General features: G+C 69.2%; 99 protein-coding genes and 6 pseudogenes (1 of these 105 cut by a window edge). 58 read left to right on the plus strand and 47 right to left on the minus strand.

Going from position 1 to position 115343, the window contains the following annotated elements; all coding sequences use genetic code 11:
- The 4 genes from AQJ91_RS12045 to AQJ91_RS12060 all read right to left on the minus strand — a co-directional run.
- Positions 1 to 270 (minus strand): phosphoadenosine phosphosulfate reductase domain-containing protein (locus tag AQJ91_RS12045; RefSeq protein WP_159054532.1); only part of this gene is annotated, 270 nt, incomplete at its 3' end.
- Positions 267 to 818, minus strand: coding sequence for an adenylyl-sulfate kinase (gene cysC / locus AQJ91_RS12050; RefSeq protein ID WP_067019550.1), 552 nt, complete (start codon positions 816 to 818; stop codon positions 267 to 269). The genes cysC and AQJ91_RS12045, both read right to left, overlap by 4 nt.
- Before the next feature lie 114 nt (positions 819 to 932).
- Positions 933 to 1745, minus strand: a complete 813-nt coding sequence (locus tag AQJ91_RS12055) for a PaaX family transcriptional regulator (RefSeq protein WP_067019552.1) — start codon at positions 1743 to 1745, stop codon at positions 933 to 935.
- A gap of 15 nt (positions 1746 to 1760) precedes the next feature.
- Positions 1761 to 3353, minus strand: a complete 1593-nt coding sequence (locus AQJ91_RS12060; protein WP_067019554.1) for an AMP-binding protein — start codon at positions 3351 to 3353, stop codon at positions 1761 to 1763.
- 219 nt (positions 3354 to 3572) lie between these two features.
- Between AQJ91_RS12060 and AQJ91_RS12065 the strand changes: the two genes are divergently transcribed.
- Positions 3573 to 4898, plus strand: coding sequence for an acyl-CoA dehydrogenase family protein (locus tag AQJ91_RS12065; protein WP_067019556.1), 1326 nt, complete (start codon positions 3573 to 3575; stop codon positions 4896 to 4898).
- The gene (locus AQJ91_RS12070; protein WP_067019559.1) at positions 4895 to 5293 is read left to right on the plus strand and encodes a RidA family protein; all 399 of its coding nucleotides are present in this window, start codon (positions 4895 to 4897) and stop codon (positions 5291 to 5293) included. Before AQJ91_RS12065 ends, AQJ91_RS12070 begins: the two co-directional genes overlap by 4 nt.
- A 59-nt stretch (positions 5294 to 5352) precedes the next feature.
- Here the strand turns inward: AQJ91_RS12070 and AQJ91_RS12075 are convergent, their stop codons facing one another.
- Positions 5353 to 5547, minus strand: coding sequence for a DUF5999 family protein (locus AQJ91_RS12075; protein WP_067019562.1), 195 nt, complete (start codon positions 5545 to 5547; stop codon positions 5353 to 5355).
- 229 nt (positions 5548 to 5776) lie between these two features.
- Between AQJ91_RS12075 and AQJ91_RS12080 the strand changes: the two genes are divergently transcribed.
- Entirely contained in the window at positions 5777 to 6202 is a 426-nt protein-coding gene (locus AQJ91_RS12080) for a DUF6299 family protein (RefSeq protein WP_067019564.1), read from the plus strand.
- 86 nt (positions 6203 to 6288) lie between these two features.
- Here the strand turns inward: AQJ91_RS12080 and AQJ91_RS12085 are convergent, their stop codons facing one another.
- Both AQJ91_RS12085 and AQJ91_RS12090 read right to left on the minus strand, forming a co-directional pair.
- Positions 6289 to 7032: a carbonic anhydrase gene (locus tag AQJ91_RS12085; protein WP_067019568.1), complete on the minus strand. Its 744-nt coding sequence runs from the start codon at positions 7030 to 7032 to the stop codon at positions 6289 to 6291.
- A 262-nt stretch (positions 7033 to 7294) separates the two neighbouring features.
- Positions 7295 to 7828 (minus strand): TerD family protein, encoded by a 534-nt coding sequence (locus AQJ91_RS12090; RefSeq protein ID WP_067019571.1) that lies wholly within the window; start codon positions 7826 to 7828, stop codon positions 7295 to 7297.
- Between the two features lie 233 nt (positions 7829 to 8061).
- On the opposite strand from AQJ91_RS12090, the gene AQJ91_RS12095 reads away from it, so the two are divergent.
- Together AQJ91_RS12095 and AQJ91_RS12100 are read left to right on the plus strand one after the other, a co-directional pair.
- Positions 8062 to 8451 carry a BlaI/MecI/CopY family transcriptional regulator gene (locus AQJ91_RS12095; protein ID WP_067019573.1) on the plus strand — a complete coding sequence of 130 codons (390 nt, stop codon included), beginning with the start codon at positions 8062 to 8064 and terminating at the stop codon, positions 8449 to 8451.
- A gap of 6 nt (positions 8452 to 8457) precedes the next feature.
- Entirely contained in the window at positions 8458 to 9390 is a 933-nt protein-coding gene (locus AQJ91_RS12100; protein ID WP_067019576.1) for a M56 family metallopeptidase, read from the plus strand.
- A 92-nt stretch (positions 9391 to 9482) separates the two neighbouring features.
- On the opposite strand, the gene AQJ91_RS12105 is transcribed toward AQJ91_RS12100, so the two are convergent.
- On the minus strand, positions 9483 to 9938 hold the full coding sequence (locus AQJ91_RS12105) for a tellurite resistance TerB family protein (protein ID WP_067019579.1): 456 nt from the start codon (positions 9936 to 9938) through the stop codon (positions 9483 to 9485).
- Positions 9939 to 10126: 188 nt separating this feature from the next.
- Here AQJ91_RS12105 and AQJ91_RS12110 point away from each other — a divergent pair, with 188 nt between their 5' ends.
- On the plus strand, positions 10127 to 10447 hold the full coding sequence (locus tag AQJ91_RS12110) for a hypothetical protein (RefSeq protein ID WP_234382092.1): 321 nt from the start codon (positions 10127 to 10129) through the stop codon (positions 10445 to 10447).
- A gap of 27 nt (positions 10448 to 10474) precedes the next feature.
- On the opposite strand, the gene AQJ91_RS12115 is transcribed toward AQJ91_RS12110, so the two are convergent.
- A complete protein-coding gene (locus AQJ91_RS12115) occupies positions 10475 to 11458 on the minus strand; it encodes a sporulation protein (RefSeq protein ID WP_067019582.1) in 984 nt (327 codons plus the stop codon).
- A 403-nt stretch (positions 11459 to 11861) separates the two neighbouring features.
- On the opposite strand from AQJ91_RS12115, the gene AQJ91_RS12120 reads away from it, so the two are divergent.
- The 3 genes and pseudogenes from AQJ91_RS12120 to AQJ91_RS55435 form a co-directional block, all read left to right on the plus strand.
- Entirely contained in the window at positions 11862 to 13196 is a 1335-nt protein-coding gene (locus AQJ91_RS12120) for a hemolysin family protein (RefSeq protein WP_067019585.1), read from the plus strand.
- Positions 13193 to 14215 carry a hemolysin family protein gene (locus AQJ91_RS12125; protein WP_067019587.1) on the plus strand — a complete coding sequence of 341 codons (1023 nt, stop codon included), beginning with the start codon at positions 13193 to 13195 and terminating at the stop codon, positions 14213 to 14215. The genes AQJ91_RS12120 and AQJ91_RS12125 overlap by 4 nt, the downstream gene beginning before the upstream one ends.
- A 580-nt stretch (positions 14216 to 14795) precedes the next feature.
- A pseudogene (locus AQJ91_RS55435) lies at positions 14796 to 15089 on the plus strand (acyltransferase family protein); the annotation flags it as partial.
- 88 nt (positions 15090 to 15177) lie between these two features.
- Here the strand turns inward: AQJ91_RS55435 and AQJ91_RS12130 are convergent.
- From AQJ91_RS12130 to AQJ91_RS12145, 4 genes are all read right to left on the minus strand, one after another.
- Positions 15178 to 16323, minus strand: coding sequence for a DUF475 domain-containing protein (locus tag AQJ91_RS12130; RefSeq protein ID WP_067019590.1), 1146 nt, complete (start codon positions 16321 to 16323; stop codon positions 15178 to 15180).
- Positions 16320 to 16826, minus strand: coding sequence for an ATP-binding protein (locus AQJ91_RS12135; RefSeq protein ID WP_067019593.1), 507 nt, complete (start codon positions 16824 to 16826; stop codon positions 16320 to 16322). Before AQJ91_RS12135 ends, AQJ91_RS12130 begins: the two co-directional genes overlap by 4 nt.
- 236 nt (positions 16827 to 17062) lie before the next feature.
- A complete protein-coding gene (locus tag AQJ91_RS12140) occupies positions 17063 to 18064 on the minus strand; it encodes a TAXI family TRAP transporter solute-binding subunit (RefSeq protein WP_079084844.1) in 1002 nt (333 codons plus the stop codon).
- 287 nt (positions 18065 to 18351) lie between these two features.
- On the minus strand, positions 18352 to 20478 hold the full coding sequence (locus tag AQJ91_RS12145) for a TRAP transporter permease (RefSeq protein WP_234382093.1): 2127 nt from the start codon (positions 20476 to 20478) through the stop codon (positions 18352 to 18354).
- 218 nt (positions 20479 to 20696) lie between these two features.
- Here AQJ91_RS12145 and AQJ91_RS12150 point away from each other — a divergent pair, with 218 nt between their 5' ends.
- Together AQJ91_RS12150 and AQJ91_RS12155 are read left to right on the plus strand one after the other, a co-directional pair.
- The gene (locus AQJ91_RS12150) at positions 20697 to 21413 is read left to right on the plus strand and encodes a response regulator transcription factor (protein WP_067019595.1); all 717 of its coding nucleotides are present in this window, start codon (positions 20697 to 20699) and stop codon (positions 21411 to 21413) included.
- A gap of 9 nt (positions 21414 to 21422) precedes the next feature.
- Positions 21423 to 22829 (plus strand): sensor histidine kinase, encoded by a 1407-nt coding sequence (locus AQJ91_RS12155; protein WP_067019598.1) that lies wholly within the window; start codon positions 21423 to 21425, stop codon positions 22827 to 22829.
- 30 nt (positions 22830 to 22859) lie between these two features.
- Here AQJ91_RS12155 and AQJ91_RS12160 read toward each other — a convergent pair whose 3' ends face one another.
- Positions 22860 to 23816, minus strand: coding sequence for a TAXI family TRAP transporter solute-binding subunit (locus AQJ91_RS12160; RefSeq protein WP_067019601.1), 957 nt, complete (start codon positions 23814 to 23816; stop codon positions 22860 to 22862).
- 322 nt (positions 23817 to 24138) lie between these two features.
- Between AQJ91_RS12160 and AQJ91_RS54390 the strand changes: the two genes are divergently transcribed.
- Positions 24139 to 24354 carry a hypothetical protein gene (locus AQJ91_RS54390; RefSeq protein ID WP_199847920.1) on the plus strand — a complete coding sequence of 72 codons (216 nt, stop codon included), beginning with the start codon at positions 24139 to 24141 and terminating at the stop codon, positions 24352 to 24354.
- Here the strand turns inward: AQJ91_RS54390 and AQJ91_RS49180 are convergent.
- Positions 24268 to 24468 (minus strand): annotated as a pseudogene (locus tag AQJ91_RS49180) (helix-turn-helix domain-containing protein); the annotation flags it as partial. The gene AQJ91_RS54390 and the pseudogene AQJ91_RS49180 sit on opposite strands and share 87 nt — an antisense overlap.
- A 115-nt stretch (positions 24469 to 24583) precedes the next feature.
- Between AQJ91_RS49180 and AQJ91_RS12165 the strand changes: the two are divergent.
- Complete coding sequence (locus AQJ91_RS12165; protein ID WP_067019604.1) at positions 24584 to 24799, plus strand: hypothetical protein; 216 nt, start codon at positions 24584 to 24586, stop codon at positions 24797 to 24799.
- Positions 24800 to 24988: 189 nt separating this feature from the next.
- On the opposite strand, the gene AQJ91_RS12170 is transcribed toward AQJ91_RS12165, so the two are convergent.
- The 4 genes from AQJ91_RS12170 to AQJ91_RS12180 all read right to left on the minus strand — a co-directional run bounded on the left by AQJ91_RS12170 (position 24989) and on the right by AQJ91_RS12180 (position 29369).
- Positions 24989 to 26518: a helix-turn-helix domain-containing protein gene (locus AQJ91_RS12170; RefSeq protein WP_067019607.1), complete on the minus strand. Its 1530-nt coding sequence runs from the start codon at positions 26516 to 26518 to the stop codon at positions 24989 to 24991.
- A 75-nt stretch (positions 26519 to 26593) separates the two neighbouring features.
- Positions 26594 to 26791, minus strand: a complete 198-nt coding sequence (locus AQJ91_RS49185) for a DUF4236 domain-containing protein (RefSeq protein WP_079084845.1) — start codon at positions 26789 to 26791, stop codon at positions 26594 to 26596.
- A gap of 98 nt (positions 26792 to 26889) precedes the next feature.
- Positions 26890 to 28935: an NAD(+) synthase gene (locus AQJ91_RS12175; RefSeq protein ID WP_067019610.1), complete on the minus strand. Its 2046-nt coding sequence runs from the start codon at positions 28933 to 28935 to the stop codon at positions 26890 to 26892.
- Positions 28932 to 29369, minus strand: coding sequence for an Lrp/AsnC family transcriptional regulator (locus AQJ91_RS12180; RefSeq protein ID WP_067020147.1), 438 nt, complete (start codon positions 29367 to 29369; stop codon positions 28932 to 28934). The genes AQJ91_RS12175 and AQJ91_RS12180 overlap by 4 nt, the downstream gene beginning before the upstream one ends.
- A gap of 101 nt (positions 29370 to 29470) precedes the next feature.
- Here AQJ91_RS12180 and AQJ91_RS12185 point away from each other — a divergent pair, with 101 nt between their 5' ends.
- The 4 genes from AQJ91_RS12185 (at position 29471) to AQJ91_RS57330 (ending at position 34515) form a co-directional block, all read left to right on the plus strand.
- Positions 29471 to 30376: an SMP-30/gluconolactonase/LRE family protein gene (locus tag AQJ91_RS12185; protein ID WP_067019614.1), complete on the plus strand. Its 906-nt coding sequence runs from the start codon at positions 29471 to 29473 to the stop codon at positions 30374 to 30376.
- A gap of 209 nt (positions 30377 to 30585) precedes the next feature.
- The gene (gene acnA, locus AQJ91_RS12190; protein ID WP_067019617.1) at positions 30586 to 33300 is read left to right on the plus strand and encodes an aconitate hydratase AcnA; all 2715 of its coding nucleotides are present in this window, start codon (positions 30586 to 30588) and stop codon (positions 33298 to 33300) included.
- A gap of 566 nt (positions 33301 to 33866) precedes the next feature.
- Complete coding sequence (locus tag AQJ91_RS12195; RefSeq protein WP_267891187.1) at positions 33867 to 34319, plus strand: UTRA domain-containing protein; 453 nt, start codon at positions 33867 to 33869, stop codon at positions 34317 to 34319.
- On the plus strand, positions 34291 to 34515 hold the full coding sequence (locus AQJ91_RS57330; RefSeq protein WP_267891182.1) for a UTRA domain-containing protein: 225 nt from the start codon (positions 34291 to 34293) through the stop codon (positions 34513 to 34515). Before AQJ91_RS12195 ends, AQJ91_RS57330 begins: the two co-directional genes overlap by 29 nt.
- Here the strand turns inward: AQJ91_RS57330 and AQJ91_RS12200 are convergent.
- From AQJ91_RS12200 to AQJ91_RS12270, 17 genes and pseudogenes are all read right to left on the minus strand, one after another.
- Complete coding sequence (locus AQJ91_RS12200; protein WP_067019621.1) at positions 34491 to 34754, minus strand: hypothetical protein; 264 nt, start codon at positions 34752 to 34754, stop codon at positions 34491 to 34493. The genes AQJ91_RS57330 and AQJ91_RS12200 overlap by 25 nt on opposite strands.
- A 68-nt stretch (positions 34755 to 34822) precedes the next feature.
- Positions 34823 to 35206: a transposase gene (locus AQJ91_RS54395; RefSeq protein WP_199847912.1), complete on the minus strand. Its 384-nt coding sequence runs from the start codon at positions 35204 to 35206 to the stop codon at positions 34823 to 34825.
- Positions 35207 to 35353: 147 nt separating this feature from the next.
- Positions 35354 to 35752 (minus strand): IS110 family transposase, encoded by a 399-nt coding sequence (locus AQJ91_RS55440; RefSeq protein ID WP_407696848.1) that lies wholly within the window; start codon positions 35750 to 35752, stop codon positions 35354 to 35356.
- Between the two features lie 548 nt (positions 35753 to 36300).
- The gene (locus AQJ91_RS12210) at positions 36301 to 37236 is read right to left on the minus strand and encodes an NAD-dependent epimerase/dehydratase family protein (RefSeq protein WP_067019624.1); all 936 of its coding nucleotides are present in this window, start codon (positions 37234 to 37236) and stop codon (positions 36301 to 36303) included.
- Positions 37233 to 38129: a hypothetical protein gene (locus AQJ91_RS53485; RefSeq protein WP_067019627.1), complete on the minus strand. Its 897-nt coding sequence runs from the start codon at positions 38127 to 38129 to the stop codon at positions 37233 to 37235. Before AQJ91_RS53485 ends, AQJ91_RS12210 begins: the two co-directional genes overlap by 4 nt.
- Complete coding sequence (locus AQJ91_RS12220; protein WP_067019630.1) at positions 38126 to 40900, minus strand: PEP/pyruvate-binding domain-containing protein; 2775 nt, start codon at positions 40898 to 40900, stop codon at positions 38126 to 38128. The genes AQJ91_RS53485 and AQJ91_RS12220 overlap by 4 nt, the downstream gene beginning before the upstream one ends.
- Positions 40901 to 40906: 6 nt before the next feature.
- Entirely contained in the window at positions 40907 to 41533 is a 627-nt protein-coding gene (locus AQJ91_RS12225; RefSeq protein WP_067019633.1) for a methyltransferase family protein, read from the minus strand.
- Positions 41530 to 42420, minus strand: coding sequence for an AfsA-related hotdog domain-containing protein (locus AQJ91_RS12230; RefSeq protein ID WP_159054533.1), 891 nt, complete (start codon positions 42418 to 42420; stop codon positions 41530 to 41532). Before AQJ91_RS12230 ends, AQJ91_RS12225 begins: the two co-directional genes overlap by 4 nt.
- Positions 42421 to 42569: 149 nt before the next feature.
- A complete protein-coding gene (locus tag AQJ91_RS12235) occupies positions 42570 to 43634 on the minus strand; it encodes a GDSL-type esterase/lipase family protein (protein WP_234382131.1) in 1065 nt (354 codons plus the stop codon).
- 86 nt (positions 43635 to 43720) lie between these two features.
- A complete protein-coding gene (locus tag AQJ91_RS57730) occupies positions 43721 to 43951 on the minus strand; it encodes a hypothetical protein (protein WP_067019642.1) in 231 nt (76 codons plus the stop codon).
- Complete coding sequence (locus AQJ91_RS57735; RefSeq protein WP_067019645.1) at positions 43951 to 44217, minus strand: hypothetical protein; 267 nt, start codon at positions 44215 to 44217, stop codon at positions 43951 to 43953. Before AQJ91_RS57735 ends, AQJ91_RS57730 begins: the two co-directional genes overlap by 1 nt.
- Before the next feature lie 43 nt (positions 44218 to 44260).
- Positions 44261 to 44413: pseudogene (locus AQJ91_RS57740) on the minus strand (NAD(P)-binding domain-containing protein); the annotation flags it as partial.
- A gap of 134 nt (positions 44414 to 44547) precedes the next feature.
- The gene (locus tag AQJ91_RS12250) at positions 44548 to 44943 is read right to left on the minus strand and encodes a VOC family protein (RefSeq protein WP_067019647.1); all 396 of its coding nucleotides are present in this window, start codon (positions 44941 to 44943) and stop codon (positions 44548 to 44550) included.
- Positions 44944 to 44981: 38 nt separating this feature from the next.
- Complete coding sequence (locus AQJ91_RS12255) at positions 44982 to 45779, minus strand: sulfotransferase (RefSeq protein WP_067019650.1); 798 nt, start codon at positions 45777 to 45779, stop codon at positions 44982 to 44984.
- On the minus strand, positions 45776 to 46627 hold the full coding sequence (locus tag AQJ91_RS53490; protein WP_067019653.1) for a sugar phosphate isomerase/epimerase family protein: 852 nt from the start codon (positions 46625 to 46627) through the stop codon (positions 45776 to 45778). Before AQJ91_RS53490 ends, AQJ91_RS12255 begins: the two co-directional genes overlap by 4 nt.
- The gene (locus tag AQJ91_RS53495) at positions 46609 to 47364 is read right to left on the minus strand and encodes a hypothetical protein (RefSeq protein ID WP_067019656.1); all 756 of its coding nucleotides are present in this window, start codon (positions 47362 to 47364) and stop codon (positions 46609 to 46611) included. The genes AQJ91_RS53490 and AQJ91_RS53495 overlap by 19 nt, the downstream gene beginning before the upstream one ends.
- Positions 47361 to 48341, minus strand: a complete 981-nt coding sequence (locus AQJ91_RS12270; protein ID WP_067019659.1) for a Gfo/Idh/MocA family protein — start codon at positions 48339 to 48341, stop codon at positions 47361 to 47363. The genes AQJ91_RS53495 and AQJ91_RS12270 overlap by 4 nt, the downstream gene beginning before the upstream one ends.
- Before the next feature lie 89 nt (positions 48342 to 48430).
- Between AQJ91_RS12270 and AQJ91_RS53500 the strand changes: the two genes are divergently transcribed.
- The gene (locus AQJ91_RS53500; RefSeq protein ID WP_159054534.1) at positions 48431 to 48601 is read left to right on the plus strand and encodes a hypothetical protein; all 171 of its coding nucleotides are present in this window, start codon (positions 48431 to 48433) and stop codon (positions 48599 to 48601) included.
- Between the two features lie 31 nt (positions 48602 to 48632).
- The gene (locus AQJ91_RS12275; protein WP_067019662.1) at positions 48633 to 50222 is read left to right on the plus strand and encodes an MFS transporter; all 1590 of its coding nucleotides are present in this window, start codon (positions 48633 to 48635) and stop codon (positions 50220 to 50222) included.
- 540 nt (positions 50223 to 50762) lie between these two features.
- Here the strand turns inward: AQJ91_RS12275 and AQJ91_RS54405 are convergent.
- Positions 50763 to 51395, minus strand: a complete 633-nt coding sequence (locus tag AQJ91_RS54405; RefSeq protein WP_234382134.1) for a TetR/AcrR family transcriptional regulator — start codon at positions 51393 to 51395, stop codon at positions 50763 to 50765.
- A 104-nt stretch (positions 51396 to 51499) separates the two neighbouring features.
- Between AQJ91_RS54405 and AQJ91_RS12285 the strand changes: the two genes are divergently transcribed.
- Both AQJ91_RS12285 and AQJ91_RS12290 read left to right on the plus strand, forming a co-directional pair.
- Positions 51500 to 53770, plus strand: a complete 2271-nt coding sequence (locus AQJ91_RS12285; protein WP_067019666.1) for an MMPL family transporter — start codon at positions 51500 to 51502, stop codon at positions 53768 to 53770.
- 908 nt (positions 53771 to 54678) lie between these two features.
- Positions 54679 to 55911 (plus strand): XRE family transcriptional regulator, encoded by a 1233-nt coding sequence (locus AQJ91_RS12290; RefSeq protein WP_159054535.1) that lies wholly within the window; start codon positions 54679 to 54681, stop codon positions 55909 to 55911.
- 282 nt (positions 55912 to 56193) lie between these two features.
- Here AQJ91_RS12290 and AQJ91_RS12295 read toward each other — a convergent pair whose 3' ends face one another.
- Positions 56194 to 58953 (minus strand): FAD/NAD(P)-binding protein, encoded by a 2760-nt coding sequence (locus AQJ91_RS12295; protein ID WP_079084851.1) that lies wholly within the window; start codon positions 58951 to 58953, stop codon positions 56194 to 56196.
- 169 nt (positions 58954 to 59122) lie between these two features.
- Between AQJ91_RS12295 and AQJ91_RS12300 the strand changes: the two genes are divergently transcribed.
- From AQJ91_RS12300 to AQJ91_RS12370, 15 genes and pseudogenes are all read left to right on the plus strand, one after another.
- Positions 59123 to 59590, plus strand: coding sequence for an RrF2 family transcriptional regulator (locus AQJ91_RS12300; RefSeq protein ID WP_067019672.1), 468 nt, complete (start codon positions 59123 to 59125; stop codon positions 59588 to 59590).
- 310 nt (positions 59591 to 59900) lie between these two features.
- Complete coding sequence (locus AQJ91_RS12305) at positions 59901 to 61481, plus strand: AMP-binding protein (RefSeq protein ID WP_079084852.1); 1581 nt, start codon at positions 59901 to 59903, stop codon at positions 61479 to 61481.
- Positions 61462 to 62400, plus strand: coding sequence for an LpxL/LpxP family acyltransferase (locus AQJ91_RS12310; protein WP_159054536.1), 939 nt, complete (start codon positions 61462 to 61464; stop codon positions 62398 to 62400). The genes AQJ91_RS12305 and AQJ91_RS12310 overlap by 20 nt, the downstream gene beginning before the upstream one ends.
- 66 nt (positions 62401 to 62466) lie before the next feature.
- Positions 62467 to 62766 (plus strand): phosphopantetheine-binding protein, encoded by a 300-nt coding sequence (locus AQJ91_RS12315; RefSeq protein ID WP_067019681.1) that lies wholly within the window; start codon positions 62467 to 62469, stop codon positions 62764 to 62766.
- 160 nt (positions 62767 to 62926) lie between these two features.
- Positions 62927 to 63994 carry a cytochrome P450 gene (locus AQJ91_RS12320; RefSeq protein WP_067019683.1) on the plus strand — a complete coding sequence of 356 codons (1068 nt, stop codon included), beginning with the start codon at positions 62927 to 62929 and terminating at the stop codon, positions 63992 to 63994.
- A gap of 17 nt (positions 63995 to 64011) precedes the next feature.
- Complete coding sequence (locus tag AQJ91_RS12325) at positions 64012 to 65190, plus strand: alpha-hydroxy acid oxidase (RefSeq protein WP_159054537.1); 1179 nt, start codon at positions 64012 to 64014, stop codon at positions 65188 to 65190.
- A 157-nt stretch (positions 65191 to 65347) separates the two neighbouring features.
- Positions 65348 to 66163 (plus strand): polysaccharide deacetylase family protein, encoded by an 816-nt coding sequence (locus AQJ91_RS12330; protein ID WP_067019688.1) that lies wholly within the window; start codon positions 65348 to 65350, stop codon positions 66161 to 66163.
- Entirely contained in the window at positions 66139 to 67017 is an 879-nt protein-coding gene (locus AQJ91_RS12335; protein ID WP_067019691.1) for a glycosyltransferase family 2 protein, read from the plus strand. The genes AQJ91_RS12330 and AQJ91_RS12335 overlap by 25 nt, the downstream gene beginning before the upstream one ends.
- The gene (locus AQJ91_RS12340; RefSeq protein WP_067019694.1) at positions 67014 to 68015 is read left to right on the plus strand and encodes a Gfo/Idh/MocA family protein; all 1002 of its coding nucleotides are present in this window, start codon (positions 67014 to 67016) and stop codon (positions 68013 to 68015) included. Before AQJ91_RS12335 ends, AQJ91_RS12340 begins: the two co-directional genes overlap by 4 nt.
- Positions 68012 to 68767, plus strand: coding sequence for a hypothetical protein (locus AQJ91_RS12345; RefSeq protein ID WP_067019697.1), 756 nt, complete (start codon positions 68012 to 68014; stop codon positions 68765 to 68767). The genes AQJ91_RS12340 and AQJ91_RS12345 overlap by 4 nt, the downstream gene beginning before the upstream one ends.
- A 316-nt stretch (positions 68768 to 69083) precedes the next feature.
- Positions 69084 to 70376 carry a nucleotide sugar dehydrogenase gene (locus tag AQJ91_RS12350; protein ID WP_067019700.1) on the plus strand — a complete coding sequence of 431 codons (1293 nt, stop codon included), beginning with the start codon at positions 69084 to 69086 and terminating at the stop codon, positions 70374 to 70376.
- Between the two features lie 52 nt (positions 70377 to 70428).
- Complete coding sequence (cysD, locus tag AQJ91_RS12355; protein ID WP_067019702.1) at positions 70429 to 71361, plus strand: sulfate adenylyltransferase subunit CysD; 933 nt, start codon at positions 70429 to 70431, stop codon at positions 71359 to 71361.
- Positions 71362 to 71443: 82 nt separating this feature from the next.
- Complete coding sequence (locus AQJ91_RS12360; protein ID WP_067019705.1) at positions 71444 to 72604, plus strand: alpha-hydroxy-acid oxidizing protein; 1161 nt, start codon at positions 71444 to 71446, stop codon at positions 72602 to 72604.
- A 716-nt stretch (positions 72605 to 73320) separates the two neighbouring features.
- Positions 73321 to 74046 (plus strand): response regulator transcription factor, encoded by a 726-nt coding sequence (locus AQJ91_RS12365; protein ID WP_067019708.1) that lies wholly within the window; start codon positions 73321 to 73323, stop codon positions 74044 to 74046.
- A gap of 116 nt (positions 74047 to 74162) precedes the next feature.
- Positions 74163 to 74807: pseudogene (locus tag AQJ91_RS12370) on the plus strand (sensor histidine kinase); the annotation flags it as partial.
- Positions 74808 to 74842: 35 nt separating this feature from the next.
- Here AQJ91_RS12370 and AQJ91_RS12375 read toward each other — a convergent pair.
- Positions 74843 to 75931 (minus strand): lytic polysaccharide monooxygenase auxiliary activity family 9 protein, encoded by a 1089-nt coding sequence (locus tag AQJ91_RS12375; RefSeq protein WP_199847914.1) that lies wholly within the window; start codon positions 75929 to 75931, stop codon positions 74843 to 74845.
- Positions 75932 to 76355: 424 nt separating this feature from the next.
- On the opposite strand from AQJ91_RS12375, the gene AQJ91_RS12380 reads away from it, so the two are divergent.
- Entirely contained in the window at positions 76356 to 76589 is a 234-nt protein-coding gene (locus AQJ91_RS12380; RefSeq protein WP_067019711.1) for a hypothetical protein, read from the plus strand.
- Between the two features lie 139 nt (positions 76590 to 76728).
- A pseudogene (locus tag AQJ91_RS49200) lies at positions 76729 to 77120 on the plus strand (glycoside hydrolase domain-containing protein); the annotation flags it as partial.
- On the opposite strand, the gene AQJ91_RS12385 reads toward AQJ91_RS49200, so the two are convergent.
- Positions 77110 to 78105, minus strand: a complete 996-nt coding sequence (locus AQJ91_RS12385; protein ID WP_067019714.1) for an acetylxylan esterase — start codon at positions 78103 to 78105, stop codon at positions 77110 to 77112. The pseudogene AQJ91_RS49200 and the gene AQJ91_RS12385 sit on opposite strands and share 11 nt — an antisense overlap.
- Before the next feature lie 224 nt (positions 78106 to 78329).
- Here AQJ91_RS12385 and AQJ91_RS12390 point away from each other — a divergent pair, with 224 nt between their 5' ends.
- The 6 genes from AQJ91_RS12390 (at position 78330) to AQJ91_RS12415 (ending at position 86117) form a co-directional block, all read left to right on the plus strand.
- Positions 78330 to 79322 carry an ABC transporter permease gene (locus AQJ91_RS12390; RefSeq protein WP_067019716.1) on the plus strand — a complete coding sequence of 331 codons (993 nt, stop codon included), beginning with the start codon at positions 78330 to 78332 and terminating at the stop codon, positions 79320 to 79322.
- Positions 79316 to 80197, plus strand: a complete 882-nt coding sequence (locus tag AQJ91_RS12395; RefSeq protein WP_067019719.1) for a carbohydrate ABC transporter permease — start codon at positions 79316 to 79318, stop codon at positions 80195 to 80197. The genes AQJ91_RS12390 and AQJ91_RS12395 overlap by 7 nt, the downstream gene beginning before the upstream one ends.
- Positions 80198 to 80261: 64 nt before the next feature.
- Positions 80262 to 81917, plus strand: a complete 1656-nt coding sequence (locus AQJ91_RS12400; RefSeq protein WP_067019722.1) for an ABC transporter substrate-binding protein — start codon at positions 80262 to 80264, stop codon at positions 81915 to 81917.
- The gene (locus AQJ91_RS12405; RefSeq protein ID WP_079084854.1) at positions 81914 to 83425 is read left to right on the plus strand and encodes a GH39 family glycosyl hydrolase; all 1512 of its coding nucleotides are present in this window, start codon (positions 81914 to 81916) and stop codon (positions 83423 to 83425) included. Before AQJ91_RS12400 ends, AQJ91_RS12405 begins: the two co-directional genes overlap by 4 nt.
- On the plus strand, positions 83422 to 84108 hold the full coding sequence (locus AQJ91_RS12410) for a YesL family protein (RefSeq protein WP_067019725.1): 687 nt from the start codon (positions 83422 to 83424) through the stop codon (positions 84106 to 84108). The genes AQJ91_RS12405 and AQJ91_RS12410 overlap by 4 nt, the downstream gene beginning before the upstream one ends.
- A complete protein-coding gene (locus AQJ91_RS12415; protein WP_067019728.1) occupies positions 84105 to 86117 on the plus strand; it encodes a beta-galactosidase in 2013 nt (670 codons plus the stop codon). Before AQJ91_RS12410 ends, AQJ91_RS12415 begins: the two co-directional genes overlap by 4 nt.
- On the opposite strand, the gene AQJ91_RS12420 is transcribed toward AQJ91_RS12415, so the two are convergent.
- The 3 genes and pseudogenes from AQJ91_RS12420 to AQJ91_RS49205 form a co-directional block, all read right to left on the minus strand.
- Positions 86111 to 88072 carry an alpha-glucuronidase gene (locus tag AQJ91_RS12420; RefSeq protein WP_067020160.1) on the minus strand — a complete coding sequence of 654 codons (1962 nt, stop codon included), beginning with the start codon at positions 88070 to 88072 and terminating at the stop codon, positions 86111 to 86113. The genes AQJ91_RS12415 and AQJ91_RS12420 overlap by 7 nt on opposite strands.
- 4 nt (positions 88073 to 88076) lie before the next feature.
- Positions 88077 to 88580 carry a hypothetical protein gene (locus AQJ91_RS12425; RefSeq protein WP_079084855.1) on the minus strand — a complete coding sequence of 168 codons (504 nt, stop codon included), beginning with the start codon at positions 88578 to 88580 and terminating at the stop codon, positions 88077 to 88079.
- Between the two features lie 248 nt (positions 88581 to 88828).
- Positions 88829 to 89397, minus strand: a pseudogene (locus AQJ91_RS49205) (hypothetical protein); the annotation flags it as partial.
- A 315-nt stretch (positions 89398 to 89712) separates the two neighbouring features.
- Here AQJ91_RS49205 and ngcE point away from each other — a divergent pair.
- The 8 genes from ngcE to dxs all read left to right on the plus strand — a co-directional run bounded on the left by ngcE (position 89713) and on the right by dxs (position 100272).
- Positions 89713 to 91215, plus strand: coding sequence for an N-acetylglucosamine/diacetylchitobiose ABC transporter substrate-binding protein (ngcE, locus tag AQJ91_RS12440; RefSeq protein WP_067019739.1), 1503 nt, complete (start codon positions 89713 to 89715; stop codon positions 91213 to 91215).
- 39 nt (positions 91216 to 91254) lie between these two features.
- Positions 91255 to 92178: a carbohydrate ABC transporter permease gene (locus AQJ91_RS12445; RefSeq protein ID WP_067019742.1), complete on the plus strand. Its 924-nt coding sequence runs from the start codon at positions 91255 to 91257 to the stop codon at positions 92176 to 92178.
- 17 nt (positions 92179 to 92195) lie between these two features.
- Complete coding sequence (locus AQJ91_RS12450) at positions 92196 to 93128, plus strand: carbohydrate ABC transporter permease (RefSeq protein ID WP_067019745.1); 933 nt, start codon at positions 92196 to 92198, stop codon at positions 93126 to 93128.
- Between the two features lie 183 nt (positions 93129 to 93311).
- A complete protein-coding gene (locus tag AQJ91_RS12455; RefSeq protein ID WP_067019747.1) occupies positions 93312 to 94511 on the plus strand; it encodes an ROK family transcriptional regulator in 1200 nt (399 codons plus the stop codon).
- A 135-nt stretch (positions 94512 to 94646) separates the two neighbouring features.
- On the plus strand, positions 94647 to 95729 hold the full coding sequence (locus AQJ91_RS12460; protein ID WP_067019750.1) for a sugar ABC transporter substrate-binding protein: 1083 nt from the start codon (positions 94647 to 94649) through the stop codon (positions 95727 to 95729).
- A 284-nt stretch (positions 95730 to 96013) separates the two neighbouring features.
- Positions 96014 to 96805 carry an ATP-binding cassette domain-containing protein gene (locus AQJ91_RS12465; protein ID WP_079084856.1) on the plus strand — a complete coding sequence of 264 codons (792 nt, stop codon included), beginning with the start codon at positions 96014 to 96016 and terminating at the stop codon, positions 96803 to 96805.
- On the plus strand, positions 96802 to 98124 hold the full coding sequence (locus AQJ91_RS12470; RefSeq protein ID WP_067019755.1) for a sugar ABC transporter permease: 1323 nt from the start codon (positions 96802 to 96804) through the stop codon (positions 98122 to 98124). Before AQJ91_RS12465 ends, AQJ91_RS12470 begins: the two co-directional genes overlap by 4 nt.
- Positions 98125 to 98343: 219 nt before the next feature.
- A complete protein-coding gene (gene dxs, locus AQJ91_RS12475; protein WP_067019757.1) occupies positions 98344 to 100272 on the plus strand; it encodes a 1-deoxy-D-xylulose-5-phosphate synthase in 1929 nt (642 codons plus the stop codon).
- 214 nt (positions 100273 to 100486) lie between these two features.
- Here the strand turns inward: dxs and AQJ91_RS12480 are convergent, their stop codons facing one another.
- Positions 100487 to 100861 (minus strand): PIN domain-containing protein, encoded by a 375-nt coding sequence (locus tag AQJ91_RS12480; RefSeq protein WP_067019761.1) that lies wholly within the window; start codon positions 100859 to 100861, stop codon positions 100487 to 100489.
- 26 nt (positions 100862 to 100887) lie between these two features.
- Positions 100888 to 101817, minus strand: a complete 930-nt coding sequence (locus tag AQJ91_RS12485; protein WP_407696846.1) for an NAD(P)-dependent oxidoreductase — start codon at positions 101815 to 101817, stop codon at positions 100888 to 100890.
- Positions 101818 to 102030: 213 nt separating this feature from the next.
- Here AQJ91_RS12485 and AQJ91_RS55455 point away from each other — a divergent pair, with 213 nt between their 5' ends.
- The 6 genes from AQJ91_RS55455 to AQJ91_RS53505 all read left to right on the plus strand — a co-directional run bounded on the left by AQJ91_RS55455 (position 102031) and on the right by AQJ91_RS53505 (position 115013).
- Positions 102031 to 102171 (plus strand): hypothetical protein, encoded by a 141-nt coding sequence (locus tag AQJ91_RS55455; protein WP_234382137.1) that lies wholly within the window; start codon positions 102031 to 102033, stop codon positions 102169 to 102171.
- A gap of 24 nt (positions 102172 to 102195) precedes the next feature.
- Entirely contained in the window at positions 102196 to 103209 is a 1014-nt protein-coding gene (locus AQJ91_RS57745) for a hypothetical protein (protein WP_324617992.1), read from the plus strand.
- A 24-nt stretch (positions 103210 to 103233) separates the two neighbouring features.
- Positions 103234 to 106317, plus strand: a complete 3084-nt coding sequence (locus tag AQJ91_RS12490; RefSeq protein WP_324617993.1) for a LamG-like jellyroll fold domain-containing protein — start codon at positions 103234 to 103236, stop codon at positions 106315 to 106317.
- Between the two features lie 143 nt (positions 106318 to 106460).
- On the plus strand, positions 106461 to 113399 hold the full coding sequence (locus tag AQJ91_RS12495) for a polymorphic toxin-type HINT domain-containing protein (protein ID WP_079084857.1): 6939 nt from the start codon (positions 106461 to 106463) through the stop codon (positions 113397 to 113399).
- Positions 113389 to 113901 (plus strand): hypothetical protein, encoded by a 513-nt coding sequence (locus AQJ91_RS12500; protein WP_067019769.1) that lies wholly within the window; start codon positions 113389 to 113391, stop codon positions 113899 to 113901. The genes AQJ91_RS12495 and AQJ91_RS12500 overlap by 11 nt, the downstream gene beginning before the upstream one ends.
- A 419-nt stretch (positions 113902 to 114320) precedes the next feature.
- Positions 114321 to 115013 (plus strand): hypothetical protein, encoded by a 693-nt coding sequence (locus AQJ91_RS53505; protein WP_159054538.1) that lies wholly within the window; start codon positions 114321 to 114323, stop codon positions 115011 to 115013.
- A gap of 41 nt (positions 115014 to 115054) precedes the next feature.
- Here AQJ91_RS53505 and AQJ91_RS49210 read toward each other — a convergent pair whose 3' ends face one another.
- The gene (locus AQJ91_RS49210) at positions 115055 to 115258 is read right to left on the minus strand and encodes a DUF397 domain-containing protein (RefSeq protein ID WP_324617994.1); all 204 of its coding nucleotides are present in this window, start codon (positions 115256 to 115258) and stop codon (positions 115055 to 115057) included.
- Positions 115259 to 115262: 4 nt separating this feature from the next.
- On the minus strand, positions 115263 to 115343 hold the end of the coding sequence (locus AQJ91_RS12505; RefSeq protein ID WP_067019772.1) for a helix-turn-helix domain-containing protein. The gene runs 771 nt beyond the window's last position; the window shows 81 of its 852 coding nt (coding positions 772–852); its start codon lies off the right edge, out of view; the stop codon is at positions 115263 to 115265.

Below are 115343 nucleotides of genomic sequence, written 5' to 3' on the forward strand. Positions count from 1 at the left end.
GGCCACATGGAGCCGCAGCCCATGTGCGTCCACCACACCATCGCGGTAGTCGAGGACCTCGGGGAAGTTGTGTCCGGTGTCCACGTGCAGCAGCGAGAAGGGGATCGCCGCCGGCGCGAACGCCTTCAGCGCCAGACGCAGCATGACGATCGAGTCCTTGCCGCCGGAGAAGAGAATCACCGGCCGCTCGAACTCGCCCGCGACCTCGCGGAAGATGTGCACCGCCTCGGACTCCAGCGCGTCCAGGTGGGACAGGGTGAAGTCGCTCATACCAGCCCCCGTTCCGCCAGTGCCGCGTACACGGCGTCCGCCGACTCCTCCGGTGTCTGCACCTGCGTCCGCAGCACCAGCGCCGGGTCGGCCGGCGGCTCGTACGGGTCGTCGACGCCTGTCAGCCCGGACAGCTCGCCCGCGGCCTGCCTGGCGTACAGCCCTTTCACGTCCCGCTCGCTGCACACCTCGACCGGAGTGGCGACGTGCACCTCGACGTACGGCGTCCGGCTCGCGTCATGGCGTTTGCGGACGGCCTCGCGGCTGTCGGCGTACGGAGCGATCACCGGGACGACGGACAGCACACCGTTGCGCGCCAGCACCTCGGAGACCAGCCCGATGCGCTGCACGTTCGTGTTGCGGTCCGCGCGGGAGAAGCCGAGGCCCGCGGAGAGGAAGCGGCGGATCTCGTCGCCGTCGAGGACCTCCACGCGGTGTCCCTCGGCCTTCAGCCGATCACCGAGCAGGCGGGCGATGGTGGTCTTGCCCGCGCTCGGCAGCCCGGTGAGCCAGACCGTGGCTCCCTGAGCCCTTGCCGTGGTGGTCATGCGTCACTGCCCTCTTCTCTCCCGCGTACGACCCCACGGACACTAGGTAAGAAACTTGAGAAGAGGGACAGAGGAGCCTGAGGGTTCTGTTAGTGACCGTCGATATGCGTGAGGTCACACGCCGACGAACGCGGCCCCCGCGTCCCGCAGCCGCTCGTGCAGTCCCCGGAACACCTCGGCCGAACGCGCGCCCGGCCAGTCCGTGGGGAGCAGCCCGGCGGGCAGGCCGGGGTCGGCGTAGGGCAGGTGGCGCCAGGAGTCCAGGGCGAGGAGGTAGTCGCGGTAGGCCTCGCCGGGCGGCGTGTCCGTCCGCTGCCGCCACTCGTGCAGCACGCGCGCGTGCCGGTCGAGGAACGCCTCGTGCTCCTTGGCGATCGCCGCCAGGTCCCACCAGCGGGCGACGGCCTCGGCGGTCGGCGCGAAGCCCAGGTGCTCGCCGCGGAAGAAGTCGACGTACGCCTCCAGCCGCAGCCGCTGGAGGGTGTGCCGGGACTCCTCGTACAGCCGGGCCGGCGCGATCCACACGCCGGGCGCCGCGGTGCCGAAGCCGAGCCCGGCCAACCGCGAGCGCAGCACATGCCGCTTCTGCCGCTCCGACTCCGGCACGGAGAACACGGCGAGCACCCAGCCCTCGTCCTTCGGCGGCGTCGTTGCGTAGATACGCCGGTCGCCGTCGTCGAGCAACTGGCGGGCATCCTGGGAGAGTTCGTACCCGGCCGCGCCCTGTGCCGTCCGGGCCGGCAGCAGCAGCCCGCGCCGTTTCAGCCGGGACACGGACGAGCGTACGGAGGGGGCGTCCACGCCGACAGCGGCCAGCAGCCGGATCAGCCCGGCGACGGGGACCGGGCCGGGCATATGGCGGCCGTAGGCGCCGTAGAGAGTGACGATGAGAGACCGCGGTGCATGCTGGTCGGACACGTTGATCATCTTAGATCGTGCGGATCACTGCTGGTCACCATCGGTGCGCAGCCGGAACCGCTGGAGTTTGCCGGTCGCCGTGCGCGGCAGCGCGTCCAGGAAGACGATCTCCCGCGGGCACTTGTACGGTGCCAGCTCGGCCTTGACGAAGGCGCGCAGCGCCTCGGGGTCCCGCCGCGCACCCTCCCTGAGCACCGCGTACGCCACCACGACCTGCCCGCGCGCCTCGTCCGGCCGCCCCACCACCGCCGTCTCCAGCACGTCCGGGTGGCGCAGCAGCGCTTCCTCGACCTCGGGGCCCGCGATGTTGTACCCGGCCGAGATGATCATGTCGTCCGCGCGGGCAACATAGCGGAAGTAGCCGTCACTCTCACGGACGTAGGTGTCCCCGGTGATGTTCCAGCCGCCGCGCACGTACTCGCGCTGCCGCGGATCGGTGAGATAGCGGCAGCCGACCGGCCCGCGCACGGCGAGCAGCCCCGGCTCCCCGTCGGGCAGCTCCCGGCCGTCGCCGTCCACCACGCGCGCGTGCCACCCCGGTACCGGCAGACCCGTCGTCCCGGGCCTGATCCGCTCGTCGGCGGCGGAGATGAAGATGTGCAGCAGCTCGGTGGCACCGATGCCGTTGATGATGCGCAGCCCGGTCCGCTCGTGCCAGGACTGCCAGGTGGCGGCGGGCAGGTTCTCACCCGCGGAGACACAGCGGCGCAGGGAGGAGACGTCGTGCGCGTCGATCTCGTCGAGCATCGCGCGGTACGCCGTCGGCGCGGTGAACAGCACCGACACCCGGTGCTCGGCGACGGCCGGCAGCAACTGCCTGGGGCCCGCCTGTTCGAGCAGGAGCGCGCTGGCGCCGACGCGCATCGGGAAGACGATGAGTCCGCCGAGCCCGAAGGTGAAGCCGAGCGGGGGACTCCCGGCGAAGACATCGCCCACATGTGGTTGCAGCACATGCCTCGAGAAGGTGTCGGCTGTCGCCAGCACATCCCGGTGGAAGTGCATACAGCCCTTGGGGCGGCCGGTGGTGCCGGAGGTGAAGGCGATCAGCGCGACGTCGTCGCCCGCGGTGTCCGTCGCGGGGTACGGGGTGTCCGGCGCCGGACGGTTGAGGAGGTCGTCGGAGGCGTCACCGCCGTACGTCGTGATCCGCAGCCCCGGTGTCTCGGCCTTGGCGAGATCGTCGACGGCCCGGATGTCGCACAGGGCGTGCCGCACCTGGGCGATCTCGCAGATGGTCCGGAGCTCGTGCGGCCGCTGCTGGGCCAGCACGGTGACGGCGACCGCGCCCGCCTTGAGCACGGCCAGCCAGCAGGCGGCCAGCCAGGGGGTGGTCGGCCCGCGCAGCAGCACCCGGTTGCCCGGGACGACACCGAGGTCGCCGGTGAGCAGATGCGCGAGCCGGTCGACGCGGGCGCGCAGTGTGCCGTACGTCCATGTGTCGCCGGCCGGGGTGTGGAAGACCGGGCGGTCGTCGGGTGGGCCCTGGAGGAGTTCGGCGGCGCAGTTCAGCCGTTCGGGGTAGCGCAGCTCCGGCAGGTCGAAGCGGAGGTCGGGCCACTGGTCGGGCGGCGGGAGGTGGTCGCGCGCGAAGGTGTCGACGTGCGCCGAGACGTTCATGGCGGTTCGCCCCCTTGCCTTGGTGGGCCGCCCTCGTGAGGCGTCGTGGTGGGCTCACACAAGGAGCGTATCGTGTTGGTGACGACAGTCAATGGTGCGCGATACGGTGGGAGGGTGGCCGCAGCGGCCGTCGGGGAGTGGCCGTACGGCCGTCGGTCGACTCGCCGCGACGGTCATCGGAGGTGTGACCGCGACGGTCACGGGGAGAGAGGACCGGCCATGCCCGCATTCTGGCTCGATCCGACACAGACCGCCTGGTGTGCCGAACTGCGCGCCCTGGCCGCGGACCGGCTGCGCCCACTCGCCGACAGGGCGGACAAGGGCGAACCCGGCCGCGTCAACCGCCCGCTCGTCGTCGAACTCGGCCAACTCGGCCTGCTGGCCCGGCTGTTCACTTCCGGTGCGGTTGACCTGTGCCTGATGCGGGAGTCGTTGGCGTACGCCTGTACGGAGGCCGAGACCGCCCTCGCCCTCCAGGGCCTGGGCGCGTATCCGGTACACGCCCACGGCACCCCGGCCCAGCGCGACCGCTGGCTGCCCCGGGTGACGGACGGCACGGCGGTGGCGGCGTTCGCGCTGAGCGAGCCTGGGGCGGGGTCGGACGCGGCGGCGCTGGGCCTGCGGGCAGAGCCGGAGGTATCTCGGAACGAAGGGCACGGTGACGCGCCCCACCAGGGCCGCGGGGCAGTGTCGACAGGCGGCTCCGCCGCAGGGCGCGACCAGCCCCCACCGGCCCGCAGCCTGCGAACCACCAGCACCCGGCAGACGCCCCGCAGTCCGCAGGGCGACGCACCGGACGCCCCCCTGACCGCCGCCCCCGACGGCCCCGCCCGCTGGCGGCTCACCGGTGAGAAGTGCTGGATCTCCAACGCCCCCGAGGCCGACTTCTACACCGTCTTCGCCCGCACCACGCCCGACGTCGGCGCCCGCGGAGTCACCGCCTTCCTGGTCCCCGCCGACCGCCCCGGCCTCACCGGCACCGCCCTCGACATGCTCTCCCCGCATGCCATCGGCGCCCTCTCCTTCGACGCCGTGCCGGTCACGTCCGACGACGTGCTCGGCGAGACCGACCGCGGCTTCCGGGTCGCGATGGGCACCCTCAACCTGTTCCGGCCCAGCGTCGGCGCCTTCGCGGTCGGCATGGCACAGGCGGCCCTGGACGCGGCCCTGGCCCACACCGCCCGACGGGACGCGTTCGGGGGCAAGCTGAAGGACCTCCAGACGGTCGCCCACCAGGTCGCCGAGATGGCGCTGCGCACGGAGGCGGCCCGCCTGATGGTGTACGCGGCGGCCACGGCGTACGACGCAGGCGACCCGGACGTCCCGAAACGCGCTGCGATGGCGAAACTGCTCGCCACCGAGACGGCCCAGTACGTCGTCGACACGGCCGTCCAACTGCACGGCGCCCGCGCCCTGCACCGCGGCCACCTCCTCGAACACCTCTACCGCGAGGTGCGCGCCCCACGCATCTACGAAGGCGCGAGCGAGGTCCAACGGGGCATCATCGCCAAGGAGTTGTACGCGAACAGGGAGGTCGCCCAGTGACCACGGAGCGCGTCAACCCGCCGGACCTCTCGCCACCCACGGGCTTCTCCCACGCAGTGGTCGCCACGGGCTCCCGGGTCGTCTTCCTGGCGGGACAGACAGCCCTCGACGCCGACGGCAAGGTGGTCGGCGACACCCTCGCGGAACAGTTCGAGCGGGCGCTCACGAATCTGCTGACCGCGCTGAGGGCGACCGGCGGTACCCCCGCCGACCTGGCCCGCGTCACCGTCTACGCCACGGACATCGCCGCGTACCGCACGCATGCGCCCCAACTCGGCCGAATCTGGCGGCGGTTGGCGGGCCATGAATACCCGGCCATGGCGGTGGTGGAGGTCGTACGCCTCTGGGACGAGCAGGCGATGGTGGAGCTCGACGGCTTCGCGGTGCTGCCGTAGCCCGTCAACGTCCCCTGGACAAGGGGCGGTCGCCGTCACCGCGCCGTGAGCGAAGTCGCTCAGGCAGCGATCGCCAGACGCCCGGCCGGCACCCGGTGCGGTGCCACGACACGGCCGTCGGGGAGGAGTTCGCCGCTGTCGTCGAAGACGATCGCGCCGTCGCACAGCAGGCTCCATCCCTGTTCGGGGTGGGCGGCGACGATGTGCGGGGCGGTGTTGTCGGAGGAAGGGCACGAGGGCTGGTGGGAACACATGGCGCACCTCCACGTCGGTGGGACGAGCCGTGCGGACCGTCCCTATGGATAGACCATGCTCCCGCCGCGAACTCATCGGAACGGGCGGGCGGGAAGCGTGACAACACGCGGACATCTCCCGGACGGTTCCGCGACCGTCGGCAAGGACTCGCCGCCGAAGGGGTGACGATCACGCAGGTCGGCACGGTCGCCCGGTACCAGTGGAAGCCCCCACTTCAGGAGGTCCCCCATGTCCTCGCGCCCCGCCCTGGCCACCGCCGCCGGCGCCACCCTGCTCCTGCTGGCCGCCGGTCCCGCCGCCCCCGCCGAGCCGTACGAGACGGTGAGCGTCGACCCCACGGGGCGTGTCGCCGCGGACGGCGCCGTCACCCTCTCCGGCACCTACCGCTGCACCGGCGGCACCGGCCCGGTGTTCGTCAGCTCCTCCGTCGGCCAGGGCTCCCCGACGGTCAAGCACGGCATCGGCGGCACCCGTGCCGTCTGCGACGGCATGGACCACCGCTGGGAGAACACCGGCAAGCCCACCCCGGGGCACCTGAAGCCCGGCGCGGCCCGGGGTGAGGCCACCCTGATGGAACTCCGTCCCGAGGGCGGCCTGCCCCTGCCCCGCTTCCACGCGGCCCAGCAGCAGGACATCACGCTGACCGAGGGCTGATCCGGAACGGAAGCGCCGGGGAGGCGGCCGCGGTGACTGCCACCGCGGCCGCCTCCTGCATGTGAGCGGTTCAGGGGTCCAGAGGTTCAGCTGATGCGGTGCACCCGCTGGGTGGTCAGTTCGTAGCGGGCGCCGACGATGGCCAGCGCGCCCGAGTCCACCCTGGCGGCGAGATCGGGGTCCGCCGCGAGCCGCGACCGTACGAGCCGTATGTTGGCGTCGACCGTCGCGTCGACGCGGGCGTCACCTTCCGTGCTGTGGTCGATGGCCGGGTTGATCTGGTCGGCCAGGTACTGGATGTGGCGGGGCAGTTCCTCGCCCGACTCGTCCGCCTGGACGGCGGCCTTCACCGCCCCGCACGACTGGTGGCCGAGCACCATGAGCAGCGGGATGTCCAGTTCGAGCACGCCGTACGCGAGGCTGCCGAACACGGCCTCGTCGAGGACCTGGCCCGCGCTGCGTACGGTCATCAGGTCGCCGAGGCCCTGGTCGAAGACCAGTTCCGGCGGTACCCGGGAGTCGATGCAGCCGAGCACGAGGGCGAAGGGGTGCTGACCGTTCGTCAGCGACTGCCGGACGGCGGGCGTCTCGTCGGGATGCCGCTCGCGGAAGGTGCGCCAGCGGCGGTTGCCCGCCGCCAGCTCCCGCAGGGCCTCCTCGGCGGTGGCGGGCCGCTTGCGCGAAGCGGCGATGGGGGGTGCGGCGATGGGGGGTGCGGCGGCCGCGGGGGAGGCGCTGAGGCCGACGCCGACGCCGAGGGCCGCGGTGCCGGTCAGCGCGGCGCGGAGGAGGGAGCGTCGCGCTCTGTGGGGTACTGGGTCAGAGTTCACGGAGGGAAACGTACGTCTGACTTGGCGCTTCACCCGTCCAGTTGCCGAATCGTGGACGAGCATTGCCGAGTCATGGACCAGCGTGGATGGATCATGATTAAGAGTTGAACCATCCTTGGTGATCCCGAGGCCGGTCCCATGGGCTACGTCACCCCGGCCGCCGCGCCTCGAGATCACCAAGGCGTTCACCGAGCGGTGACGGTCTCAGGAGCTCATGACGGTGCCACCGCGATCGGTCGTACGTCGCTGTGCGGCTGCCTGGTCAGGGCCGTGAGGTGCTGCCCATCTCCGCGGTGAAGACCACGGGGTCACTGTCGAACCCTCGGATCATCTCGTGAAACTCCCACGCTGCGGAAGCATCCCGGGTGAACTCCGCGACAGTCGCGGCGGTGGAACCGGCGACCTGTGCGAAGTCGTTCTTCAGCAGTTCCTTGTACCCCTCGACCACCAGAACCCCGGCGTTCGATATGTCGCCGAAAGTCTTGGGGCCGCTGTTCTGGTGGATCACCACGCCCACGACCACCCGTGCGACCGAGGACGCGAGGCGATCGAGCTCCAGGGTCATCACTTCGACGTAGCCGAAGCCCTGACCGGTCTGGCTGTGCCGGCTCATGTTGATGGTGCCGTCCGGTGAGCGGCTGTCGAAGTGGACGACGTACACCGGCCGCCCGTAGGGGGCGTCGGCCGAGTAGGTGGCGGCGATGACGTCGAGATGATGAGGCGGCTGATTCCAGGGACTCGGGTCCCACCTGAGCCGCACCTCGGCCTTCCCTACTCCCTGGATGTCGCTGTTCACCGGATTGCTGCCTTTCCCGTATCAAGCCACCACGGGATTGCCCCCGCATGGTCAAGTATGGCTCTCGCTCCTCCTGTTGAAGCGTCTCTGATCAGTCCGAGCAGGATGGCCTCGGCGAGAAGTCCCGGAGCCGGCTGGAGCGCCGGTCGCGGTCGCGGTCGCGCTGGCCGGCGGGGGGGCGTCGATACGATGGACCGCCCGTGAATTCGGGGCCGTCGGAAGGGAGACAGGGCGTGACGGATCAGCGGCAGCGTCCTCGGCGGCGGGGGCAGGGGGAGCTGGAGGCGCTCGTCCTGTCCGCGCTGCGTGAGGCGGACGGTCCGGCGAGCGCGGGCTGGGTGCAGGAGCGCCTCGGCGGGGACCTCGCCTATACGACGGTGATCACGATCCTGACCCGGCTGCTGGCCAAGGGCGCGGTGACCCGCGAGCGCGTCGGCCGCTCGTTCGCGTGGACGCCGGCCTCGGACCAGGCGGGCCTGGCCGCGCACAAGATGCGCAAGGTGCTCGATGCCGAAAGCGACCGGGAGGCGGTGCTGGCCAGCTTCGTCACCTCCCTGGAGCCGGGCGACGAGCGGTTGCTGCGGGAACTGCTGGGGCGAGCCAAGGACGAAGGGGAAGACTGAAGCCTCATGGGGGTGTTCGTCTTTCTGCCGCTGGTCCTGCCGCTCACGGCGTGGCCGATCGCACGCCTGGCCGAGCAGCGGCTGCATCCGCGGACAGCGACCCGGCTCCTGACCGGGCTGGCCGTCGTGATGGCGGTGTGCAGCACCGTGTGCCTGGGGCTCCTGATGGTGGTCGGCACCGCCCAACTGCCCGGCAACCCGCTTCCCGACGCCTGGTCGGACCCCGAGGTCCGCGAGGCCGTGCCGTACGACGAGGTCGCCGGAAGGCTGGCCATTCCGGCGTTGCTGGCGGTGTTACTGACGTGCAGCCGCACGCTGTGGCAGCACGGCAGGGTGCGCCGCCGCGCCCACCGGGCCCTGGCCGGGCTGCCGGGCACACAGGTCGCGGTGCTGCCCGACGAGGCGCCCTACGCCTATGCGCTCCCCGGCGGGCGACGGGACCGGGTGATCGTGACCACCGCCATGCTGTCCTGCCTCGAACCGGCTGAACGGCGTGCCCTGTTCGCCCATGAGCGCGCCCATCTCGCCGCCCGGCACCACCGGTTCCTGCTCGCCGTCCAACTGGCCGCGCGCGCCAACCCGTTCCTGCGTCCGCTGTGCACGGCCGTGTTCTACACGACGGAACGGTGGGCGGACGAGGAGGCGGCCCAGACGGTCGGCAGTCGCAGGGCCGTGGCGTGCGCGATCGGCAAGGCCGCCCTGGTCTCCCGCGGCACCCCGGCCCCCACCCTCGCGGGCTTCGCCGCGCCGGGCCCGGTGCCGCGCCGGGTCGCCGCCCTGCTCGGCCCCGAGCCCGCGCTGCGCAGCTGGCCCTCGGTGTTCACCTCGGTGGGCCTGGCCGCCTGGGGAGCGGCTGCCGGAACCGCGGTCTCCGCGCTGTCCTCCGCGAACTCCGCGGTGACGATGGTGCTCATCCTGCATGCGGCGACGCCTCTGTGAGGACGTCGGCTTCGGCCCGGCGGGCGTAGTCGTTCGGACGGTGTGCCGGGCGCCGGCACCAGTGTTCGCCCGGCACGAGCGTCGTCAGGCGATCAGAGGTCGAACTCGTGGGGCGGCAGGTCGAGGGTGAAGCAGGCCTCGCGGACGATCGCCTGCTCGCTCTTGTCGAAGTCGCCGTCGGCGCCGCCGATGACGATGCCGATCTGGATGACCGCGCGGGCCTCGGCGGGCTTCTTCTTCGCCTTGGCGATCTCCTGCAGCACGCTCACCTTGCCGAAGGCGAAGTCCGTGGTCAGCTTGTTGAGGTTGTCGTCGAAGCGCCGCTGCAGATCCATGGCGTCGAAGTTCTGCAGCACCTCGTTGGTGGCGATCAGCTGGGCCACGCGCTGCCGCTCGGACGGGTCGACGGTGCCGTCGGCGGCGGCGACGAGCGCGCACATCGCCATGCTCGCGTCGCGGAAGGCGCCGCTCTTGAGGTCGTTCTTCTTCGCCATCAGCTGCGTCTGCATCTGTGACGCGGACTCCTTGAAGCGGTCCCACAGGGCCATGCGAACTCCATTTACGGTCGGGGCTGGACCGCTCCGACAGCGGCCCGGTGCTCCAGAAATGTCTACAGCAACGTAGAAACTAGTGGCTCGGTGGATAAGTTCCAGTGATTTCCGGGCGGTTCGGTCGGAGGGGGCGGGCGTAAGGTCGATCAGCTGCTGTTGTCGAGGCGGGAGCCGGGCCGATAGGCGTGACGGCCGCGGACCCGCCCCGGCGCACAGCGCTCCACCCGCTCCCGCGGCTCCACAGGCGCGACGCCTGGTCATGCTGGCGCGCGACCGCATCTGCGTGGCCGCCTCCCTCCCGCCGCGGGCTGTCGCCCACGAAGGCCGACGACTTCCGGGCCGCCGCGGAGTTCTCCCTCGACGAGGCCCGCATCGAGGGCGAGGCGGGCCTGCCACGCGGGTTCGCCGCGCTCAGGATCCGCTTCGCCGACGGCTCCTGGATTCAGGTCGGCCGGCTGGGCGAGCCGGAAGGCGCGGATCACATCCTGCACACGGTCAGCGCGTGACCGTTCCTGCCGACTCGCCCCGGGCCGTCAGCCCTCTTCTTCCTCGTCGCCCTCGAAGAAGTCCCCGACCTCGTCGACGACTTCGGCCGCGACCATGCCGCCGACGACACCGACGGCGAGCCCGGCCGCGCCGGCGGCGATGACGGTGCCCATGCCGGGGCCGGAGCGGTGGCCGTCGTGATGGTGCTCGGCGTGTCCGTAGTGCCCGCCATGGCTGCCGGCGTGCGGGCCGTAGGACGCCCGGTGCTCGACGAGCCGGCGGATCCAGCTGTCGACGATCGCGTTCCAGTCCTGGTGCCCGACCCCGTCGTGGGCGACCGTGAACCGGGTCAGCGCGTCATGGCCCTCGGAGAAGAACCCGCCGCGCTTGTCCGCCTCCAGGACCACTTCCATGCCGCCCGGGTGGGCCAGGAAGGTCAGCTCGATCTCGTTGACCTGCTGCGCGTACTGCGGGGCCGGGGTGAGCTCGATCTCCTGGTAGAAGGGCAGCTGCTGACCGGTGCCACCGATGCGGCCGTACTCCAGGTCGGCGGACCCGAAGCCGAAGCCGAGCCGGCCGAGCGCTTCGAGGATCGCCTCCTGGACGGGCAGCGGGCCCACGGCCAGTTGGTCGAGGTCGCCCTTGTCCTTCGCACCGGCCACCGCCAGCTCCGTGCGCACACCCAGGACGATACCCAGGCCCTGCCCGTACAGCTCGGTGATCGGGGTCTCCCACGGCAGCGTCACGGTGAACGGGACGCTGCGCACCTCGCCCGCCGCCAGCCGGAAGCCGCCGCCGACGGTGAACCGGTCGAAGGCCAGGACGCCTTCGCTCTCACCCTCTTCGTGCTCGGCCTCGACCCGCGCCACCAGCTCCAGGGTGATGTGCTCGATGTCGAAGTCGGCGTCGCCGCCCTTGAGATGGACCTGACCGGACAGGCCGCCGCCGGGAACGGCCGCGCCGGGATCGAGGACCGTGTCGACCGTGGGGCCGCCCACGCCGAGCGAACCGAGCAGTCGTTTGAACACCATCGTGGCGTCCACTCCTTATACGTGCGTGTGCTTCCGTCGTGTGAGCAGGTGAGAGGCGTGCGCCTCCGGGGAACAACCGGTAGCAGCGACACGTTCTCTCTACAGGCACGTAGAAGCATAGGGCTGCCGGGGCCGGTCCAGGTCGTGTCCTGGCGGCTGTGGCGGGAAAGTCCGAAAAGAGTCGCCGAGCGAGGCCGACCGGGGACTTGACCTCAATGCTTTGCCGGTCTTTTACGATGGTGGGAAGGGCGTGTCCCGGCCCTGTCGACCGCCGAGGGTCCCCCTGACCCTCCAGGCCCAGAAGGAGCGACGGTCCCGCAATGGGTGAGCCTCCCAGTACCAGCCGTGCCGTACCCCGTCCGCAGCCCGCGCTGCCCGTGCGTGAGGGATCGGGGGTGGCACGGTGACCGAGGTCCTGCTGCTCCTGCTGGCCCTCCTCCTCACCCTGGCCTGCGCCCTGTTCGTCGCCGCCGAGTTCTCTCTGACCACCGTCGAGCGCGGTGAGCTGGAGCGTGCCGCCGAGGCGGGCGAGCGTGGCGCCCAGGGTGCGCTGAAGGCCGTACGGCGTCTGACGTTCCAGCTGTCCGGCGCCCAACTCGGCATCACCGTCACCTCGCTGGTGATCGGCATGCTCGCCGAGCCGTCCCTCGCGGCGCTTCTGGAAGGCCCGCTCGAGGCCGTGGGTCTGGGCGGTGCCGCCTCGTCGGTGGCGACCGTGCTGGGCGTGGCCGTGTCCACCGTGGTGCTGATGGTGGTGGGTGAGCTGGTGCCGAAGAACTGGGCGATCTCCCGGCCGCTGGCCGTCGCCAAGGCGGTCGCAGGTCCCCAGCGTGGCTTCACGGCCGCGTTCGGCCCGTTCATCCGTCACCTGAACAGCACCGCGAACCGGTTCGTACGGCGCTTCGGTCTGGAGCCCGCCGAGGAGCTGGCCTCCGCCCGCAGCCCCGAGGAACTCATCGCGCTCGCCCAGCACTCGGCCGCCGAAGGTGCGCTGGAGGCGGACTCCGCCGAGCTGTTCGTGCGCACCCTGCACCTGAGCGAGCTCACCGCCGAGAACGTGATGACCCCGCGCGTCGACGTCCAGGCCCTGGAGGCCCACGCCACGGCGGCCGACGCGGCGAACCTCACCTACGCCACCGGCCTGTCCCGCTTCCCGGTCTACCGCGACAGCCTCGACGAGGTCGTCGGCACCGTCCACATCCGTGACGTGCTCGCGCTGGAGCCGGAGAAGCGGCAGCTCACGCCGGTCACCGAGCTGGCCACCGAGCCGCTGCTGGTACCCGACAGCCTGACCGCCGACCGGTTGCTGGAACGCCTGCGCGAGACGCGCACCATGGCGGTCGTCATCGATGAGTACGGCGGTACGGCAGGGGTGGCGACGGTGGAGGACATCGTCGAGGAGGTCGTCGGCGCGGTCCGTGACGAGCACGATCCCGTCGAGGCGCCCGACCTACTGCCCGCCCCCAGGACGGAGGACGGCCGCGCGGCGTGGGAGGCGGACGGTTCCGTCCGCCTCGACGAGCTCGCCAGGATAGGACTGACGGCGCCGGAAGGCCCGTACGAGACAGTGGCCGGCCTGGTCGCCACCCGCCTGGCGCGCATTCCGGCCAAGGGCGACGAGCTCGACCTGGACGGCTGGCGGCTGCATGTCCTCGACGTCGAGCACCACCGTGCGGACCGCGTCCGCATCACCGAACCGGCCCGGGTGCCGGTCCAGGCGGGGGAGGAGTCCCGATGACCGCGCTGCAGCTCGCCATCGGCGCCCTGACCCTGCTGACCAACGCCTTCTTCGTGGGCGGCGAGTTCGCCCTGATCTCCGTGCGCCGCAGCCAGATCGAGCCGCGCGCGAAGGAGGGGAACAAGCGGGCCCGGATGACGCTGTGGGGCCTGGAGCACCTCTCGGCGATGATGGCCACCGCGCAGCTGGGCATCACCATCTCCTCGCTGGTGCTGGGTGCGGTCGCCGAACCGGCCATCGCGCACCTGCTCGAGCCCGGCTTCGAGGCGGCGGACATCCCGCACGGTCTGGTGCACCCGATCGCGTTCGTCATCGCGCTCAGCCTGGCCACGTACCTGCACATGCTGATCGGCGAGATGGTCCCGAAGAACATCGCCCTCGCGGCCCCGGTCCCCACCGCGCTGCTGCTCGGCCCGCCCCTGGTGGCCCTCACCCGGGCGCTCAAGCCGGTGGTCTTCGGCATCAACGCGTTCGCCAACGCCCTGCTGAAACTGCTCCGGGTGGAGCCGAAGGACGAGGTCGAGTCGGTGTTCACCGACGATCAGCTCGCGCGCATGGTCGTCGACTCCAGCCAGGCCGGCCTGCTTTCGCCCGCCGACGGAGAACGGCTGCGCGACGCACTGGAGCTGGGCACCCGCCCGGTGGGCGAGATCCTCGTCCCCGCTCCGAAGATGCGCACCGTCGGGCACCTGACCACCCCCGCCGAGCTGGAGCGCACGGCGGCCGAGGCGGGCTACTCCCGCTTTCCCGTCACCGGCCCGGACAACGCCCTGCTGGGCTACCTGCACATCAAGGACACCCTCGGCATCACCGACCGGAACAAGCCGTTCCCGCGCACGGCCCTGCACCCGGTCACCCGGGTCCGCATCGACACCCCGCTGGACGACACCCTCACCGCCCTGCGCGCCGACGGCAGCCACCTGGCCGCGGTGACCGGCGAGAAGGGCGCTGTTCTCGGCTTCGTGACCATGGAGGACGTCCTGTCCGAGCTGGTCGGCCCGGCACGGGCCGCCGCCTGACCGCCGGGCCGCCTCGTGCGTGCCCCGCACGAGGCGGCCCGGTATGGCCTGCCCTCACCTGGTGGGTTGTACGGAAGCGGAATGGTGTGGCTAGTGCCCCAACAGGCACCATTCGCCCCGTCGCGACGCCCGGCACGCTCCTCCACTGCCTTAAGGGCGTGGGAGGTGCCCCCACTCGCCGCACCGGGCACAAACCCGAGTACGTCCAGTACGAGGACTTCCGGCCGGCACGCCGAGAGCACGCACCGGACGCCGCTCCTTGACGGGCGAACGTGGCCAGCCGGGGCACTAGGGGGTGTTTCGAAAGTCCCGCACAGCACCCACGGCGCCCGGCGCGCTCCCCCACTGCCTTAAGGGCGTGGGAGGTGCCCCCACTCGCCGCACCGGCCAAAAGCCCAAGTACGTCCAGTACGAGGGCTTTCGTCCGGCACGCCGAGAGCACGCACCGGACGCCGCGGGCACCGCACAGGACTGTCGAAACACCCCCTAGGGTGCTCGGGATGTTTGGCGCCGACACAGCACCCGCATTCCACGTAAGACGCCGGATCCCGGGCCCGGGTTCACTCGGGAGGGCCCGTGAGTGACAACGTGCGCTCGGCGAACCGGGCACCGGAACGGCAGGCCCAGGCATCGCCTGCTCGCACCACGTCCCCTGCGCCCGCCGGCGCGGCGAAGCCGGTCAAACATGATCGTCTACGCCTTCCACATGCCGGCGTTCATCGTCATCTCCGGCTACTTCTCGCGCGGTTTCGACGCGAGCCCGGAGAAGATCAAGCGGCTGGTGACCGGCGTGGTCGTCCCCTACGTGGTCTTCGAGGTGGCGTATTCGCTGTTCAAGAAGTGGGCCGGCGGCGACCCGGGCCATCCGATCAGCCGGACGGGGACGGGGTTTGCCGATCAGGCCCCGGTCGCGCTGGGCGGTCGGTTCCGCGGGCTCGGTGGCCTCCGGGTTCGTCGGCTGATCACGCCCTCGACGAGACCTCTGTCTTCTCGTCCGAGGCCGGTCCTGTTCCCTTCGCTGCCGCGAGCGCCTTGTTGCGGCGCACGGAGGACAGGAAGGAGGCCGCGATCAGGAAGACACCGGCCAGGCCGGTGATGATCTCGCTGATCTCGTGCTCGATGGTGACCAGCAGGATCGAGGCGAGGGCACCGATCGCGTAGTGCGCGCCGTGCTCCAGGTAGACGTAGTCGTCCAGGGTGCCCTGGCGGACCAGATACACCGTGAGGGATCGGACGTACATGGCGCCGATGCCCAGGCCGAGCGCCATCCAGAAGATGTGGTTGGTGATGGCGAAGGCGCCGATCACACCGTCGAAGGAGAAGGACGCGTCCAGGACTTCGAGGTACAGGAAGAGGAAGAACGCCGCCTTGCCGGCGAGACCGACCGCCGAGACCGGCTTGCCCTCGGATCTCGCCTTCTCCTCCTCGTGTGCGTGCTCCTCCTCTTCTTCTTCGAGCCTGTCCTCGAAGTATCCGGACAGGCCGCCCACGACCAGGTAGGTGATCAGACCGGCGACGCCGGAGAGCAGTACCGTGGCCGCCTTGTCGGCATGGCCCGTGCTGACGTGCGCGTGGGTGGCGAAGGTCATCGCGGTCACCGACAGAACCATGAGCGCGATGCAGACCGACAGCATGTCGATCTTGCCGAGTTTGGCCAGCGGGCGCTCCAGCCACGCCAGCCACTTGATGTCACGGTCCTCGAAGATGAAGTCGAGGAAGATCATCAACAGGAACATGCCACCGAACGCGGCGATCGCCGGGTGGGCGTCGGTGACCAGGTCCTCGTACCGGTCGGGGTTGTCGAGGGCGAGCTGTACCGCCTCGACGGGACCGACCTTCGCGCTGATGGCGACGATCACGACCGGGAAGACCAGCCGCATACCGAACACCGCGATCAGGATGCCGAGGGTGAGGAAGATCCGCTGCCAGAAGGCGTTCATCTTCTTCAGGATCCCGGCGTTGACGACCGCGTTGTCGAAGGACAGCGAGATCTCCAGGATCGACAGGATCAGTACGATCCCGAACGCCTCCCAGCCCCACTGCCACGCGGCGAAGGCGAGGCCGGCCGCGGTGACGGCGAACGACCAGCCGAATGTCCTCAAGATCATCTCTTTCCCATGCAGTCGGAGTGAATTTCGCGGAGGCCGGCAGCCTCCGGCGCCGCTCGTGTCACGACGCCAGCCGGTCGAGGGCGCATGTGGACACGTGGGGTGGGTGGTGCCACCTCGAACCAGACGGTCTTTCCCGTGGCGGTGGGCGCACTGCCCCAGTCGGCGGCCAGGGCCGCGACCAGCAGCAGACCGCGACCGCTCTCGGCATACAGCGCGTCGCCATGTGGGGTCGGGAGAACGCGAGCCGTGTCGGCCACCTCCACGCGCAGCCGGGTCCTCGTCCAGCGCACGACGACGGTGTACGGGCCGGTGGCGTGCCGCAGCGCGTTGGCGATCACCTCGCCGGAGAGCAGCGCGATGTCGTCCAGCGTCTCGTCCGGCAGCGGAAGACCCCAGTCACGGACCGTCGACAGGACCAGCCGACGCGCCGTGGGAACGGTCTGTTCCCCCGCACTGAGGGTGAAGCCGCGGCACAACGGTTCTCTGTGGGTGTGCACCATGATCATCCCTTGACGGGTGTGCCCCGGTGCGGACAGGAGGCGACACCGGACACGGTCGGCGGGGCGTGCAGGCTACGGAGGAGAGGCTGACAGCGGTCCCTGGGATCGGCCGGCCCGCTTGTCGTTCGTGCGAGGTGGTGCGCCCGTGCCGGGGCGAGGCCGATCCTGCCCACGACGTGTGGCGTGGCCGGTCCTGCCCGGAGGCACCGGACCGGCCACCTTCTGCTGCGCCAGGCTCAGGACTTCTGGGCCAGGGCCTTCAGCGCCTTCTCCGCGCCCGGGTTCAGCGGGACGGGGGTGACGCCCTCGGCGAGGCCGAGTTCGATCTCGGCCGCGGCCGCGTTCACCTTCTCCAGGTCGCTCTTCTTCTCGTAGACGAGGTTGACGATCCCGGCGGCGAGATCCGGGTCGAAGCCCTTCTTCACCAGCAGCACGTTGGGTACCACGATCGTGGGCACGTCCTTGGACTGGTTGTATACGGACTTGGGGATGGAGCCCGACTGGTAGACGTCGCCGTACTCCTCGTTGAGAGCGGGCAGCTGCGGTGTCACGTCCAGGAAGCGGACCTCTTTCTTGAGGCTGGTGGTGAGGTCCGTGATGCCGCCGCTGGGCAGTCCGCCGGACCAGAACAGCGCGTCGATCGTGCCGTCCTTCATGGCGTCCACGGTCTCCGGGAGACCGAGACGGTCGGCGGAGATGTCCTTGGCGGGGTCCAGCCCCGCGGCCTTCAGCAGCCGGTTGGCGATCACTTCCGTGCCGGAACCGGGGGCACCGGTGGAGACCCGCTTGCCCTTCATGTCCTCCAGGGAGTCGATGCCCGCGTCGGACCGGACCAGCACCTGGGTGTAGTTCGGGTACAGCCGGGTCAGCGCCTCGATGTCCTGGGGGGAGGAGAACGACTCCTTGCCCTCGACTGCGTCGCCGGCGGTGTCCAGCAGGGAGAAGGCGAGGTCGTAGGTGCCGGCCCCGAGGCCCTGGATGTTCTGCACGGATGCGCCGGTGGTGGTGGCGGTGGCCCGGTAGCCGGCGAGGTTGTCGGAGATCAGCTCCGCGAGTCCGCCGCCGATCTGGTAGTAGACGCCGGTGGTGGCCCCGGTCGCGATGGTGAGCCGGCCTCCCTTCCCACCGCTGTCGGCGGCCGTGTTCTCCGTCTGCTTCCCGCCACCGCAGGCGGTGGCGAGGAGCCCTATGGCGAGAGCGGCGGTGGCGAGGCGCAGGGTGCGCATCTGGTGCTTCATCAAAACTCCTTGCATGGAAACCCCGGTCTTCAAGCCGGGAGGAACCGGATCCGAACATCGCCGGACACGGAGCGTCCGGGGGTGCACTACGCTGTGTCGCGCCTGGCGGTGACAACCAAGTCGCCGGGTTACCGCCGGGCTGGCGGGAAGTCAGGTCTGTGGAGCTTGTGCAAGACCGTGGGCGGTACACCGTCCCTTCGCTGGTAACCCCAGGCGGCAGCGGGCTGCGAACCAGAAAGCCCGACCCGTGAGGGAAGGAATCTCCGTCGTTCACGGCGGGGAGGAGGTCAAGAGGGGAGCTGCCCTTCTGCTGTCCCGTCCGTGATGGTTTGCGCCTCTCGGTTCCCACCGGCGGCGGGAACCGAGAAGGTGGGCTGCCTGCGGCGCACGAGGTGCACGCCGAGGGCGAGTGCGAGAGCCGCGAGACCGGCGGTGATCGCTACGGGTTCGAGGTACAGGAGGCACAGGGCGGCGGCCGCGCACAGGGCCCGCTCCACCGGGCCTGCCGGGCCGAGGAGCCGGCCTCCGGTGGCGGCGGCCAGCGCGGCCACGGCGAGAGCGGAGACCGCGGTGGTCCACAGGACGCCCCACAGGCCGCCCGTGCCGAGCAGATGAGCGCCGTTGTCGGTGAGCACGAAGGCGAACGGCACCAGGAACGCGGGCAGCGAGTACTTCCAGGTCGCCACCATCGTGCGCATCGGGTTGCCCCCGGTGATGGCGGCGGAGGCGGCCGCCGCCATGGCCGTCGGCGGGCTCACCTCGGAGAGCACGGCGTAGTAGAAGATGAACATGTACGCCTCATGGGTGGCGACCCCCAGCGAGAGCAGGGCGGGCGCGATGATCACCGCGGCGATGATGAACGAGGCGGTGACCGGGACCGCGAGCCCGAGGATCGACACCGCCACCGCGGCGAAGAGCACGGTCAGGACCAGCGTCACGGTCGGGTGGTCACCGAAGACCCCGGCCGCGTCGACGATGACCGAGGCCAGGTTCAGGCCGAGGCCGGTCTGGGTGACGACGGCGACGATCATGCCCGCGGCGGCACACGTGGCGACGACCGGGAGGACCGACTTGCTGCCCTCGGCGAGGGCTTGGTACAGCCGTCGCGGCGTCATCCGGTGCTTCGGGTCGAGGAACGACAGCAGGAACTGCAGGGCCGTCGCGTAGACCACCGCCCGGAACGGGGGCAGTCCCATCGCCATGAAGCCGACGATCATGAAGAGGGAGAGGAAGTGGTAGCCGAACCGGCCGAGCAGCCGCAGTGCCGAGGTGGGCTCGTCGTCCACCACGGGCTGCGTGTGGTGTTTGCGGGCGTCGATCTCCACCGCGAGGAGGATGCCCAGGTAGTACAGGAGGGTGGGCACCAGCGCGTACAGCAGGACGGTGAGGTAACTCTCCCTCAGGTACTCGGCGATGATGAACGCGGCGGCGCCCAGCGTCGGCGGGGAGAGGATCGCGCCGATCCCGGCGGCGGCGAGCACTCCGCCACCCTGTTCCTTGCCGTAGCCGGCCCGGCGCAGGACGGGCCAGGCGACCGAGCCCAGGCTGACCGCGGTCGCGGTGCCGGAACCGGAGACCGTGCCGAGCAGGAAGCCGGCGGCGGTCACCGTGCGTCCGGGCGCGCTGCGGGAGCCGCGGAAGGCCGCGAACGACAGGTCGATGAAGAACTTGCCCGCACCGGAGATGTCGAGGACGGCGCCGAAGATCGTGAACAGGATGATGTAGGTGCCGGCCACGTTCAGCGGCACGCCGTAGACCCCGTCGGTGCCCATGAAGTAGTGGGCCGCGATCGCGTTGATGTCGAAGCCGCCGTGCGCCAGCGACCACTCGTACGGCAGCAGCCCGCCGTAGTACGCGTACACCAGGAAGCTCGCGCAGAAGGCCGGCAGGACCCATCCGGTGGTGCGCCGGCACGCCTCCAGGACCAGCACGATCACGGCGAGGCCCGCCGCCGTGTCCAGCGAGGTGGGCAGCTGGCGCCGCTCGATGAAGGCGTCGAACTCCAGCAGCGGATACAGGCACACGGCGAGTGCCGCTGCGGCCAGCAGCCAGTCGAGCCACCCCGGGTTGTCGTGGCGGACGGTCGCCTTGTCCGGCGCCCCGCCGACGGCCGCGGTGCGGTCACCACGCCGCCAGGGCAGCAGCACCGCCGGTACCCGCACCGTCCCGCGGTGTGTCAGGAAGATCAGCGGGAGGGTCCCCGCCAGGAAGAGGGTCAGGTAGTACTGGGTGCCCTTGGCCACCGGGAAGAAGATCGCGTAGAGCACGAACACCGAGAGGGCGGCGCACACCACGGACACGGCCGCGGAGACTCGCGGGGAGAGTTTGCGGGCGGGCCGCTCCTGCTCGAACTCGGCCACGAGTTCCTCGGCTGATCGCAGCCTCGGCTCGGACGGCGCCGTTGCCATGCTCATCGCGGCATCTCCTGGGACTAGGTGGTTCGTGTTGCCCCAGACCGTGGCAGCTGTTTACAAGCGGGCAACAGGGAACGCCCACGGACTTAACGTAGGTTTAGGGTTCAGTGACGGCCGTCACTTCTACGCTCGTCGCAACGGCTGTGACCTGTGCGCTCCCTCGGCCCCCCTGCCGCCGGGCCCCAGGGTCCGCCGGATTTCACCAACCGGGAGGCCGTGTGCGGATACTTCTCGTCGAGGACGACAACCGGGTCGCCGACGCTCTCACCGGTGCCCTGCGACGCCACGGGTACGAGGTGCGGCGTGCCGCCAACGCGGCCGACGCCCTGGCCGCACCCGCGGTCGATCTCGTGCTGCTCGATCTGGGCCTGCCCGACCGGGACGGCATCGAGGTGTGCCGGGAACTGCGCGCCCGCGGTGGGGTCCCGGTGATCGCGGTGACCGCGAGGGGAGACGAGCCCGACCGGGTGCGGGGTCTGCGCAGCGGCGCCGACGACTACGTGGTGAAACCCTTCGGCACCGCGGAGCTGCTGGCCCGTATCGAGGCGGTGCTCCGGCGCAGCGTCAGCCAGCGCGGCCATGAGGACCGGCTTGTCGCCGTCGACGGCCTGCGGGTCGACCTCGGGCAGCGCACGGTCACCGTGCACGGGCGGAGCGTCTCCCTGGCCCGCAAGGAGTTCGAGATTCTCGCCCTGCTGGCCCGCGCGGGCGGTGCCGCGGTGCCCCGTGACCGGATCGTGGTGGAGGTGTGGCAGACGACGTACGACGGTATGTCACGCACCCTCGACGTCCATGTGGCCACGCTGCGCGGCAAGCTGGGGCGGGCGGGGAGCCTGGTGCAGACCGTGCGCGGCTTCGGATACCGGCTCTCCGCCGGTCCGGGGGCGGCCGGTGGCGGGGCGGAGGCCGGCGGTCCGGCGGCGGCCGGCGAGTGAGGACGCCGGATGCGCCGCCGACTCCTCGTCATCGTCTTCGTCCTGGTCGCCGGTCTGATCGTCGCACTCAGCCTGCCCCTGGTGCGGGCCACCGCGGAGCGTACGGTCCAGAGCTCGTTCATCGGCCGGGTCGAGGACGGCGCCTGGTTCGCGGACATGGCCGCCACCGCCCTGGAGTCGGGGCGGACCGGCCGGCTGGAGGCCGCCGCCGACCGCTACGCGGACCTCTACGACTCACGCGTCGCGGTGGTCGACGCCGACAGCGAGACCGTGGTCGCCTCACGTCCCGTCGACCTGGAGGAGCCGCAGGTGCGAGCGGCGCTGCTGCTCGCCCTCGCCGACCGGCCTCCCGAGCAGCCCAGCGTGTGGTGGCCGTGGGACGACCGGCCCTTCGTGCTGGCCGAGCCGGTCCGGCGCGACGGCCGTGTGCTGGGTGCCGTGCTGATCGTCTCCCCCACCGACCGGGCGCGTTCCGAGGTGGGTGACCATCTGACGCTGGTGATACTGGGCAGCCTCGCGGCACTCGTCCTGGTGGTGATCGCGGTCGCGGCGCCGGTGGTCCGCTGGGTGCTCCGTCCTGTCCACGACCTGGACCGCGCCACCCATGAGGTCGCCCTCGGGCGCCTGAAGACCCGTGTGTCGGAGCGGGCGGGCGCCCCCGAACTGCGCCGCCTCGCCAACCACTTCAACGTGATGGCGGACAGTACGCACGCCGCCCAGGAGCAGCAGCGGGCGTTCGTGGCGCAGGCGTCCCACCAACTGCGCAATCCACTGACCGCGCTCCGGCTGCGGGTGGAGAACCTCGAGGAGTTCGTGAACGACCCGCGCGGTCTGAACGAACTGCACTTCGCTGTGGAGGAGGCCGACCGGTTCGGCGAGATGCTCGACGGGCTGCTGCGACTGGCCAGGGCGGAGGCGTCCGAGGCGGAACGCGCACAGGTCGACGTCTCAGCCGTGGTGAGGCGCCGGGTCGATGCCTGGCGGGCGGCCTTCACCAGCGCGGGCGTCCCGCTCAGCACGACGATTCCCGACGGGGTGAGCGCGCTGTCCCTGCCCGACTGCCTCGACCACGCACTCGACACCCTGCTCGACAACGCGCTCAAGTTCGGCGACGAGGCACCGGTCGACGTCTCCGTGCACCGCCCCCCGGCCGGGGGAGCGCTGGAGATGGTCGAGGTGACGGTACGGGATGCCGGCCCCGGCCTGACCGAGGAGGAGCTGTCCCAGGCGGGCGGGAGGTTCTGGCGCAGCACACGTCACCAGAACGTCCGCGGCACGGGGCTCGGCCTCGCGCTCACCCGCATGGTGGTGGAGGCGGGCGGCGGCGAGCTGCTCCTGGCAGCCGCGCGGCCACACGGACTCTCCGCCACCGTACGGCTGCCCGCCGCTCCCGCACTCCCCGGCGACCCGGTGTGACGGGAGCCGGTGACGGATCCTGTTTCCGAGTCAGGGATGTGACTCGCGGTACCACCGGGCGGCGCCGGGGTGCAGCTCCAGCGGGTGGGTGGCGATCGCCGTACGCCGGTCGAGGCGACGGGCCTCCGGGTGCGCCCTGATGAGCTGTGACTGCCCCTCGAACAGCAGCCGCGTCAGCCAGTACGCCTCCGAGTCCGGCATGTTCCGCCGTACGACCAGGAAGTTCGGCACGCTCACCGTGGTCACCGCGCTCTGCGCCCCGTAGACGACGGCGGGCACGGTGGTCTCGGTGTAGAGCTCGCCGTAGGAGCGGGTGAGCTCCCCGACCACGTCACCGAGGTCGACGAGGCGGATCGTGGTGGTCCGGCGGAGTTCGGTGATCGCCCCGGTCGGCAGGCCGCCGCTCCAGAAGAAGGCGTCGATCCGCCCCTCGGCCAGGGCGGTCGCCGACTCGCGCACATCCAGCCGCAGCGAGGTCAGGTCACCGTCGGGGGAGAGCCCGGCGACCTTCAGGATGCGCTCGGCGATCAGCGCCGTGCCGGAGCCCTCGGACCCCACGGAGACCCGGAGCCCGCGCAGCGCCTTGGTACTGCGCACCGGGCTGTCCGCGCGGACCACCAGCTGCACGTAGTTGTCGTAGAGCGCGGCGAGCGCCACCACGGGCAGCTTCCGGGAGAAGGGCGCGCTCCCGGCGACGGCGTCGGCGGCGGAATCGGCGAGGGTGAAGCCGATCTGCGCCTGGCGGGCGTCCACCCGGCGCAGGTTGTCCACGCTGCCCCCCGTGTGCAGGACCCGCGCAGAGGCGTCGGGCAGTCGGCGCTCGACGACGTCGGCATAGCCGGCCCCGTAGTCCGCGTAGACACCGCCCCGGTTGCCGGTGGCCACCTTGATCTCGCCGGACGGGCGGGGCGGAGCGTCGCTTCCGCCGCATCCCGCGAGCAGCAGTGCCGTGGCGAGAGCGGTGGCGAACACGCGTGCCAGCCGCATGCGATCCTCCCTCGACCTGCCGAGCCGTGCACGGGACGTCCGGCCCCGGGCGATGTGGGACACGCACCTGCGGTCCGAACTCGATCAGCCTAACCGCCTGCGCAGACGTCGCTCGCGCACAGGCGGTCACCAGCCCGGACCGAGCGGCCTCCCGTCGTCCCGGCCGTCCGGGCGGGCGTCACCAATGCCACGATGTCCCGGCAGAGCACTCGGGAGAGGACGGCGTCGTGGAACTGGGGGGTGTGGAGGAACGTGGGGCCGTGGACCGGTGCCGCGCCGGTCGGCCCGTCTTCGCCGGGCGAGGCCGGATTTCCGTACTCGGTTGAGTACTTCCACGGATTCCTCCACGGCCGCCCCGTGCGAGGCTCCCCGCAGCCGCCGTTTCGGCAGCTGGAAGTACGGCAGCACGGTCTGCTGCGTCGCCGACGCTCCGCGGGCGACGCCACCCACGCTTCGCCAGCGCGTGCAGCCGCGCGAACATCCCGTCCGTGCCGAAGCACGCGTCCAGCTTCGCCGGAAGGGCGTCGTACGGCAGTGACTCGGCCGCCTCGATCCGGGCGAGGTGCGACTTGCTGTAGTTCAGCACGTCCGACAGCCGCCGCAGTGACATGCCGGCCTTCTCACGGTGGCGTCGGACCTCGGCGCCGAACATCGGTCCATCCCTCCTCGTCCCGCACTGGGGCCGGGACCACAGTTCTCTGTCGAGCACACACGTCACAACGCGACCATGTGTGCACCCAGAGTAATTGAAGTGAGGGAGGCCCCACTTGCCTTCGTACGACGCCCCCGAAGCGGTCCGTCCCCGGATGACGATCCGCGTCTACCGGGTGTTCGCGGGAGACAGTTCCGTCACGGAGGAGCTGGGGACCATGAGCGTGATGGCGGACGACCGGCTGCCGCCCCTGATGTCCGGTCAGTTCCCGCCCTGTCGTTGCCCGCTGCACCGCGAGGGCACGGATCAGTCCTCCCAGCGTCGCCGGTAGCGCGGAGGACGACGTGGCGGCTCGGCGAACAGCACCGGCCCGCTGAACTCCGCCACGGCCAGGACGCCGCCCGTGCCTGGCAGTACACGTGGTCCGGCTCTACCACCAGGGCAGCGTGTACGAGGCCACGCCGCACCCCCTTCCGGCCCGCATTTACGCAGGCCAAATGGGTGCGGCGGCACCCGCCCCTCAGATGTCCCGAAAGATCTCGATCTGCGCCCCCACGGAGTTCAGCCGCTCGGCGAGGTCCTCGTAACCGCGGTTGATGACATAGACGTTGCGCAGTACGGACGTCCCCTCGGCCGCCATCATCGCCAGCAGCACCACCACCGCGGGCCGCAGCGCGGGCGGGCACATCATCTCGGCGGCGCGCCAGCGGGTCGGGCCCTCGACCAGTACGCGGTGCGGGTCGAGGAGTTGGAGGCGGCCGCCGAGGCGGTTCAGGTCGGTCAGGTAGATCGCGCGGTTGTCGTAGACCCAGTCGTGGATCAGCGTCTTGCCCTGCGCGGACGCCGCGATGGCCGCGAAGAACGGGACGTTGTCGATGTTCAGGCCCGGGAACGGCATCGGGTGGATCTTGTCGATCGGCGCCTCCAGCTTGGAGGGACGGGCCGTCAGGTCGACCAGGCGGGTACGGCCGTTGTCCGCGAAGTACTCCGGCGTACGGTCGTGATCGAGGCCCATCTCCTCCAGTACCGCCAGCTCGATCTCGAGGAACTCGATCGGCACCCGGCGCACGGTGAGCTCGGACTCGGTGACCACCGCGGCGGCCAGCAGGCTCATCGCCTCGACCGGGTCCTCGGACGGGGAGTAGTCGACGTCGACGTCGATGGTGGGCACGCCGTGCACGGTGAGCGTGGTGGTGCCGATGCCCTCGACCCGGACGCCGAGCGTCTCCAGGAAGAAGCACAGGTCCTGGACCATGTAGTTGGAGGACGCGTTGCGGATGACGGTGACGCCGTCGTGCCGGGCGGCGGCCAGCAGCGCGTTCTCGGTGACCGTGTCCCCGCGCTCGGTCAGCACGATCGGGCGGCCCGGGGAGACCGCCCGGTCCACCTGGGCGTGGTACAGCCCCTCGGTCGCGGCGATGTCCAGCCCGAAGCGGCGCAGCGTGATCATGTGCGGCTCGATGGTCCGGGTACCGAGGTCGCAACCACCGGCGTACGGCAGCGTGAAGTGGTCCATACGGTGCAGCAGCGGGCCGAGGAACATGATGATGGACCGCGTACGGCGGGCGGCGTCGGCGTCGATGGCGCCCATGTCCAGCTCGGCCGGCGGCACGATCTCGAGGTCGACCCCGTCGTTGATCCACCGCGTCCGCACACCGATCGAGCCGAGCACCTCCAGCAGGCGGTACACCTCCTCGATGCGGGCGACCCGGCGCAGTACCGTGCGCCCCTGGTTGAGCAGCGAGGCGCACAGCAGGGCAACGCAGGCGTTCTTGCTGGTCTTGACGTCGATGGCGCCGGACAACCGACGTCCGCCGACGACCCGCAGATGCATCGGGCCGGCGTAACCCAGGGACACGATCTCGCTGTCCAGGGCTTCACCGATTCGGGCGATCATCTCAAGGCTGATGTTCTGGTTGCCGCGCTCGATGCGGTTGACGGCGCTCTGACTGGTGCCGAGCGCCTCGGCGAGCTGTGCCTGTGTCCAGCCGCGGTGCTGCCGGGCGTCACGGATGAGCTTGCCGATGCGTACGAGGTAGTCGTCTGCCATGGGGTTGAGGCTATCTCAGATATGAGATGGCACATCCCGGGAGGGCCGTTCGGGTGACGCAGCCCTGATGCATCGTCAACGCCGCCTGGCGGTACGGGTGCGCCGCCACCCGAAAGGTCCGGGCAAGTCAACCGATGTCGTACGACGTCCCGTGCTGCTGTGCGTGCGACGCGGGCCGTGCCGGCCGCCGGTGGTGATGGACCAGGAGCGCCGGTTGATGTTCAGCCGCACTCCCGGCAGGATCCGGAAGCTCTTACGGAATGTGAGGGGCATGTGCGTCTCCCTTCGAGGGCCGTCCAGTGCACTGGTCCGGTTACCCCGGCTTGGCGAACCGATGGCCGAACGCGACATGTTCCTCGAAGGCGACCGCGCTACTCGTCGGCGCGCGGCACGTCCCAGCGGGCGAGGTCCCTCAGCCAGGCCTCCGCCGTACTGTCGGACGGTGCGCGCCAGTCGCCGCGCGGCGAGAGCGAGCCACCGGCCAGGACCTTCGGCCCGTTCGGCATGGCCGAGCGCTTGAACTGCGCGAACCCGAAGAAGCGGCGGCAGAAGGTCTCCAGCCAGTGCCAGATCTCCGGCAGTTCGTACGCTGTCCGCTCGGCCTCGGGGAACATCGGTGGCCATGCGCCGGCGTCCCGGTCGTGCCAGGCGTGCCAGGCCAGAAAGCCGATCTTCGACGGCCTGAAGCCGTGGCGCAGGATGTGGAAGAGGGTGAAGTCGTGCAGTGCGTACGGGCCGATCCTGGACTCGGTGGACTGCAGTTCTTCGCCCGGCACCAGCTCCGGGCTGATCTCCGTGTCGAGGATCGCGGCCAGCGTCTCGTTGGCCTCCTCATCGAACTGGCCACTGCTGATGACCCATCGGATCAGGTGCTGGATGAGAGTCTTCGGCACGCCGGAGTTGACGTTGTAGTGGCTCATCTGGTCGCCGACGCCGTAGGTGCACCAGCCGAGCGCCAGTTCGGACAGGTCACCGGTGCCGAGCACGATGCCCCCGCGCTGGTTGGCCAGCCGGAACAGATAGTCGGTACGCAGCCCGGCCTGCACGTTCTCGAAGGTCACGTCGTACACCGGCTCGCCGGACGAGAAGGGGTGACCGATCTCCTGGAGCATGAGGCGGGCGGTCGGCGTGATGTCCAGTTCGGCCGCGGTGACGCCGAGCGCACGCATCAACGCGTGGGCGTTGCCCTTGGTGTGCTCGCCGGTCGCGAAACCGGGCAGCGTGAAGGCCAGGATGTCGCTGCGGGGGCGGCCCGCGCGGTCCATGGCCCGGGCGGCGACGATCAGCGCATGCGTGGAGTCGAGGCCTCCCGACACTCCGATGACGATCTTCGGGCCGCCGATCGCCGCCAGTCGCTGCTGCAGTGCCGACACCTGGATGTTGTAGGCCTCGTAACAGTCCTGGGCGAGGCGGTCGGGGTCGGCCGGCACGAACGGGAACCGCTCGATGCGGCGACGCAGTCCGAGGTCGGTCGCGGGCGGGTCGAGCCGGAACGGCACATGACGGAAGCCGCCGGTACGCGCGGCGTGGGTACGGCGGTTGTCGTCGAACGTGCCCGTCCTGTGGCGGGCCTGCCGCAGCAGGTCGAGGTCGATGTCGGCCACCGCGTACTGATCGCCCTGCGGGAACCGGTCGGTCTCGGCCAGCAGGACACCGTTCTCGTAGATCATGGTCTGGCCGTCCCAGGACAGGTCGGTGGACGACTCGCCCAGTCCGGCCGACGCGAAGACGTAGGCGGCAAGGCAGCGCGCGGACGCCGAGCGGCACAGCAGCCGCCGGTCCTCGGCTCGCCCGACCGTGATCGGGCTGCCCGAGAGATTGACGAGGACGGTTGCTCCGGCCAGCGCCGCCTCCGCGCTCGGGGGCACCGGCACCCACATGTCCTCGCAGATCTCCGCGTGCAGCACCAGGCCGGGGACGTCCTCCGCCGCGAAGAGCAGGTCCGTGCCGAACGGCACGGTCGCGCCGCCGACGCGGATCGTGCCGCCGCGCTCGTCGTCGCCTGCGGCGATCTGCCGGCGTTCGTAGAACTCGCGGTAGTTCGGCAGGTAGGACTTGGGTGCGACACCGAGGATCCGCCCGCGGTGCACGATGACCGCGCAGTTGTAGATGCGGTGGCGATGGCGCAGCGGGGCACCGATGACGAGCATGGTCAGCAGATCCGCCGACCCGGCCACCACGGCCTGGAGCGCCCCCTCGACCTCGTCGAGCAACGCGTCCTGGAGCAGCAGGTCCTCGATCGAGTAGCCGGACAGGCAGAGTTCGGGGAACACGGTGACGGCGACCCCCTCCTGCGCGCATCGGCGCCCTTGTCTCAGGACCGCCTCGGCGTTGCCGTACGGCTCGGCGATGGCGGCATGGCCGGTGCACGCGGCGACCCGCGCGAAGCCGTGCTGATAGATCGACCAGAAGTTCACGATGCGCTGACCGGCCTTTCGAAGAACGTCTCCAGCACGACCGTCGCCTGGGTCCCGCGCACGCCCTCGATCGCGTAGAGCCGCCGCAGGACGTCCTGCAACTGCTCCGTGGTGGCCGTGCGCACCTTGACGAGGACGGCGGCGGTACCCGCGATGACGTGGGCTTCCTGGATCTCGGGGAGGGCGGCGAAGGATGCGGCCGCGTCACCCATCCAGGCCGACGAGTCGACCATGACGAAGGCGAGCACGCCCCGCCCGAGGGCGGCCGGGTCGACATCCACGATCGTGCGGCGGATGACACCGCGTTCACGGAGCTTGCGCACGCGGTCATGAGCCGCGCCGGCCGACAGGCCGACCGCCTTGCCGAGCGCCGCGTAGGCCTGTGTGGCGTCGCGCTGAAGCTCCGCGATCAGTGCCCTGTCGACGGCGTCCACGATTCCGTTGACCATCCCCATACCTTCACCATATCTGGTTCGGGCATTCTAGGATCAGAGTGAATGATATTCAGCTAGGGGTTCGCGGAGAGAGGTTGGCCATGTCCGGCGAGATGCTCAAGAACCTGTACGAGGTCCTGGACGAGCGCTTCCGCAGGTGCGCGAACGGCGACGCACGGCTCGAGCGGCTGCACGCCGACTGCCGCTGGGCCGAGGGGCCGCTCTATCTGCCCGCCTGGCGGCAGCTGATCTGGAGCGACATCCCCAACGACCGCCTGCTGCGCTGGGACGAGGCGACGGGCGTGATCGGGGTCTTCCGCTCCCCGGCCGGGCACGTCAACGGCAACACGCTCGACCGCGAGGGCCGGCTGGTGAGCTGCGAGCAGGGCAACCGCCGGGTCACCCGCACGGAGCACGACGGCCGCGTCACCGTGCTCGCCGACCGCTTCGAGGGCAAGCGCCTCAACAGCCCGAACGACGCGGTCGTCCGCTCCGACGGCTCGGTCTGGTTCACGGACCCGGACTTCGGGATCATCAGCGACTACGAGGGGCACCGCGCCGAGAGCGAGATCGGCACCTGCGACGTCTATCGGATCGACCCCGTGACAGGCGGGGTCGACCGGGTCGCGGACGGTTTCGGCGGCCCGAACGGCCTGGTCTTCTCGCCGGACGAAAGGCAGCTGTACGTCGCCGACACGAGAGCCGGGCAGATCCGCGTCTTCGACGTACATGACGACCGCACCCTCTCGGAGGGCGAGGTCTTCGCCGAGCGCGCCGATGGCGGCTTCGACAACATCCGCCTCGACGACGAGGGGCGGCTGTGGGCCGCCGCGTTCGACGACGGCGTGCACTGCTACCACCCCGACGGCACACTGATCGGAAGACTGCGGGTGCCCGAGCCGGTCGCCAACATCGCCTTCGGTGGCCCGAAGAACAACCGCCTGTTCATCACGGCGACGACCTCGCTGTACTCACTCCTGATGTCCGTGACGGGCCTGCCCCGGTGACAGCGGACAGGGAGGCCGGGCATGACCATCCCGGCCCCATGTACTAGAGTTATCTCGACATCGAGATATCTGCCGAGGCGTACCGCGGTCGCACACCGTCATCAGTCTGGTGGTAAGGCATACCTAACTTAGCCTTACCTTAGCGGATCGGCCAAGACGGTGTGGCGGCAGGATGCGGTGGTAAGCGCACAAAAATGAAGGAGACTGTCGTGTCGGCGAACAGCTTCGACGCCCGCAGCACGCTGCAGGTGGGCGACGACTCGTACGAGATCTTCCGGCTGGACAAGGTGGAGGGCTCGGCCCGCCTGCCGTACAGCCTCAAGGTCCTGCTGGAGAACCTGCTCCGCACCGAGGACGGCGCGAACATCACCGCCGACCACATCCGCGCCCTCGGCGGCTGGGACTCGCAGGCCCAGCCGTCGCAGGAGATCCAGTTCACGCCGGCCCGCGTGATCATGCAGGACTTCACCGGCGTGCCCTGTGTCGTGGACCTCGCCACCATGCGTGAGGCCGTCAAGGAGCTCGGCGGCGACCCGGCGAAGATCAACCCGCTCGCTCCGGCCGAGCTGGTCATCGACCACTCCGTCATCGCCGACAAGTTCGGCACGAACGAGGCCTTCGCGCAGAACGTCGAGCTGGAGTACGGCCGCAACCGCGAGCGCTACCAGTTCCTGCGCTGGGGCCAGACCGCCTTCGACGAGTTCAAGGTCGTCCCGCCGGGCACCGGCATCGTCCACCAGGTGAACATCGAGCACCTCGCCCGGACCGTCATGGTCCGCAACGGGCAGGCGTACCCCGACACCCTCGTCGGCACCGACTCGCACACCACCATGGTCAACGGCCTCGGTGTGCTGGGCTGGGGCGTCGGCGGTATCGAGGCCGAGGCGGCCATGCTCGGTCAGCCCGTCTCGATGCTCATCCCGCGCGTCGTCGGCTTCAAGCTGACCGGCGAGCTCACCCCCGGCACCACCGCCACCGACCTGGTGCTGACCATCACCGAGATGCTCCGCAAGCACGGTGTCGTCGGCAAGTTCGTCGAGTTCTACGGCGAGGGTGTGGCGGCGACGAGCCTTGCCAACCGCGCCACCATCGGCAACATGTCGCCGGAGTTCGGCTCCACCGCCGCGATCTTCCCGATCGACGACGAGACCATCAAGTACCTGAAGCTGACCGGCCGTTCGGAGCAGCAGCTGGCGCTCGTCGAGGCGTACGCCAAGGCGCAGGGCCTCTGGCTGGACCCGAAGGCCGAGCCGGACTTCTCCGAGAAGCTCGAGCTGGACCTGTCGACCGTCGTCCCGTCGATCGCCGGCCCGAAGCGCCCGCAGGACCGCATCGTCCTTGCCAACGCCTCGCAGCAGTTCGCGCAGGACGTCCGCAACTACGTCTCCGAGGACGAGGAGGCGGGCAAGGAGTCCTTCCCGGCCTCCGACGCCCCGGCCACCTCCAACGGTGTGCCGACCCGTCCGACCACGGTCACGGCCCCCGACGGCTCGACGTACGAGATCGACCACGGCGCGGTGACCGTCGCGGCCATCACCTCCTGCACCAACACGTCCAACCCGTACGTCATGGTCGCCGCCGCGCTGGTGGCCAAGAAGGCGGTCGAGAAGGGCCTGACCCGCAAGCCGTGGGTCAAGACCACCCTCGCCCCGGGCTCCAAGGTCGTCACCGACTACTTCGACAAGGCGGGGCTCACCCCCTACCTCGACAAGGTCGGCTTCAACCTCGTCGGCTACGGCTGCACCACCTGCATCGGCAACTCCGGCCCGCTGCCGGAGGAGGTCTCCAAGGCCGTCAACGAGCACGACCTGGCCGTCACTTCGGTGCTCTCCGGCAACCGCAACTTCGAGGGCCGGATCAACCCCGACGTCAAGATGAACTACCTGGCGTCCCCGCCGCTGGTCGTCGCCTACGCCCTCGCGGGCTCCATGAAGGTGGACATCACCAAGGACGCCCTGGGCATCGACCAGGAGGGCAAGCCGGTCTACCTGTCCGACATCTGGCCCTCCGAGGCCGAGGTCAACGACGTCGTGGCGAACGCCATCGGCGAGGACATGTTCAACAAGTCCTACGCCGACGTCTTCGCGGGCGACGCCCAGTGGCAGGCGCTGCCGATCCCGACCGGCAACACCTTCGAGTGGGACCCGCAGTCCACGTACGTCCGCAAGCCTCCGTACTTCGAGGGCATGACGATGGAGACCACCCCGGTCTCCGACATCTCCGGCGCGCGTGTGCTCGCCAAGCTGGGCGACTCGGTCACCACCGACCACATCTCCCCGGCCGGTGCGATCAAGGCCGACACCCCGGCCGGCAAGTACCTGACGGAGCACGGCGTCGAGCGCCGCGACTTCAACTCGTACGGTTCCCGCCGCGGCAACCACGAGGTCATGATCCGCGGTACGTTCGCCAACATCCGCCTGCGCAACCAGATCGCGCCGGGCACGGAAGGCGGCTACACCCGCGACTTCACCGTCGACGGCGCTCCGGTCTCCTTCATCTACGACGCCTCGCGCAACTACATCGAGCAGGGCGTCCCGCTGGTCGTCCTGGCCGGCAAGGAGTACGGCTCCGGCTCGTCCCGCGACTGGGCCGCCAAGGGCACCGCGCTCCTCGGCGTCAAGGCCGTCATCGCCGAGTCGTACGAGCGCATCCACCGCTCGAACCTCATCGGCATGGGCGTCCTCCCGCTCCAGTTCCCGGAGGGTGCCTCGGCCGAGGCCCTCGGTCTGTCCGGCGAGGAGACCTTCTCCTTCACCGGCGTCGAGGAGCTGAACAACGGCACCACGCCGCGCACGGTCAAGGTCACCACCGACACGGGCGTCGAGTTCGACGCGGTCGTCCGCATCGACACCCCCGGCGAGGCCGACTACTACCGCAACGGCGGCATCATGCACTACGTGCTGCGCCAACTTGCCGGTTCTTGACCTGATGTGAACGAGCGCCCTGCCCCTGCATCTCGCGCGCGGGGGCAGGGCGCTCGCGCGCGACGGGGCGGAAGACGCTCCTGCGAGCATGATCGCACGCGACCTGTTGCCGGAGCGGAGCTGCGCATCCTACGACGACGAAGAGCCCCGCACCTGGTACCAGGACGCTGTTGGTTAATTCGGGGCCTGCCTACTTCGCCCCGTCGATCGTTTGATCGGCGGGGCGAAGTGCTGCGAAGTGGCGGGTGCGGGTGCGGGTGCGGGTGCGGGTGCGGGCTCGTGGTTGGCCGGTGATGTGGGCGTCGATGCGGGCGAGGTTGATCGCGGCGGGTCGCGGGCCTCCGGTGCGGTCGCGTACAAGCGCGGGCCCCGCGTCGTGGTGAGCGACTCTCGCACGAGAGTAACGGGGGCTGACTACTGACTACTCTGTCACGTAAGTCACATGAGAGGAGGCGGACAGTGAGCACCGAGACGCCCCTGTACCTGCGCGTTGCCGAGGAGCTGCGCGCCCTGATCGAGTCGGGGGACTCCCGCCCGGAACCCGCCTCCCATCCGTTGCCGAGATCATCAAGCAATACGGAGGCAGCAACAGCGTGGCCAGCGCCGCGTACAAGCTGCTCGTCGATTACGGCCTCGTCGTGTCCCGGCACGGCGCCGGCCACTACGTCCGCGGTCGCGACACCCCCGATCTCCTGGTCCGCCGCCACCGCAAGCGCAGCGAGGACTCCCCTTTCGCGGAGGGAACGGCCGAGCAGGGCGCGGTAGGTACGTGGCGGCACGAGTCGACCACCGAGCAGGCCGGCGACACGGTGGCCGCGCGGCTCGGCATCGCGGCCGGAGACGCGGTCACGCACACCTCCTACGTGTACCTGGCCGACGACAAGCCGGTGCAGCTCGCCGAGTCGTGGAAGCCGCTCGCGCTCACCGGTCAGTTGCTGATTGCGCTGCCCGAGGTAGGGCCATACGCGGGCGTTGGGGGTGGCCGCACGGATGCGGGTCCTCGGCATCGAGGTCGGTAACCCCGTCGAGCGTGTGCGCGCCCGCGTGGCGACGCGGGCCGAGGCGCAGGCTCTCGGGATGACGGCGCCCGGCCCGGCGCTGTTCGTCGAGCGGACGTACTACGACCAGGCCACCGGCCGCCCCGTCGAGACCGTCGGCATAGTGATGCGCGGAGACCGGTGGGTGGCCATCTACGGGGAGCAGCCCCAGGCATGACGAAACGCCCCCTGCATGTCCGTCTGGGACACGCAGGGGGCGCACTCCTTCATCTCCGCCATGTCCCGAGCTGTGCTGGTCACCTGATCCTTGATCGAGTGCCCGGAGTTCGGTGACAGCTCCTGGACGGCGTCGATGATGGTGACGACTCGGCGGTTCACCCGCCACGCCCCGCGGACGACGGCACCGAGGGCGAGCAGCGCGGCCGCTCTCCCGCCGAGGTGGATGAGCAGGTCCATGGGCGCCCGCTCACATGCCTCTGGAGGGCTGATCCGGGTGCGGTCACGTCCACTTGCTCCTATGTCAATCAGGCGGCGCGTACGGCGGCTGGTTGATCGGTGCTGGCCTCGCTGTCATGGAGGAGGGCCCGGTAGACGACATCTGGCAGGCAGCGCCTGAGCGCGCGGATCGCTTCGGTGTTGGTGTTCCCGGCCTCGCGCCGATGCTGGAGGTAGGCCCGGGCGTCGGGATGGTAATGCGCCTGGGTGACAGCGATCCGGTGCAGGGCCGCGTTGAGTTGCCGGTTGCCGGTACGGCAGAGCCGATGACGTTCGCGGTTTCCTGACCAGACCGGCAGCGGCGCGGTGCCGTTGTGACGGGCGTAGGCGCTCTTGGAGTGGAACCGGCGGATATCGGCGGTCTCTCCGAGGATCTTCGCCGCGTTCAGGATGCCGCACCCTGGGATCGCCAATAGGCGGGTGCCGCCTCGGTGACGAGGGCACCGAGCTCTGCTTCCAGGGAACGGATGTCGGCGGTGAGTCGGGCGACCGCTCCACCAGTTGCCTGGCCAGACGGGCCACCGTGCCGTCCTTGTCGGCGAGTTCCGTGGCCAGGGCCCTCAGGTGCTTGGCACGGTAAGGCAGCGGGCCGGCGGGTCCAGGCCGGGGTCGATCTCGTGCAAGTGCCAGCGCAGCTTGTTGATGATCCGGGTGCGCTCAGCGACGAGGTCGTCGCGGTGGTCGACCAGCAGGCGTATCTCCCGCGCGACGCCATCCAGGCAGGCGGTGGGCAGGTCGGGTTCGCGCAGGGCCGCCCTCGCGACGGCAAGCGCGTCAATCGGGTCGGACTTGCCGTAAGTGCGGGCCGCGCTCCGGCAGTTCGCCATCAGTTTCGGCGGGACCCGCACGATCCGCTCGCCAGCTGCAAGGAGGTCCCGCTCCAGTCGGCGGGACAAATGCCGGCAGTCCTCCACGGCCCACAACCGATCGTCGCCCCACTTCTTCGCCCAGGCCAGCAGCCGGAGGTGGTCGGCGCTGGTTAGGTGCGCTCGCCGATCTTGCGTCCGTGGTCGTCCACAGCGACAGCGGTGTGGTTGCGCTTGTGCGCGTCGATTCCGAAGACCATCATCGGCCGGTCTCCCTTCCGTCCCTTGGGTAAGAGCGGGCCGGTCGGGGGCACTCCTCAATCGGGGCGATGCCGCGCTCCTGTGAAGCCACACCGACCAGGGCTTCACGGGCCGCACAAGTGGACATGGCCACCGTCGAACGGGCAGGACGTGGTGGAGCGAGCCCACGAAGCCACCCAGCAGCATGACATTGAGGACGTGGTGTACCGACCTTGGGCGCCGGATCGCCGACACGCGAGCGGACATGCGCGGAGGTCGAGGACCCGCTCAGCGCCGTACACCACGTGCGTGGACGCGGCCTCGTCGGCTGGGAGCACCTACCCTGAGCACCGAGGCGAGCGCATGAACCCGCTCGGGATCGTCGGCGCCGGGACGGGGCTCGGACCGGCCGCGGCGCGGACGTCGCAGTGAGCGAGACAGGCAGCGCCGCCCAGGGCGCTTCAGCGGTCGACGGTCCGCGCACCGAGATGCTGCCGGTACCAGGGGGCGCAGGCAGGGAACCGGTCACGCAGCGAACCGGCGGTGAGGCCGGTCTCCCGCCAGACGCGGGTGCTGTCGAAGTGGCGGTCGAGCGCGACCATCCCCACCTGCCGGGCCTTTTCAGGTCCCGCGAAGGCCAGCGCGTCCGTGTAGTCCAGATCCCCGGTCGGGCGCGGCACATCGAGGTGTTCGGCCAACAGCTCGTACAGCTCCAGGACGCGGACCGGCTCCGGGTGGTTCACGTGCAGGACTCGGGGCCTGGTCGACGCGGCCGGCGGGGCCGGCGACAGCGCCAGGGCGGCGATCACCTTGGCCAGGTCCTCGACCGAGATCAGCGACAGCCGGGCCCGGCCGCCGTTCACGGTGACCGGGGTCCGGGTCAGCGCTCTGGCCAGGGTCGGTATGAACCACATGTCCCCGGGACCGTAGACGAACATGGGCCGCAGCACCGTACCGCCTGCGGTCAGTACCGCGCGCTCGGCCGCCGCCCGGCTGCGGCTGGTCGGGGAGGCGGGGGCGAGCGGTACCTCGTCCTCGGCGATGCCGGCGTATGGACCGTCGCCGTAGACGGCGGCGGTGCTCAGCGCGATGATCCGCCGCACACCGGCCCGGCGGGCCTCGGCCAGCAGCGCCTGGGTGCCTCGCACGTTGACCGCCTCACAGGTGGCCGCGTCGGCCTCGACAGCCGATGCGAGGTGCACCACGGTCTCCACACCGTCGCAGCAGCCGTGCAACGAGGCGGGGTCGGCGAGATCGGCGGCGAAGTACTCGGCTTCGATTCCGGCCGTACGCCGATGGGTCAGCACCCGCAGGGCGGCTGGATCCGGCAGCCGCCCGCGCAGTAAGGAGGCAGCCCGGCCGCCGATGAATCCACTCGCTCCGGTCAGCAGAATCACAACGCACCAGCCTGGATCGTCAACGTCAGATAACTGGTCACGACGTAGCCCATCGCCAGGGGCACCGGCCAGGCTCCCGTGCGCCGCCGCAGGAAGCGCGGCAGCGCGAGGAGAGGGAACACCAGCGCCGCGTAGGGGAGCAGTGCCCACGCCGCATCCGCGCCGCTCTCCCGCCACGGGCGCAACAGCGTCAGTTGCAGCGCGGCGGCCAGTACGGCACAGCCCATCGCCGTACCGGCGCTGCCCAGCGGGCCGAGCCGACCCGAGTACAGCCGTGCGTTCCCGGCGCCGGACCAGGACGTCTTACGGGCGAACTCGAAGTGCAGGAACACCGCGACGAACACTCCCACCAGGGGGATGGCCCGCCAGCCCAGCCAGCTGCCCTGCTCTCCCTCCGCGGAGAGGTAGACGTAACAGCTCAGCAGCAACTGCACTGGATAGGTGACCGCCAGATTGAGCAGCAGCCCCTCCCTGACCCGGGCCGAGGCCCGTTCCAGGGCAACCAGCCCGAGCGCGTACACCAACTGGCAGAGCAGTACGAGCAGTGCGGCCGCCGGCAGTCCGGCGTTGAGCGCTACCAGCAGCGCCGCGAGGACGACCATCGCCACCCGCAGTTCCCGCTGGGTGACCGCTCCGGTCACCAGCGGACGGCCTGGGTTGTGCATCCGGTCGTACTCCATGTCCTTCTGCTCGTCGATCATCCGCAGATACAGCAGGGCGAGCACGACCGTCGCGGCGCGCACGGCCGTGCCGGCCGAAGGCTGCCATGACCCCTGGGCCAGCAGGGCGGCCGTGCCCTCGAGCGCCAGTGCCCACAGCACTCCGTACGTCACGTACACCTGAGGGGTGAACACCGCCAGGACAAAGCGCCCCAGCTTGCCGAGCACCGTCATGCCGAGTCCTGTTCCACGATGGTCACCACGCCGCTCGCCCCGTCCATCTCCACCATCGCGCCGTCAAGGATCGCCGTGGTGGCGCCGGGGACGGCCACGATGGTCGGGATGCCGAATTTCCGGCCGGTGATGGCGGTGTGCGACAGCAGCGTGCCGCGCTCCACGATGATCCCTGACGCTCGCAGCATCAGAAACAGCCAGCCGGGGTCGGTTTCCCGGGCGACCAGAATCGGTGCCTCACCGTCATCACGGTATGCCCCGGGATCGAGGACGACCCGTGCTACGCCCCGCACCCGGCCGCCGCTGGAGCCGAGGCCGCGCAGGGTCAGCCCGTCCCCGGAGGGCGGCGCGGCCGAGCGACGCTCGGCGGCGGGCTGCTGGGGGCGGGTGTCGCGCACCGGCCCGAGCGTGGTGAAGCGCAGGGGGAGTTCGGTTTCGTCGGCCGCGGCGACGGCCGACTCGTATTCGCGCCGGCGGGCCTCCGCGAGGCCGCGCAGGTCTTCGGCGGGCGCGGTCCCGTCGAAGTAGCCGAACAGCTCGGTCTGAGTCAGATGCACGACGTCGTCGGCCTCCCGCAGTGCCCCGCGTGCGGTGAGATCCGCTCCGAGGGTACGGAAAACCTCCTTGGCCAGCCCGAACAGCTCGCTGCGGCGGTAACGGGAGTTCTCCCGGTAGCGGATGTAGCGGCGCAGCCGGGCGAGCAGGGCGGACAGCGTCCGACGGCGTACCGGATGCCTGGCCAGCGCCGTGGCGAGCCGTTGTTCGGCGTCCGCCCTGATCCGCAGCTCGCGTCGGCGCAGCTCCTCGCTCTCCAGCCCGGCCTGTGCGTACTCGCCGACCAGCCGCAGCAGTTCCCAAGGCGTCTGCCGTGGTGAGGGCTGCTCCATCTTGAGTTCCTGGAGCCCGCGGTCGCCATAGCGGCGCAGGTGCTCGACGACGCGCTGTGGGAACGTGTCGCCGAACCGGCCCTGTTCGACCTCTTGCCATACCTCACGGAGCGGGCGGTCGTCGAGTGCCGACTGCAGTCCTGGCACGGTGCGCGCGTACTCCGCGAGTCGTACCACCGAAAGCACCACGTCCACGCTGTGGTTGTCCTCGTCCCCGCACAGCAGATCGCTCAGCAGCGAGTCCTGGGCGGAACCCGGAACCCAGGCCTTCAGCAGCTTCTCGACGATGCCCGCCGTGGTGCTGAGCGCCGAGTCGTTCATGAGGGTGACCCCCCAATGCTCCCCGACGTCGGCCCAGACTTCCTGGAAGTCGCGGATGCGCGCCAGCGGGTCGAGCGCCGCCCAGTCCCGGTCGCGACGGGATGCGATGACCCGTTCCCACCAGCTCTCGAAGCAGCGCATCGCCCTGTCGTGGACCGCGAACCGGTAGGCGACGGCGGCGGCCGGGCCGGCCAGCTGCAGTGGCCCGACGGCTGCCTCGGGCCTCCCAGGGGGCTGGCTGAGGCCCATCATCTTCTCCCAGCCGCCGCGCACCAGCGGGAAGACGGCCAGCTGCTGGTGCAGGTGGTACCAGGCGTTCAGCTCGTAGTAGATACGCCCGTGGTGCAGCCCGATCATCCGGTCCAGGTACGGCTGGTTGCGGTGCAGGGTGTGCGCGGGTACGCCCATCCTGCGGTACAGGTCGTAGAAGATCGTGCGGTAGAAGTCCTGGGCGAAGGTGTACGTCAGTGTGGTGGTGACACCGGGAAAGCTCTCGGTGACATTCGCGTTGCTCCACTGCCTGCGCAGACTCGCGTCGATGGTGACCGGGCGGGACTGCACCAGGTGCAGGGTGCCGTCGGCGGTGAAGGTGCCCTCGATGTCCTGCGGCGCGCCGAACAGCCGCTCGATCGTGCAGCCCGTACTGGCCAGGGCACGGATCTCCTCCTCGCTCAGTACCGGCCGCTCCCGCAGGTGTCGCGGTACGGGCAGCGGCACGGGGCCGTCCTGGGGCCGTTCGGGGTCCAGGCCGAGTTTTTCGGGTTTGGTGGCGATCCGGCTCTCCACGGCATCGGCGGCACCGGCCCGCAGGAAGTAGTGGTCCACTCCCACCCGTTCCTGGACGACGCCCTCGCCGATGCCGTAGGCCGCGGCGATCACGGTGTCGGCGGCGCCGGTGCGCGGATCGCAGGTGAACATGACGAAGGAGCGCTCGCCCAGCGCCATCCTCTGGACTCCCACGGCCACTTGGGCGCCGCCCGGGTCATGGCCCTGCGCGTGCCGGTACAGCAGCGACTCGGCGTTGAAACCGGATGCCCAGCAGTGCCGGACGCGGTCGACCAGTTCTGAGCGGCGCACGTACAGGAAGCTGTCGCTCATCCCGGCGAAGGCATCCCGCGAGGAATCCTCGCCGCCCGGCTCGTCCCCGGCCGTACCGCCGCCCTGGCCGGTCACCGAGGCGCGTACGGCCACCAGGGTGCCCGGGGAGAAGGCCGCGTCGTACGCGGCAAGGATCTCCTCCTCCAGACCCGGCGGCAGCGTCGCCCGCTCCAGCAGGTCCCGGATACGGGCCGAGGTGTCCTCGACCGCCGCCCGGTTGCCGAAGTCGGTGGCTGCTATCTCCTTGTCGATACGGTCCCGCAGCGGCCCGGCGACCGCGCGGAAGCAGTCCGTGGACAGGGCATAGAACGGCGGCACCCGCACTCCGGCCGCGGTGAGCCGGGCCAGTCGTGCCAACTTGTGGCCGGCCAGGTTCGCGGTCACCTGCGCGCCGGTGAGCACACGGGGGACGGGGCGGTCGTGACGGGGGCGGTTCTTCTTGCTCCGGATGTCCGGCATCTTCATCACTCGTCACCACACCGCGGGGACCAGGCGCTTGCGACCGCGCGCGTAGTCCGGATAGCCGGTCAGCTCCATCAAGGTCCGCTCCTCGACGCGGATCCGGTGCACAATGGCCGGCACCAGCAGCCCGACCAGGGCGAACAGGGACACGGGATTGAGCAGCAGTGCGACGAACCCGATGTGGCCCACGACCATTCCCGAGTACGCGGGGTGCCGCACCAGCCGGTACGGGCCGCTTCGCACGATCATGTGATCGGTCAGCGTGCGCACCTTGTGGGAGTAGAACCTCCCGAGTTGCCGTATCGCTCCCAGTCGCAGGACGACGCCCGCTACGAACACCGCCAGCGCCACACCTTGGAACACGGCATCGCTGGGGGCCCACAGCGGCGGAACGAACACCGCGGAGGCCACCACCGCGCCACGTGCCAGCCCGTACAGCGGCATGCTCGCCGCGTCGTCTCCACCGGCGTCGCCCGGGTGGACGCGGAAGGTGATGCGCAACTCCAGCAGCGTCCACACGAGGTACAGTCCGAGGGCGACCCGGACGACGCCGGTCCCGGTGGCCAGGCCATGGCCGAGCGCGGCCAGCCCGGACAGGAACAGCAGCGGTGGGAACACGCTTTCCAGCCTCTTCACCGGGCCGCTTCCCCGGACTGGCGGCGGCTGGCCCGCAGCCGCGCGTAGGCCTCCGCCGACATCGCGACTCCGGTGACCTGCGCGGTGCCGATGTCCCCCGCGTCCCCGGCGCCGGACAGGGAGAAGGACATCGTTCCCGTGCCCCGGCGGCGTGCCTCGGGGAGGCTGCGGGTGCGCAGCAGGACGCGCTCCGCACGCCGCACCGGACGCTCCAGCGTGATCTCGATCCGGGTCACCACCAGCCGGTGGTCCACGGCCACGTCCCTGGCCTCGTGCCCGAGCAGCGTAACGAACTGCCGTACGCCCTCGATCAGTTCACCCAGTGGCCGCAGTCGGCCGCCGACGCGGCGCAGGTGGTGACGAGGGGGCGGGGTCAGCAACTCGGCGGTGTAGTCGTCTGTCCCGCGCCGGCACAGCGCGCCGATCAGTACGTTCTCCTGCCGGGCCCGGTGCACGAGTACCGCCGGTACGGGCGGCACGGCGCCCGGCAGGGGGGTGTCGTCGGCGGCCTCCTCGCCCCGGGCGGCGAAGGGCGCGACGGAGCCCGCCGCGATCAGTGTGTCGTTCTGCCGTAACTCGACCCGCCAGTGGCCCGGACGCTCGGCCTCCCACACCCGCATCGTCGGCTGGCTGTTCAGCTCGCAGAACCGATGGAATTCCAGGGCGAGTTGGCGGAAGCCGTGCGGCTGTCCGTGACCGGCCGCGGCGACCGCCTCCCCGGCCAGCGCCAGTGCGCTCTCCATCATCAGCATCGCCGGCACATGTTCCAGCGGGTGGTCGAAAAAGAACGGATCAGTCTCGTCGATGGCGAGTTCGGCCTCCCAGACCAGGCGCTTGCGAGGGAAGGCCACACTGCGACCTGTGCGTTCGGCAACCGACGTCGTCACTGGCTTTCTCCCTACTGTTCGTGGAACCCTTGATGCCCGGTCCGATACTGGTCGGCGATGGTGCGGGCGGAGCGGTTCGGGGCTTGCCGAAGGCAGGAGGGCTTGGCCATGCCCGTGCGTGGTGGCGTCACCGCACCGGGGTGTGCGGCTCAGCACCCGTCCTCGTCCGCCTGCTTGACCACTCCCATGCCGACGAGGGCGTCGAGCATGCGCCGGGCGAAGACCCGGTGGCCCTCGGAGTTGAAATGAATCCGGTCCATGCCCTCCGGCTCCAGCATCAGCCTCTCGTCGCCCGGGCCCCACAGGCTCAACCCGTCGAGGTAGTGCACCAGCGGGTCACCGTGGTCGCGCACCCGGGCCACGGCTTCCTCCGTCTCCGCCCGGTATTCCTTGAGCGTCATGCCGACCGGGCCCGGATCGTCCTCCCGCTCGGGCAGGTACACCGTGGACATCACCACGATGGGCGTATCGGGGTTGCTCTCTCGCACCGTGCGGACGAACCCGATCACCGAGGACTGGTAGGTCTGCTCGTTGAGGCTGCCGAAATAGTACGGATTGATCCCCAGGCATGCCGTGAAGAGTTCCGGCAGCAGGTCGCGGGCAAGGCTCGCGAAGATGGGCTGCGCGTGACACCCGGCGCCCATGGCCATCGAAGTGAGGTCCAGGTGCGCGGTACGGGCCAGCACCGAGGTCCATGTCTCGGACGGCCCCGCGGCGCCGCGGCCCTGCGAGATGGAACTCCCGTAGTGCACCCAGCGTGTACCCGGGACCGGTACTTGTTCGATCCGGGCCGACTTGTCCATGTCGAAGCCGCGGAGCACGAACTGGTTGAAGTGAGGCAGCCACAACTCGATGGTGGACATCTGCCCCGACAGGCCAGACACCGTGAGCTCGGCCTCGGGGTCCTCCGTGTCCAGAAGGACGCGTTGGCGCAGTTCACCGTCCACGACGACATCGAGCCGCGCCGTCTCCTGAGGCCCGATGACCTCGGGAGGCGGCGTCGCTCGGTACCTGCACGTCACGTGGCGGCTGTCCGTGCTGAAGGCGACCCGAACCCCGGACGGCATGGCCGCTCTGCCGAGCCCTCCCTTGGGGAAGAAGAGGCGGCTGTCCTCGTGCGGCACTCGCCACGGAGCGATGCCGTCGTCGGTGTGCTGTAGCGAGACGGCACCGTGGTAGGAGAGCCGGCTGTCGTCAGGGGCGATTCGCGTCATCGTGCCTGTGTTCCCTTCACGCATGCTCATGGGGCACCCTCGTCAGGTTGTCGTCGTTGTGCTTCAGGCTTTGGCATGCGCCGCGCTCACAGTTTCTCCGCCCGTGCGGCCACCGCCGTCCCGCGCGGTTCGAGCCTGCCGCGGGTGTCGAGCAGGAGCCGCGAGCGCTCCGCGATCGCGTTCACGTCGTAGTCGCTGTGCGCCTGCGTCAATATGGTCAGCACCACCAGCGACGCGCGGAGGTCGGCGACATCCTCCTTGTAGGTGACGCCCAGCAGGAGCACGTCGGCGCCGTTGATCTCCGCTGCGATTTCCATCAGGCGGAACGGATAACCCAGCGTACGGAGCTTGTGCGAAGGGTGATTCGGATCGCGTCCCACAGATCCACACCGAGTTCATGGGGGAAGGCCGCCGTCTCGTTGACGAGGGCGATGCTGACGTAGCGGTAGGTGTTCCCGGCCGTGCGGCCGGAGTCGTCCGCGTCGGACAGCGGGGTCGGCGTGCAGATCACCACCGTCTTCGCAGTCGGCAGTTCGGATTCGTCGGACACGGCGCGGAACCCGTTCGCGCGCATGTCGCGCATGTCGTCCGTCGGATATGTCCCCCAGGTGGGAGCGTCCTTCGGTGAGCGAGTCCGCCACCGCGTGGTTCCGGTCGTATCCGATCACGTCGAGTCCCGCGCGTACCGCCTCACGGGCGAGCTGCAGCCCCACGTAACCGAGTCCGATCACCACGACATCGGCCTGTTCCGTGCTGTTCCGCTTCGTTACTTCTCGCATGGATCAGAACACCTCCTTCAAGCTGCCCTGTACGGCGGTTGAGCGTCTGTGGTGCGGCCTCCCTGTCCGGGCGGCACCGGTTGGTCCTCGTGATGACGCCGGTTCACCAGTGCCGCCAGGACAGGGAGTCTCAACTAGTTGTCGTCCGGCACCGGTTCCGGCTGCAGGAACTCCAGCCGGTTGCCGAACGGGTCGTCCGCGTAGATGCGGCGGTGGCCCGGAAAGTCACCGTCCCAGCGCGGTGTGGTGCCGTGCGCGGCCAGGTGCGCCGCGAGGCTGTCGAGGTCGTCGACAAGAAACGCGGGGTGTGCCTTCTTGGCCGGCCGGAAGTCCTGCTCGACGCCCAGGTGCAACTCGACGCCGTGCGCACGGAACCAGGCACCGCCGCGCTTGGCAAGGACGGGCGGCTTCTCGATCTCCGTCATGCCGAGAACGCCGGAGTAGAAGGCGCGGGCGACGTCCTCCTCGTCGGCGGGCATGCTCACCTGGACGTGATGCAGGCGCTCGAAGCGGTGCGAAGCACCGGTCATGGTGATCTCCTCATGGAACGAGTAGGTGGAACTCAGGGTCAGTCCCGGCGGTGATCGCCGAGGACTCCTCTGTGTACCAGCTCGGCCCGGACGGACAGCGCCTCCGGACAGAGCTCGGGACGGGGCCGGTCGGCCGCCTGCCGTCGAAATCCGGCGAGGTGAGGCGCCAGGTCCACGCAGACGAACTCGGACAGGGCGTCATGGCTGCCCTCGCACAGGGAGCCGTAGTCCAACTCGATCCGTCTACGGGCGGGTACGGATGCCCGGAAGGCAAGCCAACGTGACGTCCAGTGGGCCCACTTCGCCGATGCGGCCGAGGCACTGTCCGGGTTCCACGGTTTGTCCCGCTGCCAGCGGAGCATCGAGGCGATGGCCTCCTCCGGCTCGCGCACCAGGAACACCCAGCGCGCGTTGGGAAACGTCGCATGGAGCCAGGGCAGTTCGAGCAGGTACTCGTTGTACTTGTCGCCCCACGGTCCCGGGCCGTACGCCTCGGCGCAGACCCTGCGGATCTCGTCGCTCGTGGCGGGCTCCGCGCTGCCGTGGGCGGCCCGGCGGGTGCTGCCCAGCAGGGCCGTACGGGCCCGCGCCAGCCACTCCTCGGATCCGTCTCCGTGCGGCGGGATTCGGGTGAGCGCGTGCGTGACCTCGTCCGCGCGCAGGTGCAGGGCCTCGGCGTCCGGGTCGGTCCACCAGCGGCGCAGCAGATAGGGGAGCTTTCCGTTGACGGTGAAGCAGCCTCCCGCCGCGGCGAACGCGCTGGAGAGTGCTCCGGCGAGCGCCGTGGTACCCGACCGCTGTGGACCCACGAGCAGCAGAGGATCCGTCGGTGTCATTCCGCGTCCTTCACCCAGGCCGCGAGCGTGGCCATGCATGCCTCACTGGCCTCGCGCCCGCCCGCGGAGAACCCATCTCCCCACGGCTCGTCCCGCTCGTTCGCGGTGAGCACACGCGTACGGCGCCAGTGCGTCTCCAGGGACAGACAACCGTCGTATCCGCGGGCGCGGAGGGCGGACAGGATGGCCGGCCAGGGGAGACTGCCGTGGCCCAGCTCGACGTATTCGCTGGTACCCACCGGGTCCTTGACGTGGATGTGGGCGAGCGCCTCCGGCTGTATGTCCTCGAGGCCGCAGAGGCCGGAGCCGTCGCCAAAACCGCTGAAGACCGTGTTGCCGGGATCCCAGATCATCCCGGTGCTGGGACGCCCGAGGGCGTCCAGGAGCTGCTGGGTGAGGGTGGCGCTCGGGGTGTTGGTACGGGTACCGGTCTCGAAGCCCACGGTGACGCCGTCCGTGGGCACCCGGTCCAGCACAGTGCCGATCGCCTCGGCGGCCCTGGCGACGTCCGGGGCTCCGGAACGGAAGAAGGAGAAGACACGCAGCAGATCGGTGCCGAGGGCCGCGCACTGCTCCAGCGATCGGTTCAGCAGCGCCTCGGAGGCGGCCAACTGCACATGGCCCGATGGGAGTTCGGTCTTGAAGACCGGACTGGCGAACCCGGCGACGGAGATGCCCGACGCGGCTGCACGGGCGGCGATCTCCTTGCACTGGTGGAGGGTGAGCTCGTGGGGCGGGATGTTCCAGACGGACCGGACCTCGATCGCGGTGAAACCGTGACGGGTACAGACGGCCAGGACCTCGTCGAGATCCTGGCTGATCTCGTCGGTCAGGATACAGAGACGCATGACGCAACCTCCGGGGGTACGGGCAACGGGTGGTGGTGTGACGTCAGTGCTCGCCGCAGGATACGGATGTCCTGGGCGGCGGTGCCGGACCTCGTCTCGACGGTGACGGGGAGTGCGGCGCCGTCGATCAGCGTGAGCGTCCACGCGGTCAGCGACGGCGTGCTGTTGAGCCCTACATGTCGGTAGGTGCCGTCGCGCCTCGTGAGCCCCTTGACCTGAACGGCGACCGCGTGCCGCAGCAGAAACGCCCGCGCCGCGGCGATCGAGGCACGCAGGCGCACCAGGCCCAGGGTGTCCACCACCGCTCCGATCCCGTGCTGGGCGAGGACCTCGTCGAGCAGCGCGAGGGTGGGTGTGGCGGCGTGCGGCTCGACGACGAGCCTCAGGTCCGGTCCCCAGGTGTCGCGCAGCCGGTCGACATCGGCGCCGAAGCGGCGTACGGCCGCCACGTCGGCCAGGGGGGCGACGAAGAGCCGCAGCGGGATGCGGCGCTTGAGGACGACGCGCATGACACCGGGCGTCAGATCGGCCGGTACTCCGGAGCCGAGTGTGGCGCTGACACCGACGAAGGCGACCGGCATCCGCTCGGCGATCAGGTCGAGCTGTGGATCCCAGCCCTCGCCCCGGCCCGCCCACAGGTCGAGGCACTGGGCACCGATCCTCGTCGCGATATGCAACAGTTCCGGCGCGGACGCGTGGGGCAGGCTGGAGGAGGAAACACCCACCAACGGGGTCATGACACAGGCTCCTTGACCGGGGTGAGACGGCGTACCTCCGCCAGCAGAGCGGTGACGTCCCGGGCCCGCCGGAGGGCATGGCGATCCGGGGCGGCCTCACCGCGTACGGCCGCCCGCAGTTCCTGGTAGACGGCGGCACGCAACTCCGGCGGGGGGACCGGAGGCAGGGACTCCGCCCGGCCGGCGACGCGGTATTCCGTGCCCTTGTCGGTGACGAGCAGTTCGCGGTCGCCGTCCACCACGTGCAGGCGCTCCGACGGGGGAGCCGGATGGGCGCTGCTGAGGACACTCATCAGCGGACCGCCGGCGAACTGGATGGCGAGTGTCGCGCGTGTCTCGATACCGGCGGCATCGCGGCATTCCGTCAGTCCGGTGACCCTGGTGGGTGTCCCGAGCAGTTGGCACGCCATGTCCAGGCAATGCACTGCCAGATGGGCGATGTGCCCACCAGCGGAACGGTCGGGGTAGTGCTTCCAGGCGTTCGAGAGATAGTGAGCGCGCGGTCGGGGCTGCAGCACCTCGATCGTCGCGGTGGCGTCCGCCGTCCACTGATCTGTCAGAGCGTCGTCCGGAAGGCTCCCGCGGTGCTGCAGCATCGCCAGAGCAGGGGCGCCCGAGGCCTTGGCGGCGGCGAGCATGGTCTCCAGCTCGTCGCTGGTGCGCGCGACCGGCTTCTCGACGATGACACCCTTGCCCGCACGCAGTGCCGAGGTCGCGATGCTCACATGGGAGTCCGGCGGGGTGCAGACGGCGACGGCGTCGATCCGCGTGTCCGCGAGCACGTCGTCCAGGGATCGGGGGGTGGCCCCCGCCATCCGGGCCAGCTCGTCCGCCCGGCCCCGGTCCACACCGACCACGGCCACGATGCGTCCGGCACCAGCCAGGCGTACTGCCTCCACGTGTTGCCGGGCCGCACGACCGCAGCCGACGACAGCGATTCCCACAGGGTTGTTGTTCCGATGAATCCGGCTGGTCATCATCTCTCCTTGGAAGCCGCGGCGACAGTGATGGGATTCGGCGCTGGGGCCCGCCGTCGGCCGTGTCCGCTCGGCTACCGACCGGCGAGGTGGACGCCACCGAGGGCGATGCCGATGGTGTGTCGTCCAGCGGGCCAGCCTGGCATTGCCGATGCTATGCCGCACGCGATTGCAAATACGAGGAAGATCACCGGCAGTTCGGCGGCGACTTACGGCGGGGGAAACTGCTCAACTCGGCTTCTCCCAAAGACCTGCTGTGAATTCCGGCCGGTCATTCCTAACCTGGGCGGCATGACCACTCCTGCAAACCCTGCCTCCCGCATACCGGAAGCCGTGCACCGGCGCCGCTGGGCGATCCTCGCCGTGCTGATCATGAGCCTGTTGATCGTGCAGCTCGACACCTCGATACTGAACGTCGCCATCAAGACCATCTCGACCCCGGCTCCGACCGGTCTGGGCGCCACCCAGAGCGAACTGCAGTGGGCGATCAACTCCTACGTCCTCGTCTTCGCGGGCCTGCTGTTCACCGCCGGACTGCTCGGTGACCGGCTGGGCCGCAAGCGGGCCCTGCTCGGCGGCCTCACCGTGTTCGGCCTGGGGTCGGCCCTGGCCGCGTCCGCCGACTCGCCGGGCGAGCTGATCGCCTTCCGTTCGGTGATGGGACTGGGCGCCGCGTTCGTGATGCCGGCCACCCTCGCCGTCATCATGAACGTCTTCGAACGCGACGAACAGCCGAAGGCCATCGGCGTCTGGGCGGGCGGTGTCGGCCTCGCCGTCGCCATCGGGCCCATCACCGGCGGTGCCCTCCTCAACCATTTCTGGTGGGGATCGGTCTTCCTCATCAACGTGCCGTTCGTGCTCCTCGCACTCGCGCTGATGCTGTGGCTCGTGCCTGAGTCGCGGGATCCGAACCCCGGCCGGGTCGACGCCCTGGGCGTCGTCCTGTCCGTCGTCGGCGTCGTGCTGCTCGTCTACGGCATCATCAGGGCCGGCGAGCTCGCCGATTTCACGGAGGTCACAGTCCTGTCGACGATCACCGCCGGTCTCGCCGTACTTGTCGCCTTCGTTGTGTTCGAGAAGCGCAGCGATCATCCGTCCATCGACGTCACCTACTTCAGAAACAGGGTTTTCTCCGCCGCTATCACCGTCATGGCGCTGGTCTTCTTCGCGATGATGGGCGTGAACTTCTTCTCGGCCTTCTACATCCAGAGCGTGCGCGGCTACACGCCGCTGCAGACCGGTCTGCTCCTGCTCCCGCTGGCCGCCGCCATGATGATCTTCGCGCCGTGGGCCCGGCGGCTGGTCGACCGCTTGGGCCTCAAGGCGACGGCCACCGGCAGCATGCTGATCATTGCCGCGACGCTGGCCACGTTCGCCGTGTTGGAGGCCGACACGTCGATCTGGTTCCTTGAGGCCGTCTTGTTCCTGATGGGCGTCGGTATGGCCTACATGATGAGCCTGACCAGCGTCGCCATCATGCAGGCTCTGCCCCGTGAGAAGGCCAGCTCGGCCTCCTCGCTCAGCAGCACCTTCCGCCAGGTCGGCGGTGCCTTCGGCGTCGCTGTCCTGGGTTCCGTCCTCTCGACGACCTATCGCACAGGCATCGAGGACAGACTTTCCTCGCTGCCGACGGATCTCAGGGAAACGGCTGGCGAGTCCGTCGAAGCGGCCCTCGCCGTGGCTACGCGGCTGGGCCCCGAGGGAGAAGCGCTGGTCTTGTCGGCCAACGACGCGTTCCTGCACGCGATGCACATCACCGCGTTGTGCGGAGCGGCGGTCGCTGTCGTGGGGGCGGTTGTCGTGGCGCTGTTCCTGCCGGGGAAGCAAAGGGGGCCTCAGGAGGACGGGAAGGAGCCGGAGTTGGCGGCTGCGGCGGAGTAGCCCTGTCAAGTCGCGCAGCGCTGAGAGAATCCCGCCCAGGGCAACGAAGGACGACAGGTGAGCCTCGCCGACAGCCGGCTCGGCAGGATGGAGCCTCAAGGGCGTCCGCGAATGCGGCCGCCGAACGCGCCATCCTCGAGGGCACGATGAAGCTCCTGGAAGACGGCGTCCCCCTCGCCGAACTCTCATTGAGCGCATCGCCCGCACCGCCGGCATCGGCAAGGCCGGGATTCACCGGCGCCGGAGCGGCAAGGAAGGGCTGTGCGCCGACGTCAGCCGCGCCGCCGAGCGACCTGGCCCCGTGCTCCCCGGCACCTCGATGCGCGACGAACTGTTCGTCCTGCTCGAAGCCCCACGGCGCGACCCCGGCCTCGCAGTCCTGCGCCGCGGCAGCAGCACGGCGTACTCCGCACGAACATCGATGGCGAGCAGGCGATCGAGATGTTCGTCGGCCCTGTCTCTACCGCCGGTCGGCGTCTTCCTGTTGTCTCGGGTCCTGCCCACACCGGCCGGCGGCCGCAGCATCCGGCCCGCGCGTTGCTACGCACCCTCGATGGCCGCCTCCAGGAGCGTCTCGAACCCTGCTCGGACGCACGCGAACAGGTCGATCTCCTTGCGCGAGGACTCCGGCAGCTGGGTGTGGGCAAGCCGGAGGGCCCGGAGTACCCCCACACCGGCGCGGGCCAGGATGGACGCCCGTAGCCGGTGTTCCGGGTCCCGCAGGTCCGCGTCGTTCGCCGCCGTCCGGGTCAGGAACGCGGACGCGACGGCTTCCTCAAAGTCGAACAGGAGGAAGCGTTCACCATGCGTTCTCGGAATGGTCGGGAGCGGCTGGCGTCCGGCGAGGAGGAAAACCAGAACTTCGTCGCGGCCGACGAGCCCCAGGATGGCGTTGCGCAGGGCGACCAGCGGAGCCTCCGCGGGCGGGCGGGCCACGATCTCGCCCGCCAGAAGCGGGATCAGCTCCCGCGTCTCCTGCAGGAGCAGGCTCTCCTTGGTCGGGAAGTACCGGAAGAACGTGCGCTCTCCCACCCCCGCGGCACTGGCGATGTCGGCAACCGTGGTGTCCTCGTAGCCCTTCTCATGGAACAGCCCCGCCGCTGCCTGGATCAGCGCCTCACGGGTGCGTCGCTTGTTCTGTTCCCTTCGTCCCGGTTCTGCTGTGGGCTTCACCTTCACCATTTCTGTCCGGAGCGACGTTTTGGCAGTCCTGCCACTTTGTTATTGTGGCGTGGCTCCCGGTCTCTTCAGGGCTACCTCCGTATCAGGGGAAACCTATGCCCAACTTCCTCCACAGCCTCGCAGGTTTATCCTTCCGGCACCGGCGACTCGTGCTCACCCTCTGGCTCGGGCTGGTCGCCGCGACGGTGGCCTGCATGACGTCCTTCGGTGGCACGGGCAAGCTCGACAACACCTTCTCCAATCCGGGTTCGGAGTCCCAGCAGGCCCTGGACCGTCTGAAAGCCGACTTCCCCGCTTTCTCCGGCACGAGCGCGCAGGTCGTCTTCACTACATCCGGCGGCCGTGAGGTGACCGATCCGGCCGAGGCCGCGGCGATCCGTGCCGCGCTGACCGCAGCCCGGTCCGCCCCACAGGTCGCCAGGGTCGTCAGCCCGTTCGATGCGCGCACCGTCTCCGCCGACCGCACCACCGCCGTCGGCCAGGTCCTGTACGAGGTCCCGCAGAGCAGCCTGGAACCGGGCGCACTGGACTCGCTCAAATCCGCCGTCGTGAGCGCCGATCGGGAGGGGATGGAGATCCATGTAGGTGGGGCGGCGTTCGGCAACGCTCCGACGCAGTCCAGCAGTGAACTGCTCGGCGTCGGCGTGGCACTGATCATCCTCGCGCTGACCTTCGGCTCCCTGCTCACCGCCGGCATACCGATGGTCACCGCGGTCTTCGGCGTCGCCACCGCGATCTTCGGTGGGCTCTCGCTCACCGGGGCCTTCTCCATCTCGTCGACCGCGCAGAGTCTGGCGCTGATGATCGGTCTGGCGGTCGGAATCGACTACGTCTTGTTCATCGTCAGTCGGCACCGCTTCCAACTCGCTCACGGTATGGCGCCGGAGGAGTCGGCGGCGCTTGCGGTGGGCACGGCGGGCAGTGCGGTGGTGTTCGCCGGGCTGACCGTGGTCATCGCCATGGTGGGCCTCACGGTGGTCGACATTCCCTACCTGACTGCCATGGGGCTGTCCGCGGCGGGAGCGGTACTGATCGCGGTACTCGTGGCGATCACCCTGCTGCCGGCGGTGCTTGGCTTCGCCGGCAAGCGGCTGACCCCGAAGCCGGGCTCCCGTGCGATGCGCCGTGAACAAGCCGTGGGCGGCGCCGCGACAGCGGCCGACGGCGCCAAGGCCGCCAACGCCACCGAGCGGTGGTTCCGTCTCGTCACAGGCCGGCCGCTGCTGACCGTGCTGGTCGTGGCCGCGGCTCTGGGCGCACTCGCCTGGCCCGCCCGTGACATGCGCCTCGCGCTGCCCGACAACGCCACCGCGCCCGCGTCCTCGTCCCAGCGCATCGCGTACGACCGGATCAGCGCCGAATTCGGCCCCGGTTTCAACGGTCCGCTCCTGGTATTGGCCGACACCAGCCACAGCACCGATTCCACCGCGGCCGCCCAGCAGGTCGTCGCCGCCGTCCGCGCGCTGCCCGACGTGGCCGTCGTCGGCACGCCGCTGACCAATGGTGCCGCCCACACCGCCCTCATCCGGGTGGTTCCGGACAGCGCGCCCAGCGACCCGGCGACCAAGATCTTGGTCAGCACCATCCGTGACCACCGGGAGTCGATCCGACGGGACACCGGTGCCGTCATTCAGGTCACTGGCAGCACCGCTGTGAGCATCGACGTCGCGGCGAAGCTGAACTCGGCGCTGATCCCGTTCGCCGTTGTCGTGATCGGGCTGTCACTGCTCCTGCTGCTTCTGGTCTTCCGGTCCCTGGTGGTTCCGTTCAAGGCCGCAGTCGGCTTCCTCTTATCGACCGCCGCGACGCTCGGCGCGGTCGTGGGCGTCTTCCAACTGGGCCACGCCATGGGCTTGGTAGGCATGGACGCCACCGGACCGGTCAGCAGCTTTCTGCCGATCATCCTGCTGGCGGTGCTGTTCGGCCTGGCGATGGACTACGAGGTGTTCCTGGTGTCGCGCATGCGGGAGGCCTATGTCCGCACCGGGAGCCCTCTGGGCGCGATCCACAACGGCGCTCGGCACAGCGGCCGGGTCGTCACGGCGGCTGCCCTGATCATGATCTCGGTGTTCGCCGCCTTCCTCGGCTCCGAGAGCATGATGCTCAAGCAGATCGCCTTCTCCCTCGCTGTCGGCGTGCTGCTCGACGCGTTCGTCATCCGGATGACCTTCGTCCCGGCCGTCCTCGCGCTCACCGGGAGCGCCGCTTGGTGGCTGCCTGGCCGACTGGCCCGGTGGCTGCCGAACCTCGACATCGAGGGCGACGGCCTGGAGCACGGCCACGCCGCACAGGACTTCATGGTCGGCACAGCCGGCGGCCCGGGCCGCCGCGACGACGCGGTGTCCGCGTCGCCGACCGTCGGCTGACGGCACCTCACCGCCGCGCCCCTGTCGCCGGCACTCGGCACGTTGATCCGGTCACTCCGTCGATTTTCACTGAAAATCGAAAGGAAGGTGACAGGAACGTCGTCGCCGGGTGTCGGTGACATATTTATTGGTTTGGGATGCAGGTTTACCCGTCGACTTACAAGCATTCATTTTAATTTCGTGTACGCCGGATCGTGTATTCGATCCGGCGTGAAAAACCTACCCGTGAGTTTTACTGGTGAGTTTTACTGGCGAGTTTTTAATTGAGCGATTACTTTACTTTTTCTTTGCTCCTTGAATGGACACATAATTGAGGATTAAAGCTAGGCTGGGAGCGATTTCATCAGGTTCCGCGGGAAAGGGAGCTCGTGGACAGAACTGAATCGGAGAGTCAGTGTGACGGGTTCCCTGGGGTGAGGAGTGATGGAATCGCGGTATCAGGCGTCGGAGAGATTCTGAAGGTGCCTGCGAGTGATGGTGGGGCAAGCTCGGTTCGGGTCGGCCGGCGTTCCGTGTGGTTGGCCCTGCCTTGCCTCTGTCGGCCGGTGTCGACCTGGAGTGGCTGACCACCTCAAGGTCGACAGTCGAGACGACGAGCTTGGGGCGTGACCTTCCCGGCTCGGAGGTGCTTTCGCTTTTCTGAACAAGATTTGGACGCCGTAGCAAGTGAAACGCGCAGGCTCATGAGATGTCACCATCCGGGGAAGAGCTTAGTGCACCGCTTCGGAAGCGGTATGGAATCTCACCAGGGCTGCGACTGTGGTCAGTGGGTGCGGGGGTGTGGGTTCGCGCCCTGTGCTGCCGACCTGGGGGCCGCGCCTTAGTGAACACGCGAGAGGAACCAAAGGATGCCCTTCCAGACGACTCTCAGCCCTTTCTCTCTGTCTGGGGAAGGTGAATGTGCAGCGGTGCTGCTGCGTGATTACCGATGTCGGGCCGGACTCACTCAGGAGGAGCTCGCCGATATTTCCGGTATATCTGTCCGCAGTATCAGGGACTTGGAACGCGGGAAGACCCAGCCGAGGCCGTCGACTCTTCGGAAGATCGCAAACTCGTTGTCCCTTACACAGGACGAGAAGAGGCAATTCTTCAGCAAGGGGGGAAATCCGGCCCGAGGACTCTCCGGGACATTCGGAGAATCGAATGTCAACATCGTCTCAGTCCCTCCTGACGCCCCTTCCGCCGAGTTGCGGAGCTTTGTCGGAAGGGAGGCCGAACTGGAGGCCATCTCCCGGTCCCTCACTGACCGCGCCCTCTGTGAGACGAACCTCGTTTCCCTGGTGGGCATGCCGGGCGTAGGGAAGACCTCGCTCGCCGTCCGCTGGGCCGTGCAGAACGCGGAGTGCTTTCCGGACGGGATCTACTTCCTCGGCTCCCGCGTGGCGTGGGGATCCAGCCCGATGATCAGCAAGCGCCCGCTGATCGCGATGCTGCGGCTGCTGGGGATACCGGTGGAGCCCGTGTGGAGCTGCAGCACGATGCAGGCCGTTCTGCGGGAAGCGATACAGAACCGGCAGATGTTGGTCATTCTCGACGACGTGCCGTCCGCTGCCGCGGTCAGATCCGTTCTACCCGCGCTTGGTACAGCCTCGGTGTTGGTCACAAGTCGGAGGCGCATGGACGGTTTGGTGGCCACGCACGGAGTGCGCCAGTTCGTCGTACCGACCCTCCAGCGCGATGAATCCGCCCAGTTAGTGGCCATGATGGGGCTGGGGGAGGAAGCGGAGGCGCACCGCGGTGTGGCGGAGCGCATCATCAAGGGGTGCGCGGGGCATCCGCTCGCGCTTCGTATCGCCTCGGTCGCCTCGTTCCATTGTCCGGATCTCTTCAGGCATTGTGACGTAGGAACTCTCGTCATGTGTGAAGAGGACTACACTCTGCGCTCGCTTTTCCAGCATGAATACAGCAGGTTACCCGCGGAAGCCGCCGACCTCTTCCGGTATCTGGCGGAGAATGGCGGGAAATCGCTTACGGTTGACGAGATCTCCACAGGTTTCGGCGTTCCGGAGTCTGAGGTCGCACACGGACTGGGCCTGCTCCATAATTGCGGTTTCGTTCAGTGGGTGGGCCACGGGGCGTACGAAACTCATTGCATCGCACGCGCCTTCGCGCGGACGCTGGTCGCCGACAAGGACTCATAACACCACCTGTCTGCACGGGCTATGAGATGGCGTCAGCAGACGCGCGCGCAATGCGTGCGGTGCCGGTGCGGCCGACGGCCTGTGCGAACCCCGTTCTTTTCTCGCGGGGCTTCTTTGCGCCGTTTTCCGAAGCCCGTTCCATGCCGACGAGCAGATTCAGCGGACTCACAGTACTGGGCCGCGCACCACGAGAGCGGCCACGTCGGCATCGGTCCGCCGAGCGTGTCGGCCATGGTCAGGGCGGCGCGTCCCAGGGCATCCCGGGACGCGCCAACCGCCTCGCTACAGCCGCGCCGCCTCGCGCGTCGTGAGCCGGCGGGCCGCGGAGTCGCGGCGGTCCAGGCGCCGCGTCAGCACTGTCGCCGCCTCCTCGCAGCGGCCCGCCGACACCAGCGCGTACAGCAGTGTCTCCTCGACGATCTCGCGTTGGGCGGCGCTGCCACCGACCGTGCGCAGTGTGGGCAGGACCTGCTCGATGCCGGGGATGGCCTCGTCCCAGTCCGCCATGACCAGGTGGCTGAACGCCTCGCACAACGGAGCGATCACCTCCCGCTGCACCAGGTCGGCGCCCAGCGCGTGGCCGCGCAGCCGGTGCAGTGCGGGCACGTCCCCGGCGGCGAGGTGGGCCACCGCGGCGTGGAGGGCGGTGAAAGGGGTGACCGGGCGTTCCAGGGCGTCAGTGGGGACGGTGCGCAGCACTTCGTCGACCGGGATCGGGCCCGGCCAGCTGTCGGTCACCCGGGCTCGCCACAGCAAGGAGCAGGAGTCGACCAGCGCCCGGATGCCGCTGACCTTGGTGGGGGAAAGCTGAGCGATGAAGCGGGCGTGGACCGCGTCGGAGTTCCCGAGGACGAGTTCGTGCAGGGCAGCATGCCAGGAGAAGTGGGCGCGGTGGGCGGCGCCCCGGCCGTGGCTGCCCAGCCAGCGGTCTATCCGGGCCACCCCCGACGTGTGGTGGCCGCACTCGTAGTGCACATGGGTCAGCGCGTGCATGGCGTGGCCGGAGGCGGGCTCGACGGCCAGGGCGCGTTCGGCCAGTTGCCCGGCTTCGTCGTAACGGCCCTGTTCCTGGCGTAGGAAGGCGAGCAGCGAGGTGTGGAACCAGCCGCCACTGTGCGCAGCCGCGGTCCGCTCGACGATGTCGGCCGCGCCGGTGCCGTCGAGGTCGCGCACCCCGGAGAAGGCGATGGTGGGCACCGCGACAGCGAGCGCGAGAGCGTCACCGGGATAGCGGGCCAGGTGACGCAGGAGGGCGGCGTCGCCTTCCTCGGGGGTGCCCTGGACACGGCGGGAGACGACGTCGACGAAGGACCGCTCGTGGTCGCTGCCGCGCTCGCGTACGGAGCGCTGCGCATCGGCCAGGGACCGGCAGACATCCGTACCGGCCGTGAACTCGTGCCCGATGAGGGCGAGTACGGCGTGCGCGAGCCCGAAGCCCGGATCGAGCGCGACCGCGCGGCGCAGCGCCGTCTCTGTCCCTGCCTTGACCTTCAGCAGCCGGGCGACACCGGACCGGTAGGCGGACGCGGCGGCGGCGTGTGTATGGAGCGGATAGCCCGACAGGTCGCTGGGGGGTCGCCGGGTGCGCGGTGCGGGCGCGGGGGGCACGCCCAAGTGCGCGAGCAGCGACTCGGCGACGGCCGCGGCCTGAACGCGGATCTCCGGCATGGCCGTGGTCTCCCACAGCTCGCCACGGCGGGGGGCGCCCAGAGTCCACAGCGGAAGGTGGGCCCGGCCGCCCGTGCCGACCAGGCGTCCGTCGTCGGTGGCCACGCCCATGCCGAGCGGTCCGCGGACTGCCGCACCGCTGTCGAGCAGGCTCTGCCACAGCGGGTCCGCGGTGTCGACCGCATGCGGTACCGACCCGGTGCAGTTGACCACCCATCCCACGGAAAGGTCGTGTGGCGCACCGCCGTCGGTGCGGGACAGCCGGACGGCGAGCGAGCCGTCGGCACGCGTCCGGGCGGCGGTCACCCGGCCGGCGTACAGCCGCAGGCGGCGCATCCGGCGCATGCGGTCCACCGCCTCCGCTGTGACGGGGGGCATCCGGTGCCGGTGGTTGTTCCACAGCGAGCCGTCACGCCGGATGAACTCGGCCCGCTCATCGGATGTGAGTGACGCCCACAGCGCGGCGGTGACCGGGCGCAAACCGTCCAGCCCGGGCCGCCAGTCGCCGTGGGCGCGTACGGCCCGGCCGATGTGCCGCAGGACCGCGGTGCGCAGCCCGTTCAGGGAGAGTCCCCGCAGGGGCTCGGGGGCGAGGGCGGGCGGCGGTGCCACGGCGTGTGCCTGCGGCAGCCGTCCGCTGGGGGAGACGGCATGCACCGTGTGGCCGAGGCGGTCGGCCGTCAGCGCGACGTCGACGGCGGTCAGACCCGTACCGACCAGCAGGATGTCCGTGGGGCACCCGTCGGCGAGTATCTCCTCCAGCGCGCCGGGGGCCCAAGGGTCCGCTACGAGGCGTTCGCTGCCGCGCAGCCCGTCCGGTGCCCATCCGGTGCCGGGGGCGTGGGGACCGGTCGCCAGAACCACGGCGTCGGTGCTTACGGTGGTGCCGTCCGCGAGGGCCACGGCGGCGGTCCCGTCCTGCCAGGCGAGGCCGACGGCGCGGGTGCGCAGCCGCCGCACGCGGACCGTGCGGTGTGCGGCGATGATGGCGCGGCCGAGGGTGTCCGCCAGGTAGGAGCCGTAGCGGTGACGGGGGACGAAGTCCGCCGCGGTCGCGCCCGGTTCGCCGTGCCGGCACAGCCAGCGTACGAAGTGCCCGGGGTCGTCGGGGTAACAACTCATGTTGCCGGCGGGAACGTTCAGCCGGTGGCGTGGGTCCTGGGTGGAGTAGGCGGTGCCACGGCCCGCCTCGGGGGCCGGGTCGACCAGGAAGATGTCCAGCTGGGAGCCGCGGCGTGCGGCGGTTTCGCAGAGCTGGACCGCGACCGCCGCACCGGCGGCCCCGGCCCCCACGATGACGGCCGTTGGCCGCTTGCGGTGTTGGTCGGGCCCCTGCTGTGCGGGCCGCTGGGGTAACGATGCGTTGACTGTCATCTGTGCCTCCTGACGCCCGGGTCTCTTGGGACCACCAGGCTTGAGTCTTCGGGGAGGGAGAGGGGAAGAAGGAGAGGAACAGCTCGGCCGGTAGTTCATCATAAAGATAAACTTTCTGCAGTTTGCAAGACCGACTGTGGCGTGCACGGTCCCCGGTAGGGTGGACGGAGTGCGGATCACAGCCAAAACGGACTACGCGGTCAGGGCGATGGCGGAACTGGCCGGCATGGGCGACGACTGCCTGACAGCCGACCACATTGCCGCCCGTCAGGACATCCCTGTGCGCTTTCTCTTCGGCATCTTCAGGGAGTTGCGCCTGGCTGGCCTGGTGGTCAGTGTGCGTGGCCCGGAGGGCGGCTACCGGCTGGCCCGGTCGGCCCGGGAGATCACGCTGGCCGACGTGATCCGTGCCGTGGACGGTTCCTTGGCCAACGTACGCGACCTGGAGCTGAGCACAATGAGCTATCCGGGGCCGGCGGCATCGCTGCCGGATGTGTGGCGGGCGCTGCGCACGAGTCTGCGGCGGGTGCTGGAGGCCACGACGCTCGCCGATCTCGCCTCGGGCAGCCTGCCGGAGTCCGTCGGTCTCATGGCCCGGGAGTACCTGGACAACCCCCGCGGCGCCCGGGGCCGGTAGCGGGAACCGTAAGCTCCCGCACCTCGTATCTCGTATCCGGCCACCGAGCAACTGCATGCAACTGCATGCAAGCCCCCGATCAATTGCCGGTTGACTGCCTCGCAACGGCGACGCCGGGCTGCCTAGAGTGAACCGCGGCGTTTACGGAATAAGAAATTCCCAAACGTCGAACCTGAATCCGGCAGCGGTTCGGCCTACCAGAAAAAGGGCGGGCAGTCATGTCCACCATGCGCGATTCGTGCTGCGGCCGGGCGGCAATTCCAGAGATCCGTCTCCCTGACCCGTACTCAATTCGGCCCCCGGGGGCACTATGACACTCGCAGATCTCATCGCACCTGGCTCAGGCCAGACGCGGCTTCATTTTCTGGACGAAACCATTTCGGTCGACTACGGGGAACTGTGGAAAGCCGGCGAGGCGATGGGGTGCCTACGCGCGGCTTGCGACGGGCAGCCAGTCGCCGTCGTCCTGACCAATACCCGCGCGTGTGCCGCCGCGATCGTCGGTGCCATCGCGGCGGGACAACCGCTCGTATCGGTGCCGATGCCGCCGCGCGGGGCGGATCCCGACTGGTACGCCCGGTTCATCCAGCGCATGTGTGCGGCTACCGGCGCCGAGAAGATGCTGATGGACGCCTCGCTCCTGCCGCTGCTCCCGCCGATGGAGAAGGTCGCCTTCCTGTCCTTCGAGGACGCCCTGGCGCTTCGCGGGCCCAGCACGGCCGATCCCGGCGCCTTCACCCTCACCCAGTTCACCTCGGGAAGCACCGCCGAGCCCAAGGGCGTGGTGCTTCCGGGGGACAAGATAGTCGCCAATCTCCGAGCGATTGTGGAGTGGCTGGAGATCGCGCCGGGCGACCATGTGTGCACCTGGCTGCCGCTGTCGCACGACATGGGACTGATGGGCACGTTCCTGGGCTCCCTGACCGCGGCGGGTGACACGTGGGCGCACGGCCTGGACCTCGTTCTCATGACCCCTCAGGGATTTCTGCGCAGTCCCGCACGATGGCTGTCCGCCTGTGAGGAGTTCGGCGCGACGATCACCGTGGCGCCGAACTACGCGTACGACATGGCCGCCCGCCGACGCGGTCCCGCGCACGATCTCGGGCGCCTGCGTACCTGTGTCGTGGGCGCCGAACCGATTCGTGCCGAATCCCTTGAGCGGTTCTCCCAGGTGTTCCAGGACAGTGGGTTCGATCCCACCGCCTTCCGCCCCGCCTATGGAATGGCGGAGACCGCACTCGCAGTCACGGGTACGCGGCTCGGAGTCCACTGGCACGCGACCGAGATCGAGCCGCTCCCCGACGACCCACGAGCCGGAACCGGCGCTGCCCAGGGGTATCTGGTCGTCTCGTCCGGGGCGCCGCTGCCCGGCTACGAAGTGCGCATCGACGGCGACGGCATCGGCGAGATCCTCGTGAAAGGCCCCTCCGTCGCTGACTCGTACGCCAGTGGCGCCCCCCTTCCGGACGCGGACGGCTGGTTTCACACCCGCGACCTCGGCGTTCTCCACGACGGACAGCTCCATGTGCTGGGCCGGACCGACGACGTCTTCCAAGTCGCCGGCCGGAACATCTACGCGCTGGACGTCGAGGTCTACGCAGGCGAGGTGACCGGCGTACGCAGCGGCCGGGTCGTGGCCATTCCCGAGAACGGCGACCTCACTCTCGTCGCCGAATGCGAGCCGGACTTCTGCGACCGCGACAGCGCGCACCGGCTGGCGCAGACGCTGAAGCAGCAGATCGTGGCCCGGCTCGGGGTGGCGCCGCGCCGGGTGCTGCTCACCCGGCGCGGCGCGCTTCCCATGACGTCCAGCGGCAAGATCCGGCGCAAGCCGCTTGTCACGGCATTGCAGTCCTCCCAGGTGAAGATCCTTGCCGGGTCCCTCGAATGACACGGAGCCGAGCATGAGCACAGACCCACTTGTCCTGGCAGCACGCCGACTGATCGATCTCGGCCCGGACGGTTTCTCCGGCCCCGACGCGGATGACTTCGTCGCGGAAGTGGGCCGGAGGCATCCGGCACGTGAGACCCATTTGAAAGCCACTGCGGAGGCGATCTCCCAACGACTGCCCGGGGTTTCTCCCGACGAGGTCGCGGCCGGGGTGTACGAGAACTTCATCTGGACGCACTTCGTCTGCAAACTGCTCATGACAGTGACCCCGGCGGCGGCGGTTGATTTCACGCTCAAGCGCCTCGACATCAGCGAGCTCAGCCGGACGCTCGATGCCAGTGGGACGGCGATCCTCTCGGGCTTCCACTACACGGGCTATCCCCTGGTGGCCCTCGGCCTGGCGGTGTCACCGGTCGCGCCCTTGATATCGAAGGCCCGCGTCGATGTCCTTGACAAGGGATCAGAGCGTCTCGGCGACCAGGTCGTGTACCTCTCCGACCGCTCGGCCGCGCTGCAGTTCATACGGGGACTGAAGCAGGGCCGGCCGGCCTGGCTCATGGTCGATGTGGTACTCCCGTCGGTTCGCGTCGTGAAAACCCGGTTCCTGGGCCGCGGAATGGATGTCGTGGCTGGCATGGGAAAGATCGCAAAACTCAGCGGACGGCCGTGCATTCCCTTGTTCTGGGAGCTGACGGGCCATGGAGCGAAGCTGATCACCGGTTCCCCGATCCTTGCGGCGGAGCGGTCCGAAGAGGAATTCACCCAGGACTTCGTGACCTCCCAGGCGGCGTTCATCGCCCAGCGGCCGACCCAGTGGCTTGAGTGGTACTCGGTGCTGGACGACGCTCCGCGTCTGCGCGCGGAGGTCAAGCGGGGCAACGACGAACTGTGGGCGCGTCTCGCGCAGGCGCTCCAGTAACTCGCCCAGTGGCACTGCGATAAGCCGGCCATCCCGCTGTCACACAAGAATGGAGTACCCATACACATGGAAGCCGTGCCGCTGACCCACGAATCGGTGGTCGACCGCATCCGGGCGGGAATCCACAAGGCGAAGGGTGTTTCCCTCACCGACCAGGAGATCACCGACGCGACGCTGTTCTGGCCGACCGGAAATCCAGACCAGCAAACCCTTGCGTTCGACTCCCTTGACTTCCTTGAGCTGGTCGTCTCCTTGGAGGAGAAGCACGGCTGGTCGATTCCCGAGACGGAGATCGACGTCAATGACTGTCAGACCGTTGGCGACCTGGCCCTGCTGGTGCTCAAGAACGCAAACGGAAAGTCATGACCCCACCGACACCTGACGCCGCTGAGGTCCGATGCCATCCGCACGGTGCCTGTGGGACAGATGAGCGGTTCCGCGCTCCTTCGAACCGTGGCGTAAATCGCGATCCTTGGCGTAATGCCTCAACCCTGACCAAACGAACCGAGCGGCGGGTGTGAGATCGATGATGGAATTTTCCACAGACAGCGGACTGCTGTCGGCCGACCAGACGTGCGTGCGGGGCTGGGAGCCGTGCCGGAAGGCGCTGTCGGGAAGCGAGTTGGTCTCCGACGCCTCTCATGCCGGTCTCGCGCAGGGGCCGGCCAACAACCTGCTTCTCATGGACGGCGATCTTCACCAGACTCTCCGACGCCTGGTGACGACCTATGTGACACGTTCCCGTTTGGAGAAGGCCACGCAGCGGCTTGAGGAAGCCGCGGAGGAACGCGTCCAGGCGATTCTCCGGAAGCCGGACCCCGATCTTGTCACCGACCTCGCGGAGCCCCTTGTACTGGAGGGGATCATGTCAGTAATGGAGATACCGGCTCACCGTCGGCCCAGACTGGACGACCTGACCCGGGGAATGCTCGGACTCCTGGAGCCCGACCTGCCGCCGGAGGCGCGACGCCGGGCCTCCAACGCCGCGTTGCGCGCGACGATGCTGTTCGAGCGGGACGCCGTCGCCGGGCAGGTGACGGGGCTGCACGCCGCGTTGGAGCAGGCCGCCCAGGAGGGAGTGATCCCCCTCAAGCTCGCCAGGTCCACTCCGGTCGTGGTCCTGCACGGCGGATACGAGAACCCGCTCAATCAGCTGGGCTGCCTGATCGCCTGGGCAGTGGAGAATCCCGAGTCGTTCCAGGACGCGGCGACGACCGCTCCGGCCGTGCTCTTCGAAGAGATCATGCGCGTGTACTCTCCGGTCCGCCTCGTCGCGCGGTGGGTGGCGCGGGACGGCGAACACGGCGACCGCACCCTGACACGCGGTCGGCTCGTGTGGGTCGACCTGGAGAGCGCCAACCACGACCAAGGCAAGTTCTCCGACGCCGACGAGCTCGACTTCTCGAAGAAGCGGGGCCACCTCGGCTTCGGGCACGGGCGGCACATTTGCCCGGGTGCCGCGCTCGCCAGGCTGGAGGGGCAGGTCCTGATCCGGTCCCTCCTGAAACTTCCGCCCGACCTGTTCCGCGAGTTCTCCGCCGAGTGGCGGGACGGCGTTGTCGCTCGCGGCCCTCACAAGATTATGAGGAAGTAGCAATGGCGCCGACTCGCATGACCCGAATCGTGAACGTCGCCGACGCCCAGCGTCGTGCGCGCCGGACCCTGCCACGGGCTCTGTTCGACTACATCGAGGGCGGGGCCGACGACGAGGTGACCCTCGCCGAGAACGAGCGCGCCTTCCAGGAGGTGGCCCTCCGGCCACGCATGGGGATCGATGTCGGTGAACCGGGCATCGCCACCACGGTCCTCGGCACCCCGCTGGCATTGCCAGTCTTCCTGGCGCCCTGCGGAATGGCGCAGCTGGCGCATCCCGACGGAGCGGTCGGTGTGGCGCGCGCCGCCTCCGCGGCGGGGACGATCGCCGTCCTGAGCAAAATCGCCTTGTGCTCGCCGGAGGAGGTGGCCAGGCGCTCCCCAGGCCCGAACTGGTTCCAGGTCAACTCCGCCGGCGGACGGGACGAGGTCAAGCACCTGATGGCCAGGGCCGCAGACGCCGGCTTCACCGGCCTGGTGGTCACCATGGACGGGCCTCCCCCCGGCAATCACGAGCGCGACGTGCGCCACGGTATGGTGCCACCGGTCCGGCTCACCCCGCGATTCGCCGCCCGGCTCGCGACCCAGATCGCCACCCGGCCGCAATGGCTGGGGGCCATGACCGTCGCCGCACGCCGACAGACGGCGACCATCAAGGACGCCACCAGGGTGCTCTCCTCGGGCGGCCTGAGAACGTCGGCCCGCTTCACCTGGTCCGACATCGAATGGATCAGAAACGAGTGGCCGGGATCCCTGCTGGTGAAGGGCGTGCTCACCGGGGCCGATGCCGTGGCGGCCCGGGACGCGGGCGCGGACGCGGTCATCGTCTCCAATCACGGAGGACGAGCCCTCGACGGGGCTCCCTCGACCCTGAGCGTCCTGCCCGAAATCGTCGACGCGGTCGGAACGTCGACAGAAGTCCTCATCGACGGCGGAATCCGCCGCGCCGGCTGCGTGGTCAAGGCCCTGAGCCTGGGCGCGCGAGCGGTGTTCATCGGACGGCCCTGGGTGTACGGGCTCGCGGCCGCCGGACAGCCCGGAGTCGAGAGGATCATCGAGATCTTCCGGGCCGAAATGGTGCGCACCCTGAAGCTGATGGGCTGCCCGGATGTGTCGGCACTCAACCCCAACTGGCTCCAGCCGATGCGGCCTTATCAGGGCCAGCTCCCCGAAACCGCAGCGGGCTCGGTGCTCTGAGCCGACTGCGGTTTCGGGGACCTCGTCGACCGCATCCCCGCGACCTGGTCCGCCTGCCCGGCGTCGGCCGAGCCCTCCGGAGCCGACGCTCCAACCCCCGCATACCGCCTGGCGGCAGGTCGTCCCCCAGATCCGCACTCAGTGAAAGGCTTACTCGATGTCGCCACTGCAGGCTTCCCACGAGCAGCGACAGAACCAATCGGCCACACCAGGCGTCCCGGCCCAGGCGGGCGCACCGGTCACGGCCTACCCTCCACCCGAGACGGGAGCCGCCCCGGGGTGGCCGGTCATCCTGTACTTCCACCACGTCGACCCGGACATCCGCCACTACACCGCCGTGACACCGGAGGCCTTCGACCGAGGTCTCGCCCAGCTCGGCGAGCGGTTCCTGCCCATGGAGCCGCAGGCAGTGCCGTCCGTGCTGGACAAGGGGGGCCATCCGGACCCGGCCTGCCTGCTGACGTTCGACGACGGCTACACCGACGTCTTCGAGCACGCCCTGCCGATCATGGAGCGGCGCGGATGGCGCTCCGTGGTGTTCGCCAGCGTGGACCTGGTCGGCCAGATCGAGCAGCACCCGGTCCGCGGCCCGCTGCGGCACATGACATGGGAGCAGCTGGCGGAGCTCACCCGCCGCGGGCACATCGTCGCCAGCCACGGCAGTGCCCACGTCGCCCTCAACCGGATGGACACCGCCGCGGCCCAGGCCGACATCGACAACGCCCAGGACGTCCTGCAGGAGCGGCTGCCCGGCGCCCCGGACTGGCTGGCGTACCCCTTCGGAGAACTTCCCGGGCCCGGAGACGTGAGGCTGCCCTCGCTGTGCTTCGGATCCGTCAAAGCGTCCGCCCGAGCGTGGGACGTGGCGCCTCACGAGATCCGCCGGACCTATCTCCCGGCGGACGAACCGCAGCGGTGGGACAGCTGCATGACCGAATGGAGGCGGGCATGGGACCCCAGCGGATCGCGCTGATCATCCCGACCCTGGGCCGACCCGACGACATGCGGGCCTGCCTTCGATCCATCGAGCGCGAGGCCGATGCCACCCTGGCACAGGTCGTCGTGATCGACGACGGCGCGGACGAGCCGGTCACCGTGCCGTCCAGCGTGGCCGGCGTGCCCGTTCTCCTGCTGCGCAACCCCGAGCGGCGCGGTGCGGCGTACTGCCGCAACGTGGCCGTGCGGGCCGTCGCAGACGATGTCGACGCCGTCGGCTTCATCGATGACGACGCCCGCCTGTGCGAGGGGTGGCTCAAGGTTGCCTGCAGCGAACTCACCAGCGACCGTGGCGCCCTGACCGGCCCGGTGCGACGCTTCGACCGAGGACTGGTCTCCCACGCGCGCCAGCTGCGTTACGACCGTCGCTACGCGCCGCTCAAGCCCGGCCAGGCGGTCGACTTCCTCGCGGGCGGAAACGCCCTGGTCTGGCGCGATCTTCTGCTCGCCGCCGGCGGCTTCCCCGACACGCCGACCATGAGCGACCGGTTCCTCGTGCGTCGGCTTGAGGCACAGGGCCGGGCCTGCCACTTCGTGCCCGAGATGTATGTGCTGCACCGTAATTCCAAGGGTCTTCGTGTCGCGGTCCACGAGGCATGGCGGGCCGGACTGCTCGACGACACGCCCGCGACCACGCCCGCGCTGACCCGCCTCGCCACTGGGACACGCGACGCCCTCGGCGGACTGCCGCAGACCGCCGCCGCGCTGCTCAACGTCGCTCTCGACGGCGTGTACCTCAGCGGGCGCGCCCGCGGCCGGCGCCTCAGCGCGGGCATACCCCCGGCGGAGCCCGCTGTCGCCGTCTCGACGGCCGTGGAGGAGGGGCGATGACCGGCCCGGGGATCATGGAAGACCGGAGTCGGCCCGGCGGGTACGACGTCAACATCGCGCTCGTCGGGTGCGGGCGCGCGGCCCAGCAGCACGTCGAGGCGGTCGCACTCGCGGGGTCCGGCCGCATCATGGCCGTCGTTGACGAAGACGCCGGCCGTGCCGATGAGTTCGCGCGCCTGACCGGTGCGGCGCCCCGGCCCTTGGACGACGTGCTCGGCGACTCCCGCATCGACGCCGTCGCCATCTGCACACCGCCGAACACGCATGCGAGTATCGCCATCGCCGCGCTCCACGCGGGGAAGGCCGTCATCGTCGAGAAGCCGGTGACCCGAACCGGCGACGAGCTCGATGCCATCCTCGCCGCCGCCGATGCCAGCGGGGTGCCCGCGCTGGCGATGCTGCAGCACCGCGGCCGGTTGCCGGACGCCGCTCTGAGAACGCCGTGGACAGGGGATGCCAGCGCGGTCATCGAGGTCTTCCGGCCCCGCCCACGTGGCCACTATTTCGCCGATCCGTGGCGGCACGACCCCGACCGCTCGGGAGGCGGCCACGTCGCCCACCTCGCGGTGCACCTACTGGATGTGTCGTGCCAACTGCTGGGGATGCCGACCAGCGTCTCGGGGCTGACCGACTGCCGGGACGTCTCGGGCATCGACACACGGGCCGCGCTCGCCGTCCAGTTCTCCGACGGCGCGCTGATGAGCGTGCTGGCCAGCGCCCACCCGTCGCCCAGGGGCGAGCGCCTGCACATGGTCGACGGCGAGCGCGAGCTGCTCATCGCCGACGCCGGTGCGGAGTACCGGGTCGGCGACGCGGTGGAGCAACTCCAGCAGGTGCCCACGCCCCGGTTGCGCGCCCTCGTGTACCAGGAGCTGTACGCGGCCGTGCGCGGCGAGGCGCCGCCGGAACGCTACGCCCTCAGGCGTGCTCGCGGTGTCACCGCCGTCCTTGAGGAGGTCCGCCGTCTTGCGGCAGCTGTCGAGGAGACCGTGGCATGACCCCAGTGATCGGCATTTCCTCCTCAAGCCTGCCGGAGGCGTCCGCGACGGAGCTGCTGAGCAGCGCGACCGCCATGGGAGCCGAGTGCGTCGACCTGCGCGCCGGCCGTGGCCAGGGCTGGGAGCCGGAGTTCGACCTGATCGCCGGGAGGCTGCCGGTCGCCTTCGTGGGCGTCGGCGCCACGCTCGGCGCCGGTGTTCCGGCCGAGCCGGCGCCCCCTGATCTCATGCGGGCCGCCATCGAACGCGGCATCCCGCTGCGGCTGTTCGCCGGCCCGCTCGACGACGCCGCGGGCGTCCGCCGGTTCGCCGCCGACGTCGGCCTCCTGCGCGACACCTGGGGTCCGCGGCTGCGCCTCGCCGTCGAGCCGCACACGGCCGCGCCCACCCTGGCGCAACTGGACGATGTGCTGGCCGAGCACGGTATCGGAGCGGTCGTGGACACGCTGGGCCTGGTGCGCCTCGGTGCCTCACTCGACGAGTCGCGTGCGTTCCTGTGCCGGCACGCCATCGCCGTCCAGGTCAAGGGCCTGGTCCTCCGCGACGGTGTCTACCGCCACACCGCGCTCAGCGGCGCGCCGTCGCTGACCGCCTGGACCGCCGCCCTCATCAGCGACGCCAGGGTCCCCATCACCGTCGAGACGAAAGCAGGCACCGCGGCGGAGGACATCCGCACGCTGCGCCAAGCGCTCCAAGGGTCGCTGTCCGCCCCCGTACCGCAGGAGGTCGTGTCATGCGTCCTCGCATCCTGAAGGTGTCCGCGGACAGCCTCGCTGCGGGCATCGCGACCGGGGCCTGTACCGACACCTCGACCGTCGCCCCGGGGCAACGGCTCGTGGACACGCACGTTCACGTCAAGGACCGGCGCGGCACCCGCGGCTACGTCGAATTCGGCTGGACCGGGACGCCGCCGGGCACCTGCCGGGGGGGACGGGACGGCCCACTCGCTGACCCGCGACAGGCGGGGACCGCCCGGGAGCGGCACCGAATCGTGTGGACCGTACGGCCGCAGTGCGAACCGAGGGAAATTCACAAAAGGAACAGGCTGATTTGGGGTGCTCTTAGCGCATGAGTAGAACAGTCGAACAAGAGACGGACACACGGCCCGACGTGGTCGTGATCGGTCTCGGCTACGTCGGTTTGCCACTTGCTCACGAAGCGGTGCGTTCCGGGCTGACCGTGGTCGGGTTGGATCAGAAGAGCCAGGTGGTGGACCAGCTCAACGCGAGCCGATCCCATGTGGACGACATCACCGACGAGGACGTCGGGGCCATGCTCGCCGGCGGGTTCCGCGCCGTCGCCGACGTGTCCGGGCTTACGGCGCCCCGGACGGTGGTGATCTGCGTCCCCACACCGCTCTCCGGCACGGACGGACCCGACCTCACGGCGGTACGCGCCGCCTCGGAGACGGTAGGAAGGATGCTTGAGCCCGGCATGCTGGTCGTCCTTGAGTCGACCAGTTACCCGGGTACCACGGACGAGTTCGTCAGGCCCATCCTGGAGAAGCTGTCCGGACTGAGCGCGGGCATCGACTTCCACTTGGCGTTCTCGCCGGAGCGGATCGATCCGGGCAACACCGCTTTCGGTCTCCGCAACACCCCCAAGATCGTCGGCGGCCACACCCAGGAGTGCGCGACCGCGGCCGCCGCATTCTACAGCAAGCTGTGCGACCAGGTCGTGCAGGCCAGGTCTACCCGCGAGGCCGAAATGGCCAAGCTGCTGGAGAACACCTACCGATTCGTCAATATCGGCCTGGTCAACGAGATGGCGATCTTCTGCCGCGAGCTCGGCGTGGACCTGTGGGACGCGATCCGGTGCGCCTCGACCAAGCCGTTCGGCTTCCAGGCCTTCTACCCGGGCCCGGGAATCGGCGGGCACTGCATACCCATCGACCCCTTCTACCTTTCACACAAGGTCCGCACGCTGGGCTACCCGTTCAGGTTCGTCGCTCTCGCCGAGGACATCAACAACCGCATGCCCGGCTACGTCGTGGACCGCGCGATCGAGCTGCTCAACGAGAACAACAAGGCGGTCAACGGCGCCAATGTGCTCCTGCTCGGCGCGACCTACAAAGCGGACGTCGCCGACGAACGTGAGACCCCGGTACGGCCGATCGCGCGCAAACTCCGGGCCCGCGGAGCACGGCTGGCCTACCACGACCCGTATGTGAGCCAATGCCGGGTGGATGGTCTTCCGCTGCGGCGCGCGACCGACCTCGACGCCGAGGCCGCCGCGGCGGACCTGACCATATTGTTGCAGGCGCACAGCATTTATGACATGGACGTGATCGCCCGCCGGGCGCGGCTGCTGCTGGACACCCGGGGCAAAGCGAGGGCGGCCGCCGGGGCGGTGACGCTGTGAACCGCGGGCGCGGACAAAAGAGCAGGACGATCACAGCACCGGTGTCGCACCGGTGAGCGCGAGCGGCACCCGAGCGGCCGGGACGGGCGTCCACGCCCTTTCACAGCTTGACGTGCTGGAGTCCGAGGCGGTGCACATCTTCCGTGAGGTGGCGGGCGAGTTCGAGCGGCCGGTGATCCTCTTCTCCGGTGGCAAGGACTCCATCGTCATGCTGCACCTGGCGCTGAAGGCGTTCGCGCCGGCGCCGGTGCCGTTCTCGCTGCTGCACGTGGGCACCGGGCACAACTTCCCCGAGGTCATCGAGTACCGGGACCGTACGGTCGAAAAGCACGGCCTGCGGCTGCATGTCGCGTCCGTGCAGGACTACATCGACCGCGGGGTGCTGTGCGAGAGACCGGACGGCACCCGCAATCCGCTGCAGACGCTTCCACTGACAGAGAAGATCCAGTCCGGGCGGTTCGACGCGGTCTTCGGCGGTGGCCGCCGGGACGAGGAGAAGGCGCGGGCCAAGGAACGGGTGTTCTCGCTGCGGGACGAGTTCTCGCAGTGGGACCCGCGCCGGCAGCGCCCCGAGCTGTGGCAGCTGTACAACGGGCGGCACGCGCCCGGCGAGCACGTGCGGGTGTTTCCTTTGAGTAACTGGACCGAGCTGGACGTGTGGCAGTACATCGCCTGCGAGGGCATCGAGCTGCCGTCGATCTACTTCGCCCATCACCGCGAGATGTTCCAGCGGGGCGGCATGTGGCTGACGGCCGGCGAGTGGGGCGGCCCGAAGGACGGCGAGCCGGTGGAGCGGCGCCTGATCCGCTATCGCACGGTCGGTGACATGTCCTGCACCGGTGCCGTGGACTCCGACGCGGCCACCATCGAACAGGTCATCGCCGAGATCACCGCCAGCCGGCTCACCGAGCGCGGAGCGACCCGGGCCGATGACAAGCTTTCGGAGGCCGCGATGGAAGACCGCAAACGCGAGGGGTACTTCTGACCTCGTGCGCACGCCGCGGTGATGCCGCGCGTTCTCCAGGACCTCGCCCGCCCGCCGGGCCTGAGCGCAAGGAGCAGACCTCTTGACGTTTGCCGACTACCAGAACGAGATCTACCTCGACGGGCTGCGTGGCGTTTCGCCGCGGTTCCCGATGCGCCACGACGAACTGAAGGCCGCCGCACACGCCGCGCTGCCCGCCTCCGTATGGTCCTATGTCGCCGGCGGCGCCGGGGACGAACGCACCCAGCGGGCCAATGTCGCCGCTTTCGAGCGGTGGGGGCTCATTCCGCGGATGATGGTCGGCGCAAGCCGACGTGACCTGACGGTGGACCTATTCGGGATGACCCTGCCCGCACCGCTGTTCATGGCTCCGGTCGGCGTGATCGGCCTGTGTGCCCAGGACGGACACGGCGACCTCGCAACGGCCAGGGCGGCGGCCCGTACCGGGGTGCCCATGGTGGCCTCCACCCTGTCGGAGGACCCGATGGAGCGGACCGCCGCCGAGTCGGGCGGCACCCCCGGTTTCTTCCAGCTCTACACCCCCACCGACCGGGAACTGGCCGAGAGCCTGGTGAAGCGGGCCGAAGCCGCCGGGTTCAAGGGCATCGTGGTCACCCTGGACACCTGGATCACCGGCTGGCGGCCACGCGACCTCGCCACAGGCAACTTCCCCCAGCTGCGCGGGCACTGCCTCGCCAACTACACCTCCGACCCCGTCTTCCGCTCCCGGCTCGCCAAAGCCCCGGAAGACGATCCACAGGCCGCGATCCTGCACTGGGCGCAGATCTTCGGCAATCCGCTGACCTGGAACGACCTGCCCTGGCTGCGCTCGCTCACCGACCTGCCGTTGATCCTCAAGGGCATCTGCCACCCCGACGACGTCCGCCGCGCCAAGGACGGCGGCGTGGACGGCATCTACTGCTCCAACCACGGAGGCCGCCAAGCCAACGGTGGGCTCCCGGCCCTCGACGCCCTCCCTGGGGTGGCGGAGGCTGCCGACGGCCTGCCAGTGTTGTTCGACTCCGGCATCCGCACCGGGGCCGATGTCGTCAAGGCCATCGCCCTGGGCGCCACCGCGGTCGGCGTCGGCCGCCCCTATGCCTATGGCCTCGCCCTGGGCGGCACCGACGGGATCGTCCATGTGCTCCGCTCCCTGCTGGCCGAAGCAGACCTCATCATGGCCGTCAACGGTTACCCCACCCTTGCCGACCTCACCCCCGAAGCTCTCCGACGCGTCACCTGAGCGCGGCCGCCACCGCCATCCCGTCCGGCCTGTCTACGGGCGCGCACAGGGCGTATGCCCTCGTGCGCCCACTGCCCGCCTGGGTGGACCCGCGTGCAGGTCCGGGGATCACTGACCGTCTGGCGGCCGAGCACGGCTGCACCGCGGCCTTCGGAACGGTCCGTTCCTATGTCGCGCTGCGCCGCCCGCAGATCGAGCGGGAGAACGGGAAGGAACCACTGGCCCGCCACGGCTACCTCGAACGGGCCCCGGAGCTCAGGCGCAAGTGGACTGGGGTGGTGCGACACGAGGTCGCGCATATGAGTGAACTCGCAGATTGGAGGCCGGTCATGCCGGTTGCAGGTCGATCGTAACGTCGGATTTCAGGGGGAGGTGGCGATCTCAAGTACCGCAACCGAAGCATGTGAACTGAGGTGCTTCACCAACTGCGAGTTAGTGCCTATTTGTATCCCTCGGCACGCCTCTGACCAGGCGTTTTGTGTGGTTGGTCGAGAGTGAGGTCAAACGGCGGCGGTGAATAGGGTTAAGAACGGCAATCGAAGCATGTCTCAATACGTGCTGCGTAGCCTCATCCGCAAGTAAGCGGTACAGCACGGCAGTTGAGGGCCGTATCCCTGGTCACCGGGGATACGGCCCTCGCCGTTTTCGTCCCGACACATCGCCAGGGCTCAGGCTGAACACAGGATTCCCCCAGCCGGCCGGGACACGATCGAGACATGTCAGGCAGCGCTGGGTCACGCACTGGTCGCGTCCGCGTCCTCATCGTCGACGACGAGCCCCATCTCACCGAGCTGCTGTCCGTCGCCGTCAGCGAGGCGGGCCGGCGCCCCTACCCCGCGGCCGACGGGCACAGCGCGCTGCGTGTCGCCCGCGGCTGCGCCCCGCACACGGTCGTCCTCGACGGCATGCTGCCCGACCTGGACGGCCTCCGGGTGCTGCGCCGGCTGCGGTACGAGAACCCGGAGCTGCCCGTGCTCATGCTCACCGCCCGCGATGCGCCGGAGCACCGTGCCGACGGGCTCTCGGCGGGTGCGGACGACTATGTGGCCAAGCCGTTCTCCCCGGAGGAGGTCGTGCTGCGGCTGCGCGGGCTGCTGCGCCGGGCCGGGGCCGAAGAGGCGCGGGCCGACGACTCCGTGCGGGTCCTCGGCGACCTCGTCCTGACCGGCCAGACGCGCGAAGTGCGCCGCGACGGCACCCCGGTCCAGCTCACCGGCAAGGAGTTCGACCTGCTCGGCCTGCTGCTCGACCACCCGCGTCAGGTGCTGAGCAAGGCGCAGATCCTCGACCCTGTGTGGAGCAGCTCCTTCGACGGCGGCGGCAACCTGGTCGAGGCGTACATCTCCAGTCCGCGCCGGAAGATCGACAAGGGCCGGGCGCCGGTGATCCACACCGTGCGAGGGCTGGGGTACGCCATCAGGCCGGCGGAGGACGGGAGATGAGGGCCCGGCCGCGCGGGCGCTCGCTGCGGACCCGCCTGCTGTTCTTCATCGGCGTCACCCTCGTCGTCGTGTGCGCCGCGATGGCGGTCACCACCGTCCTCGCCCGGCGCGACCATCTGCTCGGCAATGGCACCGACCGGGTCGAACCGGTGCTGGCCTGGCGCCGGGTGTCCGCCGAGTCCGCCCGGATGACCGGCCTGGTGGAGGACCTGCTGCTGCTCGCCCGGCTCGACGAGGGCAGGCCGTTGCGGTCCGCCGAGGTGGACCTGGCCGCGCTGGTCGCCGAGGCGGTGTGGGACGCGCGGGCCGCGGGCGGCGGCCACGACTGGCAGCTCGCGCTGCTGCTCGACGCCCCCGCGCTGGTCGTCGGCGACGAGGCCCGGCTGCACCAGGTGGTGGCCAACCTGCCGGCCAACGCCCGGGTGCACACCCCCGCGGGTACGACGGTCATCGCCTCCGTCGAGTCCACGGACGCCGCCTGCGTCGTCCGCGTACGGGACGGCGGCCCCGGCATCCCGCCCGAACTCCTCCCTACGGTCTTCGAACGCTTCACCCGCGCGGACGCCTCCCGGACCCGGACCGGCGACCGGGAGGGCGGCTCCGGCCTGGGGCTGGCCATCGTCGCGGCGATCACGGCGGCGCACGGGGGCCGTATCGCCGTGGAGAGCGAGCCGGGCCGTACGGAGTTCACCGTCGAACTGCCGCCGGCCGGAACCGCGCCCGGGCCGGCCTCCGCGCACGCCAGGCCGGCGACCGTGTGAGCCCCACCCCGGCCGGACCGGGGTGGGGCCCTTGCTCACCCGACTCTGCAGGGCAGGGTCGTCGCCGTATCGCCGCCGCCACCGGTGACGACATAGCCGAAGTTGGCACTCTCCCCGGGATCCAGGGAGCCGTTCCAGTTCGCGTTGTGGACCATCACGGACTGTCCGTTGTAGGTCGCGTCGCCGTTCCAGAGGCTGTCGACCTGCTGACCGTTCGGGAGCGTCCAGTCGACCATCCAGCCCAGCATCGGGACGTCGCCGGTGTTGGTGACGGTCACCTCGGACTGGTAGCCGCCGGACCAGCTGCCCGTCGTACGGCGGGTGGCGGAGCACTCGCCGGGTACCGGGTCGGTCGGGTTGCCGGGCTCCTTGATGCCCGTCACCTCGCCGTTGCCGCCGTCGAAGACGACGTCGGAGCAGGAGTAGAAGGTCTCCTGGCTGTCGGAGCGCTGCCAGACCATGTAGATGATGTGCCGCCCCGACTTGTCGTCGGGGAGCTTGCCTGACCAGGAGTAGTTGGCCTCGACCGTGCCCGGGGAGCCGTTCAGCGGCGGGTGGTCGACGGAGAGGAAGGGCTGCTCCTCCATGTCGTTCCAGGTGAGGGTCTTGGTCGGGTCGAAGCCGTCCTTGGTGATGTAGACGTAGAACCAACCCGGGTGCGCCGCCCACGCGTTGTACGAGAAGTCGACGGTCGCACCCGAGGTGAGGTGGGTCAACGGCCAGTCGCTGCTGGGGGTGTTGAACCCGGTGAAGTTGGTGTTGCCGCCGCTGCACAGTTCACCGTCGGGCACGAAGCCGCGGGTGCGGCCGGCGCCGTCCGAGCGCAGCACCGAGAACCAGTTGTAGAACGGCGTGGTGCCGCTGACCTGTTGGGCGGTCCGGCAGGCCGGGTTGACCGGCTTGATCTCGCCGGTGTCGGTGAGGCCGTCCTGCCAGCACAGGAAGGTGCGGCTGCCGGGCTTCATGGGGGTGCCGTGGGCCTCCGCCTCGCCGCCCGCCGACATGACGAGGGCGAGCGCGGGGAGGGTGGCGATCAGGGAGACCAGGACGAGGAAGAGGGCTCTGGCGCGGGTGGGGAGCGTTAATCGGCGTGCCGAAGCCGCCCCTGTTCTTGTCAGGATCATGACAGATAAGTCCGTTCCTTCAGGTACGGGCCATGCGGATGCGTGTGTGTGGTTGCGTGTGCGCAGAGGTGCGAGTGCGGATGTGTGGGGGCGGGAGCGTCCCGCGGGCAGGTTCCGGTCCACCCGTATGGGAGCGCTCCCACCACCACCTGTTGCGGAAGCTAGCGCCGAATGACTCGCTTGTAAACGCCTGTGGTCAGGTCACTGGTGATGCGGTGACGTGTCGAGCTCGGTCATCGTCGCCGGCTGCCTTCGTCGTGGCACGTCCGAAGCGGACGGCCGGGCGCGAACGACTCTGGGGGAGCGACCTGAGCCGAACCTGAAGAGGACCTGCCCCGCCCGTCGCTCGGGCCTGGCAGGAATTTGACGACAGGCGGCAGCCCTGCCACTGCCGCCCGGGCTTGTTTGGGATCAGGCTGGTGTCATGAACAACACCTTCGACGCTACTGTCCAGACGGTCATCACTCTCGCCGTCCTGTCCCTCGTGACGCTCCCCGCGATCATCGGCACCGTCCGCGAACGCCGCATCGACGTCCAGCTGAGAGACGCGGAGGAGGGCCGAGATCGCCGCACCGGCGTGCTGCTCGTCTTCGACCTCGCCTACGGTCCGCATGAGGAAAGGGCCTTCCGGGCGAGCGCGCGCAGTGGCTCCGGCTGAGAGCGGAACGCCGGTCGGTGCGGCGTGGCTGCCCCGACCGGGTGAGGGCGGTGCACGCCCGCGCGGCGGAGGGCGTCACCCGTGGTAACGCTGACGCACGTCACTGACCCGCTCAAAGGGGGAGCGGTCGCGTCATGCGTTACGGGCGGCGATGCGTGAGCTCCGGTCGACGGAACCCGGCGGCATCCCCGGCAACGACGACCTCGGCGCGATGTCGTCCTGGTACGTCTTCGCCGCGCTCGGCATGTACCCCAGGTGCCTTCCCGAGCCGAACTCGACCTGGCCTCACCGCTGTTCCTACGCATCGAGATCGGCCGGCCGCACGGCAACGACATCTCCGTCCACGCGGAGGGAGCGGCCACGGACGCGCCGTACGTACACTCCCTGAAGGTCAACGGCCGTATCAGCGACCGGGCTTGGCTCCCGGCATCGTTCGTGCGGTACGGCGGCAGGCTGGACTGCACGCTCTCCGGTACGACGCCCGACCGGGCGTGGGGCATCTCCGAGCCGCCGCCCTCCTTTACATCGGGATGCTCAACACGTCCTCCAGCCAGTCCAGTTGGCGGCGTACATGCACCGCGTCGCCGCCCTCGTGGCCGTTGAACGGATAGGCGTGGATCTCCTTGCGCGGGTCGGCGCCGGTCAGCTCGGCGTAACGGTTGTAGGCGCCGTACGCCCCGCTCGGCGGGCACACCGTGTCTCGTAGGCCCACGCCGAAGTGGGCGGGGGCGTGCGCGCGGCGGGCGAAGGAGATGCCCTCCATATGGGCGAGGGTGTCGTATGCCGCCTGCTCGGCACCCCGGTGCACGGCGAGGTATGCGGTGATCTCGCCGTAGGGAGCCGCGTCCGTGAGGTCCAGCGCACGCCGGATCCCGCACAGGAAGGGCGCGGTGACCAGGACCGCCGCCAGGTCGGGGACCAGGCCCGCGACGGCCAGGGCGAGCCCGCCGCCCTGGCTGTTCCCGACGGCCGCGACCCGCGAGGCGGCCACCCCCGGCAGCTCCCGCACGGCGGCCACCGCGCGCACCGCGTCCGTGATGAGGCGGCGGAAGTGGTGGTCCCGTGGGGCGAGGATGCCGCGTACGGCGGGGCCGGGGCCGCCCGGTGCCATGGCGTGCGGGTCGGGGGTGGCGCCGCCGTTGCCGTACTGGTCGCCCTGGCCCCTGTTGTCCATCAGCAGATGCGCGTACCCGGCGTTCACCCAGGTCAGCCGCTCGTGCGGGAGGCCGCGGCCACGGCCGTAGCCCGCGAACTCGACGACCGCGGGGAGTGGTTCGCGTACCCCGGCCGGTCTGCTGAACCAAGCGCGCACCGGGTCGCCGCCGAAGCCCCGGAAGGTCACGTCCCAGGTCTCGGTCAGCCGCAGGCCGGTCGCCACCGGTCGTACCGACACCAACAGCTCCGATTCCCCGGCCGCTTTGAGGGTCTCCTGCCAGAACTCGTCGAATCCCGCGGGCTCTTCGAGGTCCGGACGGTAGCGCTCCAGGTCCTTCGGCGGCAGGTCGAACGCGGGCACTGCGGCACCTCGCAGGAGTCGGTTTTCATCCAGAAACTTGCGATGACAGCTGGCGTGAACTCCAGGGTCTTACCCGCCTTTGAGTGAATTCAACGCCGTGCCGGTGGCTCAACTGACCGCTGTGACACCCATTGACAGCGCTTTCTGAGGGCTTTAAGTTGCCGCGAGTTACCGGTAAGAGCTCGAAAGTTTCGGTTCCGTGCAGTCGTCCGGGAGGACCGAGCATGAGCACCCCCACCAGATCGACGCCATCGCCCGGCACCCAGGACCCGCCCCCGCCGAAGCCCGCGCCCTCCGCCGCGCCCCGCCTCGCGCGCGGCGGCTGGCGGCGGGCGCTGCGCCGCGACTGGCAGCTGTACTCGCTGGCCGTGCTGCCGCTGCTGTTCTTCCTGGTCTTCCGCTATCTGCCGATGATCGGCAACGTGATCGCCTTCCGCCGCTTCGAGCCGGGCGGCTCGATCTTCGGCGAGCAGTGGGTGGGGCTGCGCTATGTGGAGATGTTCCTCAGCGACCCCACCTTCTGGCAGGTGTTCCGCAACACCCTCTGGATGGGCGCGCTCACCCTCGTCTTCTGTTTCCCGATCCCGATCGTGCTCGCCCTGCTGCTCAACGAGGTGCGCCGACGCTCGCTGAAACGGTTCGTGCAGTCGGTGTCGTATCTGCCGCACTTCCTGTCGATCGTGATCGTCGCGGGTATCACCATGCAGATGCTCGCCGTGGACGGCCCGGTCAACCACGCGCTGGGCTGGTTCGGGCACGACCCGATCCGGTTCATCCAGGAACCCGGCTGGTTCCGCACCATCTACGTCGGCTCGGAGATCTGGCAGACCGCCGGCTGGGGCACGATCCTCTACCTCGCCGCGCTCACCACGATCGACGAGGACCTCTACGAGGCCGCGCGCATCGACGGCGCCAACCGCTGGCAGCAGATCTGGCACGTCACCCTGCCCGGCATCCGCCCCACCATGATCACGCTGCTGATCCTCAACGTCGGTACCTTCCTGGCGGTCGGCTTCGAGAAGGTCCTGCTGCTGTACAACCCGCTGACCTATCCGACCGCCGACGTGATCTCCACGTACCTCTACCGGGCCGGCGTCGAGTCCAACAGCTTCAGCTACGCCGCCGCCATCGGCCTGTTCGAGGCGGTCATCGGCCTGGTCCTGATCACGTCCGCCAACCAGCTCTCGCGCCGCACAGTGGGGACGAGCCTGTGGTGAGTGTCCATCGGCCCACCAGGGGCTACCGCGTCTTCCAGGGCGTCAACGGCGTGATCCTCACACTCGTCGTGGTCGTCACCCTGTACCCGTTCGTGAACATCATTGCCCGGTCGTTCAGCGGTGAGCGGCACATCCGGGCCGGTGAAGTGACCTTGTGGCCCCAGGGGTTCAACCTCACCACCTACGAAATCGTCTTCCAGGACTCCATGTTCTGGCGCAACTACGGCAACACCGTGCTCTACACGGTCGTATCCACCGTCGTGGCCATGGTCCTGACGACCTGTTACGCCTACGTCCTGTCGAAGAAGCACCTCAAAGGCCGCAGCGCGCTCGTCGGGATCGCCGTGTTCACCATGTTCTTCACCGGCGGTCTGATCCCCAACTACGTGCTGATCACCAGCCTCGGCATGAAGAACACCATCTGGGCACTGGCGATCCCGAACGCCATCAGCGTCTTCAACCTGCTGGTGATGAAGGCCTTCTTCGAGAGCCTGCCCACAGAGCTGGAGGAGGCCGCGCAGATCGACGGCCTGAACACGTACGGCACCCTGCTGCGGATCGTGCTGCCGCTGTCGAAGGCGGTCGTAGCGACGATGGTGCTGTTCTACTCGGTGTCCTTCTGGAACTCCTGGTTCGGGGCGTTCCTCTACATGGACAAGGCCGAGCTGATGCCGGCCACCGTCTATCTGCGCAACCTCATCGCGGGCGCCACCACCGGCGGCAACGCCGGCGCGGGCACCGAGCAGCTCAGCCAGGCCGCCGCGAACATCCAGGCGGTCACGATCGTGCTGACGTCGCTGCCCATCCTCTGCGTGTACCCGTTCGTCCAGCGCTACTTCGTCTCGGGCGTGATGCTCGGCGCGGTCAAAGGCTGACGGACCGGCCGGGCAGATCCTGGCTGACGAACCGTCATATCACTTACGGAACAAAGGAGTCTCCGTGAAGAACGCAGGGCAGCTGTCGCGGCGCCAGGTTCTCGCCGCAGCGGGTTTCATCGGCCTCGCCACCCTCACCGGCTGCGGCAGCGGCGAGGACGGAGGGGACGCCAAGGACCTCTCCAAGAAGCAGAACGGCGCGATGAAGAACTACCGCGCCGGCCAGCAGTTCAAGGCCGCCAAGCCGCTCTCGTTCCCGATGCTGCACAACAACAACCCGGTGTATCCGATGAAGAACAGCTGGCTGTTCTGGAAGGAGCTCACCAAGCGCACCGGCGTCACCCTGGAGCCCATCGGCGTCCCGCTCAGCGACTACGAGAAGAAGCGCAGCGTCATGATCGGCGCGGGCGACGCCCCGTTCCTGATCCCCAAGACGTACCACCCCTCCGAGGTCGCGTTCGTGTCGTCGGGAGCGATCCTTCCGGTCAGCGAGTACGTGGATCTGATGCCCAACTTCCGGGCCAAGGTGAAGAAGTGGGCCATGGAGCCCGAACTCGACTCCATCCGCCAGTCCGACGGGAAGTACTACCTGCTGCCCGGCCTGCACGAGAAGCCCAAGCCCGGCTATTCGCTGGCCCTGCGCACGGACGTCCTCGACAAGCTCGGCCTGAGCCTGCCCACCACCTGGGACGAGGTGTACGACGTCTTCAAGGCGATCAAGGCGGAGTACCCCGATCGCTACCCCTTCTCCGACCGCTGGAGCACCAACACCACGTTCCCGGTCGGCGCCCTGCACAGCTACCTCGGCCAGGCGTTCGGCGTCCGGGCCGGCTGGACGTACGAGAACATCAGCTGGGACCCGAAGGGGAAGAAGTTCGTCTTCACCGGCGCGACGGACGGCTACCGCCAGGTCATCGAGTACCTGAGAAAACTGGTCGCCGAGAAGCTGATGGACCCGGAGAGCTTCACCCAGACCGACGACGACGCGATCCAGAAGCTGCTGGGTGAGAAGACCTTCGCGATCAGCGCCAACCCGCAGGAGCTGGTGCAGAACTACCGCTACAACCTGGAGAAGCAGGTCAAGGGCGCGAAGATCGAGATGGTGCCGGTGCCGCTCGGCCCGGCGGGGCCCGTGGTCCTGGGCGGTTCCCGCCTGGAGAACGGCGTCATGATCTCCAGCGAGGCGCTGAAGAGCGCGAACTTCGTCGCGATGATGCAGTTCGTGGACTGGCTGTGGTACTCCGACGAGGGCCAGGAATTCTCCAAGTGGGGCGTCAAGGGCGTCACTTACACCGAGTCCGGCGGCCAGTACGAGCTCGCCGACGGCATCACCCTCATGGGCTCCGACCCGGAGGCACCCAAGGACCTCCAGAAGGACTACGGCTTCTTCAACGGCGTCTTCACCTACGGCGGCAGCTGGGCCCTGGTGTCCTCGTCCTTCAGCCCGGACGAGAAGAAGTTCCAGGCCGCGATGGCCCAGCGCAGCCAACTGCCCATCGCCCCGGCCCACCCCCTCCAGTCCGTGGAACAGGAACAGGCCTCCCTCTGGGACACCCCGCTCCGGGACCACGTCACCCAGAACATGCTCAAGTTCGCCCTCGGCAAGCGTCGGCTGTCCGAATGGGACGCGTACGTCTCCGAGTTGAAGGCCAAGAACATGGACCGGCTTGTCGACCTGCACAACAAGGCGTACGAGCGCTTCAAGAAGGAGAACGGGTGATCCGCGTCCCCGACGCGCCGACCGGCCGCCTCTCGGACGCCTGGCGTGCCTGCGTCGGCACGGGCCGCGTCGAACTCGCCCTGCGCCGCGACTACCAGGACTCCCTCGCCCTGCTCCAACGTGAGATCGGCTTCCGGTACATCCGTGGGCACGGGCTGCTCAGCGACGGCATGGGGGTGTACCGGCCGTACGACTGGCAGGGCGAGCGGCGCGTCCAGCACTCCTTCACGTACGTCGACCAGGTCGTGGACGCGTATCTGGCGCTCGGCATCCGCCCCTTCCTCGAACTGGGCTTCATGCCGACGGAGTTGGCGTCGGGGGAGCGGACGGTCTTCTGGTGGCGGGGCAATGTCACGCCGCCCCGCTCGCACCAGGAGTGGGCGGACCTCGTCCGGTCGACCATGGCTCACCTGATCGACCGGTACGGCCTCGACGAGGTGCGCACCTGGCCCGTCGAGGTGTGGAACGAGCCCAACCTGGCCGACTTCTGGGAGGGCGCGGACGAGGCGGCGTATCACCGGCTGTACGAGGTGACGGCGGGCGCGGTCAAGGAGGTGGACGCGTCGTTGCAGGTCGGCGGTCCGGCGATCTCGCCGGGCGCGGACGAGTGGCTGGAGCGGTTCGCCGAGTTCGCGGAGCGGCGGGGGGTGCCGGTGGACTTCGTGTCCAAGCACGCGTACACCTCGGGTCCTGCCCAGCATGTGCCGTTCGGCGTGCACCAGACGCTGGCGCCGGCGAGCGCCCTGCTGGACCAGTTCGCGGCGGCGCGGGCCCGTCTGAAGGGCAGCAAATTGGCCGAACTTCCCCTCCATATAACGGAGTTCAACTCCTCCTACCGGCCCGACAACCCGGTCCACGACACCGCCTTCCACGCCGCGTACCTCGCACCCGTCCTCGCGTACGGCGGGGATCACGCCGACTCCTTCTCGTACTGGACGTTCAGCGACATGTTCGAGGAGGCCGGCGTGCCCACCGCCCTCTTCCACGGCGGCTTCGGCCTGCTCACCCACCGCCAGGTGAAGAAGCCCACCTACCACCTGTACGCCTTCATGGCACGCATGGGCCCGGACCTCCTCTCCCGCGCCGACGACCACCTGGTCACCCGGCACCCCGACGGCCGGGTCACCGTCCTCGCCTGGGCCCCCGTCGACCCGACCGGCGAGCCCTCCGGGCCCGAACGGCATCGCCTGCGCCTGTCCGTCCCGATTGCCTCGGGGGCGGCGTTCGTACGACGCTCATCCGCCGACGAGGAGCACGGCAACGCCCGTACAGCCTGGCAGCGCATGGGCAGCCCCCGCTCACCCCGCCCACACCAACTCGACGTACTGCACGAGGCTGCTGAGCCCGCCCGCCACCACCTGCGCCTGCCGGTAGAGGAGGGCCGGGTGGACCTGGATCTGACGCTCGCCCGCCATGAGGTCACCCTTGTCGAACTCAGCCCGGTCGAGGAGGAGGCGCCGCCGTGGGCGGACGAGGGGCGGCTGCTCGGAAGGGAGGCGCCAGGGTGAGCGCGTCCGCGTCTCCCGCCGTCTTCGGCGCCGGGCCCCTCTCCCGTGCCGCGGCCCTGATCCACACCCTCGTCACTGTCGAGGTCCTGCTGTTGGCCGCTGCTTCGCCAGGGCTGGCCGGGCTCTTCCTGCTGGGGCCCGACCCGTCCAACCTGCCCCTCGCCGCCGTATGCCTCCTCCCGCTCGGCCCGGCCCTCTCCGCCGCCGTCTACGCACTCCGCCACCGCAGCCGCGACCTCACCGACCTCCACCCGGCCCGCACCTACTGCCGGGGTTGGCGGCTCAACGCCTTTCCCTCGCTGCGGCTTTGGGTGCCGTTGCTCGGCTGGCTGACCATCGTCGCCTTCACGCTCAGCCACTTCTCCGCCACCGGCCTGCCCGGCTGGTGGGCGGTGCTGCTCGTGCTCATCGGCCTCGGCTCGCTTCTCTGGGGTGCGCACGCGCTCGTGCTGTGCTCGCTCTTCACCTTCCGTACGCGTGACACCGCCCGCCTCGCCGCGTACTTCCTCGTCCGGCGCGGCCGCGCCACCCTCGCCGCCGGTTCGCTGCTCGTGCTGGCCGGCGGAATGACCGCCCTGCTGACCGAGGCCCTGCCCGCCCTGCTGGCCGCCCCACTGCTGCTCTCCCTGCTGCACAGCAGCCGCCCGGTGATCGCCGAGACCCAGGAGGACTTCACCGCATGACCCCGCCTCGCACGCCCAGGATCCCGTACGGCGGTGACTACAACCCCGAGCAGTGGCCGGAGCCGGTCTGGGACGAGGACCACCGTCTGTTCACCCAGGCCGGCATCGACACGCTCACCGTCGGCGTCTTCTCCTGGTCCCTCACCCAACCCGCCCCGGACACCTACGACTTCAGCGTCCTGGACCGCATCCTCGACCGCGCCGCCGCCGAGGGCCGCCAGGTCTGCCTCGCCACCGGCACGGCAGCCCTCCCGCCCTGGCTCGCCAAACGGCACCCCGACGTCAACCGCACCGACTTCGAGGGCCGCCGCCACCGCTACGGCCAGCGCCACAACTTCTGCCCCAGCTCACCGGCGTACCGCAGCCACGCCACGGCGATGGCCGCCCGACTCGCCGAACGCTACGCCGAACACCGGGCGTTGCTCGCCTGGCACATCAACAACGAGTACGGCGGCGTCTGTTACTGCGACCTGTGCGCGGACGCGTTCCGGGAATGGCTCAGGGACCGCCACGGCACCCTCGACGCCCTCAACGACGCCTGGTGGAGCACCTTCTGGTCGCACCGCTACACCGACTGGGACGAGATCGAGCCCCCGAACGCCCTCACCGAACACTGGCGCGGCCCCGACCACACCGCCTTCCAGGGCATCACCCTCGACTACTTCCGCTTCACCACCGACGCACTGCTCGGCTGTTTCCTCGCCGAGAAGGAGGTGATCCGCGCCCATGACCCCGACACGCCCGTCACCACCAACTTCATGGGCATGTTTCACCCGCTCGACTACCACCGCTGGGCGCCCCACCTCGACTTCGCCTCCTGGGACAGCTACCCGCCCCTCGACGCCCCGCCCACCTGGCCCGCCCTGGCCCACGACCTGATGCGCGGCCTGAAGGACGGCGCCCCCTTCTGGCTGATGGAGCAGACCCCGTCCACCACCGCCTGCCGTGACGTCAACCCGCTCCGCCGACCCGGCGAACTCCGCCTCGCCACCTTCCAGGCCATCGCCCACGGCGCCGACGCCGCCCTCTACTTCCAGATGCGCGCCGCACGCGGCGCCTGCGAGAAGTACCACGGCGCGGTCATCGGCCACGCGGGCCGCGACGACACCCGGGTCTTCCGCGAAGTAGCCGACATCGGGCGGGAGTTGACGCTGCTCGGCGACACGACCCTCGGCGCCCGCACCCCCGCCCGTACCGCCCTCCTCTTCGACTGGGACAGCTGGTGGGCCCTGGAGATCTCCGACGGCCCCTCCCGGCTGGTCAGGTACCAGGACACCGTCCACGCCTACTACCGCGCCGCCCGCGAGGCAGGCGCCGACATCGACGTCGTCCCGCAGACCGCCGACCTCACCCCGTACGACGTGGTCCTCGCCCCCGCCCTGCACATGGTGAAGGGCGACCTGGCCGAGCGGCTCGAAGCCGTGGCCGCAGGCGGTGGCAGCGTCCTCACGACCTTCCTCTCCGGACGCGTCGACGCACACGACCGCGCCTTCCTCACCGACATCCCCGGCCCCCTCGCTCCCCTCATGGGCGTCCGCGTCGACGAATGGGACGCCCGCCCGCCGGAGTTCGTCCAGCCCGTCCCCGAGCTGTCGGCTCAGGCCCGGCTCGTGTTCGAGATCGTGCTGCCGCAGGGCGCCGAGCCGGTCGCCACATACGGCGCCGACTTCTACGCGGGAACCCCCGCCGTGACCCGCAACCGCTTCGGTGCCGGGGAGGGCTGGTACGTCGCCACCGCACTCGACCAACCCGGCGTCGACCAGGTGGTACGCCGCGTCCTGGCCCGCCACGGCCTGACCGGCCCGTACGCCGAGCACACGGGCCTGGAGACCGCGACCCGCGTCACCGCCGACGGCACCCGTCTCCTCTTCCTCCTCAACCACGCCGCCGAGCCGGCCCGCCTGACCGCCCACGCCCCCGCCACCGACCTCCTCACCGGCAAACGGGTCGAGGAGGGCGAACCCCTGACCCTCGACCCGCTCGGCACAGCGATCCTGCGGATTCAGTAGATTCGGCGCCCATGTGCGTCGGGCACACCCGACTTCCGGAAGAAGTAGCTGTTGATCTGATCGCGCCACTCGCGGGCACTGCGGAGCTGTTCCTCGAACAGTTCCGTCACCCGCGCGTGGCGCGCCGGGACCACGAGCCCGGCGAGCGAGGCCCACACCTCCCGGGCCTCCTCCACCTCCTCGACACCCTCGAAGTGCGTGTCGTAGATGTGCTGGATCACCGTCTTCCCGCTCTTCAGCACATGCCCGTAGGACACGTGGTGGAAGAACAGCAGCAGCTCGTCGGGGCACGTCTCCGGCGACTCGTACAACTCGGCCCACGGCTTGGCGTACTGCGCCGCGTACCCCGTGCCGGTCGCCGCGCTCCGGTCGACGCCGATCCCGTCCCGGTCGGCGAAGTGGTAGGTGCCCCACGGGCTGTACTCGTAGCCGTCCACGCTCGGCCCGTAGTGGTGCCCCGGCTGCACCATCCATCCCACGCCGAGCGGAGCCGTGTACTTCTCGTACGTCCGCCACGACCCGTCGAGCACGTCGTGCAGCCCGGCGACCAACCGCTCGGGCGCCTCGGGGAAGGTGAGCCCGATCCATTCGTCCAGAACCGCACCCGGATCCGCATCCGGATTCCAGGCCAGCCGTCCGAAGGCGTACAGGTTCGCCTGGCCCAGCGGATGCCCGGTCCAGAACGGGTCGTCGCCGACGTTGGACACGGCCACCAGTCCGCCCCGCGCCAATTCTCCTACCGAGACGCCCTCTTCAGGCCGGAACCGCAGCACCTCACTCCACATCGGTCCCAGCCAGCACACATGCCGCTGCTGCCCGGTGTACTCCTGCGTGGCCTGCACCTCCACCGCGAGCCGGGTGCCCGGCATCGCGCCGATCAGCGGTGAGACCGGCTCCCGTACCTGGAAGTCCATCGGCCCGTGCTTGACCTGGAGCACCGCGTTCGGCGCGAACTCCCCGTCCAGCGGCACGAAATGGTCGTACGCGGCACGCGCCCGGTCCGTCGTACGGTCCCCCCAGTCCTGGCGGTGGTCGTAGACGAAGGCCCGCCAGTGCACGGTGCCGCCGTGCGGGGCGACCGCGGCGGCCAGCATGTTCGCGCCGTCCGCGTGACTGCGGCCGTCCGCGAACGGGCCGGGCCGGCCCTCCGAGTCGGCCTTCACCACGTACCCGCCGAAGTCGGGGATCGCCTCGTACACCCGCGCCGTCGCCCCGGCCCACCACGCCCGCACCGCCTCGTCCAGCGGATCGGCCGTCGGCAGCCCACCGAGCACGACCGGCGCGGCGAAGGTGACCGAGAGGTGGGTGCGGATGCCGTACGGCCGCAACGCGCCCGCGATGTCGGCGACCTCACCGATCCGGTCCGTGAGCAGGTGTGCCTCGGTCTCGTGCACGTTGACGTTGTTCACGGCCACGGCGTTGATGCCGCAGGCCGCGATCAGCCTGCCGTACGCCCGCACCCGTTCCAGGTCGCCCCGCGCCCAGCCGTCCGCCCAGAACAGCGACCCGCCCGCGTAACCCCGCTCCACCTGGCCCATCACCGGGTGCACGGCCACGTTGTCCCAGTGGTCCAGCATCCGCAGTGCCGTCGTCGGCCGGTGGATCTCCTGGGCCCGTTCGCCGTGAAACGCCTCCTCCCCGAGCCGGACGACATGGAACAGCCCGTACAGCAGCCCTCGTTGACCGGCGGCGGTGACCGTCGTCCGCCCGACCTCGCGCGCGTATGTGAATCCCTCATCGCCGAGAGCCTCCGCGTCGCCGCCCAGTTCGAGCACCAGGTCGCACGAGCCGCCGCCCTCCGCGCCCCGTACGACGCTCCCGCCGAACCGGCCGCACCCGGCGGCCAGTTCGCGGTGCACCGTGTCCACGAGCGGTCCCGTCCCGTGGACGAGCGTGTGCCGGCTGCCGACCGCCCGGAAGGCGGCGGTCGGCAGCCATGCCTGATCCGTCTCCATACCGTCAGGCCACCGCCGCGCCGGTGCCACGCGCGGCACCGATCAGGTCGGAACGCTCCGTGTCGTCGTAGACCGAGATGTCCACGTAGGCGCCCTCGGGGATGTCGAGGTCCGCCACCATGAGGTCCACGGTCGCCGAGGTGCCCGGGGGCTGGAAGATGCCGACGTAGTGGTAGGAGCCCCCCGAGGTGTAGCTGACGGAGACGACGTACGAGTCGCCGTCGTTCCGCGTGTCGTAGACCCAGAGCTTCTCGTCGTACGGGTGGAACTCCACCTTGCCGATGAACCAGCCCGCGTCGGACATCTCCATCTTCACGGCCAGCCCGCCGGCGTCGTACGCGAAGGACGTACCGTCGAACGGGTCGGTGAGATTTCCGCCGCTGCACGGACAGCCGTCCGTGTCGTAGTAGTACTTGCTCAGGCTGGGATTCGGGCTGTACGCCTGGGCCGACGCGGCCGTGCCGAACAGGGCGCCGACCGCCAGGACCGCTGACACGAGCAGTCCCACGAACCGTCTTCCACCAATCATCCCCGCGACTTCCCCTCCCTCGGATGGCCCGGCTCAGGACAGCAACTCGACCTCCGACAGCGTGGCGGGGCCGCCCAGCACCAGGCGGTACCTTGCGTACGTACCCGACAACCCCACCGTGAACGCACGTTGCCCTGGAGGGTCCAGCCGGTCGGCGCCTTCGCCTGGTCCGACGAGGACGTCAAGGTGTACGGCACGGCCTTTGGTGCGCCCGGACACCGGAAGGTCCACTGGTTGACGTACAGCACCTTCGCCGCGCCCTGTCCCCGCGGTGACAGCCCGAAGCCGTGCTGGTCGGTCGCGCCGAGCTCGCTGAGGTACGTGCCGTCCGTGAAGACCACGTTCACGTCCTAGATCTTGTTGTACGAGTACCCGCGCCCGTCCGCCGTATGACGTCCGGCGTACCGCAGCGCCCGCTTGCCGGTGCAGCCGGCGCCCGCCTTCGCCGTCGGGGAGCCGCTCGGGCCGGGGTCGACCAGCGAGAGCATGTCCTGCGGGACGGGGCCGTCGCTCTCGCCGGTCGAGAACCGCACGTCGGCGAGTTGGAGGATCCCGGCGGCGCCGTTGTTCCGCGTGACGTCCAGCCGGAACGGACGTTGCCGGGGATGCCGGTGCTGAAGCCGCCGGCGACGCCCGACGCGCGCTTGCCCCCGTCCGGTGCCGTGTCGACGGTGCTGAGCCGGTCGGGTGCCGGATCGTCGGCCTCGAAGGAGGAGGTGAACCCTGTCCGTGCCGTGCTCTGCCCTGGATCAACAGGTACCCTCCCTGTGCACGGGACAACGTTGTCAGTTTCGATACGCAAGGACTACTACTTGCTCAAGTGGCCAGTGATGTCAAGGGTGTTGGCTGTGGCATTCGGGGGCAATGACAAGCATTTTTCCGTCCCGACGTACACAGGCCGCTCATATTTCCGCGAGGTCTCAACTCGGAAAAGACCCATGGCCAACCTTGCATTCGATCTTGCTCCCCTGGCGGGAAGTGGACTATACCTGTCGGCGATTCACCCGATCCGTACGACCCGCACTTCCTGCACGACCCAGCTTGACCCGATCGCGGTGCCGGGGAGGATCCGGTTCACCGCCTGAGTCCTGGAGAAGGCGAGGACTTGAGCATGGGATCCACTTCCGCCGAGAACCCCGAGAACCCCGAGAACCCCGAGCACACCGGCACCACCGTGAACAAGGAATCCGCAGGTGTCGGCCGCCGCGATCTGATCAAGCGGTCCGTCGCGCTCGGTCTGATCTCCGTACCCACGATGAGTTTTCTCTCCGCGTGCGCCACGGGCGGCGGGGGCGGCGACGACGACGCGAGCAAGGCGCCCGGCGGGCCGAAGTCCGCCACCAACCCCCTCGGCGTGGAGAAGGGCGCGGCCCTGGAGGCGTTCATCTTCAAGGGCGGCCTCGGCGACCAGTACGCCAAGGACGCGGAGGCCGATTACAAGGCGAAGTACGGCGCCCAGGTCAAGCACACCGGCACCCAGCAGGTCGGCCCCAAGCTGACCCCGCGCTTCGCGGGCGGCAACCCGCCGGACGTCATCGACAACTCCGGCGCCGACCACCTCGACATGAACAAGCTGTCCACGCAGGGCCAGCTCCAGGACCTCCAGGCGCTGCTCGACGCGCCCTCGATGGACGACGCCGACAAGAAGATCTCGGACGTCATCCACCCGAGCACCATCGAGAAGGGCAAGCACGGCGACACCTTCGACGTGCTCTACTACGCCTTCACGATCTACGGCACCTGGTACTCGCAGAAGGCCCTCGACGACAACGGCTGGCAGTACCCGAAGACCCTCGACGAGATGGTCACGCTCTGCGGCGAGATCAAGAAGAAGGGCATCGCGCCCTGGACGTACGCCGGAAAGTATCCGTACTACGTCCACTTCAACCTGTTCGCCCAGATCGCCAAGATCGGCGGCATGGACGGCTGGATCGCCATCGACAACCTGGAGCCCAAGGCCTGGACCAGCAACGACGCCGTGAAGCAGGTCGTCGAGCACTACGAGGAGCTGGCCGCCAAGAAGTACTTCCTGGAGGGCAGCCAGGGCCTGACGCACATTCAGTCGCAGACCGCCTGGAACAAGGGCAAGGCGATCTTCATCCCCAACGGTTCCTGGGTGGAGAACGAGGCTGCCCCGACCACGCCCAAGGACTTCGCGATGTCCGTCGGCGCCCTCTTCGACGGCTCCGGCGGCGACGGGATGCCACACGGCACCCTGCGCGCCGAGCCCAGCGAGCCGTACATCGTGGCGAGCAAGGGCAAGAACCCGGCCGGCGGCATGGAGATGCTGCGCATCATGCTCTCCAAGAAGCACGCGCAGAACTTCGCCAAGCTGGTGAAGTCGCTGACCTGTGTCGTCGACGCCACCGAGGGCATGACTCTCTCGCCGGGCCTGGCCTCGGCGAGCACGGCGTTCAAGGAGGCCGGGGACAACATCATCAGCCTCCAGCTCCAGGAGTGGTACCCCTCGCTCACGGACGAGAAGATCGGCGGCCTCACCGGGCAGCTGCTCACCGGTGAGATGAAGGCGGCGGACTGGATCAAGAAGACGCAGGAATACGCCGACGCCGTCGCCAAGGACGACTCCGTCAAGAAATTCAAGCGCGAGAAGTAGGCCAGGCGGGACGACTGAGGGGAAGGGCCGGGAAGCACCATGCAACACGGCAAATACCGATTCATCGTGGGCTTCCTGGCCCTGCCAGTGATCGTTTACGCGATCTTCGTGATCTCGCCGTTCGTCCAGGCGTTCCAGATCTCGCTGACCGACTGGTCGGGGCTCGTCGGCACGGCGAAGTTCGTCGGATTCGAGAACTTCGAAAGACTGTGGAACAACGAGGACTTCTGGAACGCGCTGCGGCACAACGTCTACCTGCTGATCGCGGTGCCGATCGTGACGCTCGCGCTCGGTCTGTTCTTCGCCTTCATGCTCAACGTCGGCGGAAAGCGGCGTAAGAACGAGGTCATCACCGGTGTCGCCGGTTCGAAGTTCTACCGTTTCGTCTTCTTCTTCCCGCAGGTCATCTCCATCACGATCATCGCCGTCATCTGGTTCAACATCTACAACCCGGACCCGAACGACGGCATGCTCAACTCCCTGCTCGGCGCGGTCGGTCTGGACAGCCTGCAGAACGCCTGGCTGGGCGAGAAGAGCCTCGCCCTGCTGTGCATCATGGCGGTGATGATCTGGTCCCACGTCGGGTTCTACGTCGTGCTGTTCTCGGCGGCGATGGCGTCCATCCCGCGGGACATCTACGAGGCCGCGCTGCTCGACGGCGCCGGCCGCTTCCACACCTTCTTCCGGATCACCCTGCCGCTGCTGTGGGACACCGTGCAGACCGGCTGGGTGTACATGGGCATCATCGCCCTCGACGGCTTCGCCCTGGTGCAGATCATGTCGGTCAACATGGGCGGCCCCGACGGCGCCACGGACGTCATGCCGCTGCGCCTGTACCTGACGGCGTTCCGTGACAGCCAGTTCGGCTACGCGTCCGCGATGGGGATCGCGATGCTCATCGTCACCATGACGTTCGCAGTGCTCACGATGCGTTTTGCGCGGCGTGAGCGGATCGAGTTCTAGGGGTAGGTACGGGCGACATGACGACGGACACCAACACGGGCACGGTCGCCAAGACGGACGAACCGGGTCCCGGCGGCGTCACCAGGAAGCTCGGCCCGACCGACGGCCGCAGCTCCGAGGGCGGCGTACTGCACGTCTTCTCGCACGGCATGCTCGTCGTGTGGGCGCTGATGGTCGGCGTACCGCTGCTGTGGGTGCTGTGGAGCTCGTTCAAGACGAGCAACGGCATCCTGTCGGACCCGTGGGGCCTGCCGACCTCGTTGCACTTCGAGAACTGGGCCAACGCCTGGAACAAGGCGAACATGGGCCAGTACTTCCTCAACACCGCGATCGTGGTGGGCGGTTCGGTGGTCGGCACCATGGTGCTGGGTTCGATGGCCGCGTACGTGCTGGCCCGGTTCACCTTCCCGGGCAACCGGTTCATCTACTACCTGTTCGTGGCCGGCATGTCCTTCCCGGTGTTCATGCTGGTCATCCCGCTGTTCTTCGTACTGCGGGACTTCCCGGGCAGCTCGCTGCTGGCGACGTACCACGGACTGATCCTGGTCTACATCGCCTACTCGCTGCCGTTCACGGTCTTCTTCATGACCGCGTTCTTCCGCACGCTGCCGACGTCGGTGGCGGAGGCCGCGCTGATCGACGGGGCGTCGCACACGCGAACGTTCTTCCAGGTGATGCTGCCGATGGCCAAGCCGGGCCTGATCAGCATCGGCATCTTCAACTTCCTGGGGCAGTGGAACCAGTACCTGCTGCCGATGGTGCTCAACCAGGAGGAGGACAAGTACGTGCTCACCCAGGGCCTGGCGATGATCGCCCTCCAGCAGGGCTACGAGAACGACTGGGGCGCCCTGATGGCCGGCATGATGATCGCGATGCTGCCGGTGCTGATCGTCTACTTCGTCTTCCAGCGGCAGGTGCAGGCGGGCCTCACGGCCGGCGCCCTGAAGTAGCCCCCGCGACCGTCCGACGCCGGGCCGTCTCCCCCTGCGGGACGGCCCGGCGAGGCATGCGTGCACATTCCCGGATCCGGTTCAACCTCTTGACGGGAGGCGGCCCGAACGGCTCAGCTTAGAGTTCACTAGTTGGACATGGACGGGGCCTCATTGAAGCGGTCCCGCGCGCAGGAGGTCGTCGTGGAGACTCCGGGGTCGCAGTCGTCACTGCACCGAGCCAACCTGGAACGGGTCGTCCGGGCCGTACGGCTGGCCGGGTCCCTCACCCAGGCGGAGATCGCGAGGACCACCGGTCTGTCCGCCGCGACGGTCTCCAACATCGTCCGCGAGCTCAAGGACGGCGGAACCGTCGAGGTCACGCCCACATCGGCGGGCGGCCGCCGGGCCCGCAGCGTCTCCCTCAGCGGGGACGCCGGCATCGTCATCGGCGTCGACTTCGGCCACACCCATTTGCGCGTCGCGGTCGGGAACCTCGCCCACCAGGTGCTGGCCGAGGAGTCCGAGCCGCTGGACGTCGACGCCTCCTCCACGCAGGGCTTCGACCGGGCGGAAGAGCTGGTCAACCGGCTGATTGCGGCCACCGGAGTCGACCGCTCCAAGATCGCGGGCGTCGGTGTCGGCGTGCCGGGACCGATCGACGTCGAGTCCGGGACGCTGGGTTCGACCGCCATCCTGCCCGGCTGGACGGGCACCCGGCCCGCCGAGGAGCTGCGCGCCCGTCTCGGCGTGCCCGTGCACGTCGACAACGACGCCAACCTCGGCGCCCTCGGCGAGCTGGTCTGGGGCAGTGGCCGGGGGGTGCGAGACCTGGCGTACATCAAGGTCGCCAGCGGTGTCGGCGCCGGGCTGGTCATCAGCGGCAGGATCTACCGGGGCCCGGGTGGCACAGCGGGAGAAATCGGTCACATTACTCTTGATGAGTCCGGCCCTGTCTGCCGCTGCGGAAACCGGGGCTGCCTGGAGACCTTCGCGGCCGCGCGCTATGTGCTTCCGCTCCTCCAGTCCACTCACGGCACCGACCTGACCATGGAGGGCGTCGTGCGGCTGGCCAGGGACGGAGACCCGGGCTGCCGTCGGGTGATCGCCGACGTCGGCCGACATATCGGCAGTGGAGTCGCGAATCTCTGCAATCTCCTGAACCCGAGCAGAGTGGTCCTGGGCGGTGATCTCGCCGAGGCCGGTGAGCTGGTGCTCGGCCCGATAAGAGAGTCCGTCGGCCGCTACGCAATCCCCAGTGCGGCACGTCAACTCTCCGTTCTCCCGGGGGCACTTGGAGGTCGTGCGGAGGTTCTCGGAGCACTCGCTCTCGCGCTCAGCGAGATGGGTGATTCAACCCTTTTGGACAGCACGCTGCATGCGGCCACGCCTGCCTTCACTTAGAGAACGGAAGGCACCGTTGCCAAGCCGTTAAGGATTTACTTCTTGACGTCGCACGTGTGGCCGAGTTGACTTCCAGCCACCTCGGCCGCAGCGTTGCGGCCCTGTCAGGGAGGCACACCCCCAATGAACGCATCGATGCGTAGAGTCGTGATCGGCACCGCCGCGGTTTCGCTGGCACTCACCGCGGCCGCCTGTGGCAAGGCCGGCGACGACGACTCCGACGGCGGTAACGCGGGCGACAGCAAGACCATCGGTCTGCTGCTGCCCGACAGCGTCACCGAGCGGTACGCGAAGTTCGACCGCCCGTTCTTCGAGGCCAAGGTCAAGGACCTGTGCGACGACTGCACGGTCGAGTACGCGAACGCCGCGGGTGACGCGGGCAAGCAGGCCCAGCAGGTCAGCAGCATGATCACCAAGGGCGTCAAGGTCCTCGTGATCAGCGCCCAGGACTCCGCCGCCATCAAGTCCTCGATCCAGTCCGCGGTCGACAAGGGCATCAAGGTCATCGCGTACGACCGCCTCGCCCAGGGCCCGGTCTCCGCGTACGTCTCCTTCGACAACGTCAAGGTCGGTGAGCTCCAGGGCCAGGCGCTGATCGACGCGCTCGGCGACAAGGCGACCACCAAGTCGAAGGTCGTCATGATCAACGGTGACGACGCCGACCCGAACGCCGGTCAGTTCAAGGAGGGCGCGCACAAGGCCCTCGACGGCAAGGTCGACATCGCCTACGAGCAGTCCGGCCTCTGGAAGGACACCGTCGCCGCCCAGAAGATGTCCGCGGCCATCACCCAGCTGGGCGCCAAGAACATCGCGGGCGTCTACGCCGCCAACGACGGCATGGCCGGTGGTATCGCGAACACCCTCAAGGGCGCCGGCGTCAGCGGCATCCCGCTGACCGGTCAGGACGCGGAGCTCGCGGGTATCCAGCGCATCGTCGCGGGCACCCAGTCCAGCACCGTCTACAAGGCCTTCAAGCCGGAGGCGGACGCCGCCGCCCAGCTCGCGGTCAACCTGCTCGAGGGCAAGAGCATCGACGACCTCGCCACCGAGACGCTGACCAGCGGCTCCGGCGACAAGGTGCCCTCGCAGCTGCTGACCCCGGTGTCGGTCACCAAGGACAACATCAACGACACGGTGATCAAGGACAAGCTCTACACCGTCCAGGAGATCTGCACGGCCGCGTACGCCAAGGCCTGCAAGGACGCCGGCCTCGAGTAGGCACGCGCCCCGAGTGGCCGCTCGCCCGAGCGGCCACTCGAACTCCGGGCAGAGACTCGGGTCCCGAGCCGGGGACCCGGGTTTCACGACCGCCGAGCGGTCCCGCGAGACACGTCCGACGCCCGCCCTGGCCCTCAGACCCCGCTGCCGGGGCGGGCGTCGGACGGAACCGTTGCCAAGCGCAGCGGCTTCACGCATGTTCATCCTGTAAACCTTGTGCGTTTCGCACATCCCTCCGCGCCCTACCCCAAGCGCGGGACCCCGCCGGTCAGGCGGCGAAGGAGATGGTTCACGTGTCCGCTACGCCCGTGTTGGCGTTGCGCGGAGTCTCCAAGCGATTCGGTGCGGTCCAGGCACTCACCGATGTCGATCTGGAGGTCCACGCCGGAGAAGTGGTCGCCCTGGTGGGCGACAACGGCGCAGGAAAGTCAACCCTGGTCAAGACGATCGCGGGTGTCCACCCCATCGATGAGGGCGTCATCGAGTGGCAGGGCAACCCGGTCAGCATCAACAAGCCGCACGACGCACAGGGACTCGGCGTCGCGACCGTCTACCAGGACCTCGCCCTGTGCGACAACCTCGACGTGGTCGGCAACCTCTACCTCGGACGTGAACTGCTGCACCACGGCGTCATCGACGAGGTGACGATGGAGAAGAACGCGCGCGAACTGCTGAGCACGCTCTCCATCCGCATCCCGAGCGTACGCATCCCGATCGCGAGCCTCTCCGGTGGTCAGCGTCAGGTCGTCGCCATCGCCCGTGCGCTGATCGGCGACCCCAAGGTCGTCATCCTCGACGAGCCCACCGCCGCCCTCGGCGTCGAACAGACCGCGCAGGTCCTCGACCTGGTCGAGCGGCTGCGCGAGCGCGACCTCGGCGTCATCCTCATCAGCCACAACATGGCCGATGTGAAGGCGGTCGCGGACATGGTCCACGTCCTGCGCCTGGGCAGGAACAACGGTGCCTTCTCCGTGAAGGACACCAGCCACGAAGAGATCATCGCCGCGATCACCGGTGCCACGGACAACGCCGTGACCCGCCGTGCGGGGCGGCACAGCACGGAGGCGGCACAGTGAGCGACACGTCCAAGGTCGAGAAGACGGAAGGCGTGGTGGAGACCCAGTCCACCGTGGCCCCCGCCGACGATCCCACGGCCGCCGCGGTGGCCGTCGTCGACCCGCGTCTGCTGGTCCGCGAAGAGGGCTTCAAGGGCTACTGGACCGAGTTCAAGCGCAAGACGAAGGGCGGTGAGCTGGGCTCGCTGCCGGTCGTCATCGGACTGATCGTCATCTGGACGATCTTCCAGCTGAAGAACGACCGCTTCCTCAGCGCCGACAACCTGTCGAACATCAGCTACTTCCTCTCCGCCACCGGCATGATCGCCATCGGCCTGGTGTTCGTGCTGCTGCTCGGCGAGATCGACCTGTCCGTCGGCTCGGTCAGCGGTCTGGCGTCCACACTGTTCGCGGTGTTCGTGGTCGACCACACCATGAACGGTTGGCTGTCCCTGTTCCTGACCATCCTGACGGGCATCGGCATCGGTGCGCTGCACGGCTGGTTCTTCGCGAAAATCGGCGTGCCGGCGTTCGTGGTGACACTCGCCGGCTTCCTCGGCTGGAACGGTCTGATGCTGTGGCTGCTCGGCTCGAGCGGCACCATCAACATCCCGTCCGACTCCGGCCCGGTGCACCTGCTCGGCCAGAACTCCTTCTTCATGGACCAGGCCATCATCGGCGCCTACGTGCTGGCCGGCCTCGGTGTGACGTCCATGGCCGTGGGCTCGTTCACCGAGCAGCGCCGCCGCCGTGCCGCGGGGGTGCCGTTCCGGCCCACCAGCGAGATCCTGCTGCGGGTCGGGCTGCTCGCCGTGGCGTCCTTCCTCGCTGCGGCCGTGCTGAACAACGCCTCGGGTGTCTCCAACGCGCTGGTGATCTTCCTCGCGGCGCTGGTGATCGTCGACTTCGTGCTGCGGCGCACCACGTACGGCCGTAAGGTCTTCGCGGTCGGCGGCGGCATCGAGGCGGCTCGCCGTGCCGGTATCAACGTGCCGATGATCCGGATCACCGTGTTCGCCATCGCCGGTGGGTTCGCGGCGGTCGGTGGCATGTTCTTCGCGGGGCAGACGGCCAGTGCGACGCTGAACGCCGGTGGCGGCAACACGCTGATGCTGGCGATCGCGGCGGCGGTCATCGGCGGTACGAGCCTCTTCGGTGGGCGCGGAACCGTGTGGTCGGCGCTGCTCGGCATGCTGGTGATCCAGTCGATCCAGACCGGTCTGGATCTGCTGAACATGAACACGTCGATCCAGTACATGATCACCGGTGCGGTGCTGTTGGGTGCGGTCGTTATCGACTCCGTCTCTCGTAAGAGTCAGAAGGCCGCTGGACGCGCCTAGACGCAGCTGGTCGCGCAGTTCCCCGCGCCCCTGAGGGCGTGACTGTTGCCCGGTGCCGAATGGGTACCGGGCAACAGGTGTGTCGTAGGACAGGCACATCTTGGGTACAGCCGATCGCGTGACGTATGACGCACCGCCCGGGCGCCGGGCGCAAAGGCGGAACATTAGACTCGACAAGCCCGGCAACAGCTCGAACAGCTCTACTGCAAGGAGGCACGGGTGCCGCTGCTGACCCGCATCAGGGGACCGCGTGATCTGGACCGGCTCAGCCTGGAGCAGCTGGACCAGCTGGCAGAGGAGATCCGGACCTTCCTCGTCGACGCCGTCTCCAAGACCGGCGGCCACCTCGGCCCCAACCTCGGTGTGGTGGAGCTGACCATCGCCCTGCACCGGGTCTTCGAATCGCCCAAGGACAGGGTGCTCTGGGACACCGGCCACCAGTCCTACGTCCACAAGCTGCTCACCGGCCGTCAGGACTTCTCCAAGCTGAAGATGAAGGGCGGCCTGTCCGGCTACCCCTCGCAGGCCGAGTCCGAGCACGACGTCATCGAGAACTCGCACGCGTCCACGGTCCTCGGCTGGGCCGACGGTCTCGCGAAGGCCAACCAGGTGCTGAAACGCGGCGACCACGTGGTCGCCGTGATCGGTGACGGCGCTCTCACCGGCGGTATGGCCTGGGAGGCGCTCAACAACATCGCCGACGCCAAGGACCGCCCGCTGGTCATCGTCGTCAACGACAACGAACGGTCCTACGCCCCGACCATCGGCGGCCTCGCCAACCATCTGGCGACGCTGCGGACCACGGACGGGTACGAGCGGTTCCTCGCCCGCACCAGGGAGGTGCTGGAGCGGACCCCCGTCGTGGGCAGGCCGCTCTACGAGACGCTCCACGGTGCCAAGAAGGGCCTCAAGGACTTCATCGCGCCCCAGGGCATGTTCGAGGACCTCGGCCTGAAGTACGTCGGCCCCATCGACGGCCACGACATCGAGGCCATGGAGTCCGCGCTGGCCCGCGCCAAGCGCTTCGGCGGCCCGGTCATCGTGCACTGCCTCACCGAGAAGGGCCGCGGCTACCAGCCCGCCCTCCAGGACGAGGCCGACCGCTTCCACGCCGTCGGCAAGATCCACCCCGACACGGGCCTGCCGATCGCCTCCTCCGGCGCCGACTGGACGTCCGTCTTCGGCGAGGAGATGGTCAAGCTCGGCAAGGAGCGGGAGGACGTCGTCGCCATCACGGCGGCCATGCTGCAGCCGGTCGGGCTCGACAAGTTCGCCAGGGCCTTCCCGGAGCGGGTCTACGACGTCGGCATCGCCGAGCAGCACGGCGCCGTCTCCGCGGCCGGCCTCGCCACGGGCGGGCTGCACCCGGTGTTCGCGGTGTACGCCACCTTCCTCAACCGTGCCTTCGACCAGGTCCTCATGGATGTCGCCCTCCACAAGTGCGGGGTGACGTTCGTACTGGACCGGGCCGGCATCACCGGCACCGACGGCGCCTCCCACAACGGCATGTGGGACATGTCGATCCTCCAGGTGGTGCCCGGCCTGCGGCTGGCCGCGCCGCGTGACGCCGACCAGGTCCGGGCCCAGCTGCGCGAGGCCGTCGACGTCACGGACGCGCCGACCGTGGTCCGCTTCTCCAAGGGCGCCGTCGGCCCCGCCGTACCCGCCGTGGGACGGGTGGGAGGCATGGACGTGCTGCGCGAGCCGGGCACGGACACGCCCGACGTGCTGCTCGTCTCGGTGGGCGCGCTGGCGCCCATGTGCCTGGAGATCGCGTCCCTCCTCGACAAGCAGGGCATCTCCACCACCGTCGTCGACCCGCGCTGGGTCAAGCCCGTCGACGAGGCCATGGCCCCGCTCGCCGAGCGGCACCGCGTGGTCGTCACCGTCGAGGACAACTCCCGCGTCGGCGGCGTCGGCTCGACGGTCGCGCAGGCCCTGCGGGACGCCGGTGTCGACGTCCCGCTGCGCGACTTCGGCATCCCGCCGCGCTTCCTCGACCACGCCTCCCGCGCCGAGGTGCTGGCCGAGATCGGACTGACCGCGCCCGACATCGCCCGCCAGGTCACCGGGCTGGTCTCCAGGCTGGACGGCCGGTTCGACCGCACGGCGGCCGAGGTCGACTCGGTGGAGCCCGCGCGCGACTGAGTAAGGCAAGGCCGGATGGGCCGGTTCGCCACCCCCTGCGGTGGCGAACCGGCCCCTTCGCGTGCATCTGCACCGCGCGGCATCCGCGCCGACCTCACCCGCGACCACGCCGACGCCGAGTGCTGGTCCAGCGCGGGCGGGCTGTACACGGCCGCCGGTACGAAGATCAGCGACGTTGCCGCAGGTTTCCTCCGGCCTGATCTCCCGGCAGACCTCAGCGCGGGCGCACCGTACGCGGTCCCGCCACCTCCGCCCCCAACTCCCCGACCCGGCGCCGCAGTTCCCGGTCCGCCGTCACGACCAGACACGGGTGGCAGTCGGCCCGTGCCACCAGGTCGACCATGTGGTCGTCCCCGCTGCCGGCCGCCGACTCCACCCGTACCCCCGGCACCGACTCCACCCCACGGGCGGCGCCCTCCACCACCAGCACGATCTCCACGGGCCCCGTACGCCCCGGCACCCCGTCCGCCGCCAACCGGTCCCGCAGCCGCTCGGCGGCCCCCCGCCGGTCCCGCCACCACCCGTCGGGCACCGACCCGACGACGTTCGCGGCGTCGACGATCACGAGCAGCGGGACGTTCTCAGTCATGGGGCAAGGGTCGCACGGACGCGGGATCAGTCCGTCGGCTTCTCGTCGTAGCTGGCGAAGTACGCGGCGACCATGTCCTCGTCGGCGTGGCCCTGCGCGGCCGCCCGTTCCAGGCGCTCGGCACTCGCGGCGGCCACGTCCAGGCGTACGCCGTTGCGCGCGCCGGCCTCGACGATGAGGCGGGCGTCCTTGGCGGCGGTGGCGACCGCGAACTGGGCGGGGGAGAGCTGGTCGTCGAGGACCAGGCCCGCCTTGGCGCGCAGGTAGCCCATGTCGAGCGGGCCGCCGGCGATCAGCTCGAAGAAGCTGTCGGGGTCGACGCCGAGCGCCCGGGACAGGGCCAGCACCTCGCCGGTCGCGGTGGTCGCCGCGAGGACCCAGCTGTTGGCGACCAGCTTGAGCCGGGTCGCGGTGCCGGCCGCGCCGTCGTCGCCGGTCCACACCGTACGGGCGCCCACCGCGTCGAACACCGGCGTGACCGTGGCCCGGCCGGTCTCCGGCCCCGCGGCCAGCACGGTCAGCCGACCGGCCTCGGCGGGCTGGCGGGTGCCCAGGACCGGGGCGTCGTAGAAGAGCAGGCCGTGGTCGCGGGCGAAGCCGGCCAGGTCCTCGATCCCGTCGAGTCCCGCCGTGGTCGACTGCACCCACGCGGTCCCGGACCGCAGCGCGGGAGCCGCCTCGCGCATCACGTCCAGGGTGGCGGGACCGTCGTAGAGCATGGTCAGGACGACGTCGGCGCCGGTCACCGCCTCGGCGGGCGTGGCGGCGACGGTGATGCCGTCGGCGGCGAGCGGTTCGGCCTTGGCGCGGGTGCGGTTCCAGGCCTGGACGGTGTGTCCGGCGCGGGCGAGGTTGCGGGCCATCGCGGCGCCCATGATGCCGGTGCCCAGGACGGCCACGGTCAGCTTGTCGGTCATGATGTCGACTTCCTGGTCTCGCGCGGAACAAACGGTCATTGATCAACATCTCCCACTCCATCACCGTGGGGGTGTGCTCAAGCTCACTTGATCACACGGAAGATGGTGTCCGTATACCTGAACTTGTCCCTAGCAACATCACACTTCCGCCAAGTACTGTCCCAGCTGCCTTTTTAAATCTTCATATGGCGGGTGGGGTGTGTGAACACAGGGGCCAAGCTGCGAAGACGTGTCGCGGGAGGGGCGCTGTCCGTGGCGCTGAGTGTCGGCATGGTCATGGGTCTGCCGCCCGCGGCGGCGACTGCCGGGCCAGCATCGACGCCGCAGGTGACGGGCGAACCGGCCTCGGATGCCAGCCCGTTGACCGAGGCCGAAGCGCTGACGGAGGCCTAGCGGACCGGCACGGATGTGGAGATCGTGTCGCTGCGCAGCGAGAGCAGCGAGGTGTATGCGACACCGGACGGCAATCTCGAAGCGCGGGAGCATCTGCGTCCCGTACGCGCGCGGGTGGACGGCGCATGGAAGCCGATCGACACCGGCCTGGCGAAGAGCGCCGACGGCACGGTCGCGCCCAGGGCTACGACGGTACAGCTGGAGTTCTCCGGCGGCGGTGATGCGCCCCTGGTGCGCATGGAACGCGCCGGACGTGAACTCGCCCTGTCCTGGCCGACGAAACTTCCGGCCCCCGAACTCGACGGGGACACCGCGACCTACCGGAACGTCCTCCCGGACGTGGATCTGCGCATGGGTGCTCAGGAGGATGGCTTCACCCAGCTGCTCGTGGTCAAGTCGGCCGAGGCGGCGGCCAATCCGGAGCTCGCCGAGTTGCGTCTGAAGCTGTCCGCCCAGGGGCTTGACGTGCGCGAGACGGCGTCTGGCGGTCTGGAAGCGGTCGACGAAGGCGCCGGGAGCGCGGTGTTCGAGGCTCCCAAGCCTGTCATGTGGGACTCCAGCCCCGGCAAGACGGCCGCTGCGGATCCGACCGCCGAGAACAGCGCGGCGTCCGGATCCGCCGAGTCCGCCCTTAGCACCACCGCCCTCGCATCCGGCGACGGAGCCACCGAGGGGGGCGAGCCCGGCGCCGGTGAGTCCGGAAAGCTTGCGCCCGTCGGTGTGGAGCTTCCGGCCGAGGGCCGCGAGCTGGTGCTCAAGCCGGACGCGGACGTCCTGAAGGGCCCCGACACGCAGTACCCCGTCTTCATCGACCCGCAGTGGTACTCGCCCAAGCCGTCCGCGTGGACGATGGTGTCGAAGTACTGGGCGTCGGCGCCGCAGTGGAAGTTCAACGGCGAGTCCACCGCCGGCATGGGCTACTGCGGCTGGTACTACTGCAAGCCGTACGACACCAAGCGGCTCTTCTACCGCATCCCCGTCTCCAAGTTCGCGGGCCGGCGCATCCTGTCCGCCGAGTTCGTCGTGCGCAATACCTGATCGGCGTCCTGCTCGGCCCGCGGTGTGCAGCTGTGGCGTACGAAGGGCATCAGCTCGTCGACCACCTGGAACTCCCAGGACGACTCGAGCTTCTGGATCGACCACCTCAGGACGGGGAGCTTCGCGTACGGCTACGACGGCTGCGCCACCAAGGACGCGGAGTTCGACGTGCAGTCCGCGGTGCAGCAGGCCGCGAACGGCAAGTGGTCGACGATGACCTTCGGTCTGAAGGCGTCCAGTGAGACGGACGAGTACGGCTGGAAGCGTTTCTCGGACGACGCGTTCCTGCGGGTCAAGTACAACCGTCCGCCGCCCCAGCTCAAGATGTCGCAGCTGACGATGCAGTACGGCGGCACCTGCAAGAGGCCCTCCGTCCAGGCACGCGTCCACACTCTGGGCCAGATCTACGCGGACAGCGTCACTGACCCCGACGGCGACCAGGTCGCCGTGCAGTTCCAGGCCAAGTGGGACGCGGGCGACGGCAAGGGACTCATCGCCCGCTGGAAGCCGCCGCTGACGAGGTACAAGAAGTCGGGCTCCAGCTTCTCGATCGCGCTGCCCTCGTCGATCACACCGAACAAGCAGGTGCACTGGTACGCGCGGGTCCGGGACACGGACAGCGTGGGCGAGGGCAACTACTCGCCGTGGTCGTACGCCGGTGACCCGACCGGCTGTTACTTCGTCTACGACACCGATGTGCCCGAGGCACCGACGGTCGCGTCGGGCGAGTACCCGTTCTCGGATCCGGAGGACCCGAACGACCCGTGGTACGACGGCATCGGCAAGTACGGGTCGTTCGAGATGAAGGCCGCTGACGGCGACGTGACCAAGTACTGGTACGGCGTCAACGTCGATCCGTCGTCGGCGAACACGATCACGACGTCGGGCGGCGCGGCCAGGACCGTCGCACTGCTGCCGCCCAAGGTCGGTCCCAACACTCTGTACGTCTCCTCCGTCGATTCGGCAGGCAACGTGTCGGAGGCTGCCGGGTATCGGTTCCGGGTCAAGGCCGGACAGCCGGAGCGGGCGACGTGGCAGCTGGACGACGCTGCCGGGGCGAGCGCAGCCCAGGGATCGGCGCCGGAGCGCACCGCCGAATTGCGCGGCGGTGTGACACCCGGCGTGGCCGGGGCCAAGGGGATGGCGGCGTCGTTCGACGGGGTTGACGACTACGTGGTCACTGACATCCCCACGGTGGACACCTCGACCGGGTTCGCCGTCTCGGCGTGGGCGAAGCTGTCGGCGATGCCGGACCATGCGGCGATCGTCGCGGCGCAGCCGGGCAACCACGCGCCGGGCTTCGAGCTGTACTACTCGAAGGCGTACGACCGGTGGGTGTTCAACCAGTACACGGCCGACACCACGGGCGCGGGCATCGCACGGGCCATGCAGGCATCGGCGGGTGGTGTGAAGGCCGGCGAGTGGACGCACCTGGTGGGCAGCTACAGCGCGAGCAGCGATGAGCTGAAGCTGTACGTCAACGGGGCGCTGGCGGGGACCACGACGTACAGCTCGGCGTGGGACGCGCGGCGTGGTCTGCAGATCGGCGCCGGTTCCTACAGCGGGCAGCCGGGGTCGTTCTTCCCTGGGGCGATCGACGAGGTGCAGATCTTCGACAAGCCGGTGTCGGCCGGCGAGGTGACCCGGCTGTACGGCAAGGAGTCGCTCATCTCGGGCCGTCCCGCGAGGGCGGTGTTCCCCTTGGACGAGCTCGTTACGGACAGCGAAGGCAACCCCACGACCGTGGTGACGGGCGCCGCGGAGGTACCGTCCGCGACGTTCTCCGGCGGCGCTGCCCCGGGGCAGCCCGGCATCGCGGGCAAGGCGCTGACGCTGGACGGGGCGGACGACTACGCCACCACCGGGCGGCCGCTGTTGAACAACCAGCGCAGCTTCGCGGTTTCCGCCTGGGCGAAACTGCCCAGGACCAAGCCCGACCACGCCGCGGTCGTCGTGACCCAGGCGGGCACGTACCGGCCGGGGCTGGAGTTGTACTACTCCAAGGCGTTCGACCGGTGGGCGGTCAACCAGTACTCGGCCGACTCCTCGAGCGCCACACCGATCCGGGCGATGCAGGCCGACGGGCAGACCGCCTACGGCGACACATGGACCCACCTGGTGGGTGTGCACGACACCGTCGCCAACAAGCTCACCCTGTACGTCAACGGGGTCAAGGCCGGGGAGACGGCCCTGCAGGCAGGTTGGTACGCGGGCGGCGCTGTGCAGATCGGCGCGGGCTCCTACGACGGCCAGCCCGGCTCGTTCTTCTCCGGACAGATCGACGACGTGCGCCTGTTTGACCGGCCGGTCTCCGCCGACGAGATCCGGCAGTTGTTCCGGCAGCGGCCGCTGGTCAAGGGCCGCTGGCTGTTGGACGAGGTGACCACCGGCACCCCGGCCACCAGCCCGGACGCCCCCGCCGAGAACAGGGCGCTGACCGTGGGCGGCGGTGCGCAGACCGGACTCGGCTGGGTCGACAGCGGCGCGCTGGAACTGGACGGCGTCGATGACTACGCGGCGACCGCCACGCCTGTCATCGACACGGGCGCCAGCTTCACGGTGATGGGCTGGGTCACGTCGGCCGGTGTCCCGACCCGCAGCGCTGCTGTGCTGAGCGCGCCGGGCGCCTCCAACAGCGCCTTCGCCATTCGGCACGTACCCGCGGACACGGGCGCCGGGCGCTGGCAGATCTCGATGCCGGACTCCGACTCGGCGGACGCCGCGGTCGTACGCGTCGAGAACCATCAGTTCTACGACGCACGGGACTGGAACCATCTGGCGCTCGCGTACGACGGCTTCACCAAGGAGGCCCGGCTCTATGTGAACGGGCAGCTGGAGGAGGTCGCCTGCGCGGACGTGGACGGTGACGGCGAGTCCGACGACACCACCTGCGCCGACCGGTTGTCGCGGTCCGAGAACGTCCTGTCGTACAAGGCCACGGGCGGGCTGCAGATCGGCCGGGCCAGGACGGCGGGAACGTGGGGCGAGTACTGGCCCGGCGCCGTCGACGACGTGTGGGTCTTCCAAGGCACGCTGAGCGATTCTCAGATCTCCCATCTGTCGCTGGGCATGTGGGGAGTCGCCACCGAGGTACCCGGCACGGACTGACCGGGAACGGTGCCGGCCCGTCGCCATCGGCGTACGGGCCGGCACCGCGTTGCGGCCCGGCTCCGGCACGGGCCGCCACCGGCTTCACACGAGCATTCACACGAGTCTCACGCACTCCTGCGCGAGCGAATCCGAGGGGAACGATGAGGGATACGGCACAAACGGGCCGGTCAGCCCGATGGAGACGGAAGACCGCACTGGCTTCCGGAGTCGTCTTGATCGCCACACTGCTCCAAGGGGTCGCCAGCCCCGAGAACGCGGGAGCCAGGGCGGACGACGGGCGGGGTCGGCCGGCTCTGCCGAAGGCGGAGCGGCCCGTGGCCGGCTCCGCGACCAAGAAGGTGAGGCCCCGCACGGTGGAGCGCGGACCGCGGACCCCGCGGACCGCTCCCAAGGCCCAGTGGCCCGGGGCGGGTTCGGGCCATGTGAGGCTCGCCGGGACGCCGACGGGCGCGAAGATCGCGAAAGGCACGAAGAGCCCTGCGCTGGTGAAGGCCGGGAAACTGCCGGTCTCCATCGGCGCGGCCAAGTCGCGCGGCGCCGTCGGCGCCGTGCAGGTCGAGCTGGCCGGGCGCAAGCAGACTCAGCGGGCCTCGATCGACGGCCTGCTCATGAAGCTCACCCCCGAGCGCAAGAACTTCACCGACGGCGCCGCCCAAGTACGCGTGGACTACCGCGACATCGCACAGGCGTACGGCGGCGGTTACGGCGCCCGGCTCACGCTGGTGCGGCTGCCGGCCTGCGTCCTGAAGACGCCGGAGCTGGCCAAGTGCCGTACCCGGACGCCCGTCGAGACTGTGAACGACACCGAGACCGGCACCGTCACCGCCCCCTCCGTACGGCTCGGCACCGCGCAGCCGACCGTGCTCGCCGCGATGGCGGACGACGGCGCGGCCACCGGCGACTACAAGGCGACCACGCTCGCCCCGTCCGCGACCTGGCAGACCAACCTCAACACCGGTGACTTCGCCTGGTCCTACGGCATGGGCGTCCCCGAGGTGCCCGGCGGACTGAAGCCGAGCATCGGCATCGGCTACTCCTCCGGCTCGGTCGACGGCCGCACCAGCGAGACCAACAACCAGTCCTCCTGGATCGGCAGCGGCTTCGACATGTGGCCGGGCTACATCGAGCGCCGCTACAAGCCGTGCGCCGACGACGGGGTCGAGAACAGCGACGGCCTAAAGCCCGGCGACCTGTGCTGGGGCTACGACAACGCCTTCATCAGCTTCAACGGCAAGGGCGGCGAGCTCGTTCCCACCGGCACGGCCAACGAGTTCAAACTCCGCCTGGACGACGGCACCCGCATCGCGCGGCTGACCTCCACCAACCGCGGCAACGGCGACGACAACGGCGAGTACTGGCGGCTCACCGACCCCGACGGCGTGCGTTACTACTTCGGCTACCACCGGCTGCCCGGCTGGGCCGACGGCAAGAAGACCACGGACTCCGCCTGGACCACCCCCGTCTTCGGCGACGACACGAACGAGCCGTGCCACGCGACCACCTTCGCCGACTCCTGGTGCCAGCAGGCCTGGCGCTGGAACCTCGACTACGTCGTCGACCCGCGCGGCAACGCCGTCGCGTACTACTACACCCAGGAGAAGAACTCCTACGGCCGCAACCTGAAGGCCACCGACGACACCCGCTACATCCGCGGCGGCCACCTCGACGAGATCCAGTACGGCCTCAAGTCGTCGTCCATGTACGGCACGCCGGCGCTCGCGAAGGTCGTCTTCACCAACGCCGAGCGCTGCCTGCCGAACGCCCAGACCACCTGCTCGTCCATCAGCACGGACTCCGCGTACTGGTACGACACTCCCTGGGACCTCAACTGCGCCGAGGGCACAGACTGCGACCAGGGCCGCCTCTCGCCCACTTTCTGGACGCGCAAGCGCCTCACCGACGTGACCACGCAGGTCCTCGACTCCGCCGGCGCATACCAGAACGTCGACTCCTGGAAGCTGACCCACCGCTGGGGCATGGCGGACATCGACTACCAGCTACTGCTCGACTCGGTCCAGCACACCGGCCACACCGCCACGCCCGCGATCACTCTGCCGAAAACCACCTTCAGCTACACCCAACTGGAGAACCGGCTCGACAAGACCGGTGACGGCTTCGCCCCGTTCATCAAGTCCCGGCTGTCCACGATCGCCGACGAGTACGGCGGCCAGATCGACGTCAACTACTCGGCGCCCGCCTGCGACTGGGCCGCGCTGCCCACCCCGCAGACCAACACCACGCGCTGCTTCCCGCAGCACATCGGCGGCAGCTCCACAGAGGACCCCGAGCGCCACTGGTTCAACAAGTACGTCGTCAAGTCCGTCACCGCCACCGACCGCACCGGTGGCGCGCCCGACCAGGTCACCGCGTACGAGTACCTGGGCCCGGCCGCCTGGCACTACGACGATGACGACGGTCTGACCAAGGAGAAATTCAAGACCTGGTCCCAGTGGCGCGGCTACGGGCACGTGCGCGTCAAGACCGGCGGCCAGGGCGGCGACGCGGCCATGAAGTCGCAGAGCGACTCGTACTTCCTTCGCGGCATGGACGGCGACCGCGAAACCTCGACCGGCGGCACCAAGAACGTCACCTTCACCCTCGGCGAAGGCGAAGGCGACCCAATCACCGATCATGAGGCCTTCGCCGGCACCGCCTACAAGACGGTCGGCTACTCCGGCAACGGCGGGCGGGTCCTCACCAAGACGGTGAACCGTCCCTGGTACCACCAGACCGCGAAGAAGACCCGCGACTGGGGCACGGTCACCGCCAACTTCACCGGCATCGGACACACCAAATCGTGGACGTCCCTGGACGACGGGGCGGGAACGTCCTGGCGGACCACCTCTACTTCCACCTCGTACGACACGGTGGCGGGCCGGGTCACTGAGGTCAACGACTTCGGCGACAACTCCACCGCGGCGGACAACCGCTGCACCCGCACCACCTACGCCACCAACAGCACCGTCAACATCCTCAACCTGCCCGAGCGGGTCGAGACGGTCGCCAAGTCCTGCGCCGACCCCGTCGACCGTGCCAAGGACGTCATCTCCGACGTTCGCTCGGCCTACGACGGAGGCGCCTACGGCGCGGCCCCGACCAAGGGCGACGCCACGGCCACGGCCCTGCTGAAGAAGCACGACGGCACCACGGCCACCTACCTGGAGTCCGGAGCCACCTTCGACTCCTACGGACGGGTGCTCACCAGCACCGACCTGACGGCGACCGTCACGGTGACGGGCACGTCCGCGCCCGTGCGGACCCCGCGCACCGACGGCCGTACCACCACCACAGAGCGCACACCGACCACCGGATTCGTCACGAAGACGACGACGACCACACCGCCGGCGAAGGCCGGGGATGCGACCACGGCCCTGGGCAGCTCCGCCACCCACGATCTGCTGCGCGGGCTGCCGCTGACCCAGACCGATGCCAACGGGAAGGTCACAACCTTCACCTATGACGCGCTCGGCCGGTCCAAGAAGGTCTGGCTCGCCGACTGGCAGACCACGCTTACACCCAGCTACGAGTTCGACTACCTGGTCACCGACGGCCAGCCGGTCGCCGTCGTCACGAAGGGACTCGGCACCAACGGCACCCAGGTCGCCTCGTACACCCTTTACGACGGGTTCCTGAGGGAGCGCCAGACTCAGGTTCCAGGGCCGGCCGGCGGACGGCTCCTGTCGGACGCCTTCTACGACGAGCGCGGACTGACCGCCAAGACCTTCGCGCCCTACTACTCCACGGGCGCGCCCTCACAGACGCTCTTCAAGCCCGCTGACGCGCTCTCCGTCGAGACACAGACCCGCACCACTTTCGACGGCATGGGCCGCCCGACCGTGACCGAGCAGATCGCGGGCAACGGCGACGGCGGCACGGTGCTGGGCACCACCCGCAGCATCTACGGCGGCGACCGCACCACGGTCATCCCCCCGGAGGGCGGCACCGCGACCACCACCGTCACCGACGCCCGCGGGCAGACGACCGAACTGCGCCAGCACCACGCACGGTCCGCGGACGCCGCGTACGACACCACCCGCTACGACTACACCCCGCGCGGCGAGCTGGCGAAGCTGACCGACCTGGCCGGCAACAGCTGGACCTACACCTACGACCTGCTCGGCCGTCTCACGGACACGACCGACCCGGACAAGGGCGCCGGCTCCAGCACGTACGACGACCACGGTCAGCTCACCTCCGTCTCCGACGACCGGAACACGGACCTTTACCACGTCTGCGACGGCCTCGGCCGGCAAACCGAGTTGCGGGAGAACAGCGCCACCGGGACACTCCGCGCCAAATGGGTCTACGACACCATCAGCGGTGCGAAGGGCCACCTGGCCGAGTCCACGCGATACGTCGGCGGCAACGCATACACCAGCAAGGTCGTCGCCTACGACCGGCTGTACCGGGTTCTCCGCTCGACCGTGACGATCCCCACGAGCGAGGGCGCACTCGCCGGCACATATCTGTCGGCCACCGCCTACAACGTGGACGGCTCGGTGCGCTCGACCGGATTCCCGGCCGCAGGCGCACTGTCCGCCACCACAGTGGCGTTCACCTACGAGGCCCAGACCTACCGGCCGATCGCGCTCAGCGGCAGCCAGGGCCTGGACGCCACCGTCAACTACAGCCTCACCGGGAAGCCGCTGCAGTACGAACTCTCCAACAACAGCGGCAAGAAGGTCTGGGCGACCAACACCTACGAATGGGGCACCCAGCGCCTGGCCACCTCCCGGGTGGACCGCGAGAACGTGGCGGGCGTCGACCGCAACAACACATACCGCTACGACCAGGCGGGCAACGTCCTCTCCGTCTCGGACGTCTCCCGTTCCGGCACCGACACGCAGTGCTTCGACTACGACTACCTGCGCCGGATGACCACGGCCTGGACCCAGGCCACCACCACCTGCGCAACGGCCCCCACCGGGCAGACGGTCAGCGGCCCTGCGCCGTACTGGCACTCGTACACGTACGACAAGGTGGGCAACCGGCGTACCGAGACCCTGCACGACATCACCGGTGACGCGGCGAAGAACACCGTGCGTACCTACGCATACCCGGAGCCGGGCGCGCCACGTCCGCACGGTGTGACCTCCGTGACCCAGACCGGGCCCGGCGGCACCGCGCAGGACTCCTACGGCTACGACGTGGTCGGCAACACCGAGACCCGCACCCTCGCGGGCACGACCCAGGATCTCGACTGGGACGCCGAAGGCCACCTGGTCAAAGTGACCAAGCCAGTCGAGGGCAAGGCGGACGAGGTCACCGAATACCTCTACGACACCGGAGGCAATCGCCTCATCGCCCGTACCCCGACGGAGTCCACGCTCTACCTGGGCACCACGCAGATCACCGTGGCCAAGGGCAGCAACACCCCCAAGGCCACCCGCACCCTAGATCTCGGCGGCGGCCACCAGGCGGTGATCGACGACGACGGCTCAGTTGCCTTCACCCTCGCCGACCACCAGGGCTCGGGTCAGCTGGCGATCGAGGCCGCGGACCAGCAGCTGACCCAGCGTCGCACGCTTCCGTTCGGCGACATCCGCGGCACCCGGCCCAGCAACTGGCCCGGCACAGCCGGATTCCTAGGCGGGACGGACGACTCCGAGTCCACCGGACTGCAGCACATCGGCGCACGCGAGTACGACCCGGCGACCGGCCGGTTCATCTCCGTCGACCCGCTCCTCAACCCGAGCGACCCACAGGCGTTCAACGCCTACGCCTACAGCAACAACAACCCGCTCACGTTCAGCGATCCCAGCGGTCTTGGTTGCATCCACGGGGCACCCGGTGGCGGAGCGGACGGCATCTGCGCGGGCGTCCCGGGTGACACCGACGGAGTGATCAACGGCACCTCCAACAACTGCCCGGGGTCAGATGCTTCCTGCAACGAGGCCGCTGGCGAGATGGCCGATGAGGCCAGGAGAAACGGCACCTACGGCAAGAAGCCGGTCATCATCCAGTCCAAGGGCGACTCGATCACCATCCAGGGCACCTACATCCCGACCCAGGCCGAACTCGCCGAGACCTTCCCCTACTACCACGAGCAACTGGACTACCAGCACAACCTGCAGAGCTGGGCCAAGTCGGAGTGCAGCCTGGGCGCTGCAGATCCCGATTTCTGCACGGCGGTCGGACAGCTTGGCTGGTTCGGCGACCAGAACGGCCCCGGAATTCTCGAGGTACTGGGCGTCGACGACTACGTCGGATGCGCCAAGGGATCCGGCAGCGCCTGCAAGGCGGCGGCCATCGACGTGGGTATCGCAGTCGTCACCGGTGGCATCGGTAAGGCCGCAAAGGTCATCTTCAAGAGCATCAAGGCAGGGACCAAGAAGGTCCCCAACTGCCTGGTGAATCACAGCTTCACGCCGGGCACACAGGTCCTGATGGCGGACGGTTCGACCAAGCCCATCGAAGAGGTGCGCATCGGCGACAAGATCGTTGTCACCGACCCGTCGACCGGTGAGACCGCCATACGCGCGGTCGTCGCCACCATCGTGACCGAGGACGACAAGCAATTCGTCGACCTCACCGTCACACAGGAACACGCCCGGGGCACGGCCAAGCTGACGTCCACCACGACGCACCCGTTCTGGTCGCCGTCCGAGGGCGCCTGGGTGGATGCCGGGGAGCTGAAACCCGGCATGACCCTGCGCACTGTCGATGGCAGCACGGTTCGGATCGAGAGCACGCGTCCGTTCCAGAAGCGGCAGCGAACGCACGATCTCACGATCAATGACACCCACACGTACTATGTGCTGGCGGGCGAGACGCCGGTTCTCGTGCATAATGCGGGAGGGAGCGACGATCCGGGCTCCTTCTCCGGCACGGTATTCCGGGATGGAAAGTACCGGTTCCAGATCTATTCCAACGATCACGGTCCCGCACACGGGCACTTGATCGGGCCGGGAATCAAGGGAGACGGTATACAGATCGGACAGAATGGTAAGCCGCTCGACCCCAAGATTCAGCTGAGCAAGGATCAGCAGCGCGTCATCGACAACAACCTGCAGGAAGTTCGAAAGGCCATCAGGAAGAGCATGGCCGCTTATCGATTGGCTGGCGGCATTGGATGCTAGTTTCTCGGACTTCGAGTCCGTCGTCCTGGAACTTGCCCGTCACTCCGGCAGCGAGACCGTCGACCTGTCCAGCGGGCATGCCCGCTGGGACGTATACCGGCGCGCTATGGATTCACCGGCCCAATGGGGCCCGCTGCTGGAGATCGCTGGGCTGGAACCTGACCCGTCGATCGCCATGTCCGTAGTCCTGCAAATGTTGGAACGGGTTCCCGAGGCCGAGAGGATTTCCTGGACCGAACGGATCTCGGCAGAAGACAAGCGTTCACTGGCCGACCTGCGCGTGCGTGAACTGCGGATTCTGGACGCCGTGAGCGGAGATGCGGGAACGGACTACGCTCCAACATTCGATGAGATTTCGGAATGGTCCGACTGGCTGCAACGTCGCGCTTCGGAAGGGTCGACCTCGTCGACAGTTCTGGCGCAGTTGAGTCAATCCGGGCGCACCAGGCGGGTCAGGCATCTCTCCGCAGAGCGGCTGCGCATGCTGCGGCAGGCATCGTAATCGCGGAGGTCTTCGCGAGCCCCGGCCCGGGGCAGATCCCGGGCCGGGGCTCGGGTGCCGGGTCGGGCTGCTCAAGGGGTGGCCGGACCCGGTTCGGACGGCGGCAGTCGCAGAAGCACGAACCGGTGTCGATGGGCTGGTGTTGGAGCAGACCACCGCCACCAGGCCAAGGACGCAGCGGGCAAGGTGTGTCGGGAGACGTCGAAGGGCCTGGAGTGGTACGCCGACGCCGACGAACACGGAGACTTCATGGCAGGCAAGCACAAGGGCAAGACCGGAAAGATCAACCCCTGAAAGAAAGTTCCTGAAGGGCGGGCAGCCAGCGGCAAGGAACCTGACGTGCACCCAACAATTTGGGGCGAAGCGGCTTTTGTGGAGGGTTTGTGTTCAGTAGAGGTCCGGGTCCGGGTATTCCGGCCATGTCGGCGATCGGTCTGGTGGGGATCGCGATCCTCTCTCTGGTCGGCTGTTCCGGAGGAGGGGGATCCGAGGGGGCTGAAGTTGCGGTGGCCGAGAGATCTCCTGCGGAGGCTCCCGGAAAGACGCTCAATGTTCAGGAGCTGAAATCGCTTACGTTCACCGCGGGCGAGGTGCCGGGAGTCCGTGACGTGGCATCGGTGACCCCTTTTTCTGTAAGTGAGCCCACTCATCCACCGGTTTCTGTTGCGGCGTGTCGGTCGGTAGTGTATCCGCTACGCGCTAGCGGCTTGTCCGCCGCCGTGAACCAGAACTTCAATTGGGAAAATTTTTCGGGAGGCGATGTCACGCTCGCATCTTATGAAAACGATGGGGCGGAGCGGGTATTTCGAAGGCTTCGTGAGGAGTTGAAGGAATGCGAATCCTTCTCCTCCTTCTCTGCGGAGGTCTATGGCAAAAAGAACACGTTTGAAGTCAAGATGGAAGATGCTCCGAATGTTGGAGATGAGGCTCTTCGCTTCCGGGCCAATATCAAGATAGAGATGGGAGAGGGGGAAGGAGGTGACCTGTTGTCAAATAGAGAGTATATCTTTGTGTGGGTAGGGCGCACTGTTGTCGTATTCGATAAAATGGAATACGAAGAGAGGAAGCGAAATTTCCGCCTGACTCCGTCGAGAAGCTGGTTGATCGCTTGACCGAGGCTCAGCGCGCTGGAGGTTGAGATGACCTACGTGCCTCATTCTGGCGAGCCGTCGTGCGGACTCCGCAGGCCGGCTATCAAGGCGCCGAGTTGGCGTGGGTCAGTGGTGAGGATGGTTTGCGGTTCGTCGCTCTCGCGGAGCAGGACCGTTCCGTCGGAGGTGGCAGCGATATATACGCAGTCGGAGCCGTCCGGGCTGAACGTCGACTTCTGCCAGGTGGATGGGGATATGGCGGCCACTGTTTCACAGGCTCCGGATGATGTTGGTGATGAGGTGGCGTGAGGCCGAGGGTTCGAGGGCGACGGCCTCCATGCGGTCGAGGAT

This window comes from Streptomyces dysideae (assembly GCF_001514305.1).
GTDB lineage: Bacteria > Actinomycetota > Actinomycetes > Streptomycetales > Streptomycetaceae > Streptomyces > Streptomyces dysideae.

Coding starts and splice junctions, on each gene's coding strand:
- cysC (WP_067019550.1), bottom strand. CDS start 818: ATGACCACCACGGCAAGGGCTCAGGGAGCCACGGTCTGGCTCACCGGG.
- AQJ91_RS12055 (WP_067019552.1), bottom strand. CDS start 1,745: ATGATCAACGTGTCCGACCAGCATGCACCGCGGTCTCTCATCGTCACT.
- AQJ91_RS12060 (WP_067019554.1), bottom strand. CDS start 3,353: ATGAACGTCTCGGCGCACGTCGACACCTTCGCGCGCGACCACCTCCCG.
- AQJ91_RS12065 (WP_067019556.1), top strand. CDS start 3,573: ATGCCCGCATTCTGGCTCGATCCGACACAGACCGCCTGGTGTGCCGAA.
- AQJ91_RS12075 (WP_067019562.1), bottom strand. CDS start 5,547: ATGTGTTCCCACCAGCCCTCGTGCCCTTCCTCCGACAACACCGCCCCG.
- AQJ91_RS12080 (WP_067019564.1), top strand. CDS start 5,777: ATGTCCTCGCGCCCCGCCCTGGCCACCGCCGCCGGCGCCACCCTGCTC.
- AQJ91_RS12100 (WP_067019576.1), top strand. CDS start 8,458: ATGGGGGTGTTCGTCTTTCTGCCGCTGGTCCTGCCGCTCACGGCGTGG.
- AQJ91_RS12105 (WP_067019579.1), bottom strand. CDS start 9,938: ATGGCCCTGTGGGACCGCTTCAAGGAGTCCGCGTCACAGATGCAGACG.
- AQJ91_RS12115 (WP_067019582.1), bottom strand. CDS start 11,458: ATGGTGTTCAAACGACTGCTCGGTTCGCTCGGCGTGGGCGGCCCCACG.
- AQJ91_RS12125 (WP_067019587.1), top strand. CDS start 13,193: ATGACCGCGCTGCAGCTCGCCATCGGCGCCCTGACCCTGCTGACCAAC.
- AQJ91_RS12130 (WP_067019590.1), bottom strand. CDS start 16,323: ATGATCTTGAGGACATTCGGCTGGTCGTTCGCCGTCACCGCGGCCGGC.
- AQJ91_RS12135 (WP_067019593.1), bottom strand. CDS start 16,826: ATGGTGCACACCCACAGAGAACCGTTGTGCCGCGGCTTCACCCTCAGT.
- AQJ91_RS12140 (WP_079084844.1), bottom strand. CDS start 18,064: ATGAAGCACCAGATGCGCACCCTGCGCCTCGCCACCGCCGCTCTCGCC.
- AQJ91_RS12145 (WP_234382093.1), bottom strand. CDS start 20,478: ATGAGCATGGCAACGGCGCCGTCCGAGCCGAGGCTGCGATCAGCCGAG.
- AQJ91_RS12155 (WP_067019598.1), top strand. CDS start 21,423: ATGCGCCGCCGACTCCTCGTCATCGTCTTCGTCCTGGTCGCCGGTCTG.
- AQJ91_RS12160 (WP_067019601.1), bottom strand. CDS start 23,816: ATGCGGCTGGCACGCGTGTTCGCCACCGCTCTCGCCACGGCACTGCTG.
- AQJ91_RS12170 (WP_067019607.1), bottom strand. CDS start 26,518: ATGGCAGACGACTACCTCGTACGCATCGGCAAGCTCATCCGTGACGCC.
- AQJ91_RS49185 (WP_079084845.1), bottom strand. CDS start 26,791: ATGCCCCTCACATTCCGTAAGAGCTTCCGGATCCTGCCGGGAGTGCGG.
- AQJ91_RS12185 (WP_067019614.1), top strand. CDS start 29,471: ATGTCCGGCGAGATGCTCAAGAACCTGTACGAGGTCCTGGACGAGCGC.
- AQJ91_RS57330 (WP_267891182.1), top strand. CDS start 34,291: ATGCGGGTCCTCGGCATCGAGGTCGGTAACCCCGTCGAGCGTGTGCGC.
- AQJ91_RS12200 (WP_067019621.1), bottom strand. CDS start 34,754: ATGGACCTGCTCATCCACCTCGGCGGGAGAGCGGCCGCGCTGCTCGCC.
- AQJ91_RS53485 (WP_067019627.1), bottom strand. CDS start 38,129: ATGACGGTGCTCGGCAAGCTGGGGCGCTTTGTCCTGGCGGTGTTCACC.
- AQJ91_RS12220 (WP_067019630.1), bottom strand. CDS start 40,900: ATGAAGATGCCGGACATCCGGAGCAAGAAGAACCGCCCCCGTCACGAC.
- AQJ91_RS12235 (WP_234382131.1), bottom strand. CDS start 43,634: ATGACGCGAATCGCCCCTGACGACAGCCGGCTCTCCTACCACGGTGCC.
- AQJ91_RS57730 (WP_067019642.1), bottom strand. CDS start 43,951: ATGGAAATCGCAGCGGAGATCAACGGCGCCGACGTGCTCCTGCTGGGC.
- AQJ91_RS57735 (WP_067019645.1), bottom strand. CDS start 44,217: ATGCGCGACATGCGCGCGAACGGGTTCCGCGCCGTGTCCGACGAATCC.
- AQJ91_RS12250 (WP_067019647.1), bottom strand. CDS start 44,943: ATGACCGGTGCTTCGCACCGCTTCGAGCGCCTGCATCACGTCCAGGTG.
- AQJ91_RS12255 (WP_067019650.1), bottom strand. CDS start 45,779: ATGACACCGACGGATCCTCTGCTGCTCGTGGGTCCACAGCGGTCGGGT.
- AQJ91_RS53490 (WP_067019653.1), bottom strand. CDS start 46,627: ATGCGTCTCTGTATCCTGACCGACGAGATCAGCCAGGATCTCGACGAG.
- AQJ91_RS53495 (WP_067019656.1), bottom strand. CDS start 47,364: ATGACCCCGTTGGTGGGTGTTTCCTCCTCCAGCCTGCCCCACGCGTCC.
- AQJ91_RS12270 (WP_067019659.1), bottom strand. CDS start 48,341: ATGACCAGCCGGATTCATCGGAACAACAACCCTGTGGGAATCGCTGTC.
- AQJ91_RS12275 (WP_067019662.1), top strand. CDS start 48,633: ATGACCACTCCTGCAAACCCTGCCTCCCGCATACCGGAAGCCGTGCAC.
- AQJ91_RS12285 (WP_067019666.1), top strand. CDS start 51,500: ATGCCCAACTTCCTCCACAGCCTCGCAGGTTTATCCTTCCGGCACCGG.
- AQJ91_RS12295 (WP_079084851.1), bottom strand. CDS start 58,953: ATGACAGTCAACGCATCGTTACCCCAGCGGCCCGCACAGCAGGGGCCC.
- AQJ91_RS12305 (WP_079084852.1), top strand. CDS start 59,901: ATGACACTCGCAGATCTCATCGCACCTGGCTCAGGCCAGACGCGGCTT.
- AQJ91_RS12315 (WP_067019681.1), top strand. CDS start 62,467: ATGGAAGCCGTGCCGCTGACCCACGAATCGGTGGTCGACCGCATCCGG.
- AQJ91_RS12320 (WP_067019683.1), top strand. CDS start 62,927: ATGATGGAATTTTCCACAGACAGCGGACTGCTGTCGGCCGACCAGACG.
- AQJ91_RS12325 (WP_159054537.1), top strand. CDS start 64,012: ATGACCCGAATCGTGAACGTCGCCGACGCCCAGCGTCGTGCGCGCCGG.
- AQJ91_RS12330 (WP_067019688.1), top strand. CDS start 65,348: ATGTCGCCACTGCAGGCTTCCCACGAGCAGCGACAGAACCAATCGGCC.
- AQJ91_RS12335 (WP_067019691.1), top strand. CDS start 66,139: ATGGGACCCCAGCGGATCGCGCTGATCATCCCGACCCTGGGCCGACCC.
- AQJ91_RS12340 (WP_067019694.1), top strand. CDS start 67,014: ATGACCGGCCCGGGGATCATGGAAGACCGGAGTCGGCCCGGCGGGTAC.
- AQJ91_RS12345 (WP_067019697.1), top strand. CDS start 68,012: ATGACCCCAGTGATCGGCATTTCCTCCTCAAGCCTGCCGGAGGCGTCC.
- AQJ91_RS12350 (WP_067019700.1), top strand. CDS start 69,084: ATGAGTAGAACAGTCGAACAAGAGACGGACACACGGCCCGACGTGGTC.
- AQJ91_RS12365 (WP_067019708.1), top strand. CDS start 73,321: ATGTCAGGCAGCGCTGGGTCACGCACTGGTCGCGTCCGCGTCCTCATC.
- AQJ91_RS12375 (WP_199847914.1), bottom strand. CDS start 75,931: ATGATCCTGACAAGAACAGGGGCGGCTTCGGCACGCCGATTAACGCTC.
- AQJ91_RS12380 (WP_067019711.1), top strand. CDS start 76,356: ATGAACAACACCTTCGACGCTACTGTCCAGACGGTCATCACTCTCGCC.
- AQJ91_RS12390 (WP_067019716.1), top strand. CDS start 78,330: ATGAGCACCCCCACCAGATCGACGCCATCGCCCGGCACCCAGGACCCG.
- AQJ91_RS12415 (WP_067019728.1), top strand. CDS start 84,105: ATGACCCCGCCTCGCACGCCCAGGATCCCGTACGGCGGTGACTACAAC.
- AQJ91_RS12420 (WP_067020160.1), bottom strand. CDS start 88,072: ATGGAGACGGATCAGGCATGGCTGCCGACCGCCGCCTTCCGGGCGGTC.
- ngcE (WP_067019739.1), top strand. CDS start 89,713: ATGGGATCCACTTCCGCCGAGAACCCCGAGAACCCCGAGAACCCCGAG.
- AQJ91_RS12445 (WP_067019742.1), top strand. CDS start 91,255: ATGCAACACGGCAAATACCGATTCATCGTGGGCTTCCTGGCCCTGCCA.
- AQJ91_RS12450 (WP_067019745.1), top strand. CDS start 92,196: ATGACGACGGACACCAACACGGGCACGGTCGCCAAGACGGACGAACCG.
- AQJ91_RS12460 (WP_067019750.1), top strand. CDS start 94,647: ATGCGTAGAGTCGTGATCGGCACCGCCGCGGTTTCGCTGGCACTCACC.
- AQJ91_RS12465 (WP_079084856.1), top strand. CDS start 96,014: ATGGTTCACGTGTCCGCTACGCCCGTGTTGGCGTTGCGCGGAGTCTCC.
- AQJ91_RS12480 (WP_067019761.1), bottom strand. CDS start 100,861: ATGACTGAGAACGTCCCGCTGCTCGTGATCGTCGACGCCGCGAACGTC.
- AQJ91_RS12485 (WP_407696846.1), bottom strand. CDS start 101,817: ATGACCGTTTGTTCCGCGCGAGACCAGGAAGTCGACATCATGACCGAC.
- AQJ91_RS12495 (WP_079084857.1), top strand. CDS start 106,461: ATGAGGGATACGGCACAAACGGGCCGGTCAGCCCGATGGAGACGGAAG.
- AQJ91_RS53505 (WP_159054538.1), top strand. CDS start 114,321: ATGTCGGCGATCGGTCTGGTGGGGATCGCGATCCTCTCTCTGGTCGGC.